Origin of the sequence: Acetobacter senegalensis, assembly GCF_001499615.1 — a bacterium.
Lineage (GTDB): Bacteria > Pseudomonadota > Alphaproteobacteria > Acetobacterales > Acetobacteraceae > Acetobacter > Acetobacter senegalensis.
The window spans coordinates 3,710,857-3,823,299 of the sequence record NZ_LN606600.1 but is presented as its reverse complement, the minus strand read 5'-3'; the positions used below and the strand labels follow the sequence as shown (position 1 = coordinate 3,823,299).

Below are 112,443 nucleotides of genomic sequence, written 5' to 3'. Positions count from 1 at the left end.
AGTTGGTTGCGACGGCCAGATCCGCAATGGTGGAATCTTCCGTCTCACCAGAACGGTGGCTCATGACGGCGGTATAACCAGCCTTGTGAGCCAGTTCAATGGCCTGCAGCGTTTCCGTCAGCGTGCCGATCTGGTTGACTTTCACCAGCAGGGAGTTGCCAACGCCCGCCTGAATGCCACGGCGCAGACGTTCGGGATTGGTGACGAACAGATCATCCCCAACCAACTGGACCTTGCGGCCAAGGGTTTCGGTCAGAAGGCTCCAGCCTTCCCAGTCATCTTCCGCAAGACCGTCTTCAATGGAGACGATGGGGTACCGTTTGGTTAGATCTTCAAGGTAGGCAACCATTTCGCCTGCATCAAAAACCTTGCCTTCGCCTTTCAGATCATACTTGCCATCGTGATAAAATTCGGTGGAAGCGCAATCCAGAGCGTAGGTGATGTCTTCTCCCAGACGGTAACCTGCGGATTCGACGGCACGGGAAATAAAGCTCAGTGCTTCATCAGCAGATTTCAGGGCCGGAGCGAATCCGCCTTCATCCCCAACATTGGTGTTGAGGCCCGCAGCCTGTAGCGCTTTTTTCAGATGCGCGAAGATTTCACTTCCCCAGCGGATGGCATCGGCCACGGTAGGCGCGCCAACCGGCTGGATCATGAATTCCTGAATATCGATGGGGTTATCTGCATGTTCGCCCCCGTTCACGATGTTCATCATGGGCACTGGAAGCGTGTGGGCAAAAACACCGCCAACATAGCGATAGAGCGGTACCTGAAGTTCTGCTGCCGTGGCTTTGGCCACCGCAAGCGAGACACCAAGAATGGCGTTGGCGCCCATACGGCTTTTGTTAGGGGTGCCATCCAGATCGATCATCGCGTTGTCGATATCAATCTGATCGGAGGATTCGGCTCCCTGCAGGGTGGGGAGAATCTCGTTTTCGATATTTTCAACAGCGTGCAGCACACCCTTGCCGTTGTAGCGCTTGGGGTCTTTGTCACGCAGTTCCACTGCCTCATGCGCGCCTGTGGACGCACCGGACGGAACGGCTGCCCGGCCTTTTGCGCCAGAAGCCAGCTCTACATCCACTTCAACCGTTGGGTTGCCGCGGCTGTCGAGGATTTCGCGCGCGATGATATCGACAATGGCACTCATACTTTTTTCATTCCCGTTTCTGGCGCCGGCTATGCGTCCGGCAGCGGTGTCTTGTTCTTGTTTTCGAGCGTAACGAAACATGGAAGCCAATGTTCCGTGTGGTTGCTAGTGGCAGCCTCTTGGGCTTTTCTGTCAACCAATCTATTGCAGGAAACCGTGCAAAGGAGGCACGCCGAACGCTCATGAAAAGACTTCCATTTGTAGCCGTGGTGCTGACAATGGCCGGATTACTGCCCTTTTTGTTCGGCGCGTGCTGTATCGTGTTCTTCTCTTCGGGCGTGCCCGTTCCCAATCTGCTTATGGCGTTTGTGTTTTATGGTGCAGTGACCCTCAGCTTCTGGGGGGCGGTGCAATGGGGCCTGGCGCTGGACCCTTTGCCCTCCATTATTACGGCTGGCGCAGACCGTATGGATGTTTTTCGGCTGCTTCTGGGCGTGGTGCCTGCCTTAGCTGGCTGGCTGGCGGCCTATCTGGCTTTTGCATGGCAGCCTGTTGCTGGCGTGGCGGCTTTGGCCGTGGCTGTGCCCATTCTGGCTTTGGTTGAGCGCGAAGGCTGGCGGCGCGGCGCGTTGCCCAGTGGCTATATGGGGCTGCGCTGGATTGCCACGGCGGTGATGGAATGTTGTCTGGTGGTGGTGCTTCTGGCGCGCGCTTTCTGACGGGCTGGTGACCGGACAAGGGGTGGCCGCGGCTGCTGCGTGCGTTATAACATATCTCCAGAATTCGAGACGCTCGGCAGCATACACAGGATCGGGTGGCAGGAGGCCAACACATCATGACCCATACTCCCCGCATATTGGTAAAAGGGGCTGGTGTTGCAGGCATGACGGCCGCAGTTACGCTGGCGGAGCGTGGCGGCGTGGTCACGCTTTATGAACCCGGCGGCCGTGTGGGGGCTGGCGCATCATGGATGGCTGGGGGAATGCTTGCCCCGTGGTGTGAGGCGGAATCCGCTCCACCAGAAGTGACCGCACAATCCGTAGATTCGGTTGACTGGTGGGAAGCGCACGTGCCCAATGTGGTGCGGGCAGGCAGCCTTGTTCTGGCTCCCCCGCGTGACAGTGGGGAAATTGCCCGCTTTGGCCGTCGCACCACGCATTTCGAGACCGTGGACGGTGCGGAAATTGCCCGGTTGGAGCCTGATCTGGCTGGCCGTTTTCATAAAGGTCTGTTCTTTGCAGATGAAGGCCATGTCGACCCGCGTAAGGCGCTGGTTGCCTTGCTGGCCCGCTTGGAAAGTCTGGGGGGCAAAGCTGTCTTTTCAGCCGTAGATGCGCCCGATGACGCTGCATTTGACTGGATTGTTGACTGTACGGGCCTGAATGTGCGGCAGGAACTGCCTACTCTGCGTGGGGTGCGTGGAGAAATGCTGCTGCTCCGTTGCCCGGATGTTGTGCTGCATCGCCCCGTGCGGATGCTGCATCCGCGTATTCCCATTTATATTGTGCCGCGTGCGGACCACGTGTTCATGGTCGGGGCCACCATGATTGAAAGCGAAAACGCAGGCGGCATGACTGTGCGCTCCATGACGGAACTGTTGAATGCGGCATGGGTGCTGCACCCCGGCTTTGCGGAAGCGGAAATTCTGGAGATGGGAACCGGCTTGCGCCCGTCCTACCCGGACAACATGCCCCGTGTGGTGCGAGAGGGGAACCATGTGTTTGTGAACGGTATGTACCGTCACGGCTTCCTCCTTTCCCCGGCGCGCGCGCGGGAAGCTGCAGACATGATTTTTGGTAATTCCGTGGGAAATGCTGGGTAATTAGGGCCCTTCACAAGCGGAGAGGTGTGGCTGTGAGGGCCAAGTGGCTCTAAGAAAATTCATCCCACCATCCCTCCGGAAAAAACGGAGCAGAAAAGCCCGCGCTTTCCCTGGGCAGGGTGATGCAGAGAGTTTTTTGACAGCCTTGAAGAGGTTGCGTGATCGGGATGCTGTGCTTACGTGCCGAAGAGAAACAGGGAGAACGCCCGCATGAAGATCGTGGTCAATGATGAAGTTCATGAAGTATCCGCCACCACCTTGGCGGCGCTGATTGATGAACTCGGCTACGGTGGCGCCCGCATTGCCACGGCAATGAATGGTAGCTTTGTGCCCGTGCCGCTACGCGATAAAACTGCGCTGAATGATGGTGCGCAGGTGGAAATTGTTGCCCCGATGCAGGGAGGCTGACGTATGACAGCACGCTTTTATGGGGTTGAACTTTCCTCTCCCCTTATGTTGGGAACGGCGCAGTATCCGTCCCCTGATATTTTGCGGGATGCGGTTCAGGCAGCCCAACCGGGAGTGGTGACGGTTTCCCTGCGGCGCGAATCTGCGGGTGAGCGGGCCGGGCAGGCATTCTGGTCCCTTATTCGCGAATTGGGTGTGCCGGTGCTGCCGAATACGGCTGGCTGCCATACGGTCAAGGAAGCCGTGACAACGGCGCATATGGCGCGTGAGGTCTTCGGTACCGAGTGGGTTAAGCTGGAAGTGATCGGGGAGCTTGATACGCTTCAGCCTGACGTCTTCGGATTGGTTGAAGCAGCCCGTATTCTCAGTGAAGACGGCTTCAAGGTTTTTTCCCTACACCACGGAAGATCTGGTGGTGGCTGAGCGGCTGCTTGCGGCGGGGTGTGAAGTGCTGATGCCTTGGGGGGCGCCTATTGGCTCCGGTAAGGGGCTGAACAATATTTTCGGGCTGCGGGCTCTGCGTGCGCATTTTCCAGACGTGCCGCTGGTGGTGGATGCAGGGATCGGTGTGCCATCACATGCGGCGCAGGCTCTTGAACTGGGTTATGATGCCGTGCTGATAAACACCGCAGTTGCCAAGGCGGGTGATCCTGCCGTGATGGCGCGGGCGTTCCGGCTGGCAGTAGAAGCTGGCGTGCTGGCACGCGTGGCCGACCCTATGGAAGAGCGCGATATGGCTGTTCCCTCCACCCCTGTTGCAGGAAAGGCCATGCTGGCATGAGTGCGCTCCCTCAGAAAATTTATCCGGTTGTCGATACAGCAGAATGGGTCAACAGGCTCGGTGGGGCTGGCGCACGCTTTATCCAGTTGAGAATAAAAAATTATTCGCCTGAGAAATTGGTGGCTGAAATTCGTCAGGCTCACACTTACGCCAAGCGGCATGGCGTGTGTCTGGTGCTGAACGATTACTGGCAGATCGCGCTGGATGAAGGCATTGATTATCTGCATCTGGGGCAGGAAGATCTGGATACGGCAGATCTGGTCGCAATCCGAAAGGCTGGTGTCCGGCTGGGTATCAGCACGCATTGTCATGAAGAACTGGACAGGGCGTTGGCCTGTGCACCGGATTATGTTGCCCTTGGCCCCATCTGGCCCACGCGCCTGAAAAAGATGGCCTTTGGCCCGCAGGGTGTGGAAAAACTGACAGAATGGAAAAAGCTGATCGGTGATCTGCCTCTGGTGGCGATCGGCGGCATCACATTTGAGCGGCTACGGGCCTGTCTGGACGCCGGTGCGGATAGCGTGGCCGCCGTCTCTGACTTTACGCTGCATGCTGATCCGGAAGGGCAGGTGAAGCGCTGGCTGGCGGAAGCGGACGCCGAGACACGCGCTGTCGTCTGAGGCACGCCTTGGTAAAGCGTCGTCACGAAGAGATCAACTGAAACCGCCCCCTGGAATGCTGTTGAAAAATTCTGGTAGTAGGGCGGATCTCTTCCATTCTTAAAATTTGGGCGTTTCACTTCTCCAAAATTTCGACCCAGCCAGTTCTCCTGTCGTCTTCTCAAATGGGGACTGGACGGAGGGCTTGGTAGGAGTGCGTTCGCGTGGGCGCTCCGGCTCCTGTGGTGAAGCTGGCGCATGGCGCATCCTTCTGCTTCCGTGAAAAGGCAGCGCGTTCTCAAACTTCGGAACGAAACATCTAGCCGCCAGCAAAGATACGGGCAGCATCGGTCTTGTTGAACAGAGCCAGCAGCACCTGCGCTGCCGGGGGCAATGGCGCATTCTGGTCCGGGGCCGTGTCGGGCAGGATCTGTTCCGCTTCCTCGTGCGCGGCATCCAGCAGCATATCCACGAGGATCTCCGAGGCCATACGATAATCCGGAAGGCCGGACTGCCTGCGGCCCGTTACGTCTCCGCCGCCACGAAGGCGGAAATCCTCATCGGCAATCAGAAAGCCATCTTCGGTTTCACGCAGGCAGGTGAGGCGGCGGCGGGCTGTGAGGCCCAGCCCGTCATCATGCAGCATGAGGCAGAACGAGTCCTTCGCCCCTCGCCCTACGCGGCCGCGTAGCTGGTGCAACTGCGCAAGGCCGAAGCGTTCTGCATGTTCAATCACCATGATGGTGGCGGTTGGCACATCCACCCCCACTTCAATCACCGTGGTTGCCACCAACATGCGGGTTTTGCCTTGCGCAAAGGATTGAAGCGCTTCTTCCCGCACTGCGGCGTCCTGCCGCCCATGGGCCAGTCCGGCTATGGGGCCGAATCGTTCTGTCAGGTCTGCATGGCGGGCTTCTGCTGCTGCAATGTCCAGTGCTTCGCTTTCAGACACCAGAGGGCAGACCCAGAAGATCTGCGCGCCTTTGGCAAGGGCACGGTCAAGGCCGGCAAGCACGTCGTCCATTGTGCCAATGCTGTGCAGGGATGTGCGCACCGGTTTGCGCCCTGCTGGTTTGCCTTCCAGTTTGCTGATCTGCATGTCCCCAAAGCGGGTAAGCAAAAGGGTGCGTGGGATCGGTGTGGCGGTCATGACCAGCATGTCCGCGTTATGGCCTTTTTCAACCAGCGCCAGACGTTGCTCCACCCCAAAGCGGTGCTGCTCATCAATCACGGCGAGGCCGAGGTCTGCAAACTGCACGGTTTCCTGAACCAGTGCGTGTGTTCCCACCACCAGAGGAGCAGAGCCATCCGCAATGGCCTGAAGCACCTGCTTGCGGGCTTTTCCCTTTACGGAGCTGGAGAGATAGACCACCGGCACGGGGGAGAGGCGTTCAAATGTCAGGGCGTGCTGGCGGGCCAGAATTTCCGTAGGGGCCATGATGGCCGCCTGTGCGCCAGATTCTGTTGCCCGTAGCATGGCCAGCAGGGCAACCAACGTCTTGCCCGCGCCAACATCGCCCTGCAACAGGCGGCTCATCCGGTAAGGGGCCGCCATGTCGGCTTCAATTTCATACAGGGCTTTTTTCTGGCCGGGCGTGGGCGTATGGCCAAACGTGGCAAGCGCCTGTTGTTGCAGGTGCCCATCCCCGTTCAATGAACGGCCGGGCCGACTGCGGGAGGCACGTTGGGCAATGCGGGTGGCAAGCTGATCTGCCAGCAGTTCGTCACAGGCCAGCCGTGCCTGGGCTCGGGTTTGTTCGCTCCGCCATTCCTCGCCTGCTTCGCTGCCGGGAATGCGGTGAGGAAACTGCATCCAGGTCAGGGCGGTAACAAAATCAGGCCAGCGTCTGCGCTTGAGAATGGAAGGCGCGTGCCATTCAGGCAGGGTGGCAGGAAGGCGCTCCAGTGCGGTGGTCATGGCCTGTCTTACCTGCCCGGTAAACAGTCCGGCGGTAAGGGGCCAGACCGGGTCCAGACGTGGAATGCGGTCTGCCGAGCGGGCGGGAAGCAGATAGTCCGGGCTGGTCATGGTCAGCCTGTCATGAAACCGCTCGACCTTGCCTGAGGCCACAATAGATTCGCCAACCACAACCTGCTTGGCCTGCCACGGGGAGAAAAAAGCCAGTTCGAGGCGTCCGGTCGAATCTTCAATGGTGACACGCCACGGCTGGCGCGTGCGGGGGGCAGGGGCCCGGATATCCAGAACCGTGCCTGTGACTGTCGCAATGCTGTCAGGGCTGAGTTGCGCAAGCGGCGGGCGGGCGCGGCGGTCTGTTACACTTTCCGGCAGGCAGAACAGCAGGTCCAGCACGCGGGAGCCGCCCGCTATGCGGCTGAGCAGCTTTGCACGCGCGGCGCTGACGCCGGGCAGGCTGTCAAGTGGGCCCAGCACTGCGGAAAGGGGTGAAAGATCCGTCTGCTCCGTAACCGGAGAGGATGTGATGGAAAAGGGACTGGACACCGAAGATGCATAAGCCTCTGTTTGGCGGCTGACAGACAGGAATGCCAAGGCTATAGGACAGTAACGCCATGCAAGACAATTTTAGTAGTGCCCCCGCTTCCGCCGTATCTGAAGATGATCCGCTTGCCGCCCGCCGCCGCAGGCTGGTGTTCCGCGCCAATCATCGTGGTACATTTGAGACCGATATTCTGATCGGCGGGTTTGTGGAGGCTAACGTGGCGACCATGAGCGAGGCTGATCTGGCGGATATGGAAGCCATCATGCAGATGCCGGACCCGGAACTGACAGACTGGCTGTTTGGCCGCCTGCCATTGCCCGAGGAAAAAGCCACCCCCATGTTGCGCCGGATGGTGGAAGCCAGCCGCGCCAAAGGAGCCGGGAAGACGGAATGACGGCAGAAGCGAGTGTCGAGGACCGCATAGCCTCCATATGGGGTGTTGCGGAGGGGTATGATGCCTTCCTGCTGGCGCGCAGAGCGCGTGAGCACAAGGGACCGGTGCTGCATATTGCCCGGGATGATGCCTCTACCGCACGGTTGGCAGATTTGCTGGCCTATATGGGGGCTGATGTTGAGACACTTCGCTTTCCCGCCTGGGATTGCCTGCCGTATGATCGGGTTTCTCCCAACCCGACCATTGTGGCCGAACGTGTGGCGACTCTCACCCGGCTTCTGGAGCCAGCCAATGGCAAGCCGCGCCTGATTCTGACAACGGTGGCGGCGGTTGTGCAGCGTGTGGCTCCCCGCAGCACGTTTAAAGGCCAGTCCCTGACCATTCGGCAGGGAGAAAGCCTTGATCAGGAATTTCTGATCGAACTTCTGGTGGCCAATGGCTATACCCGTACAGATACGGTGATGGAAGCGGGTGAATTTGCCAGCCGTGGGGGGATTTTTGATCTTTATCCCGCCGGGGCAGCAGAACCTGTGCGACTGGATCTGTTCGGTGATGAAGTTGAAAATATCCGGGCCTTTGATCCGGGTAGCCAGCGGTCTACATCGCGCCTGCAGGAACTGACCCTGCGGCCCGTTTCCGAGTTTTCGCTCGATCCCGAAAGTATCTCCCGTTTCCGCACGGGCTGGCGGGACGTGTTTGGGCCTGGCGCCGCAGCGGACCCGCTTTATGAACATGTAAGCGACGGCCGCCGGTATCCGGGGCTGGAACACTGGTTGCCGCTTTTTCATACCGAGATGGAAACGGTATTTGACTATCTGCCCGGCGTGTCGATCTCGCTCGATTATCAGGCGGAAGAGGTGCTCAAAACCCGGCTGGAAATGATTGACGACCACTATCAGGCGCGTCGTCAGCCGCCGCGGGAGGGAGAAACGCCATATCGGGCTCTGCCGCCGCATCTTCTGTATCTGGATTCCAAAGGATGGAATGCCATCCTCAGCCGGCTGCCGGTTGTGGCGTTCAGTCCCTATGCCAAGCCCGATGGGGCCCGCGGTATGGATGTGGGCGGACGCCCCGGCAAGATGTTCGCCAAGATCGTGCCCAACGCCGAGCGTGAAAAGGTTTTCACCCTGCTGGGCGAGCAGGTGCGGGATTGGGGGCAGGTCAATCGCCGCGCGTATGTGACAGCGTGGAGCAAGGGCTCACGCGAGCGCATTGGCACCCTGCTGCGCGAACACGGGGTAGTGACCCAGAGCTATGAGAACTGGGAGCAGGCGAAAAAGGCCAAGCCCGGTTCTGTTGGCTTGCTGACGCTGGGTCTGGAACGCGGCTTTGTTGCGGAGGACATGGCGTTTGTTTCTGAGCAGGATCTGCTTGGGGAGCGTATTGGCCGCCCACCACGCCGCCGTCGCCGTGCTGATGAACTGATTGCCGAGGCCGGAGAAATTACGGCGGGCGATCTGGTGGTGCATCAGGATTACGGCATTGGCCGGTATGATGGGCTGGAAACCGTCAGTGTTGGCGTGGCGCCGCATGACTGCCTTCGCTTGTTGTATGACGGGAATGAAAAGCTTTACCTGCCGGTTGAAAACATTGAATTGCTGAGCCGCTTTGGCTCGGATCAGGCCGGTGTGCCGCTGGATAAGCTGGGCGGTGTTGCGTGGCAGGGCCGTAAGGCCCGGATGAAACAGCGCATCCGCGATATGGCGTCCGACCTGATCAAGACGGCTGCGGCCCGTGCATTGAAGGAAGCACCAGTGCTGGCCCCGGCTGAGGGCTTGTGGGATGAATTCTGCGCTCGTTTCCCGTTTGTGGAAACGGATGATCAGGCCCGCGCCATTGCTGATGTGCTTGAGGATATGGGTTCAGGCCGCCCGATGGATCGGCTTGTGTGCGGGGATGTAGGCTTCGGCAAGACGGAAGTTGCGCTGCGGGCTGCGTTTGTTGCCGCCATGTCTGGCGGGCAGGTGGCCGTGGTGGTGCCGACCACTTTGCTGGCGCGCCAGCACTACCGCACTTTTGCTGCCCGGTTTGAGGGCTTTCCCATCAAGGTAGCCCAGCTTTCCCGCATGGTAACGGGCAAGGATGCCACAGCCGTGCGCAAAGGGCTGGCTGATGGGTCCATCAATGTGGTGATCGGCACGCACGCATTGCTGGCCAAGACGGTCCAGTTCGCGGCCCTTGAACTGCTGATTATTGATGAAGAACAGCATTTTGGTGTGGCGCATAAGGAAAAACTGAAAGCGCTGCGCGATGATGTGCATGTGCTCACGCTTTCTGCCACGCCGTTGCCCAGAACGTTGCAGCTTTCTCTCTCCGGTGTGCGGGAGATGAGCCTGATTGCCACGCCGCCAACGGACCGGCTGGCAGTAAGGACATTCATCATGCCGTTTGACAGCGTGGTGATTCGGGAGGCCATTCAACGTGAACGCTTCCGGGGTGGGCAGATTTTCTGTGTGGCCCCGCGTATTGAAGATCTGGACCGGCTGGCGGAACGGCTGACGGCCATTGTGCCGGACGCCAAGCTGATTCAGGCGCACGGCAGGCTCACTCCCACAGAACTTGAACGGGTTATGACCGAGTTTTCTGACGGGAAATATGACATCCTGCTCTCCACCAACATTGTGGAAAGCGGGCTGGATATGCCTGCGGTGAACACGCTGATCATCCATCGGGCTGACATGTTCGGGCTGGGGCAGTTGTATCAGCTACGCGGGCGCGTTGGCCGTGGAAAGCAGCGCGGTTACGCCTACCTGACATGGCCGCAAACCCATGTTCTCTCGGCCTCAGCCGAAAAGCGGCTGGAAGTCATGCAGACTCTGGATACGCTGGGCGCTGGCTTTACGCTGGCGTCTCACGATCTTGATCTGCGCGGGGCGGGTAACCTGCTGGGAGATCAGCAGTCTGGCCATGTGCGCGAAGTTGGCATTGAACTGTATCAGCAGATGCTGGAAGACGCCGTGGCAGATCTGCGTGCGGACGCCAGCCGTCGACGTGCCGAGGACCGAGACTGGACCCCCAACATCATTGTCGGTTTGCCTGTACTTATTCCCGTTGATTATGTGCCGGACCTGCCGGTGCGGCTGGGACTGTATAGGCGCATCAGCGGGCTTGCTTCCGATGCAGAGCTGGAAGCCATGGAAGCCGAACTGGTGGATCGCTTTGGCGCAGTGCCGCCAGAGGTGAAAAACCTTCTGGATATTGTTGATCTTAAAAGATTGTGTCGGGCTGCGGGCATTGAGCGTCTGGAAGCTGGGCCAAAAGGAATGGTGCTTCAGTTCCGTCAGAATAGCTTCAAGAACCCCGCTGGGCTGGTGCAATGGATGGGCCGCTGGAAAGACGGTGCCGTCAGATTACGGCCTGACCACAAACTGGCGGTGGTGCGCGAATTGACGAATGTGCAGCGTATTGATCTGGCCCGCCGGGTATTGCGTGATCTGGTCAAGCTGGTGGAGAGAGCACCTGTAGCAGAGAGGGCTTGAGCTCTCTCTGCCCCGGCAAGGTTTCGGCTGGGAAACAGGAGAAGCTGCTGGATGGCTTGATGGGGCTAACGTGTTGATTACTTCAAACCATTTTTAAAAAAGAGTTTTCTGGCACAAAAGCAGGGGGCTGTTAGGCATAAAGAGGCTGCCAGACGACCATGCTGCCTTCCAGCCTGCATCACCGGGCTCATTTCCGTCTTTAGATGTGGGGCAAGGGGCGGCCCTGTCAGATCCTTTCTGGTCTGCCAAAGGAAAAGGAAACAGGATGATGCATCGCCCGCCTACCGGATTTCTGGCTGTTCTGTCTTTTGGGCTGCTGATGATGCTTCCATCTTGTGAGACGGCGTCCCAACAGATTGAAGGGAAGGAAGACCATCTGGCCGCGGCGGGCTTTTTTCAGAAACCGGCAGATACGCCTGAACGGCAGGCCATGCTGAACCGTTTGCCCGCGCATCATTTTGTAAGGCGCGTGAAGAATGATCACGTGTTCTACGTGTATTCAGACCCGTTGGTGTGTGATTGCCTGTATGTGGGGGATGAGGCGGCCTATAGCCGTTACCAGCAATATGTGCAGGCACAGGCGTTAGCAGATGAGCAGGAAATGACGGCTCAGATGTATGATGATGCCCAATGGAACTGGGGCGCATGGGGAGCCTGGAACCCCGCATGGGGGAACTGGGACCCGGGCATGGGGCCGATTGGGTGGTAGGGGAGCATAAGGCGGCTGCCACCGTATTCTTGTAAAAGCAGCTTAAGACGCTGTTTTGAAAAAGAATGGTACGCTGGTCTTGCCGTGGGCAACGACGATTGCGGTTGAACGCCGTCGTGAAGGCCCATCATCGGGCCGCCACAGTTGCCTGTTCGGCCCCACAAATCCCTCGCCAGCTAACATCTGCTGATTTTTTACCCAGCTTCTTCGATAAGCTCCCGCTTCAGACGATGGTGGACCGTGCTCAGGAGAGAGCGATGCTTCTCGTTATTTTAATGGAAGAGGGAAGCCGTTCACAGTCAGAACGCCGCCTTCCCAACTGGTATTCCAGACATTCGCGCCGTTTTGCGTATGGCTGACCAGACGGGCCAGAACGAGACCAGCTGCGAGTTTCATCTGTTGGGCTGCACGCGCCTTTTCGATCAGGGATTCCAGTTCCGTTATTTCCAGATGGCCGGATGCTGAGGTGGCGTTGACGTTACCGGTAAGGGTTGCCGTACCATTTCCCTTCAACTGCACGGTGTCGCGTTGCGCGTCAAAACTGGAGATGGTGACATGCACTGCCGGGGCTTGCTCTGCCTTGCCGCCGATAGCCGCCATAAGCGCGGGAAGCTCCGATGCTGGAAGAGAGAACGCAGCATGGGCGGTGGTGGGGAGAAGGTCCTGATTAGCGACATTCCGGAAGGACAGTCCGGTTAGGCCCAGGGTGGCCGCACTTGTGTGGGCTGTGGTGCTGCCTTCCAGTTTAAGGTGAGCCGACCCGATACCGACATGCGCGGTGCCGCGGCTGATTGCAGCACTACTCCATGCCAGATCATAGGTGCCTCCAGCTTTCAGCCCTTTGGCCACGCTCTGGCCCTGCTGTTGCAGCCAGTCAGAGCAGGCAGCATTGTGGTGGCCCGTCATGGCGGAAACCAGCAGGAGCGATGCCGCATCCGCCTGATTTTGTATGGAATCGTCATCCCCCTCCGGGGCGGTGTAATGCATCTGCTTGACGGTAAGCGTGGTGCTGCCATCCGGCGTGCGTACGGTGGTGTTTTGATACGTGACGCCGTGGGCGGATGCCTGAACCGCACCATGGTTTATCACAGCGCAGCTTCCGGGTGGTGCCGCCAGCGCCCGCACGGGTGAGGCTGCAAGGTAGGCCAGACCCGCACTCACGAGCATGAGAGAGGCCAGAGGGGGAATGGTGTGTGCTTTCATTTGTGCGTAAAGGTGGCGTAAGCAGACGGCAGACGCAATCTTGATGTGAAAAAATAGTGCGGGTTGGCTGTGCCTTGGGTTACGGACCATACGCCCCGGAAAAACAGGAAAGACGGTACGCGGCATGTTTGGATTAGATCCGTTTCTTCTCAGCCTGATCGGCACTGTGCTGCTGGCCACGTTTGTTCCCTGCCATGGTGCGGCCGTGCCGGTTTTTCGGTGGCTGGCCATTATTGTCATTGCCATGATGTTTTTCCTGCAAGGCGCGCGCCTCTCTCGTAAGGCCGTGGTGGAAGGGCTGACCGCGTGGCGCCTGCATCTGATGATCCTGTGCTGCACGTTTGTGCTGTTTCCGCTGCTGGGTTTGGCGTTGCATGCTGCTTTTCCCGGCCTGTTGCAGAATGAGGTATGGCTGGGCGTTCTGTTCCTGTGCTGTCTGCCGTCCACCGTTCAATCTTCCATCGCGTTTACATCCATCGGCGGGGGGAACGTGCCCGCCGCTGTGTGTGCGGCGACGGCATCCAATGTTTTTGGCATTTTCATTACGCCGTTTCTGGTCGGGCTGGTGCTGGCGCGCCATGGCGGGCAGTCCGGTGGCGTGATGGATATTGTCTTCCAGCTTCTACTTCCGTTTGTGCTGGGGCAGGTTCTTCAGCCGTGGATTGGCGCATGGGCGCACCGCAACAAGAAGTTGCTATCCATGACGGATCGCGGGTCGATCCTGATTGTGGTTTACACAGCGTTCAGTGATGCCGTGATTCAGGGGCTGTGGCACCGTCTGCCGCTGAGCGAACTCGGTCTGATTGCCGTGGTGGACTTTCTGTTGCTGGTGTGTGTGCTGGTCATCACGGCTTTTGGCAGCCGGCTGGTGGGTATGCCTTTGCGGGATGAGATTGCCGTGGTGTTCTGCGGGTCCAAGAAAACGTTGGCCTCAGGGGTGCCTATGGCCAACGTGCTCTTTCCGCCAGCTTCGGTTGGGCTCGTTGTGTTGCCGCTCATGATCTATCATCAGATCCAGTTGTTTGTCTGTGCTGTGCTGGCACGTAAATTTGCGGTCATGATGAAGAAGCACGAGGCAGAAAAAGCGCTCCTGACACCAGCCGAAGTAGGAGAATGAACCATGGCTGGGCTTGATCCGGAAAACTGGGAAGAGCTGCGTGCGCTGGGTCACCGCATGCTGGATGACATGCTGGATAACGTGAAGGCCGTGGCTGCAGGGCCAGTGTGGCAACCTATGCCCGAAAGTGTCAGGCAGGGATTTCATGATGCGCCTTTGCCGCAGTCAGGCGCTCCTGTTGACCAGCTTTACCATCAGTTTACCCAGCAGGTTCTGCCCTATGCGGTTGGTAACCGGCATCCGCGTTTTATGGGGTGGGTGCACGGCGGTGGCACCCCTCAGGGCATGTTGGCCGAGATGCTGGCCGCGGGGCTTAACGCCAATCTAGGCGGACGTGACCATGCTCCGGTTGAAGTGGAACGGATGGTCATTCGCTGGACAGCCAGCATGCTCGGTTTTCCGGAAACAGCGACCGGCGTACTGGTTACCGGATCTTCAATGGCGAATTTCATTGGTGTGATTACGGCCAGCCGCGGGGTGCCCGCAGGCGTGAAAATGCGGGCAGAGGGGATACAAAGCCGCAGGCTGGTGGGATATGCCGGGCAAACGGCCCACGGATGCATTGCCCGTGCTTTTGATCTGGCAGGGCTGGGAACCAATGCATTGCGGCGTGTGCCGATGGATGCGGCATTCCGTATGGATATGGACGTATTGCGCTCCATGATCGCGGAGGACAGGGCAGCCGGGTTTGAACCCTTTCTGGTGGTGGGAACTGCGGGAACAGTCGATACGGGCTCCATTGATCCATTGGCTGATCTGGCGGCTTTTGCGCGGGATGAGGGGCTCTGGTTCCACGTGGATGGCGCTTTTGGCGCTTTAGCGCGGCTTTCGGCTGAATATGCTCCAGCACTTGCCGGGATGGAGCAGGCCAACAGCATAGCGCTGGATTTTCATAAATGGGCGCAGACACCGTACGATGCCGGATGCATTATTGTGCGTGAAGAAGGGAAGCAGGCCGCAGCTTTTGCCCAGTCTCTGGCTTATCTGGCACGGGAAGATCGAGGGCTGGCGGCCGGTGCGCCGTGGTTCTGTGATCTGGGGCCGGATCTGTCTCGTGGCTTCAGGGCGCTCAAGGTCTGGTTCACTCTGGCCGGATTTGGCACCGATGGGCTGGGGGAGGTGGTGACCCGGTCCTGTGCTGTCGCACGCTATCTGGCAGCCCGGATTGACGACACGCCATGTCTGGAACTGCTGGCTCCAGTTACCCTGAATATCGTCTGTTTCCGTGTGGTGGTGGAGAACGAGGATCTGGATACGCTGAATGGCGAGTTGGTGAAGGATCTGCATGAAAGCGGGATTGCAGCACCTTCCACCACCACGCTACATGGGAAGCGGGCCATTCGTGCGGCTATTGTCAATCACCGCACCACGGAGCAGGACGCCGATATTCTGCTGAACGCCCTGCTTGATCTGGCCGAAACCCGGACAGGGAAACCCCTGCACCGGGCGAGCGCCGAGACCTTACCTGCGTGAGCGCGCCTTCCGGCGGCCACGCTGGGCACTTTTTTCATCAAACAGGCCGGACAGTGCCTGCAACATGGTGCCCCCGAGTTCTTCCGCATCGGTAATGGTGACGGCGCGCTGATAATAGCGCCCCACATCATGCCCGATGCCGATTGCTGTCAGTTCCACGGGGCTGCGGTCTTCAATCATATGGATCACCTCGCGCAGGTGATCTTCAAGATAGGAGCCCGGATTAACGGAAAGCGTGCTGTCATCCACCGGAGCGCCATCTGAAATCACCATCAGAATCTTGCGGGATTCCGGCCGGTTTTTCAGGCGCTTCCATGCCCACAGCAGGGCTTCGCCATCAATATTTTCTTTCAGTAGGCCTTCGCGCAGCATGAGCCCCAGATTAGTGCGGGCACGGCGCCACGGCATATCGGCCGCTTTGTAAATGATGTGACGCAGATCATTCAGGCGGCCGGGCTCTGGCGGCTTTCCATCCTGTAGCCATTTTTCACGGCTCTGGCCCCCTTTCCACGCGCGCGTGGTGAAGCCGAGAATTTCCACCTTTACCCCGCAGCGTTCCAGCGTGCGGGCAAGAATATCCCCGCAGGAAGCTGCCACGGAAATAGGGCGGCCCCGCATGGAACCGGAATTGTCCACCAGCAGCGTGACCACGGTATCCCGGAATTCCGTGTCGCGTTCCTGCTTGTAGGAGAGAGAGAGCAGGGGGTTAACCACCACGCGGGAGAGACGGCCAGCATCAAGCAGACCCTCTTCCATATCAAATTCCCAGGACCGTGTTTGCTGCGCCATCAGACGGCGTTGCAGTTTGTTGGCCAGACGCGAGACCACGCCATGCAAGGTGGCCAGTTGCAGGTCCAGTTGATGGCGGAGACGGTTGAGTTCTTCCGGATCACACAGATCTTCGGCGCGAATTTCTTCGTCAAATGCAGTGGTATAGGCGTGGTAGGTCTTGGCGGTTTCGCCCGGCGGGGTTTCCGGGCGGTTGCCCGGCCCTGCGGCATCCCCCGTTCCTTCTGCGCCGCTGCCCTCGGTTTCCTCTTCCAGCATGTCTGGTGAGGCTTCACCACTTCCGGCCATCAGTTGAGGCTGTGGAGCGGCCTCGGTCGATTCTGGTTCGGCTGGCGGTGCGTTTTCTTCTGATTCAGGCGGAGACGCGTCATTCTCATCCTGACTATCGGCAGAGTCCGAACCGTCAGGATCTTCTTCCAGTTCGTCAGAAGATGTGTCTTCCTCCGTCAGGGCGCAGGCAGCCAGAAGCTGGCGGGATGTGCGGGCGTAAGCAGCCTGATCATCCTGATTTTCACTGAGCTTGGAGAGGGCCTGCAAAGCCTTTGGGGGAAGGGTTTCCCGCCATTTATGCAGGATACCCTGCGCTGCCACAGGGGCAGGTTCGCCCGTCAGATATTCGCGCGCCAGAAGCTCCAGCGCGACAGCAGGAGAAAGCTGACTGGGGTCAGTCATACGTTCAAGGCCGCCTTCACGGCAGTCCTGTTCCAGCCGCTCCCGCAGATTGGCGGCGACCCCTTTCATGTGCCGTGCGCCGACGGTTTCAATACGCGCCTGTTCCAGAGCATCGTACACATCCCGCGCCATACTATCGTCAGGCGTGCGGGATTTGTGCAGATCGGCGTCGTGATGTTTCAGCCGTAGCGCCTGTGCATCAGCAGCACCGCGAATACGCGAAATTTCATCTTCCCGCAGATGGCGGGAGGGCTGCTGAAGGCGCACACTCCCCCCCACACTGAGGGGCGCGACCGGCATATTGCCCGTATGAAACGAGACATCCGTATCGCGTTGGCCGCCCAATGCGCGCAGGGTAGCGGCTGTGGCCTGCTTGAAGGCGTCAATCCGGTTTTCCGAGTCTGACGCTCCCTGATTCCGGTTATGGCCCGGCGGTGGAGCCTGTGCTCCTCTCCTGCTGTCAGCCATTGAAAAACCGCTCTCCCTTCAAACTTCAGAAGCCCTTTTTAGGCAGAGGACTCGTGTTGAAGCAGCGTTGGTAATATTCCGCCACCATGTTGCGCTCGGCTTCGTCACATTTGTTGAGGAACGTGACGCGGAACGCAAAAGCTGTGTCCTTGAAAATCCGTTCGTTTTCAGCCCACGCGATAACCGAACGGGGAGACATGACAGTGGAAAGATCGCCCGCCATGAATCCTGCACGTGTCAGGTTGGCAAGGGCCACCATGTTTTCAATGGTACCGCGGGCTGCTTTGTCATTCGGGTCAATGCCCAGGCGGGACAGCACAATACCGACTTCCTGCGTATGCGGCAGGTAATTCAGTGATGTGACAATGTTCCAGCGGTCCATCTGGCCCTGATTGATCTGCTGGGTGCCATGATACAGGCCCGTGGTGTCGCCCAAACCGATGGTGTTGGCTGTGGCGAACAGACGGAACCATGGATGCGGCTTGATGACACGGTTCTGATCAAGAAGGGTGAGTTGCCCTTCCACTTCCAGAACGCGCTGGATCACGAACATCACATCCGGGCGTCCGGCATCATATTCGTCAAACACCAGTGCGCAGGGGTGTTGCAGGCACCATGGCAGCAGACCTTCCTGAAATTCGGTCACCTGCTGGCCATCACGCACCACAATGGCGTCTTTCCCCACCAGATCAATACGGGAGACATGGCTGTCCAGATTGATGCGGATGCACGGCCAGTTCAGCCGGGCCGCAATCTGTTCAATGTGGGAGGATTTCCCTGTTCCGTGAAAGCCCTGCACCATAACGCGCCGATTGAAGGCGAACCCGGCCAGAATGGACAGGGTGGTATCGTGGTCGAACAGATAGGCCGGATCAATTTCTGGCACATGCTCGGTGCGGAGGGAGAAGGCAGGGACCGTGAAGTCAGAATCAAGGCCGAACACTTCGCGGACCGAGACTTCGCGATCCGGCGCTGAAAGGGCGGAAATCGGGGGGAGGTCACCCGTGGAAGCCGGGCTTGCAGAAGCAGTCATTCTTTATCCGTCTGATTTTTAAGTGGGCTTTCCGGTCATGCGGCCAGATGCACAGAGCCCGGTGGGCAGAGAAGGGGATGCAGGATGGCACGATCAGCCAGCTTTTTCGAGACCCTCTCCTGCAAGATGTGATCTCACGATCGTAAAGGCAACGTTGATAACCTTGAGGCGTTCTTCCGCCTCACGATCTCCATTGTTTGTGTCTGGATGGTGCTTGCGGGCGAGCGAGCGGTAACGGGCCTTGGCTTCATCCATTGTGACAGGCCAGTCCAGACCCAACGTTGCCAGTGGTTCACGCAGGGCATCGGGGATATGCGGTCTGGCCGCCTGACGACGACGTTCTGCGCGGGCGCGACGATTCTGACCAAGAATATCCAGCGGATCGAGGATCTCTTCTTCATTGAAATTCTGGCTGCGGGGGCGGGCTGAACTCTGCCCAAACGCCCACGATGGCCGATCCCATGCGATATCGGCACGCAGATGCGCTTCGATCTGGCCGGGTGACATGCCTTTGTAATAGTCCCACCGGGCGTTATACTCCCTCACATGCTCGAGGCAGAACCAGTAATACTGGTTGAGCGTCTCACGTGAACGAGGGGCGCGATAACCGGCGGGTTTGTCACAATCGGGCATGTCACAGCAGCGCTGCGGGGCGTCCGGATCCGGATCGAACGCCCGATGACGGGTATTCCTTCGCTTCATCATCAGGGTTATGTGCGTCATGAACTGTTCTGTGCAAGGGGGAACGTATGGCTTCGCGTCGCAATTCTGCATCGACATCTGAGGCGAGTGGCGCACGGGCCAGCCGTGTGCGAGAGGCATTGACCGCCGCATTTGCGCCACAAAAGCTCGAAATTCTGGATGAAAGCAGCCGTCATGCTCATCATGTGGCCATGACACGAGGACCAGAAGCCGGAGCAACGGAAACGCATTTTCGCGTTCTGCTGGTCAGTCGGCTGTTTGAAGGGGTGAGCCGCGTGAATCGGTCGCGCATGGTGCATGACGCGCTTGGTTATGAATTTGGCAGCGGTCTGCACGCTCTGGCCCTGACATTACGGACACCAGAAGAGGATGCAGCTCTTTCATGACCATTCTGTTTGACGGTTCTGCCAGTCGCCCCATGCGCTATGGCCTCTCCCGCCGCATCGCTCTGTTCGGGCCGCTGGCGTTGGCGGCGTGTGCCACAGGCCGAGTGGGCGCTCCCGCCGGGCAGGATGATGTTCACAGGGTTGAAGCCTATCTTCGCGCTGTGAAATTGCAGAATGTGCCCTTTAGCCAGACATGGCCCAATGGCACGACAGGCGGAGGCGTGCTGACATATCATGCAGGGTATCTCCACCTGATTTACACAGCGCCTCATCCCATGGATCTGGAGGCATCTGGCTCTCACGCCGTATTTAAAGACAGTCAGACAGGCTCAGAAACCCGTATGGGGCTGGCCCACAACCCGTTAGGGCTTCTGATGGGCAACCCTTTGTCGCTCACAGGTGCTGTGACGGTGACGGACATTCAGAAGCCTGCCGGAATTCTTCAGGTGTCACTTGCGCGCACGGAAAACCCGTCTCAGGGCCTTGTTACCCTGATTTTCCGGGATGATGGTGCAAGGCTCGCTTTGTATGAGATCCGGCTTGTTGATGAGCGGCGCCGTACTTTGTTTATTCGTCTTGAAGAGGCGTAAACGCTGAAGGAGACTCACCAAACACCGCTGTCCAGTTTTTGGCGAGGGCGGCGTCCAGTTGGGCAAAGGTCACCGGCAGGCCAAGCTTCTGAAAACTGGTGACCCCAAATTCCCGGATGCCGCAGGGCACGATGCCGTCAAAATCCGCCATGTCGGGGTGAAGATTGATGGCTATGCCATGCCAACTGACCCAGCGTGAAACGCGCACCCCGATTGCGGCAATTTTTTCTTCCTGACCGCTTTGCGGATCAATGACCCACACACCGACACGTCCCTCCCGACATTCTCCTTTCAAGCCGAATTCTGCCAATGTGCGGATGATCCAATTTTCCAAGGCGTGCACATAGGCCCGTAAATCGCGCGCCGGGACCTGCCCGTGGGATTTTTGCAGATCCATCATGACATAGGCGATTCGTTGGCCGGGGCCGTGATAGGTCCATTGGCCGCCGCGTCCGGCATCATAGGTAGGATAATGGTGGGGGTTAAAGAGATCTGCCGGTTTGGCGGAGGTTCCGGCTGTATAAAGAGGGGGATGCTCAAGCAGCCAGACGCGTTCCTCTGCCTGCTGGGAGCGGATTTTCTGGGCAATATCCTGCATGCGGGAGAGAGCATAAGGGTAAGGGACCGGGTTTTTGCTGATTTCCCATAAAAAGTGTTTGTTGGTCATTGCCGCCTGATGTTGGTTCGGTTATAGGGCTTCTCACCAAACGGTATCGCTCTTTCGGTACTGGTTGTCACGGGGCGGCCGTGGCGGAATGGTAGACGCGCAAGCTTGAGGTGCTTGTGGGGGAATACCCCGTGGAAGTTCGAGTCTTCTCGGCCGCACCATTATTCTGATTTCCGGAAAAATTCAGCAAAAACCAAAAGCTGGTTTTTCCCGGAATCATGAAATTTCATGATTAAAATTATTATTTCAGCCTGAAAACGGCCCAAGTGCCATAGTCAGGCCTTTCTTTCTTTGTTTAAAATCCGCGTAATCTTTGTTGTCGCACCTGCGTTACCTCAGCCGGGACTATGCCCGTGCATGAGGAGGTATTGTGCTGTCAGGCCTGATTTGACGGAATATGCTCTCTGATAGTACGGGTACCGTGGCGCATTTGTTACAACTGAACTCTTAATTCAAGGTGTCGTATTCGTGTCCAAGCCCAAGCCTTTACGTAAAGCAGTTCTGCCTGTTGCAGGACTGGGTACACGCTTCCTGCCGGCAACCAAAGCCATGCCCAAGGAAATGCTGACAGTTGTTGACCGGCCTCTCATTCAATATGCGATTGATGAAGCGCGTGAAGCAGGGATTGAGGAATTCTGCCTGATTACAGGCCGTGGGAAAGATTCCCTGATCGATTATTTCGATATTGCTTACGAACTGGAAGCAACGCTGCGTGAGCGTAACAAGGTAGATGCGCTGGAAGCCCTGAAGCCGAGTTCCATTGAAGCAGGGTCTCTGGTGGCGGTGCGCCAGCAGGAGCCGCTGGGGCTCGGGCATGCCATCTGGTGTGCGCGGAGCTTTATTGGGGATGATCCGTTCGCCATTCTGCTTCCTGATGACATTGTGCAGGCCAAGACGTCCTGCCTGAAACAGCTTGCGGATGCGTACTACCAGACAGGTGGCAGTGTTGTGGCCGTCACGGAAGTGCCGCGTGAACACACCAACCGCTACGGTATCCTGGATACCGGCAAGGATGATGGTCGTCTGGTTGAAGTGAAGGGGCTGGTTGAAAAGCCGAAACCTGAAGACGCACCATCCAACCTGTCCATTATTGGCCGTTATATTCTCACCCCGGAAATCATGCCGCATCTTTCCAAGCTGGAAAAAGGTGCTGGTGGTGAAGTGCAGTTGACGGATGCAATGGCGAAGACCATTGGCGAAGTGCCATTCCATGGCCTGCGCTATGAAGGTCGCCGTTTTGATTGCGGCAACAAGATCGGCTTCCTTGAAGCTCAGATCGCATTTTCTCTGGATCGCCCTGATCTGGCTGACGATGTAAAGGGTTTCCTGAAGAACTATACTCAAAACCTTTAATGCTTTTTTCACACGTCTTTGATCCGAGCAGTCTGCGCGAATACGATATTCGCGGAATTGTCGGAAAGACGCTGACGACTGACGATGCTTTTGCCATAGGGCGGACTTTTGCCAGCATGGTCAGCCGGGCAGGCGGCAAGACGGTTGTGATTGGGTATGACGGGCGTCTTTCTTCACCAGTGTTGGAAACGGCATTGGTGAAGGGAGCCGCAGAATCGGGTGTGGACGTGGTGCGGATAGGCTGCGGTCCCACCCCGATGCTTTATTTTGCTTCCATCATGTTGAAGGCTGATGGGGCCGTTATGGTAACAGGCAGCCATAATCCGCCCGATTATAACGGCTTCAAGATGGTGTTCGCCGGCAAGCCGTTTTTTGGAGCCCAGATCCGTGAACTGGGAGATCTGGCGGCGAAAGGTGATGTGGTTGCCTTGCAGGACGGTACGGTTCGTTCCGTAGATATTCGTGAGGACTATATAAGCCGTTTGCTGAAAGACTGGGATGGAGGCCAGACATCGCTAAAGGTGGTCTGGGATAACAGCAACAGTTGTGCCGGAGAGGTTCTGGAAAAACTGGTCGCGCGTCTGCCCGGTGAGCATACGATTCTGAATAAGACGATAGATGGTCATTTTCCAGCGCACCATCCTGATCCCACGGTAGCTAAGAACCTTGAGCAGTTGATTGCGGCTGTTCGGGAAGAAAAAGCAGATATCGGCATTGCCTTCGATGGCGATGCAGACCGTATTGGGGTGGTCGATAACAGGGGCGAAATCCTATGGGGGGACCAGCTTCTGGTTCTGCTGGCGCGCGATGTGCTGAACGCCCATCCGGGTGCGACCATTATTGCGGATGTAAAGGCCAGTCAGGTTCTTTTTGATGAGATACGGCGTGCTGGCGGCAAGCCTGTGATGTGCCCTACCGGACATTCTCTCATCAAATCCAAAATGGCGGAAACGGGCGCCCTTCTGGCTGGCGAGATGTCGGGCCATATGTTCTTTGCGGACAAATGGTATGGGTTTGATGATGCCCTGTATGCAGCAGTAAGGTTGCTGGGGTGTCTTGCCCGTCTTGATGCACCGCTCTCTGTGGTGCGGCAGACGATTCCTCAGTCTGTTTCCACCCCGGAAATTCGGTTCGACTGTGATGATGAGCGCAAGTTCAAGGTTATGGAAGACGTTGCTGCTCGTCTTCGTCATGCCGGGGCAGAAATATCCGATATTGATGGTGTGCGCGTGACAACTCCGGATGGGTGGTGGTTGCTGCGGGCGTCCAATACGCAACCCGTTTTGGTGGCGCGTGCCGAAAGCACGGACGAAGTGGGCCTTGCACAGCTGAAAAGCGCGTTGACTGAGCAGCTTGCTCAGTCGGGAATAGCGCTGCCTGATTTCTCGGGGGCATGCGTAACCCACTAGAAGATGTGGGTAATTCAGCGGGTTCTGACTGACGCGAGAATGGGCAGGCCACGCCCTGTTGGTGGGCACGGTGTGCTTTATTTTCTTTCAAATGCTCTTTACGCAGGGGGCTGCCGTACCAGCTACGGGGACTGCCTGTATTTGGATTTCGACAACGTGATGGTGTTTTGTTATATAGTGGACCTATGTTGTCCTCTTTAATTGATCCAGCAGGCCGCCGTATTTCCTATCTCCGGATGTCGGTGACAGATCGGTGTGATATGCGGTGCGTGTATTGCATGGCCGAAAGCATGACCTTTCTGCCGCGTGAGGATGTTCTTGATTTTGAAGAGCTTTTTCGCCTTTGTCGTGTTTTTGTAAAGCATGGCGTCAAGAGGCTGCGCCTTACGGGCGGGGAGCCTCTTGTTCGCAAGGATATAGGCGTTTTTCTGGAGCATCTGGGTCAATGGTTGCATTACCCGCAGCAGGAAGGGGGGCTTGAAGAACTGACGTTGACGACCAACGGCAGCAGGTTGGCCCTTTATGCGGAAACATTGTTCAAGGCGGGTGTACGCCGGGTGAATGTGAGCCTTGATACGCTGGATGATTCACGGTTTTCGCAGATAACACGGCGCGGGAAGTTGGCTACCACATTGGAGGGTATTCGGGCTGCCCGAGCGGCAGGTCTGGCGGTCAGAATCAATACCGTTGCCATGGCTGGCGTAAATGACGATGAATTTGATGACATGCTGGCGTGGTGTGGTGACATTGGGGCAGATCTTTGCCTGATTGAAACCATGCCGATGGGCGAGACGGGCGAGGATCGAACAGCAACCTACCTCCCGCTTTCCAAAGTGAAAATGGAACTGGCGCGACGTTGGACTCTGGAGTCTTTGCCAGACAGAACGGGTGGGCCAGCCCGCTATATGCGGGTTGCAGAAACGGGACGACGCATTGGGTTCATCACCCCCATGAGCCATAATTTTTGTGATAGCTGCAATCGGGTCAGGGTATCCTGCACCGGCCGACTTTATACGTGTCTGGGTCAGGAAGATGGCATTGATCTGCGCGAGATCATGCGCTCGGGTGGAGATGATGCGGCTCTTTTATCCGGGATACAGACTGCCATTGCGCTGAAGCCGCGCGGTCATAATTTTATGCTCGGCGCCAAGCCGGGAGAGGTTCAGGGGCCAGCACGTCATATGAGTGTCACGGGCGGATAGCAACTCAGGGAGTTGTGTCCGGCAACGTGGAGCTGTTCAGCGCCTCTTCCAGAGAATGGGTAAATTGTCCCGGCTGGAGAGGTTTGGGTTGTGATGGAGACGGGCTCCACGCTGTAAGAATGGCCATATGCAGCGGCATGGCAAAAGATCCGTCCTGATCTTCCTGTGTGGCGAGTTCTGCCGCTGCGGCCGGGAACAGCATTCGCGGTGGAATGGCGCGGCTGCGGAGCTTCAAGGCGTTGGTTTCTCCAGCAGCGCGCAAATCCTGCATCAGACCCGTAAGCGATCGGTACCGTAAATCCAGTTTCTCGGTATCCACCACAGGAAGAGCAAAGCCGGTGCGCTGAAGCAGATGGGCGCAACTCTGCTGTGTGGGCAAGGGGGAAACACGGGGGGAAACACCGTCACTCAGGGCTAGTTCGGCCATTTCCAGCGCCTGTTTGAGCGGACGCAATGTGGGCAGGATGGGAACGCTCGCCAGAAACAGCCCATCTGGTTTAAGGATCTGGCGGATCTGGCTTAGCGTGCCGGGAAGATCATTGATCCAGTGAAGCGACAGGTTGGCCACGACCAGATCAAAGCTCTGAGGTGCAAAAGGGAGCCATTCCTCATCAGCACAGACAGTTGGTACGTTTGCTGTGTGGGGAAGGGGCATTATGGTTTCGCTGCATACAACGTCCATACCGCGGGCCAGCAGACGCGGCGCGATAATGCCGCGTCCTCCCAGATCAAGGGCCGAATGAAGCGGGCGCGTGACATCATCCAGTCGTTCCAGCAAAATATCCGCAGCCGCGGTAAGAATGGGAGCAACCGTATGCTGCAAGCGTGCTGCACGTGCCTTGTGCAGACGCACGGCGTGCCGGTCAAAAATGATGGGAGCCTCCATGGCTTTATGGTCTGCGCCAGTCTTCGTGCTTTGCCAAGAGAGGATGCATGACATCTAGGGGAGGCCGAACAGGTCTGGCGCTTGGAAAAGCTATGTGCAGGATGGGCAAGGGTATGCTTGATGTGCTTTTCCCACCGTCCTGTCAGTTATGTGGAGGAGAGACGGAGGAATCCGGTGGGGTTTGTCCCGCCTGTTTTGGTCGCCTCGCGTCTGTCACGCAGCCTTTTTGCGTCAAATGTGGCGCACCGCAGGCAGCAGAGGCCTATTTGAACGCCAAAGGATGGTGTGCCGCATGTGAGCGTCATCCTCCGGCATGGGACTATGCACGCGCAGCTTTTTTGTATGACAAAGGTGCCAAGGATCTGATTTTGCAGATGAAATATGCGGACAGGCAGGAGAACGCGCGTTTCCTTGGCAACAGAATGTGGCGGGCGGGACGAACTCTTTTTGCTGCTGATAGTCTGGTGGTGCCTGTCCCGGTTCACAGAAGACGGTTGTTGAAGCGACGTTATAATCAGGCGGCTCTTCTGGCGTGGGAAGTTGCCAGACAGGCCGGGGTTTCCTGGCAGCCGGATGTTTTGGCCCGTACGCGTGCGACCTCGCGCCTTGCAGGGTTCTCACGCAAGGAACGACATGAGGAAATGAAGCGCGCCATTGTGGTCAGAGCGCAGCGGGCGGAACTGATCTCGGGCAGGGCTGTTGTGTTGGTGGATGACGTGCTGACATCGGGAGCAACGGCCACCGCGTGTACTCATGCCTTGCGGCAGGCTGGCGCGCGCTCGGTCTCGGTGCTGGTGGCGGCTGAAGTGCCACTGCAAAAAGAGGTTGATCTGGCCTTTCCGATATTGGAAACGACATGAAAGGGGCGATGCCGTATATGGCGGGCATCGCGCTGCGCAAAAACGCGCATTCTATAACTGAAACACAAAAAAGCGGGGCACCCTATGCCAGCCATTGAAATCTATACTCAGCCCGGATGTCCCTATTGCGTACGTGCCGTACAGTTGCTGCGCAGCAAGAATGTTGCGTTTCAGGAAATCAACGCCCCGCGCGGAACGCCGGAGCGCCAGCAGGCTTATGACCGCTCCGGTGGCAGCACAACAGTGCCTCAGGTGTTTGTGGGAGAGAAGGCGCTCGGTGGCTGTGATGATCTGATGCGGCTGGAACGCCAGGGGAAGCTGAATGAGGCGCTCGGGCTTGCGTGATGGCCGGGAGCGCGCATTCACCTGAGAAAGAAGGAAGATGATCTGTTATCGCTTGCAGTGTGAAAACGGCCACGCGTTTGAAGGATGGTATCGGGATAGCGCGACCTTTGTGCAGTTGCAGCAGAATGGTTTTTTAAGCTGCCCTGAGTGTGGGACATCTGATGTACGGCAGGCTTTGATGGCACCCGCCATTGCCAAAGGCGGGAAGAGTGGCGGTGCTGCCGAGCACGAAAGCGCGCCGACCTCAGCGCCCGCCGCGCAGGCTGCTGGGGGTGCAGGCATTCCGGATAAGGTTCTGGTGGCCTTTCAGAAAATGCGGCAGGTGGTAGAGCAGAACTGCGAGAACATGGGTGACCGCTTTGCAGAAGAGGCTGTAAGGATTCACCATGGTGAAGCGCCTGAACGGGGTATTTATGGGAACGCGACGGAGCGTGACCACGAAATGCTCCGTGAAGAAGGGGTGGATGTGGTGGCCATTCCGTGGGTTCGGCGGTCAGATAGCTGACTGTGAAAGAGCGGTTGGCGGGGAAGTCTGTCTGACCTAGGCCGTTCCCGCTAAAGGCGCCCAAAATACAGATGCAGCCAGGCAGGTTGCAGGAATATGGAGAAGGACAAGGTGAGCAGAAAGAACAGATGGCTTGCGGCATTCCTTTACCCAGTTCTGATATGCGCGTTCTTTATCGTGTCAGGCACCGCCCGGGCGGAAAGTGTGCAGGCCAATCCGTTTGAAGGCTACTGGCTCAGTCAGGGCCATGATGGCGTGTTCAAGATAGGAACGTGCGGGGATACGGTATGTGGTCACCTTGTTGGGCTGCAATATGAGGGCACGGATGTTCCGCGTGACAAAAAGGGGAATTCGGAGTGCAATCTTCTGATGCTTACCGATTTCCGGGCATCTTCTGATGAAGGCGGGCGTTGGAACGGCAAGATTCTAGACCCTGACACCGGAAGCGTTTATCAGGCGCAGATATGGTCTCCCAGAAAAGATGTTCTAAAACTGCGGGGATATATCGGGTTGCCGCTTTTTGGCGAAACCCAGACATGGACCCGTTATCAGGGAACCATCGGGCCGGTGTGTAAAATGCCGCATTAAAAATTGAAAAGAACAACAAGGCTCTTGTTTATGACTCATTCTCTTTCCCGTCGTCTGTTCGGGCTTTCTGGCATGGCCGGAGCCGTGACGGTAGCGCTTCCAGCCTACGCTCAGGACGATACGGCCAAGGCTCCAGATCCGGCTGATCCGGAATCACGGGAGCGCACATATTGTTATGTGGGGGGATATACCCAGCACGGGCCGCCGGGAGGAAATGGGGAAGGAATTACCGTCTTTGAAATGGATCCGAAGACGGGCGTTCTGACAAACCTGATGACATTCACGGACATTGCCAGTCCGTCCTATATTGCGCTCTCACCCGATAAACGGTTTCTGTATGCCGTCAGCGAGATCAATGATTTTGATACGGCGCATAGTGGCTCTGTAACGGCGTTCTCAATTGATCATGCAACAGGTGCCCTGACAAAGCTGAATACTGTTGCCTCCGGCGGCGCGGACCCGGCGCATCTGAGCGTCCATCCCTCTGGCAGGTATGTCATGGTCGCTAATTATACCGGGGGAACGGTCGGGGTTCTGCATGTTCTGGCCGATGGGTCTCTGGGCCGTATGACCGAACTGCTGCACAACACCGGGCCCCGCATGCCAGATCGGGCGGCGGATAACCCGCCGGGCAATTTTGCCATTAGCGATCATTCATCAGCCCATCCCCACATGGTGAAGGCTGACCCCACAGGCAAATACGTTCTGGTGATGGATGCCGGGCTGGACCGTGTTTACGTGTGGACCATCAATCTGGATACCGGCAAGCTCACTCCTGCCGCTGTGCCCTTTACAACCATGACGCCGGGTTCGGCACCCAGACATTTTGAGTTCGGGTCGGATGGACACAAGCTCTATCTGCTATGTGAGCAGGACTCCAAGGTTGTGGTCGCGGATTTTGACCCGCAGACAGGCAAGATAGCGCCGCAGCAGACTGTCAGTAGCGTGACAGCGCATTTCCGTGGCAGCACGTTGGCCGCAGGCATTCTGCTCTCTCCTGATGAACATTTTCTCTATGTGTCCAACAGGCTGGGGGATTCGCTGGCTGTGTTTCAGGTCGCCAAGGATGGAGGCCTGACATTGGTGGATGAGATCTGGACCCATGCGGATTATGGGCGGTCGCTCATGTTTGATCCGTCAGGCAGCTATTTGTACGTTGCAAACCAGAGGAGTGATTCCATCACATCTTTCCGGGTTGATAAAACGACGGGAAAGATCAGTTTCACATGGGACTTTACGCCAATTGGCAGCCCCACGTGTTTTGAATTTCTGCGTGTTCCGGCTTCCTGAGCGCGCCGGAATCAGCTTTTTCTGAAAGCCGCAATGTAATTTACATCAAGGTTGCGGCTTTCCTTCCAGCCGGTCAGGCTGGGCACCATGCCCGCAATAGCCTGGATGCTCAGACCTGCTGAGCGGCCATATCGGCCCAGTTCGGCAGGGGTAATAAATTTCCGCCATTCATGCGTACCAACCGGCAGGAGGCGGAGCAGATATTCCGCCCCAATTTTGCCAATGGCCAGAGATTTCAGGGTGCGGTTCATGGTGGATACAATCACAATGCCCCCCGGTTCCGCCAGATCAGCCAGCATGTGCATAAATCTTTCAGGATCAGTGACATGCTCTATAATTTCTAAGGCGACCACGGCATCAAATCTGGCGTTTTCCGCCACCAGTTCTTCTGCGCTGCCAACACGATAAGTCAGCGGGCCGGAGCCATCGGGAAGCAGGTGATTTTCAAGATGCGTCCGTGCGGCGGCAATACCGTTGGGAGAGGCGTCAAGACCCAGAACATCATGGCCCGCCCTTGCCAGTGCCTCACTCGCCAAACCCGCGCCGCAGCCGATATCAAGCACGCGTACGCGGCGGCTGGTGCGCCCACGCAGGGGGAAGTGGCGGCAGGCCCAGCTTATGCGCAGTTCATTCATGGCATGCAGGGGCCGCATGGGGCCGGAGGGGTCCCACCATTTATCTGCCAGAGCGCCAAAGCGGGCAATTTCTTCGGGGGAAACGGAGGATGCAGCGTCGCGGCTGGAGGGATGCATGGAACAAAATTCCTTTCCTGCTGATCTCCCCCGCTGGACGAGAGGGGGCCGGGAAGGGTATGTGACGCGCCTTGTGAAGCTTCGCAACCGTCCTTTTGCGTCTTTCATGCCAGCAGTGCGCGTGGAAGGTGAAAAGAACGGTCTGTTTACGGCCTGTCTGGTGGAGAAAAAATTATGCCCGGTTCCGTGCCTCGGATCGTCATGAAGTTTGGCGGAACGTCCGTGGGGGATATTGAGCGCATTAAGGCCGTGGCCGAGCGTGTCAAGAAACAGAAAGACGCCGGTTGTGATGTGCTGGTTGTTGTCTCCGCCATGGCGGGGGAGACCAACAAGCTGGTCGGTTATTGCGATGCGCTTTCTGACCTGCATGACGCGCGGGAATATGATTCCATTGTGGCGACCGGTGAACAGGTGACCAGTGGCCTTCTGGCCATTGCCCTGCAGAAACTTGGTGTGTCCGCGCGTTCCTGGGCCGGATGGCAGGTTCCCATCCGGACCGATTCGGCACATGGCAAGGCCAGCCTGGACACAATTGACGGCGCCCATCTGCTGGGATGCATGGCGGAAGGTGTTGTGCCTGTGGTGGCTGGCTTTCAGGGCGTGGGGCCGGACGGGCGTGTGACCACGCTGGGCCGTGGGGGGTCTGATACCTCGGCCGTTGCGCTGGCCGCAGCCATCAAGGCAGACAGGTGTGATATCTATACCGATGTGGACGGGATCTACACGACAGATCCGCGCATTGTGTCAAAAGCACGCAAGCTTGAAAAAATCACCTATGAAGAAATGCTCGAACTGGCATCCGTCGGTGCGAAGGTTCTTCAGACACGGAGCGTTGGTCTGGCCATGCGGCAGGGCGTGCGTGTGCAGGTTCTTTCAAGCTTTGTAGATGGGCCAGCCTTGGTTGAAGGTAAGCTTCCCGGCTCCCTGGTGGTGGATGAGGACGAAATAGTGGAAAAGAAACTGGTGACTGGCATCGCGTATTCCCGTGATGAGGCCAAGCTGTCTGTAAGGCGGATTCCTGATCGTCCGGGGATTGCCGCTGCAATTTTCGGCCCGTTGAGTGAAGCCAACGTCAATGTGGACATGATCGTGCAAAGCACGGGTGCTGACGGCACAACGAACATGACGTTCACAACCAGCAAGACGGATCTGCCGCGCGCTATCAGCACACTGGAATCCGTGCGGGACGCTGTTCAGTACGAAGAACTGGTAACGGATGATGATGTGGTGAAAATCAGCGTGGTGGGCACAGGCATGCGCTCGCACGCCGGGGTGGCCAGCACCATGTTCCGCACACTTTCTGAACGTTCAATCAATATTCAGGTGATCTCGACCAGCGAAATCAAGGTTTCTGTTCTGGTAGCTGCTGAATACGCGGAACTGGCAGTGCGTGCCCTGCATACGGCGTATGGGCTGGATAATGTCTGACCTGATGGAACGCGATCTGACGGCATTGCCGACCGAGTCCGAGAAAGAACGGGCGCGCAAGCGCCTTCAGCACCTGTGCCAGCGTGGTGCTGATTTTCTGGGGACCCAGTATGCCATTCTTGGCGGGGCGATGTCCTGGGTTAGTGAGCGTCATCTGGTTTCCGCCATTTCCAACGCTGGTGGCTTTGGGGTGATTGCCTGTGGCGCCATGGAACCGGACCGTCTGGCCGAAGAAATAGCGGCTACCCGTGCGCTGACGGACAAGCCATTCGGCGTGAACCTGATCACCATGCACCCCCAGCTTTCCGAGTTGGTGGATGTGTGTTTGCAGGCAGGCGTTGGCCATATTGTGCTGGCTGGTGGCATTCCACCGGGAGCGGCTATCAAGGCCGCCAAGGATGGCGGTGCTAAGGTGGTGGCCTTTGCGCCTGCTCTGGTGCTGGCTAAACGGCTGATCAAAATGGGTGTGGATGCGTTGGTGATTGAAGGGGCGGAAGCTGGCGGTCATGTCGGCCCCGTTTCTTTGACGGTGCTCGCGCAGGAAATTCTGCCCCACATTGATCAGGTGCCGGTATTTGTGGCTGGCGGCCTGGGGCGCGGGGACGCGCTGGTTTCCTATCTGGAACTGGGGGCTTCCGGCGGCCAGTTAGGCACCCGTTTTGCCGCTGCGGCGGAAAGTATTGCGCATGAAAAGTTCAAAAAAGCGTTTGTGCGGGCTAATGCGCGGGATGCCATAACCTCCGTTCAGCTTGACGAACGTTTTCCCGTTATTCCGGTGCGGGGGCTGGCCAATGAAGGAAGCAGCCGTTTCGTGGCGCATCAGGCGGATGTGATCAGTCGCTTTCAGAGTGGTGCAATCTCGCGTGAGGAAGCCCAGCTTGAGATCGAACATTTCTGGGCTGGCGCCCTGCGTCGGGCTGTAATAGAGGGAGATGTTGAAAACGGATCTGTCATGGCCGGGCAGTCTGTCGGAATGGTGAAGGCCGTTCAGCCTGTGGCTGACATTATTGCGGACCTTGTTGATCAAGCTGTGCTGGCACTGGTGCGCCAGCAGCGACGTATGGATGCTGATGGCTGATACCCGTTCTGTTCCCGAGCAGGAAAAACCTGCCGCTTCCCCCGTCCTGCCAGATGTGGCGAGTGTTGGTGTGGGAAGCGCGTTGCGTATGCGGCGGGAGCAGCTTGGCTGGACATTACCGCAGATAGCCGACTGGTTGCGTATTCGGGAAGCTTATCTGGAGGCCTTGGAAAGTGGGCGTGCCGGGGTTTTTCCGGCAGAGGCCTACGCCTTGGGCTTCTTGCGCACGTATGCGCAAGCCTTGGGGTTTGACGCTGAAGATGTGGTGCAGCGCTACAAGCGGGAAGGGAAGGTTCGAAACCGCAAGCCCGAACTGACTTTTCCGGCACCACCGCCTGATCGGCGGATTCCGCCGGGGGTTACAGTTTCTCTCGGGTTGCTGGTGCTGGTAGGGGCCTATGTGGGCTGGTACCAATTCGTAGGCCATGCCCCTCCGGTGCCTGAGCATGTGCCGCCCGTGGCAGAGATTATTCCGGGCGAGAAAACGGCCAATGCTCCTTCCCCGCAGGTGGCGTCCATCTTGCCTGATCCGGGCGCTTCTCCTCCACCGCAGCCTGCGCCAGCCCCGGCATCGGGCGCGCCTTTAGGGGGCGCAGAGCATTCAGCTCCTGCCATAGCTTCAAATGATCCGTTGGCCCCGTCTGCGCAGGGAGCAACAGAACAGGCTTCCGGTTTGGCTGGCGGGACGGAAGGTGTTTCTTCTCCTGCGGCGAATACACCGGCACCGTCTTCGGACAGTGCCGAAGGGAGCGAGTCTACTGGGGCAGACGCAAACCAGCTTGTCTTGAAGGCGGATGCCGCGAGTTGGGTGCAAGTGAAGGATGGTGCCGGAAAAGTGGTGTATGACCACATCATGCAGCCGGGTGACCAGTGGGATGTACCACCAGAAAACGGCCCCTATAGCCTGACAGTTGGCAATGCTGGCGGCGTTATGGTTGCTGCCGGAAGTGTGACAACGCCCCACCTTGGTCGTAATGGTGCGGTGCGGCGGAAGCTGCCGTTGACGGTTGACGCTGTGCGGGACGGGAGCCTTGCGGGGGCGCCTGTATCGGGTGTGGTCACATCCCCTTCGGCAGCATCATCCGTACCAGCCGCTCCGTCGCTTCCTGCTGCCGGGCTTGCTTCACCGCAGAGTTCTTCAAAGCCGCAACAACAGAATAATGGCTCGCAGTCGGAAGATGTGCCATCCTCCACGTTGCCGGCAGGCGGAAAGGCCGCTTCTTCATCTGCCCAGCCGGATCAGGACGGTGTCGTGCAGGAGAATGCGCCAGCCATGCCAGTGCATTCCATGCCGCGGCGTAAGAGCAGCCCCCCTCCTGAAACCAGCGCGGATGACCTGAATGCCCGTCAGTTACAGGGATTGGGCGGACATTGAATGCCTCTTTTACGCGCTTTCATGTAGCCAACGCGCATTGATTTTGGCAGGAAGGCATCAAACGTAATGGGTGATCGTGCACCACAACACGGTTTGCCTGATCAACTGTCGTCTCGACAAAAGGATGTAAGATGAGTGGCTACCGGCCTTACCAGTATATCGAGCGTCGGAAATCACGGAAGATCCATGTCGGCAAGGTAGCCGTCGGTGGGGATGCGCCGATTTCTGTCCAGACCATGACCAACACCCTGACCAGTGATGCACAGGCCACGATCGAACAGATCCGCCGTGCAGAACTGGCTGGTGTGGATATTGTCCGCGTGTCCTGCCCGGACGAAGAAAGCACCAAGGCGCTTGAAGAAATTGTGCGGGAAGTGAACGTGCCCATCGTGGCGGACATTCACTTCCACTACAAGCGCGCCATTGAAGCCGCCAAGGCTGGCGCAGCCTGCCTGCGTATCAACCCCGGTAATATTGGCAACGCCGAGCGTGTGAAAGAAGTTGTCAATGCCGCCAAGGATTACGGCTGTTCCATCCGCATCGGTGTGAATGCCGGGTCTCTGGAAAAGCATCTGCTGGAAAAATACGGCGAGCCTAACCCGGAAGCACTGGTAGAAAGCGCTCTGGAACATGCCAAGATTCTGGAAGATCACGATTTCCGTGAATTCAAAATCAGCGTGAAGGCATCTGATGTCTTCATGGCGGTGGCTGCCTACCAGCAGCTGGCTGATGCATGTGACTACCCGCTGCATATCGGTATCACGGAAGCTGGCAGCAAACGTGCCGGCACTGTCAAATCTTCCATTGGTCTGGGCAATCTGCTGTGGGCCGGTGTGGGTGATACCATGCGCGTTTCGCTCTCTGCCGCGCCGGAAGAAGAAGTGTTGGTCGGGTGGGATATTCTTAAATCCCTTGGCCTGCGTCACCGTGGCGTAAAGATTATTTCCTGCCCGTCCTGTGCCCGTCAGGGGATTCAATGTGGTGGAAACGGTTCAGACGCTCGAAGATCGTCTGGCCCATATCAAAACTCCGCTGACGCTTTCCATTATCGGATGCGTCGTGAACGGACCGGGTGAAGCCCTGATGACGGATCTGGGTGTAACGGGCGGTGGTTCAGGCCGTCATATGGTCTATTCCGCTGGCAAGCAGGACCATACCATTCCGGCTGGCGACATGATTGAGCATGTCGTGGAGCTGGTGGAAGCCCGTGTGGCAGCCATTCAGGCCGAAGAAGCCAAGGAAAAGGCTGAAGGCAAGACGGAAGAACTGCCGGAAATGTCTTCCGCTAAATAAAAGCTGAGGCCCAGCATGGTCTGATTCCGGGCAATCAGACCATGCGCCTTGGTTTTTTATCGTAAAATTTGAAGAGTCAGCCCGCTGCGTAATAGCCGGTGGCGGGCGCTGTGATCGGGAAAAGATCTGTGAGCACCATTCAACCCGTAAGAGGAACGCACGACCTTATTGGCGAGGAGCAGCGGCGTTACACGCATGTTGTCTCAACAGCGCGCCATATTGCGGGGCTATACGGGTTTGATGAATGGTCCACCCCGATTTTCGAAGACACGAAAGTATTTTCCCGCTCGCTGGGTGATACGTCAGATGTTGTCTCCAAGGAGATGTATTCTTTCAGTGACCGTGATGGCGAAAGCCTGACCCTGCGTCCGGAAGGCACGGCTGCCATCTGCCGCGCTTTGGTGACAAATGGGCTTACGCAATCCCTGCCGCAGAAGGTTTTCTATGCAGGCCCCATGTTCCGGCATGAGCGGCCACAGAAAGGGCGTTATCGTCAGTTCCATCAGATTGGTGCAGAACTGATGGGTGCAGCGGAACCTCTGGCTGATGCTGAGGCAATAGCGTTGGGGTATCAGGTGCTTACGGCGCTGGGTGTGGCGGAACACGTGACCTTGGAGCTGAATACGCTGGGCGATACGGCCAGCCGGGATGCGTGGCGTGCTGCACTGGTGTCTTACTTCTCCGGCTATAAGGATCGCCTTTCGGAAGAAAGCCGCATCAGGCTGGAGAAAAATCCGCTGCGGATTCTGGACAGCAAGGACGCGGGTGATCGGTCTCTGGTGGCAGATGCCCCCATGATGGAAGAGTTTCTGACGCCGGAAGCCCGCACATTCTGGGATGATCTGCGCCGCACGCTTGATGGCTTCGGAATTGATTACAAGGTCAACACAAGCATTGTGCGTGGGCTGGATTATTATAATCACACCACCTTCGAATTTGTGACCAGCAAGCTGGGCTCTCAGGGCACGGTTATGGCTGGCGGCCGTTATGATGGCCTGGTGCAGCAGATGGGTGGGCCGGAAGTGCCTTCCATTGGTTGGGCTGCTGGTGTGGAGCGCCTTTCCATGTTGCTGGATGCGTCTCCGGCTGCGCCGCGCTCGGTTGTGATCGTGCCGGTTGGTTCACCAGATGAAAAAGCACTTTTTCAGATCTTGCAGGGGCTGCGTCGGCAGGGAGTGCGGGTGGAAATCGGGTATCGTGGCTCCTTGCGTAAACGTATGGAGCGGGCAGGCAAGCAGAATGCCAGCCACGTGATTTTCCTGGGCGAGGATGAGTTGGCTAAAGGGGCCTTCAGGGTCAAAGCCATGGAAACCGGGCAGGAGGAAGAGGTCTCTCGTGATCGACTTCTTTCTGACGCAAAGGCAGTGTTTGCAGGCGTGGGTGGATCAACGGCGCAATGACTTTGGATGAACGGCTGGACAGGATTGTCAGCCGGGCGCTTGAACTGGAAGCCCAGCTGGCCAGTGGCATAAGTGGCGAGGCTTTTACGCAGGCCTCCCGTGAATATGGAGAAATTGAGCCGCTGGTAGCGCGCATCACGGCGCTGCGCTCGGCTGAGCAAGCTGCCCAGCAGGCGGAAGCGTTGCTGGCAGACCCGGAAATGAAAGAACTGGCCGAGCTGGAACTGGCCGAGCTTCAGGAAACATTGCCGCAACTACGGCAGGACGTGCGCCTGGCCATGCTTCCGCGAGATGCTGCCGACGAGAGAAGTGCCATTCTGGAAGTGCGGCCTGCCGCCGGTGGAGACGAAGCTGCTCTTTTTGCAGCAGAACTGTTTGATCTGTACCGTCGATACGCGGACCTGCGGGGCTGGCGTTTTTCCATTATGGATTATGATGAGAGCGAGCTTGGTGGTCTGCGCGAAGGGATTGCGGAAATCAGCGGGAAGGGCGTTTTCGCACGGTTGAAATATGAATCTGGTGTTCATCGTGTGCAGCGTGTGCCTGCAACGGAAAGTCAGGGCCGGATTCATACTTCCACCGTAACCGTGGCAGTGCTGCCTGAGGCAGAAGAGGTTGATGTTACGGTTGATGAAGGTGATTTGCGGATTGACGTCTATCGGGCATCTGGCGCGGGTGGCCAGCATGTGAACAAGACCGAAAGTGCTGTGCGCATTACCCATTTGCCTACCGGCATAGTGGTGGCCATGCAGGAAGAAAAAAGCCAGCATAAGAACCGCGCAAAGGCCATGAAGATTTTGCGGGCGCGGCTGTATGAGCGGGAACGGGCGGAAGCCCATGCATCCCGCGCAGCGAACCGGAAATCTCAGGTGGGGACGGGCGACCGTTCAGAGCGTATCCGGACGTATAATTTTCCGCAGGGCCGCGTGACAGACCATCGGGTCAATCTGACGCTCTACAAGATTGATCGCATCATGCTCGGCGAAATTGATGATTTTGTGGATGCCCTGACACAGGAAGAACAGGCCGAACTTCTGGCGGCGGAAGGGTTCTGAGGTTCGGCCTTGGCCGAGCGTTCCAAGCTCTGCCGAGATGTTGGCCCGAACGGCTAACTGACCGGCATGGAGCAGACATTGGAATGGGTAGGGTGATGCTCTGCAATGGAGTCATCATCGGGGTCCATCAGGAAGAATTCGGTAAAGTTGTTGGAGCCCAATGCATAAAGGTGATGGCCATCCGGATTGTGAAGCGTGCCATCATTGCTGACTTCGTGTGTTTCCACCCGTCCTTCTGGTGTGCGAATGGTGATTTCGCCGCAGAGGGTATACGTGTGGTCAATCCGGCCAATCGGGGTCGGGATGCGCACGGTCTTCCCGCGATTTTTGTCATCCAGTTTGAAAATGGCAGCCAGCTTTCCATCAAGATAAAGACGGGAAATCTCGGAGATTTCTGCATCCGCTTTCTCGTCAGTCACCGTAAATTCGCCTGCGTGTGCCATTGATGCTCCGGCCGTAAGGGAGACAATGGCAGCGCAGAAGGGTAAGAGCACCCGCAGGACGCGTCCGGTGCAGGATGAAAATGTCATTTCAAACAGTACCGCTCTTATAAAGGGTTCCTTATGAGTAGAGCAGAAAAACATGCAGCCAGCCAGCCGCTGGGTCAGTTGCTTGCTCATGGTGCGCAGGTGCTGGCAGCGTCTGCTATTGAAAATCCTCGGCGGGAGGCCCGGCTTCTTCTGGCGTATGCGCTCGGCAAAAGCCCTGAGCAAATGTTGGCTGCATCTCCCAGAGATGATGTGCCCGCAGAACCCTTTCTGTCTTATCTGGCCCGTAGGGCTGCGCATGAACCCATGGCGTTCATAACCCGCAGCAAAGGGTTCTGGACGCTTGATCTCGCTGTTTCTCCGGCAACATTGATCCCGCGTGGTGATAGTGAGACCGTTCTCGCCTGTCTTCTTGATTACTGTCCTGACGTGCAGGCAGCCTTGTCTGTGCTGGATATGGGAACGGGAACAGGTTGCCTTTTACTTGCGGCTTTGGCGGAATATCAGAAGGCATGGGGCATTGGCGTGGATATCAACCCCGAGGCCGCGATTCTGGCTGCACACAACGCTAGGCGATGCGGGATGGCACAGCGCGCCTTTTTTCTGGCAGGTAGGTGGGATGATGCACTGAAAGGCCAGCGTTTTGATGTGCTGCTGAGCAACCCGCCCTACATTCCAACATCTGATCTTGCTGAGCTGATGCCTGAAGTCCGACTGCATGAACCGCTCACTGCGTTGGATGGAGGGGAGGATGGCATGGAGGCGTATCGTTTCCTTTGTGGGCGGCTACCTGATCTCCTCTCCCCACAAGGGGTGGCGATCTTCGAGATCGGAATTCATCAGTCGCGGGATCTACGGCATGTTGCTGCGGAACATGGGCTGGAGATTGTTGAAATCAGGCCGGATCTGGGTGGGGTGCCAAGGGCCGCAGTTTTGCGGGTCAGGACTGATGCAATCACATAAAAAATAGGTTGGCTTTAGCTTGGTGGATTGCTAAGATCATAACTGCTTATTCAGCGATGTGGCGATTATCATTTATTTTTCCGCCATATGAATAAAGCAATGAGGGCCTTTATCTCAGCAATGGTTTTTCCCTGCTGAAAAGAAGCCCGTTCCGACACACAATTCGGCCTTCAGTCAGGAAGCACGTCTTGAAAAGTTCGACTGTTTCTTCATGCAGAATGCCATGAACGTGAAAGTGCTGCGATAGCTCATGAATGTAAAACGGATGCGAACCAGAAATCATCGCTCTAGTGGTAGCGGGAGTGGTGGTTCTTCCCGGCATCTGAATGGTCAGATTCCGATGAACCGGAACCACGTGTTCGATAGTCATGGCCCTGATGTTCGTGTACGTGGGACGGCACAGCAGCTTTTTGAAAAATATCTTCAGCATGGTCGGGATGCGACGGGCGCGGGAGACCGTGTTGCCGCTGAAGCGTATTTCCAGCATGCCGAGCATTACTTCCGTATCATGAACGCCATGACGCAGGCCGCCCAGCAAAGCCAGCAGGAGCGGGCAGAGCGCCAGGCATCCCGCCAGCGCAATGTCAGTGCATCTGATGAAGGTAATGAAGCGTCTCGCGGAGAAGACGGCGAGGCTCCGGTGCGGGGCGAAGAACCGCAGCCCGATATTCAGCCCCAGCCTGAATTGTCTGAAGGCTGATCTGACGGTCTTTTAGAATGAGCGTCGTATGGCGTTGTGCCTTCTCTGAAGGACACGCTATGCGGCGCTTTTTTGTGTGGGTGGATAGCATCAGGCAAAAAGAATTTTGCTTATCCGTGGCAGAATAAGTGCCACCATAAATTCAGATGACTGCAATTTTTATGGAAAAAAACCGAACATCAAGGGCATAGAAAAGCTGCTGATTTCTAAAGTCTTGATTTTCAAGGAAAGATGGTAGCGGCGGACGGATTTGAACCGCCGACCAAGGGATTATGATTCCCCTGCTCTACCGCTGAGCTACGCCGCCATCGTTCGGTGGAGGTGATCTACCCTTGGTGGGGTGGGGTCGTCAAGGCGTTCTTGCTGTTTTTGTTACAAAAAATCTCAGCCGCCAGTGTGGGCGCAGGCAACGGCCTTCATTGATCCAGATTGCCTCCGCCAAAAATGTAGTTGCTCACCTGCTGCTCAAGGCTGGACGGCTCAAGCGTGTGGGTCATTACCGTGCCTGGGGCTGCCAGAGTGTGAGAATGGCCTGGTTCAATTATCAGAGCGTTATCAGAAGAGAGGGTGCTGCTGCCAATTGTCAGTGTGCTGTCATCAGGGATCTTGAGTTCCGTGTTCACCCGGAATTTCACAATGGCCATTTGAGAAACAGGATCAAGTGTAACAGAGGAAACACGGCCCACAGGCACGCCAGCCAAGGCAACATCCGCGCCGCGTGCCAAACCGTTGACAGAGACAAAGCGCGCAGAAAGGTCATACCGGTCCTGTCCGGGGGCGGTTTGGGTGGCGCGGGCATACAGCGCGAAGGCCAGCGTGCCAGCCAATACGGCGCTGCTGAAGAGTGTGGCGCCTGCGCGGCCTCTCCCAATCATTGATCTGCTTTCTCCGTTATTAAGGCAGGGCTCTTGCCCATTGGTTATGAATGCTTGCAGCAGGCAGGGACTTGGTGCAAGGACAAGCTTGTGTGGCCAGAACTGGGTTTTGTTATCAATGTCTTTCATTCAGGCTATTATCATAGCTATCCTGCAAGGGGCGACGGAACTGTTTCCGGTCAGCAGTCTGGGGCATGCGGTCATTTTGCCCGCGCTGTTGCACTGGTCTTATGATCTGCATGATGAAGCGTTTCTGCCTTTTCTGGTGATGCTGCATCTCGGGACGTCCGTTGCGTTACTGATTTTCTTCTGGAAAGACTGGGCAGCGCTGTTCAAAGGCTCTGCTGGCCTGCTGGGAAGCAGGATCCAGATGGAAAGCATGCACATTCTGTTCCTGCTGGTTGTGGCCACTATTCCTGCCGTTATCATCGGCGGGCTGTTTGAACATATGTTGCGCAGCCTGTTCGGTTCAGCGTCTTCCGCTGCTATTTTCCTGTTTCTGAATGGCGTTATGTTGCTATTAGCGGAAAAATTGCGGGGTATGGGCGGTCGCTATGGTGTGCGCACGGTAGCGGACATGACAATGCGGGATGCCCTAGTGATCGGCGTGTGCCAATGCATTGCCTTTCTGCCTGGCTTTTCCCGGTCTGGCGCGACCATCTGCGGTGGTTTGATCCGTGGTCTGCGGCATGACACAGCCGCGCGTTTTTCCTTTCTGATGGCTGAGCCAGTCATTATTGCCGCTACGGTAAGGGAAGCCTTCAAGATGCGGCATATGCCGTTGCAGCCTGGGCAGATGCATGTGGCTTTGATCGCTGCCGTAATTTCGGGCGTGACGGCTTTGGCCAGCACAGCTTTCCTGATGCGTTATTTTCGTGACCATGATAGATGGGCGCTCTCTCCCTTTGCCTATTACTGCATTGGGGCAGGGCTTATCGCGACGCTGATTTTCCATTTCAGTGCTTGAAGCAAAGAGTGGCTTGCCGAGGACGCAAGCCTGATTCTATTTGCATATTAGAGCCGGTTGCGTAACAAAAGCTGCTGGCGTGTGGTGGAGGTTATACAGGCTCTCATGGGGTTTTCATCCTGCCCGGAAAAAGGGCGGTCTCGCCGTAAATCACTTGAGAGAATCGAGCAGGAAAATGGCGCTCAGCGGTTAACCCGCACATTAGGCCCGCTTCAACTCACCATGTTGGGTGTGGGCTCCACTATTGGTGCTGGCATTTATGTGATGACGGGCACCGCCGCCGCCAATTATGCCGGGCCTTCCATTCTGCTTTCTTTTGTCGTCGCCGGATTGGCCTGCCTGTTTACGGCGCTGGCATATGGCGAATTGGCTTCAGCCATGCCGGTTTCCGGTTCTGCTTACACCTATGCCTATGTTTCCATGGGGGAAGCGTGGGCATGGGGTGTGGGATGGTTGCTTCTGCTGGAATACGGCATTTCCTGCGCGGGCGTGGCTGCCGGATTTTCCGGCTACGCGGTAAGTTTCCTACAGGATTTCGGGATTCATGTTCCCTCGGCGTTAAGCACCACAACCATGCAGGTCGCGCTGGATGGAACGCAACGTCATGTTTCCGTGGCAGGCCGACTGGATGCGGTCGGCGCTGCTTCCATTCTGGTTGTGACTGGCTTGCTGATTCTGGGCGTAAAGGAATCTCTGCGGATCAACACGGCCATTGTTTTCCTGAAAGTGGGCGTTCTGGCCGTTTTTGTGGGTCTTGGCGTATGGCAGATCCATCCCTCTTACTGGACGCCCTTTATCCCGCCGCATGAGGGCGGTTTCCGCTACGGGTTGCCGGGGATTTTTCGGGCGGCTTCCATTATTTTCTTTGCGTATGTTGGCTTTGAAGCTGTTTCTACGGCCTCATCGGAGGCCCGTAATCCGCGCAGGGACATCCCGGTCGGGATTATCTTATCCCTGTTGATCTGCACGGCGGTTTATATTGTTGTGGCGGCCGTCCTGATTGGGGTGGTGCCATGGAAAACGCTGGATGTGGCTGATCCGTTGGCAATAGCGGTGAATGCCATGCATCAGCCCTGGCTGGCCGTTTTTGTGAAAATAGGGGCGGTGGTCGGCCTGTGCTCGGTTCTGTTCGGGCTACTTTATGCACAAAGCCGTATCTTTTTTGCCATGGCGGAAGATGGCCTGCTGATGCCTGTCTTCAGCACATTGCATTCACGTTATAAAACACCTTGGATCGGTACCATCGTGCTTGGTCTTCTGGTGGCTGTGGCCACGGCGACATTACCGATCGATATTATTGGCGATCTTGTAAGCCTTGGCACGGCTACGGCATTCGGCATTGTGTGCTTTACCGTTATCTGGATACGCAACACTGCGCCGGATTTTCCGCGCTCTTTCAGCGTGCCCGGCGGCGGTTTTAAAATAAAAGGGATCTGGCTTGGCTATGTGCCCCTTTTAGGCATTCTATTCTGCCTGATTATGGCGGCTCCCCTGTTTATAGATATCATTATGGCCGTGTTTTCAGGAGATCCGGTACCGGCCGTTTTGCTGGCAGCTTATATTCTGTGTGGTTGGGCAAGCTACCGCTTTTACGGTCGGAGCCATTCTCGACTAGGCAAGGATGCTGCCCTTATCGAGCCAGCACCCTAAAAAATAGGGCGCCGCAGCACGGCCCATCCGAGTTATGAGCAGTGCTGCGGAGGGATCGCGTACCAGTGATCCTGTGTGAACGTTTTTATCATATCCTTGATTGGGATAAGTCGGCTTTCTCAATCATTCATGGGATAGGATGCCAGCAGCCGCTTTTGCCTGCGCCACAGCCGCACGCCATGCCAGAGGCCGCTGGATTTCCAGCCAGCTTTTTTCTTTTTGGCACCGATGCGGAATGTTTCCCCGTAATGATGAAACTGGGCGGCATAGGCTTCACGCAAGCTGGTGCGGGAGTCCCAGATATGGGTGGCCTCAGAACCTACGCCGTTGATTTCAATAATCTCGAATTTCTCGCCAGCACGCAGAGCGTCAACACTGTCGAATTTCACATCCACACGGCCAAAGTGGAAATCAGGGATATCCTGCATGATTTCGTCCAGCCTTGCCGTAAGGGCCGGTGTGATATCTGCTGCGCCGTTGCGGAAAATGGCGCCTTTACAATGGTTGCCCGTAAAGACGAGATCTATGGTTTCCCCTTCAGGCAGAACCTCATGCAGACGATTTTGCAGGCGTGGGGTGTAGATATGAAGCAGGAGGCGTGTGCGTGGATCCTGCTTCAGGAGTTCCAGAACCGTATCTCGTCCGTTGCCTTGTAGCGCAGGAATATCCTTGTAAGTCAGGGAGGAGAGTGTGCCATGCGGGCTGTCAGGATGGCGGATATAGAACAGGCCTGCTTCATGCCGGTAGGGAATAAGACGCTGAATGACCAGTTTTATCCCTCGCGGGAATGCGGCCAAGGCAGCATCCAGTTCGGCTGACGTGCGGGCCAGCTTTACGCCCGTACCATTGCAGCCAATATCCGGCTTTACCACGACGGGTAGGCTGAGGCCTTTATGCGCCATCGCTTCTTCCGCACGGCGTGTATCGTCAGTGCTTGTGAACAGGGTTGTGTAAGGGGCGATCCAGCGGGCGGCTGTTGTGCCCGCCATGTCCAGAATGCCGCTTTTACTTTCACCGCACAGGCCGCCCGTTTCAATCCGGGGGTTGGCTGCTGTGGGAGTGCTGAAGTCCCGATACCGAAGGCCCAACAGAATCCAGTAGATCACAATAGGCGTGTAAAAAATCCACCCAGGCCAGAATTCAAAGCTGGAAAGAGGCGATCCATTTTGGGATTGCGGAGCGGATTGAGCGTGGGCTGAGAGGGGCTGCTTGGTCATTTTCCCTGTTTCTGCATGCGGGCGACAATACGACCCATAATGATGATGACCAGCACAAAGCCGAGAATGCCCGCCCAGCGCCAAGCCCCAAGGTGGGCCAGAAGATAGCCACCAATGTGGAGCGATAGCGCAAATAGCGCAGATGTCCAGATCAGGGTGGCAGCCAGAGTGGCCAAGGTAAAGGTGCGCAATCCTGCATTGAAAAACCCGCAGGCAGTATAAAGGGGCAGGCGCGTGCCCGGAATGAATCGGCTTATGAAAACCACCTTGAACAGTTTTTGCGTCAGCCATTGGCGCTGCATATCGCGTTCGGGGGTGTTGACCCAGCGCCGGGCCGGGGGCCAGCGGGCAGCCAGATAGCCCATTCCGTAAAGCCCCACATCACCAAGAACAATGCCGACATACAGGGCGATGAGCGCTTCAAAAGGCCCCAGAGCATTCAGTTTGACCTGAATGGCAGTGAGCACAGTTGCCGCATCTTCCAGAATGAAGGTGGCCAGAATGACAATAAGCACCTGCACGGCCGGGTAGGCTGTTGTTGCTGCGAGAAAATGCTCCAGAGAGTCTGGCATTCAGTCAAAATATTCCATGTAAGGGTGATCCCTGCTGTGACAGGCAAAGGGCAGGAGGGCAAGGCTGGTAGAAGGGAAAAGCCATATGGCTGCCAGAAAAAAGAGATGGCGCGCAGGCGGATAAATACGCTTATATCCGCTCCAGTTAACGATAGATCATAGCGCGACTGGTGAATGATGCTGAGAAGAAGAACCCTTGTTTGTGGGACTATGTCCTCGCTGCTCGTACCTGCATTCGCCCGCAGCGCTGCTTCGGCAAAGCATGTCAAAAAGGTGAGCAGCCCGGCTGCAACGGGGAGCTATGCTGCCTTTCTGGCAGGTGTTCGACGGGAAGCTATCCAGCAAGGGCTTTCCGCTTCAATGCTGGATGAAGCCCTGGCTTTGACAACGCAACCAAATGCCAAGGTTTTGAAAGCTGACCGCCATCAGCCGGAATTCACCCTTACGTGGGCTCAGTATAAAGACCGGGTGATCACGGACAAGAAAATTTCAGATGGCCAGAATGCTGTTGCGCAACGCACGGCCCTGCTTAACCAGATCAGTCAGGCCTATGGCGTGGACCGTGGTGCCATTGCGGGAATCTGGGGGCTGGAATCTGCTTACGGCACCAGAATGGGAACCTACCATGTGGTCGATTCCCTTGCGACTCTGGCTTTTGATGGCAGACGATCCAGCTTTTTCCGTGCCGAACTCTTCAAGGCACTTCACATTCTGAACAACGGTGACATCACGCCCTCCGGCATGTTGGGAAGCTATGCGGGTGCAATGGGACAACCGCAGTTCATGCCCAGCGCCTATGAACGCTACGCAGCCAGTTTCCCGGCAGGGGGGCGGCGCGATATCTGGAATAATGAAGCAGACGTTTTTGCCTCTATCGCAAACTATCTTGCCAAATGTCATTGGCAGGCAGGAGAGCCATGGGGCGAACAGGTGCAAGTGCCTGATACGCTGGACCAGTCCCAGATTGGTCGTGCTGCCGTGCATCCCGTTTCCTACTGGGCGGGCTTGGGCGTAAGGCCTCTGTTAGGCGGAGGCTTTTCTCGGCCGGGTCTGGAAGGGGCGGTTATCCGCCCGGATGGTGTAGGTGGGGAAGCCTATATGGTTTACCACAATTTCAACGTGATCCGCCGGTACAATCCTTCAGACTTCTATGCTCTGGGAGTCGGTCTTCTAGGTAGTGCCATAGTGTGAAAAAAGCCGTTCTGCTGTGCTGTGTAGGGGTTGTGGCCTGTTCCAGGCCGGCGCCCAAGGTTCAGCCTTCCGTACATTATGTGGTGGGGTCGGGCTGGCAGGTGGAAAATGCCTGGTTCTATCCCAGAGAGGATTTTTCCTATCAGGCGACAGGCTTGGCTGTTCGTCAGAAACAGGAAAAGACCGCATCAGCGCTAACTACGGATGGTGAAGTGCGTGATGACGCGACCATGACAGGAAGCCATCCCACCTTGCAGTTGCCTGCGGTGGTTACGGTGATGAATCTGGATAATGGGCGGGAAGTAACGGTCCGGCTGAATGATCGGGGCCCGAAGGAAATTGGTCGCCTGCTTGGCTTGTCACGTAAGGCAGCGGATCTGCTGGGAATGGGAACCGCGCCAGCGCGTGTAAGAATTGTGGAAGATGAAGCAGCCAGCCGTCATCTTGCTGAAATCCTGCCCGGTGGCCCCATGTTGCAGATCAATGCGGCCCCACTGGAAACAGTAACCCAGACCCAGCTGAAAGAAGCGAAGGCAGGGGCCAGAGTCGGGCGCGCTGTTCCGGCTGTTCAGCAGTCTGCGCCGCAGGAAGCTACAGTGGCAGATGGTCCCATTGTTCTGTCTGATCTCCTTTTACGTCCCGTTACGCTGCCGCCCGAGAGGCGGCCCATCAGGGAGCGTCTGTTGTCCCTTCATTTACCCAGCAGGGAAAAATGTGGGCTGTCCGTCACGGACCGTTTGCGACTATAAGCGAGGCGGATATGGCCCTGAGGCATGCCCTTGCTGATGGTTTAACCGGATCTCATATTGTCGTCGAATAGGAAAGAACGTGCATACTCGCCGGTTTCTTCTCGCAGGGGGTGCGGCCCTTGCCTCCACTGGTTATTCATTCAATGCGTTTGCCCGTAAGGTAAGGGGTGGCGCGGCCCATGTGCATGCACCTGCCGCAGCAGCGGCCACGCAGCCTGCTCCCGTACCGGAAACGCCCGCCGTTACGCCGGTAGGGCCGGTGGATACCGTAGCGCGCTGGGCCTGCATTCTGGATTACAACAGCGGCGCAACGTTGCTTGAAAAGGCAGCGGATGAACGGATGCCGCCTTCATCTCTCACCAAGATGATGACGGCGTATGTTACCTTCACCATGCTGAAATCTGGCCGCCTGAAGCTGGACCAGACCCTGCCGGTGAGCGAAAAAGCGTGGCGCATGCAGGGATCACGGATGTTCGTGCCATTGGGGCAGAGCGTTTCTGTTGAAGATCTTATCCAGGGTATGGTGATCCAGTCTGGTAATGATGCCTGCGTGGTGTTGGCTGAAGGTATCTCTGGGTCGGAAGAGCAATTCGTCGCCCTGATGAATGAGATGGCAGGGAAGTTGGGGCTCACTAACTCACATTTCTTGAACGCAACGGGCTGGCCTGCTGACGGCCACTATATGTCCGCACGCGATGTTGCGTATCTTGCCTTGCGTCTCATCCATGATTTTCCAGAATATTATCATTATTTCTCGGAAAAAGAGTTTTTCTTCAACAAGATCCGGCAGGAAAACCGGAATGCTCTGGTGGTCAAGGGACTGGCGGATGGCCTGAAGACTGGCCACACGGATGCAGGTGGTTTTGGTTTATGTGCATCGTCTGAACGGGAAGGGCGTCGCGTCATTCTGGCTCTGAATGGCATGCCAACGTCCAATGTTCGTGCCCGTGAGAGCGAGCGGTTGATGGGATGGGCGTTTGCCAACTTTGAATCCGCAAAAATTCTCAGCAAAGGGGATGTGGTAGAACAGGCTCCCGTATGGATGGGGCAGGTTCAGACAGTCCCCTTGGTTGTGGCGCAGGACTTCACCATGCTGTTGCCCCATGGTTGGCGCAACTCAACGCATGTGTCTCTGGATTATCAGGGACCGTTGGCTGCTCCCCTCAAGCAGGGGCAGCCTGCTGGGCAATTGACGGTGTTGTTGCCGGGTGGTCGACAGGCGCTGGTACCCGTTGTGGTCGGGCAGGATGTGCCTGCGCTGGGTGTTCTGGGGCGTGCGGCCCGCAGACTGCATCTTTAAGACATGAGTAAAGGTCTGTTTATTACGCTGGAGGGTGGAGAAGGCGTAGGGAAGTCCACGCAGCTTAAACTGCTGCAGGCAGCACTTCTCTCCGCTGGTGTGGATGTTGTGACCACGCGGGAACCTGGTGGTTCTCCAGGAGCCGAAGAATTACGGCAGGTTCTTCTGTTTGGTAAACATCCGCTCTCTCTCCGGGCGGAGATTCTAACGCATTTTGCGGCACGCTATGATCATGTTGATCAGGTGATCACGCCTGCGCTGGAAGCCGGGAAAGTGGTGGTGTGTGATCGTTTTACGGATTCCACGCTGGCTTATCAGGGTTATGGCCGCGCAGAGGGAAACCTGGATGTCTTGCGCCTGATTTCTCGTCTGCAGGAGCAGTTGGGTCGTGATCCGGATATGACGTTTCTGCTGGAAGCTCCGCGGGATGTCGCTCGTCTGCGGCTGGCAGCGCGGGGGGCTCCAGTTGATCGTTATGAACTGTCAGATGAAGGGTTTCACGCCCGGGTTCTGGCGGGTTTTCAGGAGATCGCCCGGCAGGATACCGGCCGCGTCCGCCGTATCAGCACGGATGGCCTCTCACCAGAGGCGGTCAATGCCATGATTGTCAAAGATATTCGCGCACGTCTTCAGTAAAGGACTATCATGCAGGAGGACCCGCGCCTTGCATCACTATATCTGCAAGGGCATGAGGCCGCGTTGCAGGCCTTTCGCATGGCTCTTGCTTCCGGACGAATGCCTCATGCGTGGCTTATTGCCGGGCCACCGGGCATAGGCAAAGCGACGTTCGCATTTCGCGTGGCGCGCCTTATATTGGGCGGAGAAGATGCGGATAGTCCGGCAGGGCGGCGCATCTCCGCAGCAACACATGCGGACCTTCTGGTCGTTAGCCGAAGTTTTGATGAGAAACGGCAGCGGTTTCGTGGCGAAATTGTTGCGGATGAGGTCCGGCCTATTAACGCGTTCCTGCGCCGCACAGCGGCGGAGGGAGGTTGGCGCGTTGTGATTGTGGATGGTGCGGAGTGGCTCAACAGAAGTGCCGCCAATGCCCTTTTGAAGATTTTGGAGGAACCGCCTCCGCAGGCTGTGCTTTTATTGACCAGTTCTGCTCCGGGCCGGTTGTTACCCACCATTCGCAGCCGGTGCCGTAAGCTTGATCTGGCTCCCCTTGATACGCATAGCCTGCAAAGTGTGATTGTTCGGCAGGTGCCGGACGTTTCTCCAGATGACATGACGCGTATGCTTGAAAGCGCGCAGGGAGCACCCGGAAGAGCGCTTGCCCTTCTGGCGGATCAAGGCGGTAAGATGGCTGATCTGGCGCAGGAAGCTGTGGCGGGTGTTTCTGTCAGTCGATCCTATCAGATTGCTGAAGCTGTTTTGCGCAAAGACGACGGTTTTAATTTATTTTTCAGTCTGTTATCTGATTTTCTTCAGAATAGGGCGCGTCAGTCCGCACGGCAGGGGCTTAATCAGTCCAATGCTCTTGCTCAGGCTTGGGAGGCCATTATGCGTCTTCAGGGCGAGACGGAACGCTTCAATCTGGATAAACAGGAATCTCTTCTCCAAGCCATGACCATTGCGAGTAAAGCATGACCGGCCGTTTTTATGTCACGACCCCAATCTATTACGTGAATGGCGCCCCCCATATCGGGCACGCCTATACCTCCGTTGCGGCGGACGTCATGGCGCGTTTTCACCGGCTGGCGGGGGACGAGGTCTTTTTTCTGACCGGAACGGACGAGCACGGCCAGAAGGTGGAACAGGCTGCACAGGCAGCAGGTATTGACCCCAAAGTTTTTGTGGACCGTGTTTCTGCGGATTTCCGGAACATGGCGGATGCCATGGCCATCTCCTATGATGACTTCATTCGCACGACGGAACCGCGTCATATTACCGGTGCGCAGGCTCTTTGGCAGAAAGTGGCAGAAAGTGGTGCCATCTATCTGGGGGCTTATGAAGGATGGTACGCTCTTCGGGATGAGTGTTTCTACGGTGAAGATGAACTGATTGACGGGCCGGAGGGCAAGAAAGTTGCTCCTACCGGTGCACCTGTCGATTGGGTGAAGGAGCCCTCCTATTTTTTCAAGCTGTCAGCATTTCAGGACAAATTGCTGGAACTGTATGAAAGTCATCCTGAATTTCTAGGCCCCAACAGCACCAAGCGCGAGATTGTCAGCTTCGTGAAGCAGGGGCTGCGCGATCTGTCCATCAGCCGCACCAGTTTTAAATGGGGCATTCCCGTGCCGGGGGATGAAGCCCATGTGATGTATGTCTGGTTTGATGCTCTTGCCAATTACCTGAGTGCGCTGGACTACCCTAATCCTGACGCGCCCCGTGCTGCGTTCTGGCCTGCAAACCTGCATCTGGTGGGCAAGGATATTGCCCGTTTCCATGCCATTTACTGGCCAGCCTTTCTGATGGCTGCCGATATTGAGGTGCCAAAGAAGATTTTTGCGAACGGCTGGTGGACCATTGAAGGCCAGAAGATGAGCAAATCTCTGGGCAATGTGGTCGATCCGCGTGATCTGGCAAAAGAATTTGGTGTGGATGCCGTCAGGTTCTTTCTGCTGAGGGAAGTGCCGTTTGGCGGAGACAGTGATCTTTCTCGCAAGTCTCTGATCACGCGCAACAACGTGGAACTTGCGAACGATCTTGGCAATCTCTGCCAGCGCACGCTCTCTCTTGTTGCCCGAAACTGCGATGGTATCATTCCAGAGCGTCGGGTGCTGACGGAATCTGATACCCATCTCCTGGGGCAGGTGAGTGTTCTGCCGGAGTTGATGGCCGCCCAACTGGAACGCTGTGCATTGACGGATGCGCTGGAAGATGTCTGGAAAGTAATCCGGGCAGGCAATGCCTACATTGATCATCAGGCTCCGTGGGCGCTGCGTAAGACCGATGTCGAACGGATGAAAGACGTTCTGCGGGTGCTACTGGATGCATTGCGCGGTATTGCCACAGTGCTTCAGCCGTTCATGCCGCAGAGCATGGATCGCATGTTGACCCAGCTTGGGGTTGAAGACGGTGAGCGGACATTCGCTGCACTGGAAACCCTGATTCCGGCTGGGCGCAAGCTGCCAGCGCCACAGGGTATCTTCCCGCGTTATGTAGAACCCACGGAAGAGCCTTCATGAGTTCTACCATGGCAGGACTGATCGATTCTCATTGCCATCTGGATCACTTTACGGCGGAAGAAATTCCCGTGCTTCTGACAGCAGCCAAAGAAGCAAACGTGAGTGGCATGGTTACCATCGGTACGCGTCTGGCACGTGCTGACCAGCAAAAAGCACTGACACAGTTCAGCACGCCTGACGTGCGCGTATGGTGCACTGTGGGCACGCATCCAGACCATGTTGAGGAAGAGCCCGTGCCCTCCGTGCAGGCGATTGCGGCATGTGCAGATGCTCCGGAAGTAATCGGGATCGGCGAGAGTGGTCTGGATTATTTCCATGGGGAAGAAAGCGTACGCCCCCTTCAGCAGGAGAGCTTTCGGCAGCATATTGGGGCGGCCCGCGAGTTGAACGTGCCGATCATCATCCACGCGCGACAGGCGGATGAGGATATTGCGCAGATCCTCCGGGAAGAAACAGAGGTTGGGGCATTCCCTATTCTGCTGCACTGTTTTGCTTCCAGCGCCGCACTGGCCCAGTGTGTTGTCGATCTGGGAGGATATGTCAGTTTCTCCGGTATTTCGACGTTTCCGAAGTGCGGTGAGTTCCGTGAGGTAGCCCGTACCCTGCCGGCTGACAGGATTCTGGTGGAAACAGATTCTCCTTATCTGGCTCCTGTGCCGCGGCGGGGTAAAAGGAATGAGCCCGCGTATGTGGCCTATACCGCAGCCTGTATTGCAGAGGTTCGGGGTCAGGAGATGGCCGACTTCACGCGCATGACCACTGAAAATTTTTATCGGCTGTTCCGTAAGGCGGCATGAGTGGGGAGAGGCCGGGAGAAATGAAGGTCACCATTCTGGGGTGTGGCGGCTCGGCTGGTGTGCCGATGCTGGGAGGAGAAGATGGGCACGGCATCTGGGGGCGCTGTGACCCAGCAGAGCCGAAAAACCGTCGCTCCCGTGCCTCTATTTTCCTGGAAATGGGAAACGGCGAAAATATTCTGGTGGACACCAGCCCGGATATCCGGGCTCAGCTTCTGACAAACGGCATCAAGGCTTTTCGTTCCATTTTTTATACCCACGCTCACGCAGACCATATCGCGGGGCTGGACGAAGTACGTGGGATCAATCGTATTATCCGGCAGCCAATCAAGGCTTATGGCGCGGCTTCGGTGCTTGATGAAATCCAGACGCGGTTTGATTACGTCTTCAAACCATGGACATCACCTGAATTTTTTCGTGCGGTTGTTGAGGCCTGCCCTGTGCCTGAGCAGGGACAGTTTGAAATGGCAGGCTATCCTTTTACCGTATTTCAGCAGGTTCATGGCCGTATCCATTCCAGCGGATTGCGGTGTGGAAATTTTGCCTACAGCACGGATGTGGTTGAGCTAGGTCCGGAATCCCTGGCTGCCTTGGCCGGGGTTGAGACGTGGATTGTCGATTGCTTCCAGCAAAAACCCCACAGCGCTCATGCATGGCTGGAACGGGTTGTGGAATGGCAGGATATCCTTCAACCGCGGCGAACCATTCTGACCCATATGGGAACGGATATGGACTGGCGTTGGATGAAAAATAATCTGCCAGACACCATGGAGCCAGCATGGGATGGTATGACCCTGAGCGTGGACGAGCCTGCGCCCATTTCAGTGCGAGCGTCTGTTTCCTGCTCCTGAACTATGGCCGCTTTTCTCTCTTTTTTCTGCCTCTCGCCCATCCCGTAAAAGGGAGGGAACGAGACGCAGTATTATGCTTGCCGGGTTAGCGGCTCATCAGAACGGTGAGGTCCGCATGTTCCAGAACATGACGGGTTACGCCGCCCAGAATTAGCTGGCGCAGACGGGAATGGGAATACGCGCCCATGGCCAGCATGTCCGCATCGAAATCCTTACAGGCGGCTAGGAGTCCTTTGCCGACATCCCGATCTACCGGGTTGAAGGCAACCGCATCTGCCTTGATGCCATGGAAAGACAGGTAATCCAGCACATCCCGTGCTTTGGGACCGCGGCGCTGATAATCCTCACAATGCAGTACACGTACAGCGTCTGCCGTCAGTGCCCAAGCCAACGCTCCGCGCAGTGCCGAGGAGGATTCCGCAGTGCCATTCCAGCCGATACAGACCCGTTTGATAAGGCCCTGCGGTGGAGTGCGCGGCGCGATGACAACGGGGCGCCCGCTGTCAAACAGGACGGCATGCAGGGTTTCGGAGGACGAGACTTCTTCTCCTGAATCCGGGTGAGGGACCAGCGTAAAGTCAGAAAGCCGTGCGTGGGCAGGTACGATCTCGCTTTCCGCGCCGGAGAGAATATTGAAGCTCATGCTTGGCTCATCCCATGGGAAGGGAGAGCGTGGGGGCACAACCTGAATATCCGGATGGGTGGCGGCAAACTGCTCAAAAAGCTGGTGCACTTCGTGCGCGTGGCGAGCGCTTTCATGCTCTGCGGAGCGCATCAGGTCTTCCACCATGGCGCCTGAAAGTCCTTCGCCTGCCATAGGCGCAATGTCTCGTCCGTCTGGACGGACATGCAGCACGGCAAGGTGCGCCCCAAACCGGCGAGCAAAATTATAACCGCGTATCAGAGCCGCTTCACCATTTGAGATGCTGGGCAAGGGAAGCAGTATTTTTCTAACGTCTTTCATTCTTTTTATGTCCCCATCTCTCATTCAACGCTGTCATAAAATGGCTGTTAAGGATACAGCCGGGTTACATTCCATTCATTTCCATCGGGTGTCCATCTGGCCCGATCATGCAGCCGGTAAGGACGCTCTTGCCAAAACTCAAACGCAGCAGGAGCCACTCGGTACCCGGACCAGTTGGCCGGACGCGGAATATCACCCTCTCCATACTGTTCTTCAGCCGCTTTCAGGCGTGCTTCAAAAATGGAACGGTCAGCCAAGGGGCGGGACTGGTCAGAGGCAATGGCCCCCAGCCGTGATATCCTGCTCCGACTCGCAAAATAAGCATCGGCTTCTTCGGGTGTTACCGGGGTGACCGTTCCTTCAATCCGGATCTGTCGCCGCAGACTCTTCCAGTGGAACAGCAAGGCAACATTAGGGTCTGCTGCCAGTTCTTCGCCCTTGCGGCTGTGCTGGTTGGTGTAAAAAACAAAACCACGCCGATCCATGCCCTTCAGGAGAACGATACGTGCGGAGGGATGGCCATTGGGCGTGCTGGTGGCCAGCACCATGGCGTTGGGGTCAGAAGGCTCGGTTTTTTCGGCTTCTTTCATCCATGCGGAAAAGAGCTCAAATGGGTCTGCGTTCAGATCAATAAGTGTCTGTTCAGTCATGCTGTCCTCTTTGTCTCGCATCGGATGGTCAAAGGGTGCGAGCCCGTTTCTGTTTTCATACTGCTAATGGCGGAGGGTGAGGAGAGGCGATTACTGCCAGTGGTCTGCTTTTCTTGAGAAACCAGGGAAATGCGGTTGAGTAGAGTGCCTGACAGTTTTCATTTTCCCGGTGTAATCAGCAGGTATGTGGCAGACGGGCAGGTTTTCAGCCAAAGGACGAACGCAAGGTCTTGTTTAGTCCGTGCGGGTATGCGACCACCCGACTTAAAGTTCTTGCACATTCGTAAACAGATAGGTCGAGGTTTGCAGCATGTCGTCTCATGACACCACATTGCCCGCAAAGGGTACGCTGATGCAGGGTAAAAAAGGGTTGGTCATGGGGGTGGCCAATGATCGTTCCATCGCATGGGGAATTGCCAGCGCAGTGGCGGCTCAGGGCGGGGAAATGGCCTTTACCTATCAGGGTGAAGCTCTGGGCAAGCGCGTGACACCTCTGGCCGAAAGCATTGGCGCATCCTTGGTGCTACCATGCGATGTGACTGATGATGCAGCTATTGATGCCGTGTTCACAAAGCTTGAACAGGAATGGGGTGAGCTTGATTTTGTGGTGCACGCCATTGGCTGGGCAGATAAAAAATATCTGCGTGGCCGGTATGTGGACACCCCGCGGGATGCGTTTCTGACGGCGCTGGATATCTCCTGCTATTCCTTCACGGCCGTTGCACAACGTGCAGCGCGTCTGATGAAAAATGGCGGTTCTCTGCTTACCCTGAGCTATCTGGGGGCCGAGCGTGTGATGCCGCATTACAACGTGATGGGTGTCGCAAAGGCGGCTCTTGAGGCCTCCGTGCGTTATATGGCGGCAGATCTGGGTAAGGATGCCATTCGGGTAAACGCCATTTCTGCTGGTCCGATCAAGACCCTTGCCGCCAGTGGCATTGGTGATTTCCGTTATATCCTCAAATGGAACCAGTACAACGCACCGCTGGAACGCAATGTGGCTCTTGAAGAAGTGGGCGGAGCCGGGCTCTACATGCTTTCAGACCTTTCTTCCGGCGTGACGGGTGAAGTTCATCATGTGGATAGTGGCTACCACATGGTGGGCATGAAAAATCCGACCGCACCTGATATTTCTGTCGCTGGGGACTAAGTAAAGCCGTGTCCTACAACACCTTTGGCCAGATGTTTCGTGTTACCACATGGGGGGAAAGCCATGGACCGGCCATTGGCTGTGTCGTGGATGGCTGCCCGCCGCGTCTGGCGCTGACAGAAGCTGATATCCAGCCTTTTCTGGACCGTCGGCGGCCTGGGCAATCTGCCTTTACCACCCAGCGGCGTGAGCCGGATGCGGTGCGTATTCTGTCTGGCGTGTTTGAAGGACAGACCACAGGTACACCTATTTCCCTGCTGATTGAAAATACGGACCAGCGGTCACGGGATTATGGTGATATTGCCCAGACCTACCGGCCCGGCCATGCAGATCTGACCTATGATCTGAAATACGGTATTCGCGACTATCGCGGAGGGGGACGGTCCTCCGCGCGTGAAACTGCCTGCCGTGTTGCGGCCGGAGCAATCGCCCGGCGTCTTCTGGGGGATGATATTCGTGTGCGTGGCGCGCTGGTTCAACTTGGCCCGCACAAAATTGACCGGAGCCGGTGGGACTGGGAGGAGGTGGAGCGTAACCCCTTTTTCTGCCCCGATGCTGCGGTCGTTCCAGAATGGGAAGAATACCTTTCTGGTATCCGTAAAGCTGGTCTTTCCATTGGGGCAGTGATTGAAGTCGTCGCTGAAAACGTGCCAGCAGGTCTGGGAGCTCCTGTTTACGGGAAACTGGATTCAGACCTTGCGGCGGCACTGATGAGTATTAACGCCGTTAAGGGGGTAGAAATTGGTGACGGCTTTGCCGCCGCTGCCCTGACTGGTGTGGAAAATGCTGATCCGCTTTTCATGGAAAACGGGAAAGTGGCGTTTGGGGCTAATCATGCAGGCGGCGTTCTGGGGGGCATTTCCAGCGGGCAGCCGATAGTGGCGCGGTTTGCAGTCAAGCCCACCAGTTCCATGCTGGCTCCTGTTCCTTCCATCACGCGTGATGGACAGGAAAAAGACGTCATCACCAAAGGGCGGCATGATCCCTGTGTGGGTATTCGTGCTGTGCCGGTGGGAGAAGCGATGATGGCCTGCGTATTGGCAGACCATCTTTTGCGGCACCGAGGCCAGATCGGCTGATCAGGCGACCAGTGTCGCATCCAGCGTAATTGTTGCCTTGAACAGTTTGGAGACAGGACAGCCTGTCTTGGCTTTGTTAGCCAGTTCTTCAAACTGTTCCTTGGACGCGCCGGGAACGTCAGCCTTGAGCGTCAGGGCAATGGCGTCAATTTCAAAACCGTCAGCCGCTTTATTCAGGCTGACCTCGGCCTTTGTGTCGATGGATTTTGCCGTAAGCCCCGCGTCACCCAGAATAAGGGAAAGCGCCATGGAGAAGCAGGCAGCGTGGGCCGCGCCCAGTAATTCTTCCGGATTGGTGCCGGGTTTGCCTTCAAAGCGTGTATTAAAGCCATAAGGCTGCTGGTTCAAAGCCTGACTTTCTGTAGAAACTGTGCCTTTGCCTTCCTTGATGGGACCTTCCCAATGGGCAGTGCCGAATTTCTTGATCGCCATATCATCTTCCTTTGCAATACGCGTTGACGGGTCGCGGTGTGAACGTGCGCAATACTCGGGGGTTCAGTGCAATGCTGCTCCGCTCTCGCAGAGATGAGAAGATGTTTGCAGCGAAGGTGTGGCATATGACTCTCCCATAGGTGCGGCTCCGTCTGCCTCTGCTCTTGCGTCATGGCAGGAAGCGCTGCATTCGGAAATGCTTTCCGGCACTGTTCTTTTTGTGCGGACAAAACAGGACAGGGCTGACCAATTCGGAGACCATGATGAGTTCCACCACGACCGATACCTCTTCTTCCGTTGATGTCGTCCTGATCGGTGGAGGCGTAATGAGCGCCACGCTCGGGGCTTTTCTTAGACAGCTTCAGCCAGACTGGAGCATTAGTATTTTTGAACGCCTGGATAACGTGGCGGAAGAAAGCTCGGATGCCTGGAACAATGCGGGCACCGGCCATTCCGCGTTGTGCGAACTCAATTACACCCCGCAGCAGGCTGACGGCAGCGTGGATATCAGCAAGGCTGTTGCCGTTAACGAATCCTTTCAGATTTCCCGTCAGTTCTGGGCGTATCTGGTAGAGCAGGGGATTATTGCTACCCCACGTGACTTCATTACGCCCGTGCCGCATATGAGCTTTGTATGGGGCGATGCGAATGTCAGTTTTCTGAAGAAGCGGTATGAAGCCCTGAGTGCGCATCCGTTGTTTGAAGGCATGGAATATTCGGAAGACCCCGCGCAGATGGCGCAGTGGATGCCGTTGGCCATGAAAAATAGGCCCGCTGGCCAGAAACTGGCTGTAACCCGGAGCCTGAACGGCACGGATGTGAATTTTGGAGCCTTGACGCGCCTGCTGTTCGGATATTTGGCCAGCACTCCAGCCTGCACATTGCATACCAAACACGAAGTTCAGGATATCAAACAGGGGAAGGATGGACGCTGGCGTGTTCAGGTTCAGGATTTACGCCTGAACACACAACGTACCGTCAGCGCCAAGTTCGTATTTATTGGCGGCGGTGGTGGCGCGCTTCCTCTGCTCCAGAAGACGGGTATTCCGGAATCCCGTGGTGTTGGTGGCTTCCCGGTCAGCGGTCAGTTTCTGCGTTGCAAGAACCCGGATATCATCGCCCAGCATCATGCAAAGGTGTACGGCAAGGCCTCAGTCGGGGCTCCGCCCATGTCTGTCCCGCATCTTGATACCCGGATGATCAATGGTCAGCGGGCACTCCTGTTTGGGCCCTATGCAGGGTTCTCCACCCGTTTCCTGAAAAACGGATCTTTGCTGGATCTGCCCCGGTCCATAAAATCCAACAATATCGGTGCCATACTGGCCGTGGCGAAGGATAATTGGCCGCTGACTAAATATTTGATCCAGCAGGTTTTGCAGTCCAATAGTGAACGTATAAACGCCCTGAGGGATTTTGTGCCTGAAGCCCGGTCTGAAGACTGGGAACTGGTGACAGCAGGCCAGCGTGTGCAGATCATCAAGAAAGACGCCAGAAAGGGTGGGGTGCTGCAGTTCGGCACCGAAGTTATCGCCAGTCAGGATGGTTCGGTTGCGGCATTGCTGGGCGCTTCTCCCGGTGCATCCACTGCGGCACCCATTATGTTGACGGTGCTGAAAAAATGCTTTGCAGACAAGTTGCCGGAATGGGATGCCAAGCTGAAGGAAATCATTCCGTCTTTCGGGCAGAAGCTGGCCGATAATCCCGAACTGTGCACTCAGCTTCGCGATAAAACCACCACAGTCCTGAATCTGAAAGAATAGAGAACAGCCAAAATGTCTGGGTCGCCTGCTAACAGGGCCCAGACTAATTTTTAGCTGGCAAAGAATGGAATAGGTTCAGGGGCATCTATCTATAGGGTTCGAAAGCCCCTCTTTTTTCGATTATATCGAAAGTGCAACCTATTGATATTTCTAGTGATAGAAACGTTCAGATAGGATTTTTCGGCCCCTCCACCTCCGTATATGAGACCATATGGGCACAAAAGAGGGCTTCTTGGCTGGTTTTCAGTCCAGCAGACGAGCCAGCTTTGAATTTCCAAAATCCTCAGCAAAGAGGATGGGGTGGAACAGGTTCCGGCATGGGCGGCCCTGTCTTGAGAATGCCTCCGACAGATGGGAGACTATTTGAGAAAGTCTGTCCTAGCCCGCTGGACTGGAACGGCTTTTTTGAGGTCACGCACGTGGGAGTATTGTTCTGAGTACTAAGCGTTGGGTCTTAAAGTCTATCTTTTTAGCCCCGGAAATTTCTTGCTGACTCTCTGCGGCTTATTGTTCAAACAGCCTCGAAGATAGACAACGCGCCAAATTCTGTTGGCGCTGGTTTCAGGTTGCGTCCGAAATACTCATGTCAGCCCGCTGCCACCAGCATTCAGCCGGAGGGCGGATCATCGGAATGATTTCGTCGGGATTTCCGCTGAATGTGACCGTGTTTGTCGGGGTTTCCTGTAAGGAGAGCTCCGTGCAGCGGAGCATATCTCCTTCTGCCCGCAGAAAGGCGTTGATCTTCGCCATCATCAGGCAGACCATCAGTTCCGTGGTGGGGTCACCAGGCGTTACCACAATGCGGCGTGCACGCTCCGGTTCATGGGCCTGAAACCATCCCAGAAGAGGGTCATCTTCTGCCAGTTGCAAAGCATGATCCAGTTTCTCATCTACAAAACGATGCCAGGTGCTTTTGGCTTTCTGGAACGAAACAGGCATATTGCCTTTGCCATCCAGACGGGTCTGGTGGGTAGGGGATAATTTTACAGTTACGAATTCATTATGCCCATGAGGTAGAGCGCAGGACTCGCTGGCGCCATGAATAAGCCGATGGCCCATGGAAAAGCGCCGGGTAAAAACCAGATTAGGCATGAGCCTTCTCCGCTTCATAGTCTTCCCATCCCGCTCGGCGGAGATCACAGGCAGGGCATTTTCCGCAGCCATGGCCCCACGCGTGGAGCGCTGTGCGTTCTCCAAGATAACAGGTATGGCTTTCACGGTTAATCAGGGTGACAAGATCATCGCCACCCAGTTCCTCAGCCAGTTTCCATGTTTCAGCCTTGTTGATCCACATCAACGGGGTGTGCAGCACGTAGCGCGCATCCATCCCCAGATTCAGGGCTACCTGAACGGCTTTTATGGTGTCATCCCGGCAATCCGGATAGCCGGAATAGTCGGTTTCACATACCCCGGTGACAATATGCCGGATGCCGCGCCGGGCTGCGAGGGCCGCGGCAAAGGTCAGAAAGATGATGTTCCGGCCCGGCACAAAGGTGTTGGGCAGGCCCCCTTCAGCCATTGCGATTTCAGCATCGCGAGTCAGTGCTGTTTCTGAGATATCGCCAAGCGCGCCAAGGGCCAGAGTGTGATCCATGCCCAAACGTTCAGCCCAAACCGGATTTTGAGCCCGCATACCTTCACGCAGTGCTTCGCGGCATTCCAGTTCCACCGCATGGCGCTGGCCATAATCAAACCCCATGGTTTCCACACGGCTGAAGCGGGCCAGCGCCCACGCCAGACAGGTTGCGGAATCCTGTCCGCCAGAAAACAGAACAAGAGCTGATTCTTTTTGAGCGTTGAGAGGGAAGGCCATGGATCAGGGAATACCGGTCAGCTTGTGGGTCTGAAGAGAAAGACCCCATTTGGGGTGCGCCATACAGTAGCGGATGGCAGCCTGTATATTGGCGCTTTGCTCTGGCCCGTCCATGGGTTGAAGCCAGAAATGTGAGAAGTCGAGATTTTCCAGCGTAGCGGGATCAAGTCCCGATTGCGGGAAAACCAGTTTGAGCTCAGTTCCGTGCTGCTGTTCAAGCGGTGCGCCGGCTTTGGGGCTGATGCACAGCCAGTCTATCCCGTCAGGTGCTGCGACAGTGCCATTACTTTCAACTGCGATCTTAAAGCCTCGTTGGTGCATGGCATCAATCAAAGGGGTATCAAGCTGGAGGAGGGGTTCTCCTCCCGTAAAGACTACCAACCCCGGTACGGAACGTGAAACAGGTTTGTCAGGCCACAGGCTCGCAATTGCATCTGCCAGGGCATCAGCGTTTTCAAATTTCCCACCGCCGGAACCATCGGTGCCAATGAAGTCCGTATCGCAGAACTGGCACGTGGCTTTGGCGCGATCTTCCTCACGCCCGGTCCACAGATTGCACCCGGTAAAGCGGCAGAACACGGCCGCACGACCAGCCTGTCCTCCTTCTCCCTGAAGGGTGAGGAACATTTCCTTTACGGAGTAAGTCATTGTTTTAAAAGGTCAGGGCAGCTCAGGCCTGAGCTGCGTCCAGACCAATCCCTGTAGTGTGCATACCCAGGCGATCAAGCAGAACCCGATCACGCTGAGCCTGAGGGTTGGGAGTGGTCAGTAGCCGTTCCCCATAAAAAATGGAGTTGGCTCCCGCCAGGAAACAGAGGGTCTGCGTTTCATCGCTCATGTTTTCACGGCCCGCAGCAAGACGCACGCGGCTTTTGGGCATGGTGATGCGCGCTGCGGCAATCATGCGTACAAAGTCGAGCGGATCAATTTCTTCGGCTTCGCCCAGCGGAGTACCTTTTACGCGCACCAGCAGATTGATGGGCACGCTTTCAGGATGGGTGGGGAGGGTAGCAAGCGCGGCAATCAGGCCAGCCCGATCCGTCTCGTTTTCGCCCATGCCAACAATACCACCGCAACAGACATTGATGCCGGCATCACGCACATGGGACAGCGTATCCAGGCGATCCTGATAAGTGCGGGTGCTGATGATTTCACCGTAAAATTCGGGGGAAGTGTCCAGATTGTGGTTGTAGTAATCCAGCCCCGCATCCTTGAGTTTTCCGGCTTGCGCGGAATCCAGCATGCCGAGAGTGACGCACGTTTCCAGCCCCAGATCCTTGACACCTTCCACCATGGCGCAGACGGTTTCCAGATCATGCTCTTTGGGGGAACGCCATGCGGCCCCCATGCAGAAGCGGCTTGCCCCGGCGTCACGCGCCTTGCGGGCTTCTGCCAATACGGTTTCCACAGCCATCAGGCGATCAGCTTTAACGCTTTTTTCATGCCGCGCACTCTGCGGGCAATAAGCGCAATCTTCCGGACAGCCGCCAGTCTTGATGGAAAGAAGGGTGGAAATCTGGATATCTGTCGGGTCAAAACTGGCCCGGTGAATAGTCTGGGCCCGGAACATAAGTTCAGGGAATGGCAGATCCAGCAGAGCCTGAATGTCAGCTACTGTCCAGTCATGACGAATATCAACGCCAGTTACGCCGGACGCAGACATGGTGGAGGAGGGACGGGAAACAGGAGAAGAACCATCGGGCATGTGAGAAACCGGATTTTTTATGATATAAAGATAACATCATATCTGCTTTGCAGCCTGAACGCCAGCGTGCGTCATTCTGAGGGAGACGGGATTTCTTCCAATTAAGAAGGTGTCTCGAAAAATCAGTATGGTCGGACTGCTGAGAAGCTTGTGGCGGAACACACCGGATTGTTGTCCCGCTGGTCACATCGTGCTTTCAGATCGGTTTTTGGGGTCTGAAAAAAATCTTTGCCCGTCCTCACATGCTGCTGGTTCAAACGGCGTTTGAAATAGCGGATTCAAATGCCGAGCAAGTTGGCCTGCTGGGCTGTTGAAGGTAGCCGACAAGGGCTTTTCAGGGGGCTTGGCTCGTATATCGCGTCAAAACAGGGCTGTTTTTCGGTCACTACGGCGTGTCGTCAGTTAAGCGCTGAGTATGGCACGTGAGGGTTGTACTTTGTGGCGTCCTGTGCTGACTGTTTTCCCGATTTTGTGGGAGAGCAACAGATGCGGCGCTACGGTTTACGCAACGATCAGTGGGAACGGATAAAAGACCTTCTCCCCGGTCGTGAAGGTCATGTCGGCGGCACAGCAGCGGACAACCGCCTGTTCGTGGAGGCCGTGCTGTATCGCTATCGCGCAGGCATTCCATGGCGTGATCTTCCTGCCCGTTTCGGAGACTGGAAAAACGTGCATCGGCGTCTGCGCCGCTGGTGTGAAAGCGGTGTTATTGAGAGGATCTTTCGCCATCTAGCCGCGGATCACGACAATGAATACATGATGATCGACAGCACCATTGTCCGGGCACATCAGCATAGTGCCGGAGCCCTCAAAAAAGGGGCGCGGATCAGGCCATCGGACGATCACGAGGCGGGTTGACGACAAAGATCCATGCCATCTGCGACGCTCTGGGCAATCCGGTGGAACTCGGCATCACACCGGGGCAGGATGCGGATATCAGCCAGGCGGAACCGATGCTGGAAAACATCGATCCGGATGCCTTCCTCGCCGACAGGGCGTATGACGCGGACAGACTGATTGATCGGCTGACACAGCGCGGGATTACTCCGGTCATCCCGCCGAAACGCAATAGAACAACCCAACGGGAAACCGACTTCGCTCTCTACCGCGAACGGAACCTTGTCGAGCGGTTCTTCAATAAACTCAAGCAGTTCCGTGCTATCGCAACACGCTACGACAAGCTGAAATCGACCTTCCTCGCAGCCGTGCAGTTCGCTTCAATCATTATCCTACTTAACTGACGACACGCTCTAAAACCAGCGGCTGATTTCTGGATCGGTCTTCCTGATATCTCTATGAAAAAGCCAACTCCAAGAAGAAGGCTTTTGGGAGACAAAAACCTTCTTCCTGCAAGCGGTGTGGACTTATTTTGTCGTGTAACCGCCGTTAACCAGAATGGTCTGTCCCGTCATCCACCATCCATCAGAAACCAGCGTGCGAACAAACGGCACGACATCTTCAATATCCGTCAGGCCGGTTTTGCTGAAAGGCGAAAGGGCCGCGGCGGATTTGTGATAGGCTACAGCGTCAGGCGCTTCTTGCCCGTAGAAAAACGGCGTATCCATGGGGCCGGGCCCAATGGCGTTTACGGAAATGCCACGTGCGCCAAATTCCTTGGACGCAGCACGGGTAAAGTGCTCCACCGAGGATTTTGAGCCTGCATAGGTAGAGTAAAAGGGCGTGTAGGCCCCCAGAAGAGACGTAACAAGCGTGACGATCTTGCCGTTATCCTTCAGGTGAAGGCCTGCTTCTTTCAGGAAGAAATAGGCAGCCTTCGTGTTGACGGCAAACATCTCGTCAAATTCAGCCTCAGTTGTCTCCATGATCGGTTTTTTGAGAACTTTGCCAACGGTGTTGATAGCGATATCGGGCTTGCCGATGGCGGCAATAGTGTCCGCAAACAGCTTTGTTGTTGCGGCTGCCGTTGTGAGATCTGCCTGAAAGGCTACGGCTTTGACGCCTGCCTGCGTTAACCTTGTCAGCGTTTTGTCAGCATCGGCTTTTGTGGCGGCACTATTATAATGAATAGCAATAGCGCCTACACCATGGGCAGCCAGATCATGTGCAATCAAGGCACCAAGATTTTTGGCGCCTCCGGTGATGAGAACTGTTTTTCCGCGAAGAGAATGGTCAACCATAGTGTATCTCCTGTTTTGTGCATGAGTGACAGCCACAAGACTGAGGACAATAATATTGGTCGGCATTAGGCGAATAAATTTGTAATTTTCGACAACATATGTCGTAAAAACAGGACAATCATTGAGTTCTGGAGAAGGGTATGGATCGGATTGATCTGTTCCGGATTTTTACGCGCGTTGTGGAGACAGGAAGCTTCTCAAAGGCGGCAGATTTTCTGGGAATGCCCCGCTCCAGTGTCTCCACTGCCATTCAGATGCTGGAGCAACGGGTAGGGGTACGGTTGCTGGCACGGACGACGCGTTCGGTTTCCGCCACGCCTGACGGACAGGCCTTTTACGACCATTGTGTAAGGCTGATTGTGGAGGTGGAGGATGTGGAAAATCTGTTCAGGCAGAATCACGTCAGCCCGCGTGGGTTATTGCGGGTCAACATGCCGGGACGGATAGGGAGGCTTGTTGTGGCACCTGCATTGCCTGAATTTCTTGATTGCTATCCGGATATCGATATTGAACTGGGCGTAACGGATCGGCCCATCAATCTGGTTGAAGATGGTGTGGATTGTGTTCTGCGTGTTGGGCCTTTGCAGGATTCCAGCCTGATCGCCCGTAAAATTGCGGAACTTCCTTTGGTGAATGTGGCCAGTCCTGCTTATCTGGCGCGGTATGGTTGCCCGATGGTGCCAGAAGATCTGATTCATCATCAAGAAGTGCATTATGCTTCTCCCGGTACCGGGCGCATGGAGGCATGGGAATGGGTGGACGAAGTTCACGGACTGCACAGACACGAAATGGCAGGGCGGGTAACAGTGAACAGTGCCGAAGCCTTGATTGCGTGCTGTCTGGCAGGCTTGGGCCTGATACAGGTGCCGGCGTATGATGTTAAGGCAGATTTGCAGGCGGGACGTCTGGTTGAAGTTCTGCCTGATTATCAGGCAGAGACCTTGCCGCTGGCATTGGTTTATCCTCACAGAAAACATCTTTCCCGCCGGATTCAGGTTTTTGCGGACTGGGTTGTCGATGTGTTGTCCCGGCATGGCGTTGAGAACAGGCATGACAAGTCTTGAATTTTAGGGCAACAACACGCGATACGGGTCGGAATAGGAGCGGGGGAAGAGACCTGCTTTTGGCCGTACCATTCTGTAAGAATTGAACAGGATAATCAGGTCATGAAGCAGATTTTTCAACGTACAATGCAGGCAGCGCTGATGGTGAGCACGCTTGGCATGCTGGCTGGTTGCCAGACACCACACCATGAAGATCGGTCAACACAGCGGGTGCGGCCGTTACGGATGCCTAATCCAGCCACGCTTTATTGCACCAAGAAAGGCGGCACGTTGACCACCCAGCACGATGACCAGAAAGGGCAGGTTAATTTTTGCCATCTGCCGGACGGAACCGTGATGGAAGAATGGGCACTGTTCCGTCGTGATAATCCGAAGCCGCCCGTTCAGTAATTATAGGTAGCAGCACAGTCCTGTAGCCATCTGACTACGGGAGGGAGGATGATGGCAGGGACTGTGCAGAGCCGTGAGGCAAAGACTATGCCAATCATTTAGAGCGTATTTTAAAGCGCGCATAAAAATCGCATAAGGTATATTATGCCAACTAAATGGTAACGGGGGTGGATCCTGGTAGCGCTCCCGGCTTTAAGTCTATGGTTTTGACGGTCTTTGCTCTGTGTTTAATATTCTCGGTTTCTGGCTGATTTCTCACAAAAACCGTTCTGCCAACCGTTGCTGCGGCTATCCACATAAGCAATGGGATCTATCTGCGGAACAGCAGTAAAGGCTGTTTGGGTTGTGGGTGCTCCGTGGCAGGCTAAGAGATATATCACGAAAAAATAATGTGGTTTTTGTGGCGCAAGTTTAAATGTGCCTTGAGCCTTATGTATGGCTTGGATGCAAATTTCGCGTTCATTTTGTGTGGATTGTCCTTGAAGATGCCCGTTTTCGTGTGTAATTGAGGGCGGGCACGGCAATCAATGGCTTTTTTGGAAAGTGCTTTTATGTCTGTTGAACCACAGGTTCTCTCCATGCTGCGTGCAGAGGAAGATGACCCTGTCAAACTTTTGCGGTCAGCCTTTCGGCTTCTCAAAGACAGAATTGCGGTTCTCTCTTCCTTCGGTGCGGAATCTGCGTTGCTTCTTGCGCTTGTAGCGGAAGCAACGCCTGATATGCCTGTGCTGTTTCTGGAAACAGGAAAACATTTTCCAGAAACGCTGGCTTACCGTGCCGAGTTGGCTCGCTTTTTGGGGCTGACCAATGTGCAGGACATAAAGCCTCAGAAAGCGGCGCTTGAAGCGCGAGACCCCACCGGAGAATTGTGGGCGTTTGACCCGGATGCTTGCTGTCAGTTGCGCAAGGTCGAACCGCTTGATGCGGCCTCCCTGCCCTATGCTGTGTTGGTGACGGGCCGAAAGCGCGGTCAGGCGTCCACCCGCGCGGCACTACCTGTTGTTGAGGAAAAAGCTGATGGGCAGGTGCGGCTTAATCCTCTTGCAGCTTGGACGGGTGCAGAAATCACTGAGGAAATGGCACGGCGTGGCCTACCGCCTCATCCTTTGGTCGTCCAAGGTTATCCTTCCATTGGTTGTGCACCCTGCACGCATCCCGTGGGCGCAGGCCAAGATGCGCGTGCAGGACGCTGGGCCGGACTTTCTAAAACGGAATGCGGCATCCATACGGCAGGTTGATGCGCCTTTTTCCACCACTCCAGGTTCACATCTATTTTTCTAGAAACGGGTTTTGATCGTAACATGGACCATCTTGATCAGCTTGAGGCGCAAAGCGTCTTTATTCTTCGGGAAGCCTATCGCAAGCTTCGCCCCCTGGCCATGTTGTGGTCTCTGGGCAAGGATTCCAATGTTATGGTCTGGCTTGCCAAAAAGGCGTTTCTTGGGCGTGTGCCGTTTCCTGTCATGCATGTGGATACGGGCAAAAAATTTCCGGAAATGTATGCGTTCCGTGATGAATACGCCAAGAAATGGGATCTGGACCTGCTTTTGGGCACCTGCCCGCCTGTAGAAGACATGGACCCTTCTTTGCCGCCGGCCGCGCGTTCGGCTGCTCGTAAAACGGCTGGCCTTGCTGCGATGATTGAAAAGCATCATCTGCAGGGCGTGATTGCTGGAATTCGGCGTGATGAACAGGGCACGCGCGCCAAGGAACGTGTGTTCAGTCCGCGTGGTGCGAGCCATAAATGGGATATCCGCAACCAGCCTCCCGAATTCTGGGACCAGTATGCCACCCCGCATGAAGAAGGGATGCATATCCGCGTTCATCCTCTGCTTTCATGGCGTGAGATTGATATCTGGCGCTACATTGAACGCGAAGGCATTCCGCTAGTTGATCTGTATTTTGCCAAAGATGGCAAGCGCTATCGTTCTTTGGGCGATCAGGATATTACAAATCCGGTGGAAAGTAATGCAGCCACGGTTGCTGAAGTTATTGCCGAGCTTGAAACCACCCGCACATCTGAGCGCGCAGGCCGTGCCATGGACCATGAGTCCGAAGATGCCTTTGAACGGCTTCGTGTTGCCGGTTATCTCTGATCTTTAGTGCGGACTGGAATTTCATCATGAGCCAAAACGTTATTTCGTCTCAGGACGCGGCAACTCCTATTGTTATCGTGGGGCATGTTGACCACGGAAAATCGACCCTGATCGGCCGGTTGCTTCACGACACGGACAACCTTCAGGAAGGTAAGGTTGCCCAGATTATTGAGTCATCCAAAAAGCGCGGCCTGAAGATCGAGTGGAGCTTCCTGCTCGACTCTCTTCAGATTGAGCGTGACCAGGGTGTGACTGTTGATTCTACACGTATCCCTTTCCTGCTGGGTGGGCGGGAATTTGTGATTGTGGATGCGCCGGGACACCGTCAGTTCCTGCGCAACATGATTACAGGTGCCGCAGATGCAGAAGCCGCCGTGCTGGTGGTGGATGCTGCTGAAGGTGCGCGTGAGCAAACCCGTCGCCACGCCATGTTGCTGCATCTTATTGGAATCCGGCATGTCATCGTGTTGCTGAACAAGGTCGATCTGCTTGATTTTGACCAGAAGAAGATTGAAGCGGTTGAGCAGTCTGTTTCTGAACTTCTTGGCAAGCTTGATCTGGAAGCCGCGCTGTTCGTGCCTGCTTCTGCCCGTGACGGCGATAATATCGCCTCCCGTTCCGAGCGTATGCCGTGGTACGATGGACCGACGCTGACAGAGGCTCTGGCACAGGTTCCCTCACCTGCGTCACGCGCCAATCTGCCGCTACGTCTGCCGGTGCAGGACGTATATCGCTTCAACGACAAGCGCTATGTGGCCGGGCGTATCGAGCGTGGGCGTGTGCGCGTTGGTGATACGGTTATTATCGGAACGCAGAAGACCCCTGCGCGCATTGCATCCATTGAAAGCTGGCATACTGCACCGCAGGTTGCTGCTGTGGCGGGGCAGTCCATTGCTGTTACGCTGGAGCCGGATGTTATTCCAGACCGTGGTGATCTCCTCCATCTGCGGGAAGAACCGCCGGTTGAGGCGTCCCGTATTCGGACGCGTCTGTTCTGGCTGCGTCAGGAGCCTCTCCGGGTTGGGGAAAGCTTCAAGCTGCGTCTGGCTACGGCAGAGCATGCTGTAACGGTCACGTCCATTGATTCCGTTCTGAATCTGGACGACCTGACCGAACAGCCGGGCGAAGAAGTTCCCGCCGAAGGCTTCGCGGAAATCACGCTTTCTGCCTCGGAAAACGTGCAGTTTGATCCGTTTGTGCCGGGCACCGCAGATGGGCGCGGCGTGCTGGTTGACCGTCAGCAGCGTATTGTTGGTGGGGCACCGTTGATTGGACCGGCTGCAATTGCGGCTGGTGAAAAAGTCATTCATCCAAGTGCCAGCACTGTTACCCTGCAGGACCGCGAACGGATCAAAGGGCATCGGGGTGCCGTGTTCTGGCTGACAGGGCTTTCAGGTGCCGGAAAAAGCACGTTGGCGCGCGGAGCTGAAGCTGCATTGTTTGCCGCCGGGCTGGATGTGACGGTGCTGGATGGAGATACGCTGCGCACAGGCCTGTGCAAGGATCTGGGGTTCTCGGAAGTGGACCGGACCGAAAATGTGAGGCGCGCGGCTGAAGTCGCCCGTATTCTGCGGGATGCAGGACAGGTTGTACTGGTCGCCCTGATTTCTCCTTTGCAGTCTGATCGGGCTCTTGCCCGCCAGATCATTGGGGAAGGTTTTGAAGAAGTCTTTGTGGACGCTGATCTCTCCACGTGTGAACAGCGTGACCCTAAAGGACTGTATGCAGCAGCACGGTCTGGAAAGATCAGCGGTTTCACGGGGATTGATGCTCCCTATGAAGCACCTCAGGCTCCTGCCCTTCATCTGAAGACGGCCTCAGGCAGCGCGGAAAATGTTATAAAAACGCTTGCGTCTTTCGTGAAAGACGCCACGGCGTTATCAGGTGCAGCACGCGCGCGTTCCTGATCGAGTTTGTAAGACTTTTTCGCTTGAAACCCGGTTTCTGGCCTTTTCAGGAACCGGGTTTGGTGTGCGTTGAGGAAAGTGACATGGCTGATGTTTCGCCTCACCTGCTCCAGTGTTTGGCGCAGATCAAATGCTGCGATGTGAGCGTGCCAGCAGGGCCAGAGGCCCGTTCCTTGAAGTGCCATTGATGTGATGAGGCAGACTTTTCTCACTTTTTTGCGGGGTGGTGATTCCGCCCTGCCCGGTTACCGGCTTTCCCTTGCGGCAACGCTGTTGTGGACCGGTTTTTTTATTGTCCTGCCGTTATGCGCCCTTGCGATCCGTCCCTGGCAGGATGGCATGGGTGCTGTGGTGGGCGCTCTGCATGATACCCGCATGTTTGCCGCCCTCTGGACCAGCTTTTCCTCTGCGGCCTTGGCGGCCCTGTTCAACCTTCCGATTGGACTATTTCTTGCCTGGGCATTGGTTCGGGGAGATCTGCCGGGGCGTAGAGTTGCTGATGCTTTGGTCGATTTGCCACTGGCGCTCCCTACGGCTGTATCTGGTATTACGTTGGCTACCCTTTACGGTCCCCAAGGTTGGCTTGGCGCCCCTTTAGCTAAGCTCGGTATCGTGGTGGCATACAGTCGGCCCGGTATTGTTCTGGCTCTTATGTTCGTAGGGCTACCTTTTGTGGTTCGTACAGTTGAACCTGTGTTGAAAAATCTCCCACGTGATCTGGAAGAAGCTGCGGTGCTGTTGGGCGCACGGCCCTGGCAGATTGTTCTCAGGGTGGTTCTCGCGCCATTGCTTCCGGCCTTGATTACAGGGTTCGGGTTGGCGTTCGCTCGCGGCGTTGGAGAATATGGCTCCGTGATTTTTATTGCGGGCAACCAGCCTTTTCGGAGTGAAATCGCCCCCCTTCTGGTGGTGGTCAGGTTACAGGAGTTCGATTATCCCGGCGCAACAGCGATTGCCCTTGTTCTGTTGCTGACATCTTTGGCAGCCCTTGCTCTTGTGGGTGTGGTGCGGCGGAAGTTTTCTGCATGGGGAGATGCTGCGTGAAAACCTACATTCTGTGGGTGGTCTCATGGACTGTCATAGCCATTGTCTTGCTGATGCCCCCGGCCGTTGTGGTAAGCGAAGCCCTGAAAAACGGGATAGGCCCAGCCCTTCAAACATTGAAAGATCCGGATGGTATTGCGGCTATCTGGCTGACACTGGAAGTCAGTGTTGTTTCCGTGGCGGTCAACACGCTGTTTGGTGTGCTCGCGGCATGGTTGCTGACAAAATATCGCTTTCCGGGACGTTCTGCCCTACTCGTCCTGGTGGAGCTTCCGCTCAGCATTTCTCCTGTGGTCTCCGGTCTGGTGTGGTTATTGCTGTTTGGAGCGCAAGGCTGGTGGGGACAGGCTCTTGAGCAGGCGGGTATCCACGTTGCCTTTGCCGTACCGGGCATCATGCTGGCGACTTTGTTCGTGACGCTCCCGTATGTGGTTCGCACTCTGGTGCCATTGATGGAGCAGCAGGGGCGTGATGCTGAGGAGGCCGCGATGCTGGCCGGAGCCGGGTTCTGGCAAATTCTGTGGCGCGTTACCCTGCCGGGTGCTCGGGTGGCTCTATTTTCAGGTATTTTGCTGACAACAGCGCGTGCCATGGGGGAATTTGGCGCAGTCTCAGTTGTTTCCGGGCATATCCCCGGTCTGACCGAGACCATGCCGTTGCATATTGAAAGTCTTTATAATGGGTACCAGACTGTGGCGGCTTTCACCATGGCAACGCTTCTTGCTGCTATGGCGATGAGCGCGGTTCTGCTGCGTTCCGTGCCGGAATGGATCACCCGCTGGCGGGAAAAACAGGCATGAGCGTCTTAATCCAGAATCTGGTGCGGTGTGCGCCGGGTACACGCAAGCGGCTGCTCAATGATGTTTCTCTGGATGTACCAACCGGCGCTTTTGTTGCGTTGGTGGGGCCATCCGGCGCAGGCAAAACAACATTGTTACGCGCGATTGCGGGCCTTGATACGTGTGAAAGCGGTTCCCTGCTTCTGGATGGCCAGAAGGTGGAGAACATGCAGGACAGAGCCCGCAAGATCGGCTTTGTTTTCCAGAATTATGCCCTGTTTCCCCATATGACGGTGGCCCGCAACATCAGTTTCGGGCTCGACGTTCAGCCACGGGCCATGCGGCCATCACAAGGCAAGATTGCCGCCCGCGTGCAGGAATTGCTGGATCTGATGCAGTTGCCCGATATGGGCAAGGCCTACCCTGCCCGGCTTTCTGGCGGACAACGGCAACGTGTCGCCTTGGCGCGTGCGTTGGCGACCGGGCCTGGTCTGCTGCTGCTTGATGAGCCATTTGGGGCGCTTGATCCCATTGTCAGGCGCACCATTCGCTCGTGGTTACGCTCCCTGCATGATCGGCTTGGTCTGACCACCATTCTGGTGACGCATGATCAGGAAGAAGCGCTTGAAGTGGCGGACCGGATTGTGGTGATGCAACAGGGTTCCATCATGCAGGATGCCAGCCCGGAAGAGTTGGACAAGGAACCGGCAACGGCGTTTGTGATGGAGTTTCTGGGAGAATCCGCTACCTTCCGTGGTGTCGTGCAGGATGGGTGGTTCACGCCGGAAGAAGACGGAGTTCTGCCGTTTGCAGTTGCTGCCGAGATCGCTCCAGGTCCGGCTGATGCTATGATCCGGCCTTTTGAAATTACGATCGCATCTGCCGATCTTGTGCAGGCGCAGACTGTGCCCATTTCTTCCCAAGGAGTGAGAAATGGCTACCGGCATTATCTGGCTCGATTGAAAGATCGCACCATCGCTGTGCATATTCCCGATTATACGGGGGAAAATGTGCTTTCAGAGAGCAATGGTGTTCTCGACATCAGCCGTGCGCGCCTGTTTCGGGATGGAAAAAGATACAGCTAGTGCCAAGGATGCGTGAATTATCCAGATAAGGTATGCGTTTGGGCGAGAGTGGTCGATAATCATCGTTCAAAAGCGTGTTATCTTGATAATCTCCACCATTATGTGTAAATTTTGCCCACTTGGGTCGTTCGAGAAAGGTGCCTCTCATGGACCGCAGAAATAACCGCCGGGACGCAGAAGGTTCTAGCGTGATTACCGCCAATCGTTTGCTTGACGGACGTATTGTCTGGTTGGCAGCCGATGGAGAATGGTCACCTTTCATTCGGCACGCTCATGTCTATTCAAATGCGGACATTGAGGATGCCCTGAAGCAGCAGACAGCAAGCGCGCAGGATAATGAACTGGTTGGTGTCTACGGCGTGCAGGTTACTGTTACGGCCAGTGGGCCGGTGCCCATCACCAGCCGTGAACGCATTCGGGCTGGCGGCCCCAGCGTGCATCCGGACTTTACGCCTGAATGGCAGGAGCATCCTGCCGTTTCTCCCGCCTGATCCGCGACGTTAACCAAGGTCTCTTTTTATCATGTCTCACGCCCCTCATTCTCCCTTGCCTGTTGGGCATTATGCCTATGATGAGGTTGACCGCACGTTTCTCAAGCAGCGTGTGGCTCAGTTTCGGGATCAGGTGGAACGGCGCATTTCCGGTGCGTTGACAGAGGAAGAATTCAAGCCGCTTCGTCTCATGAACGGGCTGTATCTTCAATTGCATGCCTATATGCTCCGTGTGGCTATTCCCTATGGTATTCTCAATTCTGGGCAGATGCGTGCTCTTGCCCAGATCGCCCAGAGATATGACCGTGATTACGGCCATTTCACCACGCGACAGAATATTCAGTTTAACTGGATCAGGCTGGAAGATACCCCGGATATTCTGGCACTTCTGGCCCATGCGGATATGCATGCCATTCAAACCAGTGGCAACTGCATCCGGAACGTGACGGCAGATCAGTTTGCTGGCGCGGCTGCTGATGAAGTGCTGGACCCAAGGGTGCATGCGGAAATTTTGCGGCAATGGTCCACTTTGCATCCAGAATTCACGTTTCTGCCACGTAAATTCAAGATTGCAATTTCTGGCAGCCCGCAGGATCGGGTGGCGGCGCGCTTTCACGACATTGGGTTAATGGCCCGCAACGGTGAAAACGGCCGACCGGTATTTGAGGTCTATGTTGGTGGCGGTTTGGGGCGGACACCGATCGTCGGTGTAAAGCTGCGTGATGATCTGCCTGAAGAAGATCTGATTGCTTATCTGGAAGCTATTCTGCGCGTTTATAACGAATTTGGCCGACGCGATAACATCTATAAGGCCCGCATCAAGATTCTGGTGCAGGCCTTGGGTGTGGATGAGTTCCGGGATCGTGTGAACGCAGAATTTGTTGCCATGGATCGGGCGCGCTACCGGCTTGATGAGGGGATTGTAGCGGCTATCCGGGCGCGGTTTGGTGTGCCTGATTTTGATCCGGCGGGTCAGGCGGCGGAAAAACTTGCCCAGCAGCGTAAAGCGGATCGGGCGTTTGATTTCTGGGTACGCACGAATACGCACGCGCATAAACAGCCGGGATATGTTTCGGTAACAATTTCCTGCAAGCCTGCAGGCGGAATTCCCGGAGACGTGACATCCTCGCAGATGAATCTGCTAGCGGATCTGGCGGATCAACTGAGCTTTGGTGAGTTGCGGATCACGCATCTGCAGAACGTTGTTCTGGGGCATGTGCGGCAGGACAAGCTTTATGGCTTGTGGCAGACGCTTGAGCAGAACGGGCTGGGCACGGCGAATGTCGGGTTCATTACCGATATCGTGGCCTGTCCTGGCCTTGATTACTGCGCGCTGGCCAATGCGCGCTCCATTCCTATTGCGCAAAAACTGAGCGAACGCTTTGCAAGCCCCGATCTACAGCGGGAAATCGGCCCTATGCGGTTGAATATCTCTGGATGCATCAATGCCTGCGGGCATCATCATGCCGGGCATATTGGCATTCTTGGGGTGGATAAACGGGGTGAGGAAGCCTTCCAGATCACACTGGGAGGAGCTGCGGATCAGGATACGGTTTCAATTGGCCAGATTATCGGGGCAGCCATGTCCGAAGATGAAACGGTTGATGCAATCGCCCGGATCATTGATACGTATCTTGCCAGAAGGACGGCGGGTGAGCAGTTTATTGAAACGTGCCGCCGTTTAGGCACAGCACCATTCAAGGACGCCGCGTATGCCACTGCTTGAGAACGGCCAGACTAAAGACGATAACTGGCAGATTGCTATTGAAGGCGAGAGCCTGCCTTCAGGTGATGTGTTGGTGCCTCTGGCGCGGCTGGCAGAGGGGTTGGGCCGGAACGGTGATGGCCGTCTAGGTGTCCTGCTGAACGCAGGAGATCAGGTAGAAGACCTGCGTGTCGCCCTACCCCGTTTGTCCTGTGTGCAGGTTACGTTCCCGATTTTCCGGGATGGACGCGGGTTTACACAGGCCAGAGCCTTGCGTGAACACCTGCATTTCAAAGGTGAAATTCGTGCTGGTGGGCATATCCTGCCTGATCAGTATGAATTTCTGCTTCGGTGTGGCGTCAATAGCGTTGTTGTGCCGGAAGGCGTGGATGCTTCTGTATGGCAGAAAGCGCACGAGGCTTTTACCGTCGCCTATCAACCTGCTGTTCTGAACGAACAACCGGAAGGTTTTGCCTTTAGGAGGAAATTGCTTTAGCGCCGGAGGCAGTCTGGCATGACGGCATTTCGTTTTTCCTCCAGTTCTCTGCTGCGCAAGATCCTGATTTCTTCGGTCAGAGGCTATCTGGGGCTGACACTGCGCACCATGCGCTGGACGTTTACCGTGGACCCAGCGGCCCGCAGGCTGTTGACTGCGCAGGACGGGCATACGGCCATTGTGGCGTTCTGGCATGAAGCTCTGCCGTTAACACCTGCTCTCTGGTGGTGGGCGGAGCCGCAGAACCCTACGTTACGCTTACATGTGCTGATAAGCCGTAATAAGGACGGTCGGCTGATTGCCGATATTGTTGGCCCATGGCGCATATGGTCCATTGCGGGCTCATCTGACACGCGCGGCAAGAATAAAGGCGGAGCGGCTGCAATCCGGCGTATGCGTGCCAGATTACGCCATGGTGGTATTGTTGCCATAACGCCAGATGGTCCGCGTGGTCCGCGTCGGCAGGCGCAGCAAGGGGCGGCTGCGCTGGCGGCAATGGTAAAAATGCCTATCGTGCCTATAGGCGCAACATGTTCAGGCTTTCGCCTGAAATCCTGGGACAGAATGATTATTCCCGTGCCCTTCGGGAACGGTCGTTTTGTCTGCGGTGCTCCCCTTTTTCATCTTAATGCTGATGGAAGAAGTGCGGAGGAAGCCGGACAGATTTTATCAGATGCCATTACGGACGCGATGGACAAGGCGGAGGCCGCCATGCATCGTAGAACCGTTACGCATCAGGCCCCGACAGAAGAATTTCGCCCCGAACCGCTTGATCTCATGCCATCGAGGCTGTGGGCTACGGTCGCTACAGTTCTTGCTCCGGCATTACCCTTTTTTCTGAGGTGGCGGCAGACGAGCGGCAAAGAAGTCGCAGCTCGTGTGCGGGAAAAAATGGGGTTTGCGTCTCGGTCGCGGCCAACGGGGGCGCTGATCTGGTTCCATGCAGCCAGTGTCGGAGAAGTCGTTTCCATTCTGCCGCTGGTTGAAAACTGTCTATGCCAGAATACTCGGCTCACGGTGTTAGTCACAACGGGCACAGTGACAGCGGCCCGAATGGTTGAACAACGAATGGCTGATGCGGCGCGTGTCATCCATCAGTTTGTTCCGTTGGATGTTCCACGTTGGGGCAAACGTTTTCTCGGTTACTGGCAACCGCAGGCCGCTATTTTTACAGAAAGCGAATTATGGCCCAACCTGATTGGGCTGTGTCATGAGCGCAACCTGCCGGTGGCTTTGGTTAATGGCAGGTTGTCAGCTGCATCTTTCCGTAAATGGCAGAAAGTGCCACGGATTGCGAAACGGATGCTGGAACGTTTTGCGTGGATTGCTCCTCGAGCTTTGGAAGATGCGCAGCGTTTTGAGAAACTGGGCGCTCGGACAGTACTGGCGAGCGGAGATTTGAAAACGGTTGCGAGCCCTCTTCCTGTGAAGAAAGAGGCATTGCAGTCGCTTAGAGCGCAGTTAGTGGGGCGTCCTGTATTTCTGGCCGCGTCCACTCATGAGGGTGAAGAGCACGTTATCCGGAAAGCGCTTGAGACTCTGCGAAATGAGATACCAGATCTTTTGACGCTTATTGTGCCCAGGCATCCGGAGCGTGGTGCTGAGGTTGGCGCACTTTTCTCGGGTGCGCCTCGGCGTTCTTTGGGGATGGTGCCGCAGAAAGCGGACGCTGTCTGGATATGTGATACGTTAGGCGAACTTGGTCTTTTCTATCGTCTGGCGGACGTGGTGTTTATTGGAAACAGCCTTCCGGGCGTAAAAGGTGGTGGTGGCGGCCATAATCCGTTTGAACCGGCGCGCTTGAATTGCGCGCTGGCAACAGGCCCGTTGGTTCATAATTTTGAAGAGGCGTTCCAGAAGTTGGGGAATAGTGTGGCCGTGGTGAAAACGGCTACTGATCTTGCTCAATGGGTCAGACAGATGTTCGCAGATCCCGCACTGCGTGCGCATAACGCCGCAACGAGCAAGGAGCGTGTTTCCGCCGCCAATGAACATCTTGTGGACCGTTTGACCAGCCGCGCTCTGGACCTGCTGAAGTCATGATCCATCCGCCTCGTTTTTGGCAGAATCCCGAGGCAAAATGGTTGCCCTTCGTGCTTTCACCGATAGCGGCAGTAGTGTCTGCCTGGGCGGACAACAGGCAGGCGAAAAAGGGGTGGAAAGCCCCCATCCCTGTTTTATGCTGTGGGAATATAACAACCGGAGGTACCGGCAAGACAACAGTCGTGCTGGATCTGGTAAAACGGTTGCAGAACCGGAAAATAGCCGTTCACGCGTTGATCCGCGGGTATGGCGGCAAGGTCAAGGTGACCACAAGGGTAGATCCTGCCCGGCACACAATTAGCGATGTGGGAGATGAAGCCCTGCTGCTGGCGACCCACTGCCCGACATGGGTGGGCGGTGATCGTGTCGCATCCGCACGCGCCGCTATCAGTGCAGGCGCGCAATGTCTGATTATGGATGATGGGTTTCAGAATCCCGGTTTGCACAAAGATGTGTCGCTTTTGAGCGTTGATGGCATTGTCGGCTTGGGGAATGGCCACGTTCTTCCCGCAGGCCCTTTGCGTGAACGGGCGCAAAAGGCATTAGCGCGAGCCTCTGCTGTTCTTCTCATCGGGCTGGATAGAACAGGCTTTCTGGCCCGCTATAAACGAGAACTTACGGCGTGCGGGCCGGTTCTGCGTGCCGCTCTTCAGCCAAATAGGGCTGATATTGCAGCGTTAAAAGACGCACCGTGCGTTGCCTTTGCCGGACTGGGGCGGCCGTCCAAATTCTTTGAGGGATTGAGTGAGGCCGGGGTCATGCTCTCCCAAAGCCTCGCCTTTCCTGATCATTATTTCTATAAGGCGCGGGATATGGAGCGTCTGATTACTCTTGCCGAGCAAGACGGTGCGCAGTTGGTTACAACGCCCAAAGATGCGGTGCGTCTCCCGGCTTCTTTTCGGTCCCGTGTTCAGGTTGTGGGAGTGGGATTGAAATGGGATGATGAGATAGCACCAGAAAGGCTTCTTGATCGGCTTTTTTCTTCAGGAACAACCAGATGAGTAAAGGAGAGATAACGGCTCTCATGAAGGTGGAGGCCGCTGTTGCGCGCTGTCTGCTTGATGCGTTCCTGAAAATGGGGCCAGTCAAAGCATCCAATTTTGCTGGTCGTGTTACTCGTTTTGTTGGGCCGTTGCTGCCTGTTTCCAAGGTGGCTGACCGTAATCTGCAAATTGCCATGCCAAGTCTGGCACGTCCGCAGAGAAAGCGGATTGTCAAAGGTGTATGGGAGAATTTGGGGCGTACGGTCGGGGAGCTGCCTCACCTCTCGCGCTTACAGGAAAACACCCCCTCTGGCCCGGGATTTGAGGTTCAGGGGGCCGAATATCTAGAGGAGCAGGCCCGTCGCGGTGGTTCTGTTCTGTTTGTTTCCGGTCATATTGGCAATTGGGAAATGCTACCTCCCGGCGTTGCACGGCATGGTACGCCATTTGCGTCATTTTACAGGGCCGCCGGTAATCCTTTGATTGATGATATGATCCGTAAGCTGCGTGATGCGGCAATGGCGCCTACCCCCATGCCTCTTTTTGCCAAAGGGGCACGCGGTGCGCGGGAAGCGTTGGTATATGTTGCCAAAGGTGGCCGCTTGGGGATGCTGGTCGATCAGAAAATGAATGACGGCGTGGAGGCGCGTTTTTTTGGTCAACCGGCCATGACGGCCCCTGCCCTCGCAGCCATGGCTCTGCGATATCGGTGTCCGGTTATTCCTGGATATGTAGAACGACTAGGACCAGCGCGGCTGCGAATTGTTGTGGAACCGCCCATGACCTTGCCTGATACTGGCGATAAGCAGCGGGATTTGGAAACCCTTGTGCAAATGGTGAATGATCGTCTGGAAAGCTGGATCAGGCGCAAACCTGAAAGCTGGTTGTGGCTGCACAGACGCTGGCCGAAAGCCTTGTATCGCTAGAAATTCGCCGCGCTAGCCCATGCGGATTTTCCTGAGGCTTTGCGTGCAAAGTGTTTCAGGCAGCATAGCCAGATCTTCAGGGGCTTGTGCGCGTGGCTGTTTTTTGGAGCCACCGTTTGACATCATGCACATGACGGAGTGGTGAATGGCTGATGCGTTTTGCATCAATCAATGTCACGTCTCCGGCGGCCGAAAGGGTATGCAGACCATCCGTCCATGGGCGAAAAGCCGGGGGAGCTACAAGTCTGGTGGTCACAGAGGTGGTGCAGGATGTGGGGCTTAGGCCAGAAATACGGACAATAGAGATCGCACCACCGTAGGTTTTTGTGCAGTCCTGCGTAGGAAGAAGTACGTCGTCCCCATCAATGATGGGGGTTCCGCCTGGTCTGCCGCTAGCCAGATTTTCACGGATGGGGTTGGCAGGATGCAAGCGCCAAGGGCCCGTAAGATGCTCAGAAAAAGCTGCACACAGCATGGATTTTTTTTCGCGAGCTGAGCCCGGAGGGCTGAAAAACATCCACCATAACCCTTTGAAGAAAATGGGCGATGCATCAATGGCTGCAACCGGAAAAGAGAAATGGCCAATTTTCTCCCACCTATCCGGAAAATGAGCGGCGCGGTAAAGGCTTAGTGTTCCGGAGCGGTGTGCTTCGGGAAGCATCCAGAATGCGCCGTCATGTTGGAAAACAACCGGATAGGAAAGATGCCACGGTTCCGACAGCACCCGTGCGCGGCGAACAAACCGAAAAGAGGCATCAAACTGAAGCATGTCTATTTTGCCGCATTTGGTCCGGTAATCATAAGCTTCGGCAAAAACATACAGGTTCTGTTCGTGCCATAGACCAAACGGGTCTGCCAGAAACCGCAGCCCATGATCATTTCCGATCCAGTGAGGAGAAAATCCTTCGAGTGTTCCCGCCTGAAGTATGGAGGCCATGGAGGCACGGATGATACCTGTCTGCCACTGGTCTGTTCTCATAAAGGGCAAAATCCAGCCTCCTTGCCGTGGGTTCAGGGCTTGTCTGTAAAGCGATCCTGCTTTTGTACGCACAGGTGTCGCTTCGCAAGGCACTTCCCGTTATGGTGCACGCCACCATACGTCTGTTTTTTTGGAGTTGTGTTTCTATGTCCTCACCCAATCCGGCTATTGCCTGTCGTTTGGAAGCCGCTCGGGCCGTGGTACATGATGCGGCCTGCCTGGCCATGTCCATGCGTCCGCCGCCAGGTGGCCCGGCAGGTAAGCAGAAAGCCGCTCAGGATTGGTTGACAGAGACAGACGGTGCGGTTGAAGCGTTTATTGCCGAGCGTATGAAAGCCCTTTTCCCAGACGACGGCTTTCAGGGTGAAGAAGGCGGCGTGGCCCGTGCAGGCCAGTTGCGCTGGGTGGTGGACCCGATTGACGGAACCTCCAATTATGCCCGCGGGCGAAGCCGCTGGTGCGTGTCTCTGGGGCTTCTGGATGGAGATGATCCCATAGCGGGCGTGATTGAAGCCCCGGCGCTGGGAGAAGTTTATACCGCCTTACGCGGCCATGGCGCTTTTCTGAATGGCAAACGTATTCAGGCGTCTCCTGTTACAGACCCGGCAAGCGCCATGATTGAAATGGGATGGAGCAATAGGGTTCCAAAGCCCGTGTTCATGGAAAAGATTGACGCCATCATGGACCTGGGAGCCATGCCGCGCTCTGGTGGTTCCGGGGCCCTTGCCTTGGCGGATGTCGCCTGCGGACGGCTGGACGGTTATATAGAAATTGTTATCAATCTGTGGGATGTGGCGGCGGCACTTCCCCTGCTGGCTGAAGCCGGGGCGAGAGTGTCGCCTTTCCTGCGCACGGGCGGTTTGACAGGCCCTGCAACCATTCTTGCCGCCAACCCCCATATTGCCGACGCTCTTTCAAAAGCTGTCTCGATTCCGTTGGAGTAGGAAACAGCGGAAAGGTTTATTCTTCAGGCCATTCTGCCGCCATAAAATCCTGCTTTTGTCGTGGCCCATGATTGCGGCCCATAATGGAGACCACCCGCATGCGGTCTGTTTATCGTTTTACTTCTTTTTCTCTGGCTCTGGTGACAGCTCTGGCGAGCGCTCCTGTCAATGCCAATGCCGCTGAAACTGTTCAGACGCTGGTCGATAAGGCAGCTCTTACGGTTCAGGATATTTTTGTGGGGGCCACGCCTCAAAGCGCTGTAGCTGTCAACCTTGCCAAGGCCCGTGCGGTTATGGTCTGTCCTTCTATTTTCCGGATGTCCATCGCCTTTGGTGGCGCGGGAGGTGGGTGCCTTCTTCTGGCAAGGGATGCTCGTGGATCATGGTCTGATCCTGCATTTTATACGCTCAGCACGGCATCCTTCGGGCTGCAGTTGGGCGTACAGAACTCTCAGGCCATGTTTTTTGTCATGACAGACCGTGGCCTGCAGGCACTACTGGATAGCCAGTTCCAGTTTGGCGCAAACGCAGGGGTCTCTTTTGCGACGCTCAGCAGCAATGTAGAGCGCGGGAATGCTGGCGCACGGAATACGGATATTCTGGTGGCGCAGAAATCTCAGGGTGTGTTCGCCGGGGCTGCGTTGGGTGGTACCAAACTGACAGTGAATAGTGATTCCAACCGCAAATATTATGGCCAGAGCGTTGGGCCAGAAGACATTGTGGTTTCCATGCGCGTCAACAACGCTGGTGCGGACCCGCTGCGCAGCGTGTTAACCCGATACGGTAAACTGTCATCTGCCACGCCAGCCTCCACAAGCGGTAAAACAACGCAATCAACCCCGGCGTTTCAGCCGACCAATGACGCGGATACTGTGCCGAACTATAATTCTGGCACACCGTCCAGTTCTGGTGCCGTGCAGCACGAAACTCTTGCGCCGCTCAAAACTGGAAAATAGTGCGACGCGCGCAATCTTAATATCAGGGTTAGAAAGGGCGGGAGAACCGAAGTCATTCCCGTTCCTTCCTGCGCGTTCAGACTCAGAAGTCGTTTGAAAGTAAACGGGAAGCTGTTTGCGTCAGAGTATGACGGGCCTGAGTTACCCGATGGTTCTGCACATACGATGAAATCCCCCGTTCCAATGTCGAAAATTTTTCGTCATTCTTCAGAGGCTGACATCTCGCTCTGGTCTTTTATCGTTGGGAAGCGATGAGAAAAAGAGCACGCGTTGTCTCTTATTCGGGAGCTTCTTTTAGAGAGGCGCGGGCCCAGAAATAGGTGGTTATTCTTTTTTCTGTCGAAAGAGAGATACGTTCCTGTTGTGGTCTGCAAGGGTAGCGGCAAAATTGTGCCCCCCTTCCCCATTGGCAACAAAGTAAAGCATCTCTCCTGTCGCAGGATGAGCAACGGCCTGGAGCGATGAAAGCCCGGGCGAACAGATGGGGCTCGGCGGAAGGCCTGTGACCGCATAGGTATTATAAGGGCTGGATATTTGCAGATCCGTATGGGTCAGAGGTCGCCCCAAAGGCGGGCTGCCATTGGTCAGGGCATAAATAACGGTTGGGTCTGTCTGTAACCGCATGCCTTTTTCAAGACGGTTAAGAAAGACTCTGGCAACCATCGGGCGTTCTGACGTAAGCGCTGTTTCTTTTTCTACCAGAGAAGCCAATGTCACAAAGGCGCGCTGATCTGCAATTAAGCCAGTGTCTTGCCGGTCGGCCCACAGTTTAGAGACTGTGGTTACCATGGCGGCATGTGCCCGATCGATGAGGGCGCTTCTGCTACTGTTGCGCAGATAGCTGTAAGTTTCTGGCAGAATACTGCCTTCCTGTGGCAGGGGAGTGTCCCCGTTCAAGAAAGGGGCAGCTTGAACGAGCGTCTGAATCTGATGCGCAGTCAGGCCTTCCGGAATGGTAATCTTGTGAAGAACTGGCTTGCCATGACGCAAAATCCAGAATGCATGTTCCATTGATGTAAATGCAGGGAAATGCAGTTCTGCGGCGTGAAGTTGTCCATCATGCCGGGTTAGCAAAATTGCGCTCAGAGCCAAGCGCTCAGTCCACCATCCCTGTTTGAGAACGCCAGCATTTTGCAGGGTGTGAATGGTGCTCTGATAATCGCCGTGTGGAATAACCACATCCGTATCTTGAGCAAGCGGACCAGAACCGTGATAGTCTTGCCACGCTTTTAATCCTGTTCCTCCCGCTCCAACAAAGAGCAGAAGAAACAGGAGAAAGAAGAATTTACGCATGCCGTCTTATTTATTCCTTCTTGCAAAGGAATAACAGAGCGAAGTCAGACGCCGCGTACAACCAGACTGGCGTTGGTGCCACCAAACCCGAAGCTGTTTGAAAGAGCGACATTCACCTGACGCTGCTGCGCCGTGTGTGCCACACGATCAATCACGCTTTCTCTGGATGGGTTATCCAGATTCAGTGTGGGAGGAACCACATTGTCCCTGATAGCCAGCATGCAGAACATGGCTTCCACCGCACCGGCTGCGCCAAGCAGATGCCCGGTTGCAGATTTGGTGGAAGACATGGCCAGTTTGCGAGCGTCATCACCGAACAGACGTTCAACGGCTTCAAGCTCGAGGTCATCCGCCATGGTGGATGTGCCGTGAGCATTGACATAGCCAATATCTGCTGGCGTAACGCCTGCGCTTTTCAGTGCAGAACGCATCGCGCGGAAGGCGCCATAGTGGCCTTCAGCCGGAGCGGTAATGTGGTACGCATCGCCTGACATGCCGTAACCGACGATTTCGGCATAAATCTTGGCGCCACGAGCTTTTGCGTGCTCATATTCTTCCAGCACGACAACACCAGCTCCTTCCCCCATAACAAAGCCATCACGATCTTTGTCCCAAGGGCGGGAGGCTTTTTCCGGTGTTTCATTGAAGCCGGTAGAAAGGGCTCTGGCTGAGCAGAAACCTGCAATTCCCAGTGGGCAGACCGTTGCCTCGGCTCCACCCGCAACCATCACGTCAGCATCACCAAACATGATGATACGGGCTGCATCCCCAATGGCATGTACGCCGGTTGCACAGGCTGTCACCACAGAGTGGTTGGGCCCCTGAAATCCGTATTTGATGGACACATGCCCAGATACCAGATTGATCAGGGCAGACGGGATAAAGAAGGGTGAAAGACGCTTGGCGCGACCTTCATGCACCGTGATCGACGCATCATAAATGGTCTGAAGACCACCGATTCCCGATCCGATCATGACGCCGGTGGCGCATTTCTCTTCTTCAGTCTGTGGTTTCCATCCGGAATCTTCCACAGCTTCCGTCGCAGCAACCAGCCCCATGTGAATGAAGCGGTCCATCTTGCGCTGATCTTTGACAGGTATCCATTCAGAAAGCGTAAGCTTTCCTTCCGCGGTTGGTCCTTCCGGAACCTGTCCCGCTACCTGTGCAGGAAGATCGCTAGGGTCAAAATGCGTGATCCTGCCAATCCCGCTTTCGCCTGCAATCAGACGTGACCATACGTTTTCGACACCGAGGCCAAGCGGCCCCACCATGCCCATACCGGTGACGACAACGCGTCTCCGGCCCGAATTTGCTCCGGCCGACTGCAACAAACCAGCCCGCTCCCCGCTTGAATCTGTTTGGTCCCTCACGGAAAGAGGGACCTTATATTGCTTGGCAAAAAGGCCTGATCAGGCCGCTTTCTGCTTTTCGATGTAGTCAATCGCGTCTTTGACAGTGGCGATCTTTTCAGCAGCGTCTTCCGGAATCTCAACGTTGAAAGCTTCTTCAAAAGCCATCACGAGTTCAACGGTATCAAGGCTGTCTGCTCCCAGATCGTCGATGAACGACGCTTCCGGCGTGACCTTGCTTTCCTCGACGCCGAGATGCTCGACCACAATTTTCTTAACCTTATCAGCGATTTCGCTCATCTGTCTCTGCTTCCTATATGCCCATGAGAAAAAGGGGCAAGTTGTCTAGGCGCTTAATTTGCCAGCTTCCCTGTTGTGCATCCGGATGAAGCGAAGGGCTTCAGTCCTGCAAACAAGGCTGCGGGCGCATAGCACGTTTCTTTGGTTCAAGCCAAGATGAACCGTATGAAGGCTCTTCCAGATGGACTGGCCAGCACCAATTACGGAAACTGTCTGCCACATCTGAAAGCGTTTTGCACGACCTGTTATGCGTTATACATGCAGGCTGCCTTCAGATCATAGCCATGCCACCATTAACATGCAGGGTCGCTCCTGTAACCCATCCGGCTTCATCCGAGCACAAATAAAGTACAGCTGCGGCAATGTCTTCTGGTTTTCCAAGGCGGCCCAACGGAATCTGGCTTTGCAGCTTTTCCTTCTGGGCGTCCGGCAGAACGTCTGTCATTGGGGTTACAATGAAGCCCGGAGCGACCACGTTTACCGTAACGCCGCGGGAGCCAACTTCCTGCGCAAGGGATTTGCTCATGCCCACCATGCCAGCTTTTGCGGCTGAATAGTTGGCCTGCCCAGCATTGCCTGTTGCTCCGACCACAGAGGCAATGTTCACAATTCGTCCGGCACGCCGACGCAGCATGCCTTTCAGAACAGACCGGCACAGCCTGAAAGGGGAGGACAAATCGACATTCAGGACCTGATCCCAGTCTTCGTCTTTCATGCGCAGAGCCAGCGTATCTCGCGTAAGTCCTGCGTTGTTGACAAGAATATCAATGGGTTTGCCTGCTTGGTCTTCCGCTTTGTTGACCAATGCATCCGCTTCTGCGGGGTTCGAGAGATTGGCAGTGACGTAGAAAACGCGCTCGTTTCCCAGTTTTTCCGCCTGCGCTTTTAGGGCTTCTTCCCGCGTGCCAGAAAGTACGACTGTTGCGCCTTGGGCGTGCAGGGTCGCTGCAATGGCGCCCCCGATGCCGCCAGAGGCTCCTGTTATCAGTGCAACCTTGCCATCAAGCTTGAACATAAAACTCTACCCGATTGTTTTAAAAAGATTTTAAGAGTGTTTCAATGTCGGCAGGTGTGCCGACGGAAAGCGTGCTGACTTCTGGATCAATGCGACGGATCAGGCCGGAAAGAACTTTTCCTGCGCCAATTTCTACAAACGTATCAATACCCGACCCGCTCATGGCTTCCACACTTTCACGCCACCGGACCCGGCCTGTTACCTGTTTGGTCAGGTTGGTCCGAATCGTATCGGCATCGGTTTCCCGCTCGGCCGTCACGTTGGCAATTACCGGCACGATTGGGCTGGCAATATCAGTCATTGCAAGGGCTTCCGCCATAATGTCTTCTGCAGGGCGCATCAGAGAGGAATGGAAGGGAGCCGATACAGGCAGCTTTAGGGCCCTTTTGATCTTCATTTCCTTGGCAAGGGCTACGGCCTTATCAATGGCATCCATAGCACCGGAAATCACGATCTGGCCGCCGCCATTATCATTGGCAATTTCCAGAACACTTCCTTTTCCTGCTTCCGTGCAGATTTCCTGCACCTGAGCCAAGGTGCCGCCAATAATGGCCGCCATGCCGCCCTGCCCGGCTGGCACCGCTTTCTGCATGGCTTGCCCGCGAAGCCGAAGAAGGCGAGCTGCTTCTGAGATACTGAACGCACGCCCTGCAGCCAAAGCGGCATATTCTCCCAGAGAATGGCCCGCCAGAAGAGAAACTTTTGCGGCGAGATCCAGACCACCTTCGGTTTCCAGAACCCGCATAACCGCCATGGAGACTGCCATCAGCGCAGGTTGCGTGTTCTCCGTGCTGGTCAGGGCTTCCATTGGGCCTTCAAAAATTGTCTTGGAAAGGCGTTCTCCCAGAGCCTCATCCATTTCTTCGAACACAGCCCGGGCAGCGGGGAAAGCTTGGGCCAGTTCAGCCCCCATACCGACGGACTGACTGCCCTGCCCCGGAAAAACAAAAGCGTAAACGGCCATTTTACCTACTGTTTCTAAAGGTTTCTCAGGCTGGATAAGCCTGAAAAACATGAGAGACGTTCAAGTGAGGATAGGGCTGAAAATTCAAAAGCATTCAGCTTGATGCTTTTTGCAAGACACTGATCAGGCAGGAGCGAGTTCACCGCCGCTTCTTGTCCTGCATTTCCAACAAAACCCTCACGGATGTGCGGGGAAGATACGCTGCCGCTTTCTAGCGCACAATACGCCATCCCAGAACGAGCAATGCATCCCACCCAGTGGCAAGCACTTCATGCGCAATGATCAGGGTTTTATGAAACAGGTTTGTTTGGGGCAGATTTTTGTAAGGAAACGGGATCTGCTGCACACGCCAGCCAGCCAATCGCATCAACAGCATGCAGCGTGGCATATGATAAGGACTTGTGGCTAGAGCGACAGATTGCTCGCCAATGCCTTGTTTTTGTAAGATTTTAGTGCAGGCCACAACGGAATCAAAAGTATCTGTTGCCGTTTGCTCGGCTATTATGTGTTCCGCAGATATGCCTCCTTTAAGAAGAAGGCCGGTCATGACATCTGCTTCGGTTACGCCGTTTTGAGGTACGTTGCCCGTAGGAATGTAGAGAACGTTTTTATACTGCTTTCCAAATGCTAGGGCTGCCCTGACCCGGTCCTGCAACGCGGGGGTGGGAGCCCCATCATTTTTCAAAGCGGCACCAAAAATAATGATGGGACGCCACTCTGCGTTCGCTGTGCGAATGGTATTCTGTGCCGTGTTTAAGCTGGTGTGCTGTTTCACAAGGGAGATTGAAGCAGCACCCTGTTCAGGCTTTCAAGCGTTAAAAACGTTTCCTTCCAGATTTTTCGGAATTTATCTTCTGGGACGCCGCGTGTGCTCAGAACGGCGGCGAGATCCCCCACTGTCTGTTTTCCATCAATCAGCGGCAGAAGGCCTCTTGCCTGCGGTGGAAGTGGTATGGGCACAACGATCGTGCCAAAGGCAAATGGCAACGTGTGATCCGCACGCATCTGCTTTGCCAGCTCTATGCCGGGAATTTCCCGCATGACAGGAACAGCGTGGAAATCATTGAAGTCAGGAGGGGGTGTTCGTGCGCCCTGCCGAACGACATAAGCAACATGCGTGGCCATGTTGCCCGTCAGTGCCTCTGCAACAATCGCTTTTTCTCGCCAGTCTAATGCGCCGATACGGTTTCTTAGTCTGGGGTCCGGCAAAAAGAGTGTGGGGTCATACCGTGCTGGTTCCATAAGGCAGGATGGCTCAAGCCCCGCTCCGTTCAAGAGATCAAGGAAAGCCCCGATGGTGTATGAACGGTCTCTCGGGTTGAGCAGAAGATCATAGAGGCCAGCATCGCCGCCACTCAGATGATCGCCAAAATTGCCGTTCTGGCGCAGCCACGCAGTAGCAGGCAGAGAGCGCATAACCCGCTTGGCTGTATCCAGTCGGGCTGCTGGAGCCTCGGTATGGGGGGCCAGTTGCTCAAGAGCCTCCTGCACCATGTAGACGCCAGTTCGGCCATAAGGGGCATAGACCATAAGGCCCATCCCCCCATGTGGAGCGAGTAGCTGCTCAAGGTTTTTCAGGGTGGCTGCCGGGTGTGGGAGATGGTGCAGGACGCCGCAGCAATCTATGTAATCGAACAGGCCCAGCTTTAGGCTATCAAGATCGCTCAGAGAGCCCTGAATAAAACGGATATTTCCAAGCTTACGTGTGGTTGCACGGGCTTGAGCGATAGATAGAGCCCGTTGGGAACGATCGAGGCAGACTACTTCTCCGGGACGATCTGAACGCGCCATCTGCGTTGCCAGCATGATGGCTCCATCACCTGTTCCACATCCGGCTACCAACGCGCGAAGCGGTTTGCTGCGAGATCTACGGGCACCAAACACCCAATAATCTATTTCTCGCAGATGGCTGGGGCTTCCAATAAGAAGCCGCTTTGTCTCATCCTGTGGGTTACGTTCTGGATAGGGATAGGCTTCGTACTGAGCCGCCAGTTCCGTATCGCGTGTATCTGTTTCAACGGGCATGGTCATAGACAGCCTCCTTTAGCGCGGAAGCAGTTTGCCCCGTTGCCAGGATTCCGCGGCTTCGTCAGCTGTCAGGCCTTCCGTGCGCATGGCGTAATCCATGGCGCTGATCACTTTGGCGCTCAGCATCAGTTCATCCAGTTCGTCCAGGAGGTCTCGGTCAAGTTCTTCTGCCAGGCCTGGGCGCAGAAGCATGCGCGCATCCATTTCTTTTCCCATTCCATTTTTAGGGTCGGTCAGGATGCGGAAGCCACCTTGGTGGAATAGAAAGCAGGGCTGCATCAAAGGCATAAGGATGCGTTCCTGTGTTCCCAGCTTATGGGAAAGCGAAGCCAATGCTTGCTCATCTTCCATAATCTCTGGCGCAAAACCCGCTTCCGCCAGAGCGTAAGCGCTGATCATATGCTCAACCTGCTGCTGCAAAGAGGCAGGCGTAATAATGGTTCGGGATAGGTCGTCCGGCGTAGTCTGAGCAACATGCTCAAGGGAGGTGATGGCTGTTTCTTCTTGCGAAATGCAGCAGCATGCCCCCGGATTGAACAGATGCCCTAACGGCGTTACGCCCGAGGTCAAAAGATCAGAATCCAGATCAGGCAGCCAAGCAGAGATGTAAAGATCCACCTCCCCATTGCTGAGCATCTGACCAAGTGCGGCTTTAGGCCCGACCACAATTTCTGGTTCAACGTCGTTTGCTTCGAGAACCCGGATGATTGCCGCCGCTGTCGCCTCATGGACTGTGCTATCAGGATGGGCGAGAGTAATGGTCGTCATATCATCTTCCTTCAGGTCGAGCACGCATGTCTTTCTCCTGCTCCTTGCAGCAGGAGAGACGCTAATGCGCAATCCCTGAAATGAAGTATCTGCCCCGTAAAGTGAGATAAGAGCAGAAAATGCACATTACACAGCGCCACTGAAAAGCTCGGAACGCCGATAATATAATATATGTGCAATAGGCCCGTGGAACTCATTGGAGTAAATACACGGGCATTCTCTTCTGGCAGCTACCGTAAAGGAAGTGCAGTGAGCGTGTTTTGTAACAAATGCGCTGCTATCAGGCTGCTACAATTTTTTCCGGACGGGGAAGAACCGGACGCACCATGTTGAGAGCGTCGGCAAAAGAACTGAATTGTCCAAGTTGATGCTCGCGAATGGCATCGACAACAATCCATCGGTTTCCCCGGGAAAAAACCTTGTATGCCGGATCTGGTGTTTCACGAACCCAGATAACCACATATTCAGATGAAAGGCCGGGCTGGCGCTGGGATGCGGAAAATACATCTGCATCACAAACGCCCATAGGGAGTCCGGCTTCAACCCAGCGGGAGAGATACTCCCGGTGCCGTGACAAAATTTCCATCTGAAACGGAATGATTTTACAGACGGACGGTGTTTCGTTCATGTGCAGCATCAGACTTTTCCATTCCCATCAAACACCAGAGGGCTTCTGGTATTGACTGTAAAATGGTCCTTTCTGTCACGCCAACATAAAACGAAGGGCAACGCCTCAGAATGAGGCAGAAAGTTCCTAAAGTTGCGCAAAAACCACAAAATCTAGTCAGATGCGAAAAATATCATCCTATTTTTTGAGCGATTGCTTATTTTTTAGGCTGATCGTTTAGAATTTGGCAGACACCATCAGAGAGCCGTAGTTAAAGAGGCCTGATTTTGCGCCATCAAACTGCTGAGTCTGCCAGACCTGACTGTAAGAAACACGCAGCCCATAAAACATGATGGCAAGCCCGGCGTGAATTTCTCCGACGTCCCATTTTTTGTTCACGTGCAGGGAATTGCTGCGCATTGTATTGCCTTGGAGAGTGGCATCGTAGCCGACAGCCTCCCCGGTTACGCCGCCGAAGAAATACCAGGCAAAGGGGCGTGTCGCTTTGTAGGCATCTGTTCCGTCCGTGCCTGACCCACCAATGGTCGGAATGCCAAAGTCACTATTAAGGCCCTGCCCTATCCGGATCATGTCGCCAATGCGCCCATAAATTTGATAGTCACCAATAGCGGCGTCGGCAGATGGTAGCATGTCCATTTCAATGCCGACTACCTTGACGAGCGGTAAGCGCCACGTCCGTCCGCCTTGCACCTGAAAAATAGGTTGGTTTTGGAGCTGGTGACTCCAGCCCTGGTTTTTTGTGTCGCCAATGGCGCCGTGAAAGCCATTCTGAAGCTGCCGCCCCAACCCTGCAGGTCCCATCACCCCGACCTGAATGCCGAATACGCTGCGGGACGTATCCGTATCACTAATAAGGTTAATGGTGCCCAACAGAACACTGGCATAAGGCCGGTCACGCAGAAGGCTGGTCTGTGCTTGCCCGGGTGCCCACGGGCTGGGCGACTGCGTATCGCGCGGCGTGAAGATCATCTGTTGCAGGCCCATGCTGATGCGCTGCACACCTTCCCCCCAGATAGCTTTGCTGATGGCGGCTATAGGGGTTGGGAGTGTGTCTGTGCCGGACGTCCAGTTCAACCGGAGACCACTAGTATAGTACTGGTCAGATGTAGATTTCAGGGTGGAAACAGCATCATTTTCCCCTTGAAGGGTCCATGTGCCCTGCTTGTCCTGTAGAGGAGTCGCTTCTGCTGTTGATAGGGAGCCGAGAGCGCCGCCTGCCAAAAGAAGTGTTGTGGCAGCTATATGCCGGACGCGGGGCAGTTTTACGACAGCAGACATATTTTTCCTCTCACTCTGCAGGCGCAGATGTAATCTTTATTTTCTTTAATTGATAGCGTCCCAACAAGAAACCCTGATTTCTCCGCGCATGGCACACATGAAGGGTGTCTGCGGAGCAGGCGTATTCATGCGGGTATCACAAAATTGTTATAGGTACGAAAAGGGATGAAACGCGCGCTCGTTTCATGCTTTCCTATAGCTACGCTACAGACGGTATGCTAGAAAAATACCGGGTGTGGTTGCAGTGCTTATGGAATGGGACAGGGTTTTGCTCGTTTGCGGGCATTGCGTCAACCAGTTCAGGCAATCTGCCCATTTTTCAATATCTGGAGAAGGCTTGGCTTTCTCCATGCTCCAGGATCAAGACCGTTGAGAAGTAACAGGACCGACCGCAGCTCTCGCTCTCCGCGCCGCGGCGGATTTGACGACGATTTTATGTCAACGCCTTCTTATGGCGAACGCCCCTCTTTTGGTGCAGACCGTGGTGGCTTCGCTCCGCGTAGACCCGCTGGTGGCGGTGCTGGTGGCCCGCAGGTTATCGCTTCCGGTCCGGAAATCGGAGCGACTGTCAAATGGTTCAACAGTGAAAAAGGCTACGGCTTTGTTGAACTGGCTGATGGTTCAGGCGATGTGTTCCTGCATGCCAACGCTCTTTCCCAGATTGGTCACGAAGGCGTAAGCCCGGGTGCGACGCTGGTTGTGCGTATTGGCCAGGGCCCTAAAGGTCGTCAGGTCGCGGAAGTGATCTCTGTTGACGAAAGCACGGCTCAGCCGGAACGTCCGCGTTCAGCAGGCGGTGGCTTTGGTGGCGCGCCTCGTAGCGGCGGTTTCGCTCGCGCTCCGCGCCCTGCTCCTGATATGTCTTTCGCAGAAGAAATTCGCGGGACTGTCAAATGGTACAATGCAACCAAGGGTTTTGGTTTCATCACGCCTGATGGTGGTGGCAAGGACATTTTTGTTCACGCTTCTGCTCTTGAGCGTTCCGGTCTTTCCAGCCTCAACGAAGGTCAGACGGCAAATGTGAAAGTGGTTCAGGGTCAGAAAGGCCCAGAAGCCGCTCAGATCGACCCGGCCTGATAATTTCTGTTTTGGCAGAAAACGAGAAACCCCGCTTTTAGCGGGGTTTTTTTGTATGAAGGTGGTGAGGAAAAATCGAAAAGGCAAAAGTGCGCTTAGTAGTCCCCTCGCCCTTTGTTGCGCATTAGGCGTGCTTTATCGCGTTGCCAGTCTCGTTCTGCGATGGCGTGGCGTTTATCGACATTCTTTTTCCCTTCCCCAAGGCCGAGCGTTACTTTGGCAACACCACGGTTGTTGAAATGGATGTCAAGTGGCACCAGAGTAGCTCCTTCCCGTGCAATAGCCCCAAGATATTTTTCGATCTGTTTCCGATGCATGAGGAGCTTGCGGGGGGCTCGTGTGTCAAATCGAGAAAGAACTCCCCCCTGATATTCAGGAATGTAACTGTTGAAGAGCCAGAGCTCACCATTACGTTCGCCTGCATAGGCTTCGGTAATCATGGCGCGGCCAAGACGCAGGCTTTTGACTTCCGCTCCTTTAAGAACAAGCCCTGCTTCAATGGTTTCCTTAATGGCGTAATTGAAGCGACCCTTGCGATTCTGGGCAGCAATACCATGGGATATCATGGTATTTTTGCGCGGTTTTTGAGCCATTAGTCGAGCAGCCCAACATCAACAAGCGCAGAGCGGACAAGCCGACGCGACGCTTCCGTCAAGGGGGCAAGCGGCAAGCGTGTGGTTTCTCCTGCCAGACCAAGCAGGCTGGCGGCATATTTTACCGGGCCAGGATTGCTTTCGCAGAAGAGAGCGTCATGCAGGGGAAGCAGTTTGTCCTGAGCCGCAATTGCATCAGCCGCACGCCCTTCCTGCCAAGCCTTCTGTACAGCAGCACATAGAGATGGGGCAACATTAGAGGTTACGCTGATGCAGCCATCTCCCCCCGCTCCCAGAAATGCAACTGCTGTGCCGTCTTCTCCAGAAAGCTGGTTGAACCGTTTGGTAATGGCGCGGCGCACTTGCAAGGGACGGAGCAGATTTGCGGTTGCGTCTTTCACGCCAATGATATTGGCATGTTTGGCGAGCCGAGCCATTGTGTCAACGTTGATGTCCACAACGGAGCGACCCGGAATATTATACAGCACCACAGGAATGGAAATGGCATCTGCAATGGCCATGAAATGGCGATAAAGCCCTTCCTGCGTGGGTTTGTTGTAATACGGCGTTACGACGAGAGCGGCTGCGGCCCCTGCCTGTTCTGCATGTTTTGCCAGATCAATTGCTTCAGACGTGCTGTTCGACCCTGCCCCTGCAATGACGGGTACACGACCGCCGGAAACCTTGATTGTCCGCTCAACCACAGCATGGTGTTCGGAGTGGGAGAGAGTCGGGCTTTCGCCTGTTGTGCCCATCGCGCAAAGCGCGGACGTACCTTCCTCTATCTGCCAGTTCACCAGATTTTCGAAAGATGTGAAATCCAGACTGCCATCGCGGTTCATAGGGGTAATGAGGGCGGTGATGGAGCCGGTAAACAATGTATCTGACATGGGCTGTCGTCTATCCTGCAATGGCGTCTGCGCATCCTGAAGACGGTTCTTCAGGGGGACGGCCTGACATTTGCCGCCGGAAGGGCGACTGCTTGTAAACACCAAGGATTTTGGCGTTTTCGGAGAAGAAATCAAGTTCAGCTAACGCTTTGCCAAGGGTGGCATCTTCAGGGTGGCCCTCCACATCCAACAGAAAGCGGGTCGCGGCAAAGCTACCGCCAGTCATGTAGCTTTCTAGCCGGGTCATGTTGACTCCACTGGTGGCAAACCCTCCCAGAACCTTGTAAAGCGCGCCCGGGATATTTTTGACGCTGAAAATGACCGTTGTCATATTGTCAGGCGTACCGGGTGACGGGCGCTGTTCGGAGCGGGATGCAATATAGAAGCGCGTTGTGTTGTGCTTTGCATCTTCAACGTTTCTCTGCAGAATTTGCAGCCCGTTCAATTGCCCCGCCAGTTCTGATGCGACCGCTGCTTCCTCGGGTTTTTTCCACAATGCGACCAACTCTGCCGCCCCGGCTGTGTCAAACTCAACGACAGGCGTGAAATTATGGGTTTTTAGCAGGGTGCTGATCTGGCCCATGGCAACAGGATGGGTGTGAACGCGTTTCACATCTTCAATGCGGGTTCCCGGCACACCAAGAAGGCAATGCTCCACGCGCTGGAAGTGCTCTCCCACAATATAGAGGCCTGAATTGGGCAGGAGCGAATGAATGTCCGGCACGCGGCCAGCCAGACTATTTTCGCACGCCAGCATGGCCAGTTCAGCGTCACCTTTGTGTACAGCCTCAATCGCTTCCGCAAATGTTTTGCACGGTAGCGTTTGCCAGCCGGGCTTGGCGGTGCGGCATGCCAGATCGGAATAGGCGCCGGGTCTGCCCTGAAAGGCGATAACCTTTTTGGTCATGTCTTTGATTATGCTCCGAAGGCCTGTCGGGCGCGTTCAAGGTCTGCTGGGGTATCTACGCCAAAGGGCGCTATGTCAATTTTCGCGCACCCGATACGCATCCCAGCTTCAAGTGCGCGAAGCTGTTCCAGCTTTTCACGCTTTTCCAACCCAGATTCTGGCAGGCTGACAAACCGCTGGAGAGCGTCACGGCGCCAGCCATAGACCCCAACATGATGCCAGAGCGGCCCTTCGCCCCATGGAAGAGGAAGGCGCGAAAAATATAATGCCGGGGCCGAAATGGCATCTACCGGGAAATCGCACGCGACCTTGACCACGGAAGATGCCAGTTTTTCTTCCTCTGACAGAACAGGAGCCACGAGGGTCGCGATATCGAACTCCGGCTTTTTCAATGGTTTCAGGATGGCCCTGAGAGAGGATGGCGGAAAAGTCGGCAAGTCACCTTGCAGGTTGATAATGAGATCATGCTTGCCGTGAGCATCAACCAGTTGGGCTGCCTCCCAAATCCTGTCTGAGCCAGACGGTAACGCAGGGTTGGTCAGAACAGCGTTTCCTCCAGCATCCTGCACAGCATCACAAATAGCCTGATCTGCGGCCGCGACGATCACTGGTCCGATGTCAGCGGCTAAAGCTGCTTCCATAACCCGCACGATCATGGGTTTGCCTGCAATATCAGCGAGCGGTTTGCCCGGCAGGCGGGTGGACGCAAGTCTTGCGGGAATAATAACAAGCGGAGAAACCATCAGCTTGCTCTGTCATTCGGCACGGAATATAGCCTTGGAAACATTGTGGAAACGGTGCTGCATATCCAGCACGGTGAGATGCTTCACACGAAGCGGCGCGTAGTTTAGGAAAGCCGCAGGCCAAACGCAACTGGAGGAAGCAGCGCCCAGATGGATAGCGTGTTTCTCAACAAGGCTGCCGCTGCCGGGTTGCTGAGTATTGCTGTGGCCTGGATCTGTAGCGCGGTAGCCTCAGGCTTTGTGCCAGCCAATGTCCCTGTCAAGCCAGCCTTTTCCGTACCGGGCGCGGAAAATGTGTCTATCGCACCTTACATGGCGCATGCTGATGCTGACCGTGGTGAAGAACTTGCGCGTCAGATCTGTTCAAGTTGTCACGCGCTTGTCAGTGCGGCCGCTGATGGTGTGGGTCCCAACCTTGCTAGTGTTGCGGGTAGACCAATAGCGACTGCTGCGGGATATGCGTATTCGTCCGCGCTTCTTGCGCAGAAAGAGCATGTCTGGTCGGATCAGGCCCTGTCAGACTGGTTGACTTCCCCTGCCCGCTTTGCTCCCGGAACCCGGATGTCGTTTGTCGGGATCTCATCACCGGAGCAACGTGCGGATATCATAGCCTATCTGCACAGATTGGCTGAATAGATCATTCCTTTCTTCAAGGCTTCCCATGACCGTAGATGATCTGACCCCTTTTCTGAATGTTGCTACCATGATGGCCGATGCGGCGCGATGCGTGGTGCGTCCTTGGTTTCGTTCTTCTCTGGCTGTGATTGATAAAGCGGACCAAAGCCCGGTGACGCTGGCAGATCGGACTGCGGAACGCGTGATGCGGGCTATTCTGGCGGAACGTCTGCCTGACCATGGCGTATTTGGAGAAGAATTCGGGCTGGAAAATGAAAGTGCTTCTTACAGATGGCTGCTTGACCCTGTGGATGGCACGCGTTCGTTCGTGACGGGTCGGCCGATGTTCGGAACGCTGATTGCTCTTCTGAAAGACGGGGTGCCGGTGTTGGGTATGATCGACCAACCGGTCACTCAGGAGCGATGGATTGGGCTGGCAGGGCAGCCGACGCGTTTTATTTCCCCTCTCGGAGGGCAGGCAGGTACCCGTGCCTGTAAAGAACTGGCTCAGGCAGAACTGTCATGCACGTCTCCTGAAATGCTGGAAAGCGCCCCGCATGACGGATGGAAGACCCTTAAAAAACGGGTCAAACGCATGACATGGGGAGGAGACTGCTATGCATATGGTCTTCTGGCGTTGGGGCAGATTGATATCATAGCTGAATGTGACATGAACCCATGGGACTGGGCAGCACTGGTGCCCATAGTTGAGGGCGCGGGCGGCAGAATAACGGCGTGGAACGGTTCTCCTTTGCATGCTGATGGGGACAGGACCGTTTTGGCTGTGGGAGACATTTCCCTTCATGCCGAGGCCGTTCGGGCACTCGCGCCCAGTCCGTGAAGGTCAGGGTTAACTGAAGTTATATGCCGCAGGATCTATGAATTTGCCGCAATTTGCGATAGGCCTGCGCATCGGCACAACAGGTATGGTTATTCCGCATGAGCACGCAACTGTCCCTTCCCAAGGACAAGATCCGCATTCTGCTGCTTGAGGGCATTCACGACAGTGCCGTCGCATTGCTCAAAGCCAGTGGGTATGAGAACGTCACGCGCCACAAAGGCGCGCTTGAGGGCGATGCCCTGAAAAAGGCATTGGAAGGTGTGCATATTGTTGGCATCCGTTCACGCACACAGTTGACCAAAGAGGTCATAGAAGGTGCAGATCGGCTGGTTGCCATCGGGTGTTTTTGCATCGGCACCAATCAGGTTGACCTTGATACGGCCCGCATGAACGGTATTCCCGTTTTCAACGCACCGTATAGCAACACGCGGTCTGTAGCCGAACTGGTCATGGGCGAGATTGTCATGCTCATGCGCCGCATTTTTCCACGTTCTACCGAATGCCATGTTGGTACATGGAAGAAATCTGCCAGCAATAGCTGGGAAGTAAGAGGCAAGACACTCGGTATTGTTGGTTATGGCTCCATCGGGTCACAGCTTTCCGTTCTGGCGGAAGCCTTCGGTATGCGTGTGATCTATTTTGATGTGGTCGATAAGCTTGGCCATGGCAATGCGGGATCTGTAGACACGTTGGAAGAACTGCTGGCTGAAAGTGATGTTGTCAGCCTGCATGTGCCGCAACTGCCGTCCACCAAAAACCTGATGGGTGCAGATCAGATCCGAGCCATGAAAAAAGGCTCTTTCCTGATCAATAACGCTCGCGGGAACGTTGTGGATCTTGATGCTCTGGCCGAGGCGCTCAAGGACGGTCATCTGCTGGGTGCCGCTATTGATGTGTATCCCAAGGAGCCAAAAGGTCCGAATGATCGCCTTGAAACCCCTCTTCAGGGCGTGGATAACGTGATCCTTACCCCTCACATCGGGGGTTCCACAGCCGAGGCTCAGGAACGGATTGGCGTGGAAGTGGCGCGCAAGCTTGTTGAGTATTCTGATGTCGGCTCGACGTTTGGGGCGGTGAATTTCCCAGGCGTGCAGTTGCCGCAGAGCCCACGCGGAACGCGGTTTATGCATGTGCACCATAACGTGCCGGGCATGATGATGCGCCTGAATGAAATTTTCTTGCGCGAAACCTGCAACGTTACAGCTCAGTTCCTCCAGACTGACGGAGAAATCGGGTATGTGGTGGTTGAGGCGGACACTGGGAAAAATACCGATCTTGATGATCGGATTTTGAAGGCCTTGCGTGAACTTGAAGGCACAATTCGTGCGCGTTTGATCTACAAAGGCGCGTGAGTTCGGTGTTGAGAGTGCGGGAATGATCAACTCCCGCATTCGGAGTTTTGCTTTTTCAGGCATAGAGGCGCGACCCGTCTGGGTTGAAGTCCAGATCTCCTCTGGATTGCCTGCTTTTCTGATTGTGGGGTTACCTGACAAGGCTGTTGGAGAGGCTCGGGAGCGTGTCCGTGCCTCTTTTACATCTATCGGCCTCGCCCTGCCCGCCAAGCGGATTGTGGTAAATCTTGTCCCGGCGGATATTCCCAAAGAAGGGTCACATTTTGATCTCCCTATAGCGCTTGCTCTCTTGAGTGCGATGGAGGTCATACCGTTTGAAGACGTTACCCGCTTTGCTGCGCTGGGAGAATTGTCTCTCGATGGTTCTCTTAATCCTGTAGCGGGTGTGCTTTCTGCCTCCATTGAGGCAGCGTCCATGGAATTAGGGCTTGTGTGCCCTGCCTCTCAGGCTCAGGAAGCTCTTTGTGGCGGCGATATCGCCGTACTTGCTTCCCCAGATCTGCTTAGTCTGATCAATCATTTCAATGGGTTGCAGGTTCTTACGCCACCAGTATTGGCGATTAAACAGCTTGGTCTAGAAGAAACCGTTCCTGATCTGGCAGATATCAAGGGGATGGAAACGGGTCGCCGGGCGCTGGAAATTGCAGCGGCGGGGGGCCATTCCCTTCTTTTATCGGGACCACCGGGTGCAGGAAAATCCATGTTGGCTGCGCGGCTGCCCGGTTTGTTGCCTGATTTGACACCACAGGAAAGCCTGGAAGTCTCACGTATATATAGTGCGGCGGGATTGTTGAAAGATGGTCGGCCTCTCCGTCGGCCGCCTTATCGGGACCCTCATCATTCCGCCAGTCAACCCGCCTTGATTGGCGGCGGAGCGCGAGCCAGACCGGGAGAAATCAGTCTCGCTGACCATGGCGTGCTGTTTTTGGATGAATTGCCTGAATTCTCGCGGGCGGCTCTTGAGGCGTTGCGTCAACCTCTGGAAACAGGTCGTGTCAGTATTGCCCGTGCGGCTGCCCATGTTACCTACCCTGCCCGCTTCCAGCTTATCGCGGCCATGAATCCCTGCCGTTGCGGATATTTGGGAGATGCCGAGCGGGAATGCCGCAAAGCGCCTCGGTGTGGAGAAGATTACGTTGCCCGCCTATCTGGGCCGCTGCTGGATCGGATTGATCTGCATGTTGCCATGCAGCCATTTACGCCCTTGGATTATATGACTCAGCAGGCTGGTGAACGTAGCGCTACTGTGGCGGTACGCGTGAACATGGCGCGTGAATTGCAGTATGCCCGCCAGAGTGGCCGCAAGAATGCCAACGCGGTGTTGGAGGCTCTTTGTCTTTCTACGTCGGCGCAGGCCATGGCCCAAAAGATATCGGCGCGGTTTCGCTTTTCAGCGCGGGGTTATACCCGTCTCTTGCGTGTGGCACGGACAATTGCAGATCTTGCGGGCGAAAAAGAAATCCAGCCTGCTCATGTGGCGGAAGCGGCAACCTTTCGGCTTCGTGCCGGGCTGGATTGATCTGTTATCGGTTGCCGGCAAACTATTTTTTCAAAGTGTCGCGGAGTAGCTAAATCTCATATGCCGTCTAAAAAGGCAGTCCGGTCGGGCTGGCTCTTATTTTCGGGATTGAAGGTATTGTAATTTCATCCCGGCGAGCGGATAGCCAGCTTTCCATTCTGCCTTTTCAGACTCAAAAAATCTTGATTCTCTTCAATCTACTGATTTTTCAGATGCCTTTTAACGAGGGTTTTTAAGAACCTCAAAGGCTTGAGCCAGATCATCCTGCAGATCTGTGGGGCTCTCCAGCCCAATTTGTAAGCGGAATGAAGGACCTTGAGGGGTGTCCGCTACGGGATGCTTCCGAATAATGCCGCCGGATGTCGGCAGAACCAGACTTTCGTAACCACCCCAGGATGCTCCGATGCCGAACATTTTGAGGGAATTAACCATGGTTTCCATGGCGCTTTGGCTTATGTCTGAACTGAGGACGACACCGAACAGGCTACCTGCCCCGGTGAAGTCACGTTTCCAGATCTCGTGGCCGGGGCAGTCAGGGAGAGCGGGGTGCAGAACACGCGCGACTTCGGGACGAGTTTTTAACCATTGAGCAATCTGGAAGGCGACACGGGATTGTTGTGCCAGCCTAACCCCCATGGTGCGTAAACCGCGCAATGTCAGCCAGCAATCGTCAGGGCTTGCAAGCTGCCCGAGCTGAATGGCGGCATCCCGGAGGATGTGCCAGTCTTCCTCCGTATTGACAGTAACCGCTCCTGCAATGACATCGGAGTGGCCGGAGGGATATTTCGTCAAAGCCTGGATGGAGATATCCACTCCGTGCTTGAAGGGCGAAAAGATGCCCAACCCCCAGGTGTTATCAAGCATGAGCTTAGCCTGCCCTGCATGGGCGATGGTGGCCAACATGGAGATATCCTGCACTTCAAACGTGTGGCTACCAGGACTTTCAGCAAACAGAACGCGTGTGTTGGGTTGCATCAGACCCTGAAGCGTTTCTGCATTTGCGCAGGGTGGATAATAGGTGGTGGTAACACCAAAACGCTTGAGGAGTGTTTCAGCAAAACGCCGGGTGGGGCCATACACGCTATCAGGTAAAAGACAGTGATCGCCTGTTTTCAGAAACGCCAGTAGCGGGGTTGTGCACGCGGCTAAGCCGGAACTGACGATCTGACAATCGGTGCCGCCTTCTAGAGAGGCAATAACTTTCTCAAGCTCATGTTGCACAGGTGTGCCCATGGCACCGTAAATATATTCGTGATCATAGCGCCGGTGTCCCTGCTTGTTCATGGCATCCAGAGAGGGAAACAGAACGGTGGACCCGCGCGTCAAAGGCAGGTTGACAGGTGATCCTTCCTCCCTTTGCGCTGGGCGGCCCTGACGTGTGAGCGCGGAAGAGAGTTTTTCCCATCCTTCACTAACCTGAAACTCTGAAGCCATACTCTTATGCATCCTTTGTTACGGGTGCATCTGGCGTTGCACCCCATTCTGCCCATGATCCATCATACAATGCGCTGTCAGGAAAACCGGCCCTGCATAGGCCCACGTTGAGCACGCTTGCTGTCATGCCAGAGCCGCATGTTGTAACGGCGGCTTGATCTTCCGGTATGCCTGCTTCCAGAAAAATTTGTCGGAGAGTTTGGGGCGGAAGAAAGCATCCTTTGTCATCAAGCATCCGCTTGAACGGGATGTTCAGAGCCCCAGGCATATGGCCGGAGGCCAGCCCTGGTCTTGGTTCGGGAACGCGGCCATAGAAACGGTCAGCGGAACGGGCGTCAAGAATACGCGGCGTATCCGTTTGCACGTATTCCAGCATGTCTCCCAGCCCTTTCAGACGCTCGTAGTGTGGGCGGGGCTGGTAAGTTTCGGCCGAAACTGGCTTTGCTGGTCCTTGCTCGACAGGCAAATTATGGCGTTGCCATTCGGGCAGGCCGCCATCAAGAACATAGGCAAATTCATGCCCAAATAAGCGTGCTAGCCACCAGGCCCGACAGGCAGAGGCGATGTTGCCCTGATCGTAAAAAACAACTCTATCCGTATTTTTTACGCCCAGACGGCCAAACAACTTACCAAACCGTGCTGGCGTGGGAACAGTATGAGGTTGAGTGCTCTCCGGATCAGAAAACTCATCACCATCAAAATACTGGCTGCCAGGAATATGGGCCTGCTCAAAGCGTGCATATGGGTTGAAGGTGTCACCAGGAAGAAGGGCTGTCGCATCAAAGATGCGAAGTTCTCCTGTGGGCAATGTTTCGTACAGTTCTTTTACGGAGAGTAGAGGAAACATCAGCCGTTCTCATCCCATCGCTGCATCATGTTGGCTGGAAGTGTAACGCATGATCAGGCGGATGCGTAAAGTCGGATCATCGGAAACAGGAGCGTAAAGTGTTTCCAGCGTTTTGTGGCGTAATATTCGTTGTCTTCCTGCGCGCGAGATTTTTAGGAGACAGGTGCCAGGACGCTACCGGAAAAAGTGGATGATGATGCATGCCGCACCTCTAACATATCTGATCTGGGATGAGCATAAAAGGGCCAGACAGAAGGCGCTTTCCGTGTTTTACTCGTCGGATGATCAACGGGTCAGGCATAACAATCGAACGTATCATGCTCGGGCTGCTTCTTGGCGGTATTGCCTATGGCTGTGTGATCGTTCTGGCTCCTTTTTCCTCCGCCCTGCTTTGGGCTGCGGTGCTCACGTATGCCACGTGGCCTGTCTTTCAATATCTCCGGCGCCGCATGCAACCTCTTGCGGCCAGCATGACCATGGCGGGCCTCTGCACCTTCTGCTTTGTTCTGCCCTTGGCGCTTCTGGCGTCCGCAACGGTTTCTGCGGGACCGCGGTGGGCCTATCGGCTGAATGCGCTGTTCAGTGTGCCCCATGAGTTGCCACCGCCTCCCCAGTGGCTCGTCAAACTTCCCATGTTTGGGCAGGAGTTGGCAGTAAAATGGGAGCATCTGGCCCATAATGTCGATCATATTGGCGCAGAACTGCGTCCGTATGCAGGAGACATTGTGCAGTCTCTTCTGGTGCTGCTCATGCAGGTTGCCAATGGTGCTCTGCATTTGGTGATGGCCCTGTTTATCGCGTTCTTTTTCTGGCTGAGTGGGCCTTCTCTGGCTGATACACTGACTGCTGTTGTCACACGCGTGGCGGGACCTCACGCGGGGCGGCATCTGCACATTATCGGCGGGACTGTTCGTGGTACTGTTTATGGTATTTTAGGAACCGCCATTATTCAGGGGTTGTTGACCGGCTTGGGGTTCTGGTTCGCTCATCTTTCCGAGCCCGTCATGTTCGGGGTGATAGCGTCTTTTCTGGCTGTATTGCCTGTCGGGGCACCATTGGTATGGGTGCCTGCAGGCTTGTGGCTTATGGCGGATCACCATTTATGGCGCGGGATTCTGCTGCTTCTGTATGGCGTCATTTTTATTTCTGGCGCGGATCACATTATCCGCCCCCTCTTTATTGCACGGGGCACCAAGCTTCCTTATCTCCTTACTGTGTTGGGTGTAATAGGCGGGGTTCTGGCTTTTGGCGGGTTGGGGATATTTCTTGGCCCTATTCTGCTGGCTGTCGGTTTCACTCTTACTGTCGAATTTGCAGGGCGGGAGCAGACCCCGCTTCTGCCGTCTGATGATAAAAGGAGCATGCCTTTATGAGGCGTCAATTTCTTCGTCTCATTGAGGGCAGACCTCGCCAGCAAGTCCGTTCTGCCCTGAATTTTGTCGATGGTGAGAGCACTAAGATCATCAGTTGGAACTTGCTCCGCAGAACCGGGGCAACAGTGCATGATGTGGTGGCTCTGATAGAAACAGAGCAGCCAGACATTCTGCTGATGCAGGAAGCAACTGATGAGATTGATATGCTTCCTGATATCATGGGCGGATATTACGCACGCGCCCCTTTACCGGGCCGAATTCACGGGGTGGCATGCTGGAGCAGTAAACCGTTTGCCAGGCCCCCTCGTGCCTGCACCATTCCCTCAGGGGCCGTGGTGAAGCGTCATGCTCAGATTATCGATTACGGCCCCTTTTCTCTGGCTAACGTTCATCTCTCTCATGGCCAGATGTTGAACCGGCGGCAGTTGCGACGTATTGCTGCGCTTATGCCGCCTCCCTGCGCTATTTTGGGAGACTTCAACCTGCTTGGCCCAACTTTGGTGCCCGGATTTCACGATGTAGGGCCCAAAGCCCCAACACATAAAATGGTTGATCTTCTACCAATTCGTATTGATCGTTGTCTGGTGGATGGGATGACGTGCCTTAACGCCCGTGTTCTGCCCGTCTTCGCCTCAGATCATCGGCCAATAGCTGTGCGGCTGAAGCCGCTTATAAGCGCTCTTGCCAAGGCCTCTCACAGGTAAGGCATAAACAACCTGGCGGCAGCGTCTCTGATCTTGGTCAGCTTGTGACGTTTATCCAGATCATGGTGAGTCAGACGCTGATTGCGGTGCCGGATCATGAAATCGTCCAGTATGCCTGCCAGCGTGACATCATATGTTTCCATATTGATTTCAAAATTGAGCCGCAGGCTGCGGATATCCAGGTTTGAACTGCCAACGCAAGACCACGCGCGGTCTACCACCATCAGTTTGGAGTGATTGAAGGGCGGATTAACAAGCCAGACCCGAACACCTGCATCCAGAAGTGGGGAGATGTTTGCTGAGCACGCCCAGTCCAGCGGTGGGTGGTTACTTTTGCGTGGAATAATGACATCCACCTGCACACCCCGTAGTGCGGCCAGTGCCAGTTCTGACAGCAGGCGTGACCCAGGTAAAAAATAGGGGGTCATAACTCTTACCTGTTTGCGGGCGAGCGTGATGGCCTGCAACATGGTATATTCTATTTTCTCAAGGTCCGTATCCGGCCCGGCGGTGACAATGCGCGCTATGGATTCCCCTTCCCCCTCGTGCTCCAAAAAATAGATATCGCCTTCCAGTTCTTCCTGCGTGGCAAAATACCAGTCCCAGGCCATGGCTTCAGCCAATTGGCGGACAACTGGTCCTTCAAGCTTGAAGTGAGTGTCGGAAACGGGATTTTTGGGTTTTCGTAAAATGAGGTTTTCATCGGCAATATTCAAACCGCCCATGAACCCGATTTTACAGTCCACAACCAGAATTTTACGATGGTTGCGCAGGTTGAGAAACGGCATGCGCCAAGGCAGCATGGAGTGCATGAACCGTGCACAGGGTATGCCCAATTTTTTCAGGTGGCGATAAACCCCCGAAATAAAATAGCCACTTCCAATCCCATCTACGAGGACGCGTACCTGCACGCCGCGTTTTTGAGCAGCAGCCAGTTTTTCAATAAATTGGCCACCAATTGTATCGTTTCGAAAAATATACGAGCAGAGTAAGATGCTTTTTTCTGCGCCATCAATGGCAGCAAGCATGTGCGGGTAAGCGCCATCTCCATCATGCAGGCAGGAAATGCAATTTCCACCCACAAGCGGGCGGCTGGTCAGTTTGCTCACCATGAGCGCCAGCGGTGCAAACTGCCCGTCCAGTTCTCTATTCCATGACGAGTTCTGAATGGCCTGAAAGCGATGGGTAGAGCGGCCGCTTACCAGTTTTTTAGCCAGTCTGCGCACGCGGTTGATACCGAACATGAGGTATAAAATAGTACCGAGCGCAGGCATCATGACACAGGTGCCAATCCAGCCTATTGCAGAAGATGTATTCCGTTTTGTAAGCAGAATATGGAGGGAAACCGAGGTAACCAGAACAAAACGTATGACTGTTACTGTCAGCAAAGGTAAATGCGGCAGAATATCAAACGGCATGATCTGGGGTAAATCCTTGCAAAGGATGATGCGGTGCGCACAGTAACTTACAAAAAGCCCCCACAACAGGGGCAGGCTTCATCTGTTCGCAAGATGCGGGGCTATGTGGCTTATAATGATGGTCTTTCTGCTGAAGAAACTGTCAAGGCCTTTTGCATTCAGCAAGGATGGATCATTTTAGGGCAAAGAGCAAAAACGCCACGTGGCGAAATAGATATCGTCATGCGCAAGGGTGCGATGATCTGTTTTGTGGAAGTAAAGAAACGTAAAACACAGAGAGACGCAGCCGAATGTCTTCTTCCGGCTCAACAGGGAAGACTGTTTCGCGCGGCAGAATGCCTGCTCGCTTATCATCCGGAATGGCATTATGAGGAATTGAGATTTGACCTCATTACCGTGGACGAGAAAAATGAGGTAGTCTGGATAAAAGATATTATCCGGCAGATGTAGAAGCAATCTGCCTTATGCGCGTTTTAGAATAGAATGTCGTAAGGAAGTCTTCTCTTTTTTATGCGTCATAAAAGAGAAGAGACTTCTTGATGACTGTTTCAGGTGCGATGCCGACGAGCAGCGTGCGCAGCATGTTTGGGATGATAGGATACCAGACGAACCATGTTGTGGCTGGAAGCGTGATGGTTGCTGGCAACCTGATGTACGGTGTGGCTCGTACGGCGCACATGAACCACAGGCGGCGGGGCTGTCAGGGAAGCAAAAGTCAGTTTGCTTGCTTCAAGATCTGAAATAATACGTTCTGCATGTGCAGAAGAACTGACAGCAGCAAAGCCAGCACTCAGGCCAACAAACGCAAAGGCACAACGCACAAACGGAAGACGCATCATCAAAAAAGCTTCCTCACCTCATCAAACTCTTGGGCAGACTACACAGCTACCCAAAGAGCTGACAACTTAAAAATCAGGATTCAGCGTTACAGGCGATATTTTTTTCCTTGAGGAGAGCCTGAAGCTCACCAGACTGGAACATTTCCATAACGATATCGCACCCGCCGATAAACTCCCCTTTGACATAAAGCTGGGGGATGGTCGGCCAGTTGGAGAAATCCTTGATGCCCTGACGAATGGCCGGGTCAGCCAGCACATTGATGGCCTTGAAGGGCACACCAAGGTGAGAAAGGATCTGTACAACACGCGCAGAGAACCCGCACTGCGGGAAATCGGCGTCCCCTTTCATGAACAGTACGACCGGGTTGGTGTCGATTTCGTTCTGAATATGCTGTTTGACTGTTTCAGACATGATTGACGTCCTTGGATGAGAAAAAAGATACCGTTGTGTCAGGGGGCAGAGGTCTGAAGGGCCAGCGCATGCAGTTTGCCCCCCATGTGACCTTGCAACGCCTGATAGACAAGTTGGTGCTGCTTTACGCGGGAGAGCCCCTTGAACGCTTCACTGATAACGGAGCAGGCATAGTGATCACCGTCTCCAGCCAGATCATCAATCTTGATCTGAGCATCCGGAAAAGCCTGACGGATGTAAGTTTCAAGTTCTGTGGCAGACATTGCCATTGGTAACACTCCTAAGCAGTCTCTTCAGCGTTCCATCAGAGCCGGAAAAAAGGCTTCATGCGCAACGGCAAGGCGAGCAGCAGATATTGTGACGCCACTCGGTAAAATCAAATCACTTCCACCTGCCCGACCGATCAGCCTGGCTGGCACGCCAGCTTTTTCAGCTCGGGCGCAGAAATCTTCGGCGTCACTAACGCAAACCAGATAACGCGCCTGATCTTCACCAAACCAGAAGGCTTCCGGCCGGATGCCAGAGTCAGGGCTTTCCAGCTCACACCCAATGCGGCTGGCCATAACCATTTCAGCTACGCCAACCAGAATGCCGCCATCAGCAAGGTCATGACAGGCTGAGATCGTGCCATTCAGGATTTCCGCACGGACGAAATCGCCGTTACGTTTTTCTGCCGCCAGATCGACTCGAGGAGGTGGTCCTTCCTCACGGCCCAGAATTTCACGCAGCCAAATGGATTGCCCCAGTTCGCCCCGTGTTTCCCCCACCAGAACCACTGCGGCTCCGTCTGTCATGCCTAGGCCAATGGCCTTGGAGACATCCTCCAGTACACCCAGTGCTCCGATTGCCGGCGTTGGAAGAATGGACATGGTTGAGCCATCAGGCTGACGGGTCTCATTATAAAGGGAGACGTTGCCGCTGACGACCGGGAAATCAAGTGCCCGACAGGCCTCCCCCATTCCTTCGATAGCCGCAACAAACTGGCCCATGATTTCTGGTTTTTCCGGATTGCCAAAATTCAGGTTGTCCGTGACTGCCAGAGGACGAGCACCGGTGGCAGTAATGTTGCGCCACGCTTCTGCTACAGCCTGTGCACCACCCGTTTTGGGATCAGCCTGACAATACCGGGGTGTGCAGTCCGTTGTCAGTGCGAGCCCGAGTGTGGTGTCTTCTATCTTGACAATCGCTGCATCAGCGGCGCCGGGGCGGCGGACCGTTTGTCCCCCAACGGTGCTGTCATACTGGTTCCATACCCATGCACGGGAAGCGAGATCAGGTGAACCGACCAGCCGTAGCAGCATGGCGTCCAGAGAGAGTGGCGCATGAACGCCTTCAAGAGGAGCCGGTGCTACGGGTGTCGTGGCAGGGCGATCATAGATCGGCGCTTGCTCGGCCAATGGATCAAGCGGAATGTCCGCTTCCACCGCACCTTTATGCTTGACGACAATATGGCCGGTATCAGTCAAATGACCGATGACGGCAAAATCCAGTTCCCATTTTTCAAAGATTTTGCGCGCAATTTCCGTGCGGTCAGGACGCAGGACAATCAGCATACGTTCCTGGCTTTCAGACAGCATCATTTCATAGGCTGTCATGCCCGGTTCACGCTGAGGTACGGCATCAAGGTCCAGTTCAATGCCGACACCGCCCTTTCCTGCCATTTCGACGGAAGAAGACGTCAGCCCTGCCGCGCCCATGTCCTGAATGGCCACAATGGCGTCAGTCGCCATCAGTTCCAGGCAGGCTTCAATCAGCAGCTTTTCAATGAAAGGGTCACCCACCTGCACTGTGGGGCGTTTGGCGAGCGCATTTTCATCAAATTCTGCGGAAGACATGGTGGCGCCATGAATGCCGTCTCGTCCGGTGCGGGAGCCGACATACACAACCGGATTTCCAACACCTGCTGCAGCAGAGAGGAAAATGCGATCCTTGCGGGCAATGCCCACGGTCATGGCGTTTACAAGCGGGTTGCCATCATAGGCGGGATGAAAGTTGATTTCCCCCCCTACAGTCGGGACACCCACGCAGTTACCGTATCCGCCAATACCCCGTACCACACCATCAATAATCTGGCGGGTTCTTGGCGTTTCCGGACTACCAAAGCGCAGCGCGTTCAGATTGGCGACTGGACGTGCGCCCATGGTGAAGACATCTCGCAGAATGCCCCCAACCCCTGTTGCAGCCCCCTGATAAGGCTCAATGAAAGAGGGATGGTTGTGGCTTTCCATTTTGAAGATGGCGGCATAGCCTTCTCCAATATCGACCACACCAGCATTTTCACCTGGGCCATGGATGACCCAAGGGGCTGTTGTCGGCAGGGTCCGGAGCCACTTACGTGATGATTTGTAAGAGCAGTGTTCGGACCACATGACGGAGAACACGCCCAGTTCTGTCAGGCTGGGCGTGCGGCCCATAATCTTGAGAACACGGTCATATTCTTCAGGTGTCAGCCCAAATTCCTGAGCCAGAGAAAGATCGACGGTCTTTTTCACCGGACAAAAGCCTCCACCAGACCTTCAAACAGCGGCAGACCATCTTCTCCACCCATAAGGGGATCAACAAGGTCTTCCGGATGAGGCATCATGCCGCAGATGCGTGTATTCGTGCTCAGGATACCGGCAATGCTGTTCACGCTACCATTCGGGTTGGTTTCAGTATCATTGGCTTGTACCGAGCCATTGGCTCCGGCATACCGGAATGCAACCAGCCCTTCACCTTCCAGACGATCCAGCGTCTGGCTGTCAGCAGTGTAGTTTCCATCACCATGCGCCAGAGGCGTGCGGAAAACATCCCCCTTTTCCCATTTGTGGGTGAAGGGTGTATCGGCACGTTCAACTCGGAGATGGCAGTCCTGAGACAGGAAACGCAAATTGGCGTTACGCAGCAAAGCACCGGGAAGCAGGCCCGTTTCCGTTAGAATCTGGAAACCATTGCAGACGCCTAGAATGTGCCCGCCCTTTTCAGCGAAGGCCCGGATTTCAGCCATGATGGGGGAATGTGCGGCCATGGCCCCGCAGCGCAGGTAATCACCGTAGCTGAAGCCACCGGGTAGAACCACCAGATCAACATCAGGCAGTACGGTATCCCGATGCCACAGCATAGTGGGGGCTTTGCCGGTTACACGCTTGAGCGCGATTGCCATATCGCGCTCACGGTTGGTGCCGGGAAAAACGACAATCGCAGATTTCATTTTTTTACGCTACACGGATAGGAGTCATGCAGGGCGCGGAAGACACTTTCCCCCACCGGCTTGGACAGGCTATCAGAATGAGCTTTCAGCCAGCCCATAACCTTGGACCGCATGGATGCTGCGTTTTCTGAAGGAGGGATACAGAACCCTGCCGGAGCCGAGGCATCTCCTTCATTACGGTCATTGATCTTGGAGAGAGCGCCTGCATCTGCCATGCCTGTGATGTAGGCATCGCACACGCTGGCACCAGCGGGTTTGGCGCACACGCGGGCAAAATTGCCAGCCTGCATGGGGGAAATACGCTGGGCGTGTCCCGTAACAGGAGCGAGACAGGCCCCGGCAAGTGCAATCAGAACAAGGCGTTTCATCCAAGCACCTCCACCGTGAAATCTTCAATCACCAGATTAGCCAGCAGATCACGTGCCATGTCTTCCGCCTGCTTCTGGACGGCGGCGCGATCTGTGCCAGCCACATCCAGATCAATAATCTTGCCTACGTGAACGTCTGTCACGCCGGGAAAGCCAAGTGTCTGCAAGGCATGGCTGATGGCTTTTCCCTGAGGGTCCAGCACACCTTCCTTCAGCATGACGGTTACACGCACTTTCATTGATAGAGCCCCTGTTCTTGTCGGCATGATTATTGCAGTGTCTCCGTGCCCTTCAGATCACCGTTATTGCCAGCTTCGGGCAGAATACCCAGACGGCGGGCAACTTCCTGATAAGCTTCCTTAACGCTGCCGAGGTCACGACGGAAACGGTCTTTGTCGAGTTTCTCGCTGGTCTGGATATCCCATAGGCGGCAATTGTCGGGCGAAATTTCATCTGCCAGCACAATGCTCATGTCATCGCCTTCCCAGTGGCGTCCAAACTCAAGTTTGAAGTCCACAAGCTGAATGCCGATCCCATTGAACAAACCGCACAGGAAGTCATTCACCCGCATGGCCATGCCGGTCATTTCTTCCAGCTCATGCGGAGCCGCCCATCCAAAGGCGATAATATGGTCTTCTGACGCCATAGGGTCGCCCAGCGCATCATTCTTGAAATAGAATTCTATGATGCTACGCGGCAGACGCGTGCCTTCCTCAATACCAAACCGCTTCGCTATGCTGCCTGCTGCGATATTGCGAACAACCACTTCCAGAGGAATGATCTCAACTTCCTTCACCAATTGCTCGCGCATGTTGATGCGACGGATGAAGTGAGTGGGAATACCAATTTCCTGCAACCGCAGCATCAGATGTTCGCTGATACGGTTGTTGAGCACGCCTTTCCCGGTAATGATTCCACTTTTGGCCCCGTTGCCGGCAGTGGCGTCATCCTTGAAATACTGCACAACGGTGCCGGGCTCGGGCCCTTCGAAAAGGATTTTGGCTT

Annotated in this window: 111 protein-coding genes, 2 tRNA genes and 3 pseudogenes (2 of these 116 cut by a window edge); 68 read left to right on the top strand and 48 right to left on the bottom strand. The window is 55.5% G+C overall.

Features of this window, described 5'->3' with window-relative positions:
• Positions 1-1,150, bottom strand: the 5' portion of a protein-coding gene (gene eno, locus ASN_RS17605) for a phosphopyruvate hydratase (RefSeq protein WP_035382013.1). It extends 128 nt beyond the left edge of the window; only the first 1,150 of its 1,278 coding nucleotides appear in the window; its start codon is at positions 1,148-1,150; the stop codon falls past the left edge of the window.
• 182 nt (positions 1,151-1,332) lie between these two features.
• Between eno and ASN_RS17600 the strand changes: the two genes are divergently transcribed.
• The 5 genes and pseudogenes from ASN_RS17600 to ASN_RS17580 all read left to right on the top strand — a co-directional run bounded on the left by ASN_RS17600 (position 1,333) and on the right by ASN_RS17580 (position 4,721).
• Positions 1,333-1,809, top strand: coding sequence for a DUF3429 domain-containing protein (locus ASN_RS17600; protein ID WP_058989447.1), 477 nt, complete (start codon positions 1,333-1,335; stop codon positions 1,807-1,809).
• 116 nt (positions 1,810-1,925) lie between these two features.
• Entirely contained in the window at positions 1,926-2,912 is a 987-nt protein-coding gene (gene thiO, locus ASN_RS17595; protein ID WP_058988988.1) for a glycine oxidase ThiO, read from the top strand.
• Between the two features lie 210 nt (positions 2,913-3,122).
• Positions 3,123-3,320: a sulfur carrier protein ThiS gene (gene thiS / locus ASN_RS17590; protein ID WP_006559437.1), complete on the top strand. Its 198-nt coding sequence runs from the start codon at positions 3,123-3,125 to the stop codon at positions 3,318-3,320.
• Positions 3,321-3,323: 3 nt separating this feature from the next.
• Positions 3,324-4,101, top strand: a pseudogene (locus tag ASN_RS17585) (thiazole synthase).
• The gene (locus ASN_RS17580; protein WP_058988987.1) at positions 4,098-4,721 is read left to right on the top strand and encodes a thiamine phosphate synthase; all 624 of its coding nucleotides are present in this window, start codon (positions 4,098-4,100) and stop codon (positions 4,719-4,721) included. Before ASN_RS17585 ends, ASN_RS17580 begins: the two are co-directional and overlap by 4 nt.
• A gap of 298 nt (positions 4,722-5,019) precedes the next feature.
• Here the strand turns inward: ASN_RS17580 and recG are convergent, their stop codons facing one another.
• Entirely contained in the window at positions 5,020-7,161 is a 2,142-nt protein-coding gene (gene recG / locus ASN_RS17575) for an ATP-dependent DNA helicase RecG (protein ID WP_058989446.1), read from the bottom strand.
• Between the two features lie 68 nt (positions 7,162-7,229).
• Between recG and ASN_RS17570 the strand changes: the two genes are divergently transcribed.
• The 3 genes from ASN_RS17570 (at position 7,230) to ASN_RS17560 (ending at position 11,741) form a co-directional block, all read left to right on the top strand.
• On the top strand, positions 7,230-7,553 hold the full coding sequence (locus ASN_RS17570) for an FAD assembly factor SdhE (protein WP_035381754.1): 324 nt from the start codon (positions 7,230-7,232) through the stop codon (positions 7,551-7,553).
• On the top strand, positions 7,550-11,032 hold the full coding sequence (gene mfd, locus ASN_RS17565; protein WP_058988986.1) for a transcription-repair coupling factor: 3,483 nt from the start codon (positions 7,550-7,552) through the stop codon (positions 11,030-11,032). The genes ASN_RS17570 and mfd overlap by 4 nt, the downstream gene beginning before the upstream one ends.
• Before the next feature lie 265 nt (positions 11,033-11,297).
• Positions 11,298-11,741, top strand: a complete 444-nt coding sequence (locus tag ASN_RS17560) for a hypothetical protein (protein WP_231948303.1) — start codon at positions 11,298-11,300, stop codon at positions 11,739-11,741.
• A 267-nt stretch (positions 11,742-12,008) separates the two neighbouring features.
• Here ASN_RS17560 and ASN_RS17555 read toward each other — a convergent pair whose 3' ends face one another.
• Positions 12,009-13,070 carry a hypothetical protein gene (locus ASN_RS17555; protein ID WP_231948302.1) on the bottom strand — a complete coding sequence of 354 codons (1,062 nt, stop codon included), beginning with the start codon at positions 13,068-13,070 and terminating at the stop codon, positions 12,009-12,011.
• Here ASN_RS17555 and ASN_RS17550 point away from each other — a divergent pair.
• Positions 13,069-14,061: a bile acid:sodium symporter family protein gene (locus ASN_RS17550; RefSeq protein WP_058988985.1), complete on the top strand. Its 993-nt coding sequence runs from the start codon at positions 13,069-13,071 to the stop codon at positions 14,059-14,061. The two genes, ASN_RS17555 and ASN_RS17550, sit on opposite strands and share 2 nt — an antisense overlap.
• Before the next feature lie 3 nt (positions 14,062-14,064).
• Complete coding sequence (locus tag ASN_RS17545; RefSeq protein WP_058988984.1) at positions 14,065-15,534, top strand: pyridoxal phosphate-dependent decarboxylase family protein; 1,470 nt, start codon at positions 14,065-14,067, stop codon at positions 15,532-15,534.
• On the opposite strand, the gene cobT is transcribed toward ASN_RS17545, so the two are convergent.
• From cobT to ASN_RS17530, 3 genes are all read right to left on the bottom strand, one after another.
• Positions 15,523-17,463, bottom strand: a complete 1,941-nt coding sequence (gene cobT / locus ASN_RS17540; protein WP_006557649.1) for a cobaltochelatase subunit CobT — start codon at positions 17,461-17,463, stop codon at positions 15,523-15,525. The two genes, ASN_RS17545 and cobT, sit on opposite strands and share 12 nt — an antisense overlap.
• Positions 17,464-17,488: 25 nt before the next feature.
• Positions 17,489-18,496, bottom strand: a complete 1,008-nt coding sequence (locus ASN_RS17535; protein ID WP_006557648.1) for an AAA family ATPase — start codon at positions 18,494-18,496, stop codon at positions 17,489-17,491.
• Positions 18,497-18,589: 93 nt separating this feature from the next.
• Positions 18,590-19,201: a J domain-containing protein gene (locus ASN_RS17530; protein ID WP_081473519.1), complete on the bottom strand. Its 612-nt coding sequence runs from the start codon at positions 19,199-19,201 to the stop codon at positions 18,590-18,592.
• A gap of 44 nt (positions 19,202-19,245) precedes the next feature.
• Here ASN_RS17530 and ASN_RS17525 point away from each other — a divergent pair, with 44 nt between their 5' ends.
• Complete coding sequence (locus ASN_RS17525; RefSeq protein ID WP_058988983.1) at positions 19,246-19,584, top strand: BolA family protein; 339 nt, start codon at positions 19,246-19,248, stop codon at positions 19,582-19,584.
• The gene (locus tag ASN_RS17520) at positions 19,581-20,174 is read left to right on the top strand and encodes a LolA family protein (protein WP_231948301.1); all 594 of its coding nucleotides are present in this window, start codon (positions 19,581-19,583) and stop codon (positions 20,172-20,174) included. The genes ASN_RS17525 and ASN_RS17520 overlap by 4 nt, the downstream gene beginning before the upstream one ends.
• On the opposite strand, the gene lipB is transcribed toward ASN_RS17520, so the two are convergent.
• Positions 20,152-20,841: a lipoyl(octanoyl) transferase LipB gene (lipB, locus tag ASN_RS17515; protein ID WP_058988982.1), complete on the bottom strand. Its 690-nt coding sequence runs from the start codon at positions 20,839-20,841 to the stop codon at positions 20,152-20,154. The genes ASN_RS17520 and lipB overlap by 23 nt on opposite strands.
• Positions 20,842-20,915: 74 nt before the next feature.
• Between lipB and ASN_RS17510 the strand changes: the two genes are divergently transcribed.
• From ASN_RS17510 to moaA, 4 genes are all read left to right on the top strand, one after another.
• Positions 20,916-21,002, top strand: a tRNA-Leu gene (locus ASN_RS17510).
• Positions 21,003-21,309: 307 nt separating this feature from the next.
• Positions 21,310-22,194 carry a UTP--glucose-1-phosphate uridylyltransferase GalU gene (gene galU / locus ASN_RS17505; RefSeq protein ID WP_006557643.1) on the top strand — a complete coding sequence of 295 codons (885 nt, stop codon included), beginning with the start codon at positions 21,310-21,312 and terminating at the stop codon, positions 22,192-22,194.
• A complete protein-coding gene (pgmG, locus tag ASN_RS17500; RefSeq protein ID WP_058988981.1) occupies positions 22,194-23,603 on the top strand; it encodes a phosphoglucomutase/phosphomannomutase PgmG in 1,410 nt (469 codons plus the stop codon). The genes galU and pgmG overlap by 1 nt, the downstream gene beginning before the upstream one ends.
• A 185-nt stretch (positions 23,604-23,788) precedes the next feature.
• Entirely contained in the window at positions 23,789-24,805 is a 1,017-nt protein-coding gene (moaA, locus tag ASN_RS17495; protein WP_058988980.1) for a GTP 3',8-cyclase MoaA, read from the top strand.
• A gap of 4 nt (positions 24,806-24,809) precedes the next feature.
• Here moaA and ASN_RS17490 read toward each other — a convergent pair whose 3' ends face one another.
• Positions 24,810-25,691, bottom strand: coding sequence for a methyltransferase domain-containing protein (locus ASN_RS17490; RefSeq protein ID WP_058988979.1), 882 nt, complete (start codon positions 25,689-25,691; stop codon positions 24,810-24,812).
• A gap of 113 nt (positions 25,692-25,804) precedes the next feature.
• Here ASN_RS17490 and ASN_RS17485 point away from each other — a divergent pair, with 113 nt between their 5' ends.
• The 5 genes from ASN_RS17485 (at position 25,805) to ASN_RS17465 (ending at position 29,279) form a co-directional block, all read left to right on the top strand.
• Positions 25,805-26,551, top strand: a complete 747-nt coding sequence (locus tag ASN_RS17485; protein WP_231948300.1) for a ComF family protein — start codon at positions 25,805-25,807, stop codon at positions 26,549-26,551.
• Positions 26,552-26,635: 84 nt separating this feature from the next.
• Positions 26,636-26,896 (top strand): glutaredoxin 3, encoded by a 261-nt coding sequence (gene grxC / locus ASN_RS17480; RefSeq protein ID WP_058988977.1) that lies wholly within the window; start codon positions 26,636-26,638, stop codon positions 26,894-26,896.
• Between the two features lie 37 nt (positions 26,897-26,933).
• A complete protein-coding gene (locus ASN_RS17475; RefSeq protein WP_006557637.1) occupies positions 26,934-27,401 on the top strand; it encodes a DUF1178 family protein in 468 nt (155 codons plus the stop codon).
• Between the two features lie 177 nt (positions 27,402-27,578).
• The gene (locus tag ASN_RS17470) at positions 27,579-27,989 is read left to right on the top strand and encodes a DUF2147 domain-containing protein (protein WP_231948299.1); all 411 of its coding nucleotides are present in this window, start codon (positions 27,579-27,581) and stop codon (positions 27,987-27,989) included.
• 30 nt (positions 27,990-28,019) lie between these two features.
• Positions 28,020-29,279 (top strand): lactonase family protein, encoded by a 1,260-nt coding sequence (locus ASN_RS17465; protein ID WP_058988976.1) that lies wholly within the window; start codon positions 28,020-28,022, stop codon positions 29,277-29,279.
• Positions 29,280-29,290: 11 nt separating this feature from the next.
• On the opposite strand, the gene ubiG is transcribed toward ASN_RS17465, so the two are convergent.
• Positions 29,291-30,031 carry a bifunctional 2-polyprenyl-6-hydroxyphenol methylase/3-demethylubiquinol 3-O-methyltransferase UbiG gene (gene ubiG / locus ASN_RS17460; RefSeq protein ID WP_058988975.1) on the bottom strand — a complete coding sequence of 247 codons (741 nt, stop codon included), beginning with the start codon at positions 30,029-30,031 and terminating at the stop codon, positions 29,291-29,293.
• Between the two features lie 174 nt (positions 30,032-30,205).
• Between ubiG and ASN_RS17450 the strand changes: the two genes are divergently transcribed.
• The 6 genes and pseudogenes from ASN_RS17450 (at position 30,206) to prfA (ending at position 37,660) form a co-directional block, all read left to right on the top strand.
• Entirely contained in the window at positions 30,206-31,459 is a 1,254-nt protein-coding gene (locus tag ASN_RS17450; protein WP_058988974.1) for an aspartate kinase, read from the top strand.
• Positions 31,452-32,537 (top strand): NAD(P)H-dependent flavin oxidoreductase, encoded by a 1,086-nt coding sequence (locus ASN_RS17445; RefSeq protein ID WP_061474871.1) that lies wholly within the window; start codon positions 31,452-31,454, stop codon positions 32,535-32,537. Before ASN_RS17450 ends, ASN_RS17445 begins: the two co-directional genes overlap by 8 nt.
• A complete protein-coding gene (locus tag ASN_RS17440) occupies positions 32,530-33,912 on the top strand; it encodes a helix-turn-helix domain-containing protein (RefSeq protein WP_231948298.1) in 1,383 nt (460 codons plus the stop codon). Before ASN_RS17445 ends, ASN_RS17440 begins: the two co-directional genes overlap by 8 nt.
• Positions 33,913-34,043: 131 nt before the next feature.
• Positions 34,044-35,205, top strand: a pseudogene (gene ispG, locus ASN_RS17435) (flavodoxin-dependent (E)-4-hydroxy-3-methylbut-2-enyl-diphosphate synthase).
• Between the two features lie 128 nt (positions 35,206-35,333).
• The gene (gene hisS, locus ASN_RS17430; RefSeq protein ID WP_058988972.1) at positions 35,334-36,605 is read left to right on the top strand and encodes a histidine--tRNA ligase; all 1,272 of its coding nucleotides are present in this window, start codon (positions 35,334-35,336) and stop codon (positions 36,603-36,605) included.
• Positions 36,602-37,660, top strand: a complete 1,059-nt coding sequence (gene prfA, locus ASN_RS17425; RefSeq protein ID WP_045541909.1) for a peptide chain release factor 1 — start codon at positions 36,602-36,604, stop codon at positions 37,658-37,660. The genes hisS and prfA overlap by 4 nt, the downstream gene beginning before the upstream one ends.
• A 53-nt stretch (positions 37,661-37,713) precedes the next feature.
• On the opposite strand, the gene ASN_RS17420 is transcribed toward prfA, so the two are convergent.
• Entirely contained in the window at positions 37,714-38,103 is a 390-nt protein-coding gene (locus tag ASN_RS17420; RefSeq protein WP_231873756.1) for a hypothetical protein, read from the bottom strand.
• Positions 38,104-38,223: 120 nt separating this feature from the next.
• Between ASN_RS17420 and prmC the strand changes: the two genes are divergently transcribed.
• Positions 38,224-39,111 (top strand): peptide chain release factor N(5)-glutamine methyltransferase, encoded by an 888-nt coding sequence (gene prmC / locus ASN_RS17415; protein WP_058988971.1) that lies wholly within the window; start codon positions 38,224-38,226, stop codon positions 39,109-39,111.
• A gap of 250 nt (positions 39,112-39,361) precedes the next feature.
• Complete coding sequence (locus ASN_RS17410; RefSeq protein WP_039903467.1) at positions 39,362-39,811, top strand: DUF4167 domain-containing protein; 450 nt, start codon at positions 39,362-39,364, stop codon at positions 39,809-39,811.
• Positions 39,812-40,043: 232 nt separating this feature from the next.
• Here the strand turns inward: ASN_RS17410 and ASN_RS17405 are convergent.
• Together ASN_RS17405 and ASN_RS17400 are read right to left on the bottom strand one after the other, a co-directional pair.
• Positions 40,044-40,118 (bottom strand) — tRNA-Met (locus tag ASN_RS17405).
• A 109-nt stretch (positions 40,119-40,227) separates the two neighbouring features.
• Positions 40,228-40,686 carry an MlaD family protein gene (locus ASN_RS17400; protein ID WP_058988970.1) on the bottom strand — a complete coding sequence of 153 codons (459 nt, stop codon included), beginning with the start codon at positions 40,684-40,686 and terminating at the stop codon, positions 40,228-40,230.
• 118 nt (positions 40,687-40,804) lie between these two features.
• On the opposite strand from ASN_RS17400, the gene ASN_RS17395 reads away from it, so the two are divergent.
• Both ASN_RS17395 and ASN_RS17390 read left to right on the top strand, forming a co-directional pair.
• Complete coding sequence (locus ASN_RS17395; protein WP_006557619.1) at positions 40,805-41,653, top strand: undecaprenyl-diphosphate phosphatase; 849 nt, start codon at positions 40,805-40,807, stop codon at positions 41,651-41,653.
• A 105-nt stretch (positions 41,654-41,758) separates the two neighbouring features.
• Positions 41,759-43,303: an APC family permease gene (locus ASN_RS17390; protein WP_058988969.1), complete on the top strand. Its 1,545-nt coding sequence runs from the start codon at positions 41,759-41,761 to the stop codon at positions 43,301-43,303.
• 119 nt (positions 43,304-43,422) lie between these two features.
• On the opposite strand, the gene ASN_RS17385 is transcribed toward ASN_RS17390, so the two are convergent.
• Together ASN_RS17385 and ASN_RS17380 are read right to left on the bottom strand one after the other, a co-directional pair.
• Complete coding sequence (locus tag ASN_RS17385; RefSeq protein ID WP_058988968.1) at positions 43,423-44,520, bottom strand: ATP-grasp domain-containing protein; 1,098 nt, start codon at positions 44,518-44,520, stop codon at positions 43,423-43,425.
• A complete protein-coding gene (locus tag ASN_RS17380; protein ID WP_006557616.1) occupies positions 44,517-45,092 on the bottom strand; it encodes a DedA family protein in 576 nt (191 codons plus the stop codon). The genes ASN_RS17385 and ASN_RS17380 overlap by 4 nt, the downstream gene beginning before the upstream one ends.
• 177 nt (positions 45,093-45,269) lie before the next feature.
• On the opposite strand from ASN_RS17380, the gene ASN_RS17375 reads away from it, so the two are divergent.
• From ASN_RS17375 to ASN_RS17340, 9 genes and pseudogenes are all read left to right on the top strand, one after another.
• The gene (locus ASN_RS17375) at positions 45,270-46,283 is read left to right on the top strand and encodes a lytic murein transglycosylase (RefSeq protein WP_058989443.1); all 1,014 of its coding nucleotides are present in this window, start codon (positions 45,270-45,272) and stop codon (positions 46,281-46,283) included.
• 230 nt (positions 46,284-46,513) lie between these two features.
• A complete protein-coding gene (locus ASN_RS20360; protein ID WP_231948528.1) occupies positions 46,514-47,032 on the top strand; it encodes a septal ring lytic transglycosylase RlpA family protein in 519 nt (172 codons plus the stop codon).
• Positions 46,993-47,103: pseudogene (locus tag ASN_RS20355) on the top strand (septal ring lytic transglycosylase RlpA family protein); the annotation flags it as partial. The gene ASN_RS20360 and the pseudogene ASN_RS20355, both read left to right, overlap by 40 nt.
• An 8-nt stretch (positions 47,104-47,111) precedes the next feature.
• On the top strand, positions 47,112-48,332 hold the full coding sequence (locus tag ASN_RS17365; RefSeq protein WP_058988967.1) for a D-alanyl-D-alanine carboxypeptidase family protein: 1,221 nt from the start codon (positions 47,112-47,114) through the stop codon (positions 48,330-48,332).
• A 3-nt stretch (positions 48,333-48,335) separates the two neighbouring features.
• Complete coding sequence (tmk, locus tag ASN_RS17360) at positions 48,336-48,968, top strand: dTMP kinase (protein ID WP_058988966.1); 633 nt, start codon at positions 48,336-48,338, stop codon at positions 48,966-48,968.
• Positions 48,969-48,977: 9 nt separating this feature from the next.
• Entirely contained in the window at positions 48,978-49,925 is a 948-nt protein-coding gene (locus ASN_RS17355) for a DNA polymerase III subunit delta' (protein WP_058988965.1), read from the top strand.
• Complete coding sequence (gene metG, locus ASN_RS17350) at positions 49,922-51,466, top strand: methionine--tRNA ligase (RefSeq protein WP_058988964.1); 1,545 nt, start codon at positions 49,922-49,924, stop codon at positions 51,464-51,466. The genes ASN_RS17355 and metG overlap by 4 nt, the downstream gene beginning before the upstream one ends.
• Positions 51,467-51,474: 8 nt before the next feature.
• Positions 51,475-52,263: a TatD family hydrolase gene (locus tag ASN_RS17345; protein ID WP_058989442.1), complete on the top strand. Its 789-nt coding sequence runs from the start codon at positions 51,475-51,477 to the stop codon at positions 52,261-52,263.
• Between the two features lie 20 nt (positions 52,264-52,283).
• Positions 52,284-53,114 (top strand): MBL fold metallo-hydrolase, encoded by an 831-nt coding sequence (locus ASN_RS17340; protein WP_058988963.1) that lies wholly within the window; start codon positions 52,284-52,286, stop codon positions 53,112-53,114.
• Positions 53,115-53,199: 85 nt separating this feature from the next.
• Here the strand turns inward: ASN_RS17340 and ASN_RS17335 are convergent, their stop codons facing one another.
• Together ASN_RS17335 and pdxH are read right to left on the bottom strand one after the other, a co-directional pair.
• Positions 53,200-54,078, bottom strand: a complete 879-nt coding sequence (locus tag ASN_RS17335) for a universal stress protein (protein WP_006557606.1) — start codon at positions 54,076-54,078, stop codon at positions 53,200-53,202.
• A 47-nt stretch (positions 54,079-54,125) separates the two neighbouring features.
• Positions 54,126-54,728 (bottom strand): pyridoxamine 5'-phosphate oxidase, encoded by a 603-nt coding sequence (pdxH, locus tag ASN_RS17330; RefSeq protein WP_082666843.1) that lies wholly within the window; start codon positions 54,726-54,728, stop codon positions 54,126-54,128.
• A gap of 310 nt (positions 54,729-55,038) precedes the next feature.
• Between pdxH and fabI the strand changes: the two genes are divergently transcribed.
• Both fabI and aroC read left to right on the top strand, forming a co-directional pair.
• The gene (gene fabI / locus ASN_RS17325) at positions 55,039-55,878 is read left to right on the top strand and encodes an enoyl-ACP reductase FabI (protein ID WP_006557604.1); all 840 of its coding nucleotides are present in this window, start codon (positions 55,039-55,041) and stop codon (positions 55,876-55,878) included.
• Positions 55,879-55,886: 8 nt separating this feature from the next.
• Entirely contained in the window at positions 55,887-56,957 is a 1,071-nt protein-coding gene (gene aroC, locus ASN_RS17320; protein WP_058988961.1) for a chorismate synthase, read from the top strand.
• On the opposite strand, the gene ASN_RS17315 is transcribed toward aroC, so the two are convergent.
• Entirely contained in the window at positions 56,958-57,389 is a 432-nt protein-coding gene (locus ASN_RS17315; RefSeq protein ID WP_058988960.1) for an OsmC family protein, read from the bottom strand.
• Between the two features lie 263 nt (positions 57,390-57,652).
• Between ASN_RS17315 and ASN_RS17310 the strand changes: the two genes are divergently transcribed.
• Complete coding sequence (locus ASN_RS17310) at positions 57,653-59,149, top strand: malate:quinone oxidoreductase (protein WP_058989441.1); 1,497 nt, start codon at positions 57,653-57,655, stop codon at positions 59,147-59,149.
• 561 nt (positions 59,150-59,710) lie between these two features.
• Here the strand turns inward: ASN_RS17310 and ASN_RS17305 are convergent.
• Genes ASN_RS17305 through bioB form a run of 4 tightly spaced genes read right to left on the bottom strand, consistent with a single transcriptional unit; the run spans position 59,711 to position 62,667 of the window.
• Positions 59,711-60,241: a 6-pyruvoyl trahydropterin synthase family protein gene (locus ASN_RS17305; RefSeq protein WP_058988959.1), complete on the bottom strand. Its 531-nt coding sequence runs from the start codon at positions 60,239-60,241 to the stop codon at positions 59,711-59,713.
• Positions 60,234-60,962: a 7-cyano-7-deazaguanine synthase QueC gene (gene queC, locus ASN_RS17300; RefSeq protein WP_058988958.1), complete on the bottom strand. Its 729-nt coding sequence runs from the start codon at positions 60,960-60,962 to the stop codon at positions 60,234-60,236. The genes ASN_RS17305 and queC overlap by 8 nt, the downstream gene beginning before the upstream one ends.
• A gap of 3 nt (positions 60,963-60,965) precedes the next feature.
• Complete coding sequence (gene queE / locus ASN_RS17295; RefSeq protein WP_058988957.1) at positions 60,966-61,610, bottom strand: 7-carboxy-7-deazaguanine synthase; 645 nt, start codon at positions 61,608-61,610, stop codon at positions 60,966-60,968.
• Positions 61,611-61,632: 22 nt separating this feature from the next.
• Positions 61,633-62,667 carry a biotin synthase BioB gene (bioB, locus tag ASN_RS17290; protein WP_058988956.1) on the bottom strand — a complete coding sequence of 345 codons (1,035 nt, stop codon included), beginning with the start codon at positions 62,665-62,667 and terminating at the stop codon, positions 61,633-61,635.
• Positions 62,668-63,153: 486 nt separating this feature from the next.
• Between bioB and ASN_RS19075 the strand changes: the two genes are divergently transcribed.
• A protein-coding gene (locus ASN_RS19075; protein ID WP_099048343.1) for an IS5 family transposase occupies positions 63,154-63,908 on the top strand; the annotation gives its coding sequence in 2 pieces (ribosomal slippage) (positions 63,154-63,484 and positions 63,484-63,908; 756 coding nt in all).
• Positions 63,909-64,031: 123 nt separating this feature from the next.
• Here the strand turns inward: ASN_RS19075 and ASN_RS17275 are convergent.
• Positions 64,032-64,805, bottom strand: a complete 774-nt coding sequence (locus ASN_RS17275; protein ID WP_058988955.1) for an SDR family oxidoreductase — start codon at positions 64,803-64,805, stop codon at positions 64,032-64,034.
• Positions 64,806-64,945: 140 nt separating this feature from the next.
• On the opposite strand from ASN_RS17275, the gene ASN_RS17270 reads away from it, so the two are divergent.
• From ASN_RS17270 to ASN_RS17205, 14 genes are all read left to right on the top strand, one after another.
• Positions 64,946-65,869: a LysR family transcriptional regulator gene (locus ASN_RS17270; protein ID WP_058988954.1), complete on the top strand. Its 924-nt coding sequence runs from the start codon at positions 64,946-64,948 to the stop codon at positions 65,867-65,869.
• 102 nt (positions 65,870-65,971) lie between these two features.
• Complete coding sequence (locus tag ASN_RS17265; RefSeq protein WP_058988953.1) at positions 65,972-66,259, top strand: putative hemolysin; 288 nt, start codon at positions 65,972-65,974, stop codon at positions 66,257-66,259.
• A 551-nt stretch (positions 66,260-66,810) separates the two neighbouring features.
• Positions 66,811-67,497, top strand: a complete 687-nt coding sequence (locus ASN_RS17260) for a phosphoadenylyl-sulfate reductase (protein WP_058989440.1) — start codon at positions 66,811-66,813, stop codon at positions 67,495-67,497.
• Positions 67,498-67,560: 63 nt separating this feature from the next.
• On the top strand, positions 67,561-68,355 hold the full coding sequence (gene cysD, locus ASN_RS17255) for a sulfate adenylyltransferase subunit CysD (RefSeq protein WP_006557924.1): 795 nt from the start codon (positions 67,561-67,563) through the stop codon (positions 68,353-68,355).
• Between the two features lie 26 nt (positions 68,356-68,381).
• Positions 68,382-70,262, top strand: a complete 1,881-nt coding sequence (cysC, locus tag ASN_RS17250; protein WP_058988952.1) for an adenylyl-sulfate kinase — start codon at positions 68,382-68,384, stop codon at positions 70,260-70,262.
• Between the two features lie 192 nt (positions 70,263-70,454).
• Positions 70,455-71,306: a sulfate ABC transporter permease subunit CysT gene (gene cysT, locus ASN_RS17245; protein ID WP_058988951.1), complete on the top strand. Its 852-nt coding sequence runs from the start codon at positions 70,455-70,457 to the stop codon at positions 71,304-71,306.
• Positions 71,288-72,106 carry a sulfate ABC transporter permease subunit gene (locus ASN_RS17240; protein ID WP_058988950.1) on the top strand — a complete coding sequence of 273 codons (819 nt, stop codon included), beginning with the start codon at positions 71,288-71,290 and terminating at the stop codon, positions 72,104-72,106. The genes cysT and ASN_RS17240 overlap by 19 nt, the downstream gene beginning before the upstream one ends.
• Positions 72,103-73,170 (top strand): sulfate/molybdate ABC transporter ATP-binding protein, encoded by a 1,068-nt coding sequence (locus tag ASN_RS17235; protein WP_058988949.1) that lies wholly within the window; start codon positions 72,103-72,105, stop codon positions 73,168-73,170. Before ASN_RS17240 ends, ASN_RS17235 begins: the two co-directional genes overlap by 4 nt.
• A 146-nt stretch (positions 73,171-73,316) precedes the next feature.
• Positions 73,317-73,661: a DUF2849 domain-containing protein gene (locus ASN_RS17230; RefSeq protein ID WP_006557918.1), complete on the top strand. Its 345-nt coding sequence runs from the start codon at positions 73,317-73,319 to the stop codon at positions 73,659-73,661.
• Between the two features lie 31 nt (positions 73,662-73,692).
• On the top strand, positions 73,693-75,387 hold the full coding sequence (locus tag ASN_RS17225) for a nitrite/sulfite reductase (RefSeq protein ID WP_058988948.1): 1,695 nt from the start codon (positions 73,693-73,695) through the stop codon (positions 75,385-75,387).
• Positions 75,374-75,862 (top strand): DUF934 domain-containing protein, encoded by a 489-nt coding sequence (locus tag ASN_RS17220; RefSeq protein WP_058988947.1) that lies wholly within the window; start codon positions 75,374-75,376, stop codon positions 75,860-75,862. The genes ASN_RS17225 and ASN_RS17220 overlap by 14 nt, the downstream gene beginning before the upstream one ends.
• Before the next feature lie 18 nt (positions 75,863-75,880).
• A complete protein-coding gene (locus ASN_RS17215; RefSeq protein WP_058988946.1) occupies positions 75,881-77,905 on the top strand; it encodes a glycosyltransferase N-terminal domain-containing protein in 2,025 nt (674 codons plus the stop codon).
• Positions 77,905-78,906, top strand: a complete 1,002-nt coding sequence (gene lpxK / locus ASN_RS17210; RefSeq protein WP_058989439.1) for a tetraacyldisaccharide 4'-kinase — start codon at positions 77,905-77,907, stop codon at positions 78,904-78,906. The genes ASN_RS17215 and lpxK overlap by 1 nt, the downstream gene beginning before the upstream one ends.
• Complete coding sequence (locus ASN_RS17205; protein WP_058988945.1) at positions 78,903-79,814, top strand: lysophospholipid acyltransferase family protein; 912 nt, start codon at positions 78,903-78,905, stop codon at positions 79,812-79,814. The genes lpxK and ASN_RS17205 overlap by 4 nt, the downstream gene beginning before the upstream one ends.
• A 76-nt stretch (positions 79,815-79,890) precedes the next feature.
• Here ASN_RS17205 and ASN_RS17200 read toward each other — a convergent pair whose 3' ends face one another.
• Entirely contained in the window at positions 79,891-80,793 is a 903-nt protein-coding gene (locus ASN_RS17200) for a glucosamine inositolphosphorylceramide transferase family protein (RefSeq protein ID WP_058988944.1), read from the bottom strand.
• Between the two features lie 146 nt (positions 80,794-80,939).
• Here ASN_RS17200 and ASN_RS17195 point away from each other — a divergent pair, with 146 nt between their 5' ends.
• Entirely contained in the window at positions 80,940-81,737 is a 798-nt protein-coding gene (locus ASN_RS17195) for an inositol monophosphatase family protein (protein WP_006557911.1), read from the top strand.
• Between the two features lie 98 nt (positions 81,738-81,835).
• The gene (locus tag ASN_RS17190; protein ID WP_058988943.1) at positions 81,836-82,693 is read left to right on the top strand and encodes a lipid-binding SYLF domain-containing protein; all 858 of its coding nucleotides are present in this window, start codon (positions 81,836-81,838) and stop codon (positions 82,691-82,693) included.
• Positions 82,694-83,017: 324 nt separating this feature from the next.
• Here ASN_RS17190 and mltG read toward each other — a convergent pair whose 3' ends face one another.
• The 10 genes from mltG to ASN_RS17140 all read right to left on the bottom strand — a co-directional run bounded on the left by mltG (position 83,018) and on the right by ASN_RS17140 (position 92,316).
• A complete protein-coding gene (mltG, locus tag ASN_RS17185) occupies positions 83,018-83,986 on the bottom strand; it encodes an endolytic transglycosylase MltG (protein WP_058988942.1) in 969 nt (322 codons plus the stop codon).
• A gap of 44 nt (positions 83,987-84,030) precedes the next feature.
• Positions 84,031-85,263, bottom strand: coding sequence for a beta-ketoacyl-ACP synthase II (gene fabF, locus ASN_RS17180; RefSeq protein WP_006557908.1), 1,233 nt, complete (start codon positions 85,261-85,263; stop codon positions 84,031-84,033).
• 132 nt (positions 85,264-85,395) lie between these two features.
• Positions 85,396-85,635 (bottom strand): acyl carrier protein, encoded by a 240-nt coding sequence (locus tag ASN_RS17175; RefSeq protein ID WP_006557907.1) that lies wholly within the window; start codon positions 85,633-85,635, stop codon positions 85,396-85,398.
• A gap of 271 nt (positions 85,636-85,906) precedes the next feature.
• Positions 85,907-86,650 carry a 3-oxoacyl-[acyl-carrier-protein] reductase gene (gene fabG, locus ASN_RS17170; protein ID WP_058988941.1) on the bottom strand — a complete coding sequence of 248 codons (744 nt, stop codon included), beginning with the start codon at positions 86,648-86,650 and terminating at the stop codon, positions 85,907-85,909.
• A 19-nt stretch (positions 86,651-86,669) separates the two neighbouring features.
• Positions 86,670-87,614: an ACP S-malonyltransferase gene (fabD, locus tag ASN_RS17165; protein ID WP_058988940.1), complete on the bottom strand. Its 945-nt coding sequence runs from the start codon at positions 87,612-87,614 to the stop codon at positions 86,670-86,672.
• 211 nt (positions 87,615-87,825) lie between these two features.
• Positions 87,826-88,389: a YdcF family protein gene (locus tag ASN_RS17160; RefSeq protein WP_231948296.1), complete on the bottom strand. Its 564-nt coding sequence runs from the start codon at positions 88,387-88,389 to the stop codon at positions 87,826-87,828.
• The gene (locus ASN_RS17155) at positions 88,386-89,645 is read right to left on the bottom strand and encodes a class I SAM-dependent methyltransferase (protein WP_058988939.1); all 1,260 of its coding nucleotides are present in this window, start codon (positions 89,643-89,645) and stop codon (positions 88,386-88,388) included. The genes ASN_RS17160 and ASN_RS17155 overlap by 4 nt, the downstream gene beginning before the upstream one ends.
• A 12-nt stretch (positions 89,646-89,657) precedes the next feature.
• Complete coding sequence (locus ASN_RS17150) at positions 89,658-90,410, bottom strand: glycine betaine ABC transporter substrate-binding protein (RefSeq protein ID WP_039903694.1); 753 nt, start codon at positions 90,408-90,410, stop codon at positions 89,658-89,660.
• A 280-nt stretch (positions 90,411-90,690) separates the two neighbouring features.
• Positions 90,691-91,047 (bottom strand): hypothetical protein, encoded by a 357-nt coding sequence (locus ASN_RS17145; RefSeq protein ID WP_006557899.1) that lies wholly within the window; start codon positions 91,045-91,047, stop codon positions 90,691-90,693.
• Positions 91,048-91,254: 207 nt separating this feature from the next.
• Positions 91,255-92,316: a lipid A deacylase LpxR family protein gene (locus ASN_RS17140; protein WP_006557898.1), complete on the bottom strand. Its 1,062-nt coding sequence runs from the start codon at positions 92,314-92,316 to the stop codon at positions 91,255-91,257.
• A gap of 369 nt (positions 92,317-92,685) precedes the next feature.
• Here ASN_RS17140 and ASN_RS20450 point away from each other — a divergent pair, with 369 nt between their 5' ends.
• Positions 92,686-93,393 carry a cold-shock protein gene (locus ASN_RS20450; protein WP_081473529.1) on the top strand — a complete coding sequence of 236 codons (708 nt, stop codon included), beginning with the start codon at positions 92,686-92,688 and terminating at the stop codon, positions 93,391-93,393.
• Positions 93,394-93,488: 95 nt separating this feature from the next.
• Here ASN_RS20450 and smpB read toward each other — a convergent pair whose 3' ends face one another.
• The 4 genes from smpB to ASN_RS17115 are packed head-to-tail and all read right to left on the bottom strand — an operon-like array spanning position 93,489 to position 96,526.
• Entirely contained in the window at positions 93,489-93,986 is a 498-nt protein-coding gene (gene smpB / locus ASN_RS17130) for an SsrA-binding protein SmpB (RefSeq protein ID WP_058988938.1), read from the bottom strand.
• Positions 93,986-94,876, bottom strand: a complete 891-nt coding sequence (gene dapA / locus ASN_RS17125; RefSeq protein ID WP_058988937.1) for a 4-hydroxy-tetrahydrodipicolinate synthase — start codon at positions 94,874-94,876, stop codon at positions 93,986-93,988. Before dapA ends, smpB begins: the two co-directional genes overlap by 1 nt.
• 10 nt (positions 94,877-94,886) lie before the next feature.
• Positions 94,887-95,783 (bottom strand): prephenate dehydratase, encoded by an 897-nt coding sequence (locus ASN_RS17120; protein WP_058988936.1) that lies wholly within the window; start codon positions 95,781-95,783, stop codon positions 94,887-94,889.
• 8 nt (positions 95,784-95,791) lie between these two features.
• Positions 95,792-96,526 carry a 3-deoxy-manno-octulosonate cytidylyltransferase gene (locus ASN_RS17115; RefSeq protein ID WP_058988935.1) on the bottom strand — a complete coding sequence of 245 codons (735 nt, stop codon included), beginning with the start codon at positions 96,524-96,526 and terminating at the stop codon, positions 95,792-95,794.
• 150 nt (positions 96,527-96,676) lie between these two features.
• Here ASN_RS17115 and ASN_RS17110 point away from each other — a divergent pair, with 150 nt between their 5' ends.
• The 4 genes from ASN_RS17110 to ASN_RS17095 all read left to right on the top strand — a co-directional run bounded on the left by ASN_RS17110 (position 96,677) and on the right by ASN_RS17095 (position 100,853).
• Positions 96,677-97,162: a c-type cytochrome gene (locus tag ASN_RS17110; RefSeq protein ID WP_058988934.1), complete on the top strand. Its 486-nt coding sequence runs from the start codon at positions 96,677-96,679 to the stop codon at positions 97,160-97,162.
• A 25-nt stretch (positions 97,163-97,187) separates the two neighbouring features.
• The gene (locus tag ASN_RS17105) at positions 97,188-97,982 is read left to right on the top strand and encodes an inositol monophosphatase family protein (protein WP_058988933.1); all 795 of its coding nucleotides are present in this window, start codon (positions 97,188-97,190) and stop codon (positions 97,980-97,982) included.
• Between the two features lie 98 nt (positions 97,983-98,080).
• Positions 98,081-99,334 carry a phosphoglycerate dehydrogenase gene (serA, locus tag ASN_RS17100; protein WP_058988932.1) on the top strand — a complete coding sequence of 418 codons (1,254 nt, stop codon included), beginning with the start codon at positions 98,081-98,083 and terminating at the stop codon, positions 99,332-99,334.
• A 22-nt stretch (positions 99,335-99,356) separates the two neighbouring features.
• On the top strand, positions 99,357-100,853 hold the full coding sequence (locus tag ASN_RS17095) for a YifB family Mg chelatase-like AAA ATPase (RefSeq protein WP_058988931.1): 1,497 nt from the start codon (positions 99,357-99,359) through the stop codon (positions 100,851-100,853).
• A gap of 219 nt (positions 100,854-101,072) precedes the next feature.
• On the opposite strand, the gene metC is transcribed toward ASN_RS17095, so the two are convergent.
• Together metC and ASN_RS17085 are read right to left on the bottom strand one after the other, a co-directional pair.
• Positions 101,073-102,287 carry a cystathionine beta-lyase gene (metC, locus tag ASN_RS17090; RefSeq protein WP_058988930.1) on the bottom strand — a complete coding sequence of 405 codons (1,215 nt, stop codon included), beginning with the start codon at positions 102,285-102,287 and terminating at the stop codon, positions 101,073-101,075.
• A gap of 4 nt (positions 102,288-102,291) precedes the next feature.
• Complete coding sequence (locus ASN_RS17085; protein WP_082666754.1) at positions 102,292-103,134, bottom strand: sulfurtransferase; 843 nt, start codon at positions 103,132-103,134, stop codon at positions 102,292-102,294.
• A 281-nt stretch (positions 103,135-103,415) separates the two neighbouring features.
• Between ASN_RS17085 and ASN_RS17080 the strand changes: the two genes are divergently transcribed.
• Both ASN_RS17080 and ASN_RS17075 read left to right on the top strand, forming a co-directional pair.
• On the top strand, positions 103,416-104,507 hold the full coding sequence (locus tag ASN_RS17080; protein WP_058988928.1) for an AI-2E family transporter: 1,092 nt from the start codon (positions 103,416-103,418) through the stop codon (positions 104,505-104,507).
• Positions 104,504-105,211 carry an endonuclease/exonuclease/phosphatase family protein gene (locus ASN_RS17075; RefSeq protein ID WP_058988927.1) on the top strand — a complete coding sequence of 236 codons (708 nt, stop codon included), beginning with the start codon at positions 104,504-104,506 and terminating at the stop codon, positions 105,209-105,211. Before ASN_RS17080 ends, ASN_RS17075 begins: the two co-directional genes overlap by 4 nt.
• On the opposite strand, the gene cls is transcribed toward ASN_RS17075, so the two are convergent.
• Positions 105,202-106,629, bottom strand: a complete 1,428-nt coding sequence (gene cls / locus ASN_RS17070; protein ID WP_039905144.1) for a cardiolipin synthase — start codon at positions 106,627-106,629, stop codon at positions 105,202-105,204. The two genes, ASN_RS17075 and cls, sit on opposite strands and share 10 nt — an antisense overlap.
• Before the next feature lie 105 nt (positions 106,630-106,734).
• Between cls and ASN_RS17065 the strand changes: the two genes are divergently transcribed.
• A complete protein-coding gene (locus ASN_RS17065; RefSeq protein WP_157765208.1) occupies positions 106,735-107,079 on the top strand; it encodes a YraN family protein in 345 nt (114 codons plus the stop codon).
• Positions 107,080-107,177: 98 nt separating this feature from the next.
• On the opposite strand, the gene ASN_RS17060 is transcribed toward ASN_RS17065, so the two are convergent.
• The 8 genes from ASN_RS17060 to purC all read right to left on the bottom strand — a co-directional run.
• Entirely contained in the window at positions 107,178-107,468 is a 291-nt protein-coding gene (locus ASN_RS17060) for a hypothetical protein (RefSeq protein WP_006559587.1), read from the bottom strand.
• Between the two features lie 73 nt (positions 107,469-107,541).
• Positions 107,542-107,880, bottom strand: coding sequence for a Grx4 family monothiol glutaredoxin (gene grxD, locus ASN_RS17055; protein ID WP_006559586.1), 339 nt, complete (start codon positions 107,878-107,880; stop codon positions 107,542-107,544).
• 38 nt (positions 107,881-107,918) lie between these two features.
• Positions 107,919-108,149: a BolA/IbaG family iron-sulfur metabolism protein gene (locus ASN_RS17050; RefSeq protein WP_058988925.1), complete on the bottom strand. Its 231-nt coding sequence runs from the start codon at positions 108,147-108,149 to the stop codon at positions 107,919-107,921.
• Positions 108,150-108,173: 24 nt separating this feature from the next.
• The gene (purL, locus tag ASN_RS17045; RefSeq protein ID WP_058988924.1) at positions 108,174-110,372 is read right to left on the bottom strand and encodes a phosphoribosylformylglycinamidine synthase subunit PurL; all 2,199 of its coding nucleotides are present in this window, start codon (positions 110,370-110,372) and stop codon (positions 108,174-108,176) included.
• Positions 110,369-111,070 (bottom strand): phosphoribosylformylglycinamidine synthase subunit PurQ, encoded by a 702-nt coding sequence (gene purQ / locus ASN_RS17040; protein ID WP_006559583.1) that lies wholly within the window; start codon positions 111,068-111,070, stop codon positions 110,369-110,371. The genes purL and purQ overlap by 4 nt, the downstream gene beginning before the upstream one ends.
• Complete coding sequence (locus ASN_RS17035; RefSeq protein ID WP_006559582.1) at positions 111,067-111,438, bottom strand: Rap1a/Tai family immunity protein; 372 nt, start codon at positions 111,436-111,438, stop codon at positions 111,067-111,069. Before ASN_RS17035 ends, purQ begins: the two co-directional genes overlap by 4 nt.
• Positions 111,435-111,677, bottom strand: a complete 243-nt coding sequence (purS, locus tag ASN_RS17030; protein WP_006559581.1) for a phosphoribosylformylglycinamidine synthase subunit PurS — start codon at positions 111,675-111,677, stop codon at positions 111,435-111,437. Before purS ends, ASN_RS17035 begins: the two co-directional genes overlap by 4 nt.
• Positions 111,678-111,706: 29 nt before the next feature.
• Positions 111,707-112,443: the 3' portion of a phosphoribosylaminoimidazolesuccinocarboxamide synthase gene (gene purC, locus ASN_RS17025; protein ID WP_039905147.1), read on the bottom strand. The gene runs 31 nt beyond the window's last position; only the last 737 of its 768 coding nucleotides appear in the window; its start codon lies off the right edge, out of view; it ends in the stop codon at positions 111,707-111,709.

Bases quoted from the DNA above. Each gene is read 5' to 3' on its own strand.
- ASN_RS17600 (WP_058989447.1), top strand. From the start codon at position 1,333: ATGAAAAGACTTCCATTTGTAGCCGTGGTGCTGACAATGGCCGGATTA.
- thiO (WP_058988988.1), top strand. From the start codon at position 1,926: ATGACCCATACTCCCCGCATATTGGTAAAAGGGGCTGGTGTTGCAGGC.
- thiS (WP_006559437.1), top strand. From the start codon at position 3,123: ATGAAGATCGTGGTCAATGATGAAGTTCATGAAGTATCCGCCACCACC.
- ASN_RS17580 (WP_058988987.1), top strand. From the start codon at position 4,098: ATGAGTGCGCTCCCTCAGAAAATTTATCCGGTTGTCGATACAGCAGAA.
- ASN_RS17570 (WP_035381754.1), top strand. From the start codon at position 7,230: ATGCAAGACAATTTTAGTAGTGCCCCCGCTTCCGCCGTATCTGAAGAT.
- mfd (WP_058988986.1), top strand. From the start codon at position 7,550: ATGACGGCAGAAGCGAGTGTCGAGGACCGCATAGCCTCCATATGGGGT.
- ASN_RS17560 (WP_231948303.1), top strand. From the start codon at position 11,298: ATGATGCATCGCCCGCCTACCGGATTTCTGGCTGTTCTGTCTTTTGGG.
- ASN_RS17550 (WP_058988985.1), top strand. From the start codon at position 13,069: ATGTTTGGATTAGATCCGTTTCTTCTCAGCCTGATCGGCACTGTGCTG.
- ASN_RS17555 (WP_231948302.1), bottom strand. From the start codon at position 13,070: ATGCCGCGTACCGTCTTTCCTGTTTTTCCGGGGCGTATGGTCCGTAAC.
- ASN_RS17545 (WP_058988984.1), top strand. From the start codon at position 14,065: ATGGCTGGGCTTGATCCGGAAAACTGGGAAGAGCTGCGTGCGCTGGGT.
- cobT (WP_006557649.1), bottom strand. From the start codon at position 17,463: ATGGCTGACAGCAGGAGAGGAGCACAGGCTCCACCGCCGGGCCATAAC.
- ASN_RS17535 (WP_006557648.1), bottom strand. From the start codon at position 18,496: ATGACTGCTTCTGCAAGCCCGGCTTCCACGGGTGACCTCCCCCCGATT.
- ASN_RS17530 (WP_081473519.1), bottom strand. From the start codon at position 19,201: ATGATGAAGCGAAGGAATACCCGTCATCGGGCGTTCGATCCGGATCCG.
- ASN_RS17525 (WP_058988983.1), top strand. From the start codon at position 19,246: ATGGCTTCGCGTCGCAATTCTGCATCGACATCTGAGGCGAGTGGCGCA.
- ASN_RS17520 (WP_231948301.1), top strand. From the start codon at position 19,581: ATGACCATTCTGTTTGACGGTTCTGCCAGTCGCCCCATGCGCTATGGC.
- lipB (WP_058988982.1), bottom strand. From the start codon at position 20,841: ATGACCAACAAACACTTTTTATGGGAAATCAGCAAAAACCCGGTCCCT.
- pgmG (WP_058988981.1), top strand. From the start codon at position 22,194: ATGCTTTTTTCACACGTCTTTGATCCGAGCAGTCTGCGCGAATACGAT.
- moaA (WP_058988980.1), top strand. From the start codon at position 23,789: ATGTTGTCCTCTTTAATTGATCCAGCAGGCCGCCGTATTTCCTATCTC.
- ASN_RS17490 (WP_058988979.1), bottom strand. From the start codon at position 25,691: ATGGAGGCTCCCATCATTTTTGACCGGCACGCCGTGCGTCTGCACAAG.
- ASN_RS17485 (WP_231948300.1), top strand. From the start codon at position 25,805: ATGCTTGATGTGCTTTTCCCACCGTCCTGTCAGTTATGTGGAGGAGAG.
- grxC (WP_058988977.1), top strand. From the start codon at position 26,636: ATGCCAGCCATTGAAATCTATACTCAGCCCGGATGTCCCTATTGCGTA.
- ASN_RS17475 (WP_006557637.1), top strand. From the start codon at position 26,934: ATGATCTGTTATCGCTTGCAGTGTGAAAACGGCCACGCGTTTGAAGGA.
- ASN_RS17465 (WP_058988976.1), top strand. From the start codon at position 28,020: ATGACTCATTCTCTTTCCCGTCGTCTGTTCGGGCTTTCTGGCATGGCC.
- ubiG (WP_058988975.1), bottom strand. From the start codon at position 30,031: ATGCATCCCTCCAGCCGCGACGCTGCATCCTCCGTTTCCCCCGAAGAA.
- ASN_RS17450 (WP_058988974.1), top strand. From the start codon at position 30,206: ATGCCCGGTTCCGTGCCTCGGATCGTCATGAAGTTTGGCGGAACGTCC.
- ASN_RS17445 (WP_061474871.1), top strand. From the start codon at position 31,452: ATGTCTGACCTGATGGAACGCGATCTGACGGCATTGCCGACCGAGTCC.
- ASN_RS17440 (WP_231948298.1), top strand. From the start codon at position 32,530: ATGGCTGATACCCGTTCTGTTCCCGAGCAGGAAAAACCTGCCGCTTCC.
- prfA (WP_045541909.1), top strand. From the start codon at position 36,602: ATGACTTTGGATGAACGGCTGGACAGGATTGTCAGCCGGGCGCTTGAA.
- ASN_RS17420 (WP_231873756.1), bottom strand. From the start codon at position 38,103: ATGGCACACGCAGGCGAATTTACGGTGACTGACGAGAAAGCGGATGCA.
- prmC (WP_058988971.1), top strand. From the start codon at position 38,224: ATGAGTAGAGCAGAAAAACATGCAGCCAGCCAGCCGCTGGGTCAGTTG.
- ASN_RS17410 (WP_039903467.1), top strand. From the start codon at position 39,362: ATGAATGTAAAACGGATGCGAACCAGAAATCATCGCTCTAGTGGTAGC.
- ASN_RS17400 (WP_058988970.1), bottom strand. From the start codon at position 40,686: ATGATTGGGAGAGGCCGCGCAGGCGCCACACTCTTCAGCAGCGCCGTA.
- ASN_RS17395 (WP_006557619.1), top strand. From the start codon at position 40,805: ATGTCTTTCATTCAGGCTATTATCATAGCTATCCTGCAAGGGGCGACG.
- ASN_RS17390 (WP_058988969.1), top strand. From the start codon at position 41,759: ATGGGGTTTTCATCCTGCCCGGAAAAAGGGCGGTCTCGCCGTAAATCA.
- ASN_RS17385 (WP_058988968.1), bottom strand. From the start codon at position 44,520: ATGACCAAGCAGCCCCTCTCAGCCCACGCTCAATCCGCTCCGCAATCC.
- ASN_RS17380 (WP_006557616.1), bottom strand. From the start codon at position 45,092: ATGCCAGACTCTCTGGAGCATTTTCTCGCAGCAACAACAGCCTACCCG.
- ASN_RS17375 (WP_058989443.1), top strand. From the start codon at position 45,270: ATGCTGAGAAGAAGAACCCTTGTTTGTGGGACTATGTCCTCGCTGCTC.
- ASN_RS20360 (WP_231948528.1), top strand. From the start codon at position 46,514: ATGACAGGAAGCCATCCCACCTTGCAGTTGCCTGCGGTGGTTACGGTG.
- tmk (WP_058988966.1), top strand. From the start codon at position 48,336: ATGAGTAAAGGTCTGTTTATTACGCTGGAGGGTGGAGAAGGCGTAGGG.
- ASN_RS17355 (WP_058988965.1), top strand. From the start codon at position 48,978: ATGCAGGAGGACCCGCGCCTTGCATCACTATATCTGCAAGGGCATGAG.
- metG (WP_058988964.1), top strand. From the start codon at position 49,922: ATGACCGGCCGTTTTTATGTCACGACCCCAATCTATTACGTGAATGGC.
- ASN_RS17345 (WP_058989442.1), top strand. From the start codon at position 51,475: ATGGCAGGACTGATCGATTCTCATTGCCATCTGGATCACTTTACGGCG.
- ASN_RS17340 (WP_058988963.1), top strand. From the start codon at position 52,284: ATGAAGGTCACCATTCTGGGGTGTGGCGGCTCGGCTGGTGTGCCGATG.
- ASN_RS17335 (WP_006557606.1), bottom strand. From the start codon at position 54,078: ATGAAAGACGTTAGAAAAATACTGCTTCCCTTGCCCAGCATCTCAAAT.
- pdxH (WP_082666843.1), bottom strand. From the start codon at position 54,728: ATGACTGAACAGACACTTATTGATCTGAACGCAGACCCATTTGAGCTC.
- fabI (WP_006557604.1), top strand. From the start codon at position 55,039: ATGTCGTCTCATGACACCACATTGCCCGCAAAGGGTACGCTGATGCAG.
- ASN_RS17315 (WP_058988960.1), bottom strand. From the start codon at position 57,389: ATGGCGATCAAGAAATTCGGCACTGCCCATTGGGAAGGTCCCATCAAG.
- ASN_RS17310 (WP_058989441.1), top strand. From the start codon at position 57,653: ATGAGTTCCACCACGACCGATACCTCTTCTTCCGTTGATGTCGTCCTG.
- ASN_RS17305 (WP_058988959.1), bottom strand. From the start codon at position 60,241: ATGCCTAATCTGGTTTTTACCCGGCGCTTTTCCATGGGCCATCGGCTT.
- queC (WP_058988958.1), bottom strand. From the start codon at position 60,962: ATGGCCTTCCCTCTCAACGCTCAAAAAGAATCAGCTCTTGTTCTGTTT.
- queE (WP_058988957.1), bottom strand. From the start codon at position 61,610: ATGACTTACTCCGTAAAGGAAATGTTCCTCACCCTTCAGGGAGAAGGA.
- bioB (WP_058988956.1), bottom strand. From the start codon at position 62,667: ATGCCCGATGGTTCTTCTCCTGTTTCCCGTCCCTCCTCCACCATGTCT.
- ASN_RS17275 (WP_058988955.1), bottom strand. From the start codon at position 64,805: ATGGTTGACCATTCTCTTCGCGGAAAAACAGTTCTCATCACCGGAGGC.
- ASN_RS17270 (WP_058988954.1), top strand. From the start codon at position 64,946: ATGGATCGGATTGATCTGTTCCGGATTTTTACGCGCGTTGTGGAGACA.
- ASN_RS17265 (WP_058988953.1), top strand. From the start codon at position 65,972: ATGAAGCAGATTTTTCAACGTACAATGCAGGCAGCGCTGATGGTGAGC.
- ASN_RS17260 (WP_058989440.1), top strand. From the start codon at position 66,811: ATGTCTGTTGAACCACAGGTTCTCTCCATGCTGCGTGCAGAGGAAGAT.
- cysD (WP_006557924.1), top strand. From the start codon at position 67,561: ATGGACCATCTTGATCAGCTTGAGGCGCAAAGCGTCTTTATTCTTCGG.
- cysC (WP_058988952.1), top strand. From the start codon at position 68,382: ATGAGCCAAAACGTTATTTCGTCTCAGGACGCGGCAACTCCTATTGTT.
- cysT (WP_058988951.1), top strand. From the start codon at position 70,455: ATGAGGCAGACTTTTCTCACTTTTTTGCGGGGTGGTGATTCCGCCCTG.
- ASN_RS17240 (WP_058988950.1), top strand. From the start codon at position 71,288: ATGGGGAGATGCTGCGTGAAAACCTACATTCTGTGGGTGGTCTCATGG.
- ASN_RS17235 (WP_058988949.1), top strand. From the start codon at position 72,103: ATGAGCGTCTTAATCCAGAATCTGGTGCGGTGTGCGCCGGGTACACGC.
- ASN_RS17230 (WP_006557918.1), top strand. From the start codon at position 73,317: ATGGACCGCAGAAATAACCGCCGGGACGCAGAAGGTTCTAGCGTGATT.
- ASN_RS17225 (WP_058988948.1), top strand. From the start codon at position 73,693: ATGTCTCACGCCCCTCATTCTCCCTTGCCTGTTGGGCATTATGCCTAT.
- ASN_RS17220 (WP_058988947.1), top strand. From the start codon at position 75,374: ATGCCACTGCTTGAGAACGGCCAGACTAAAGACGATAACTGGCAGATT.
- ASN_RS17215 (WP_058988946.1), top strand. From the start codon at position 75,881: ATGACGGCATTTCGTTTTTCCTCCAGTTCTCTGCTGCGCAAGATCCTG.
- ASN_RS17205 (WP_058988945.1), top strand. From the start codon at position 78,903: ATGAGTAAAGGAGAGATAACGGCTCTCATGAAGGTGGAGGCCGCTGTT.
- ASN_RS17200 (WP_058988944.1), bottom strand. From the start codon at position 80,793: ATGAGAACAGACCAGTGGCAGACAGGTATCATCCGTGCCTCCATGGCC.
- ASN_RS17195 (WP_006557911.1), top strand. From the start codon at position 80,940: ATGTCCTCACCCAATCCGGCTATTGCCTGTCGTTTGGAAGCCGCTCGG.
- ASN_RS17190 (WP_058988943.1), top strand. From the start codon at position 81,836: ATGCGGTCTGTTTATCGTTTTACTTCTTTTTCTCTGGCTCTGGTGACA.
- mltG (WP_058988942.1), bottom strand. From the start codon at position 83,986: ATGCGTAAATTCTTCTTTCTCCTGTTTCTTCTGCTCTTTGTTGGAGCG.
- fabF (WP_006557908.1), bottom strand. From the start codon at position 85,263: ATGGGCATGGTGGGGCCGCTTGGCCTCGGTGTCGAAAACGTATGGTCA.
- ASN_RS17175 (WP_006557907.1), bottom strand. From the start codon at position 85,635: ATGAGCGAAATCGCTGATAAGGTTAAGAAAATTGTGGTCGAGCATCTC.
- fabG (WP_058988941.1), bottom strand. From the start codon at position 86,650: ATGTTCAAGCTTGATGGCAAGGTTGCACTGATAACAGGAGCCTCTGGC.
- fabD (WP_058988940.1), bottom strand. From the start codon at position 87,614: ATGGCCGTTTACGCTTTTGTTTTTCCGGGGCAGGGCAGTCAGTCCGTC.
- ASN_RS17155 (WP_058988939.1), bottom strand. From the start codon at position 89,645: ATGACCATGCCCGTTGAAACAGATACACGCGATACGGAACTGGCGGCT.
- ASN_RS17150 (WP_039903694.1), bottom strand. From the start codon at position 90,410: ATGACGACCATTACTCTCGCCCATCCTGATAGCACAGTCCATGAGGCG.
- ASN_RS17145 (WP_006557899.1), bottom strand. From the start codon at position 91,047: ATGCTGCACATGAACGAAACACCGTCCGTCTGTAAAATCATTCCGTTT.
- ASN_RS17140 (WP_006557898.1), bottom strand. From the start codon at position 92,316: ATGTCTGCTGTCGTAAAACTGCCCCGCGTCCGGCATATAGCTGCCACA.
- smpB (WP_058988938.1), bottom strand. From the start codon at position 93,986: ATGGCTCAAAAACCGCGCAAAAATACCATGATATCCCATGGTATTGCT.
- dapA (WP_058988937.1), bottom strand. From the start codon at position 94,876: ATGTCAGATACATTGTTTACCGGCTCCATCACCGCCCTCATTACCCCT.
- ASN_RS17120 (WP_058988936.1), bottom strand. From the start codon at position 95,783: ATGACCAAAAAGGTTATCGCCTTTCAGGGCAGACCCGGCGCCTATTCC.
- ASN_RS17115 (WP_058988935.1), bottom strand. From the start codon at position 96,526: ATGGTTTCTCCGCTTGTTATTATTCCCGCAAGACTTGCGTCCACCCGC.
- ASN_RS17110 (WP_058988934.1), top strand. From the start codon at position 96,677: ATGGATAGCGTGTTTCTCAACAAGGCTGCCGCTGCCGGGTTGCTGAGT.
- ASN_RS17105 (WP_058988933.1), top strand. From the start codon at position 97,188: ATGACCGTAGATGATCTGACCCCTTTTCTGAATGTTGCTACCATGATG.
- serA (WP_058988932.1), top strand. From the start codon at position 98,081: ATGAGCACGCAACTGTCCCTTCCCAAGGACAAGATCCGCATTCTGCTG.
- ASN_RS17095 (WP_058988931.1), top strand. From the start codon at position 99,357: ATGATCAACTCCCGCATTCGGAGTTTTGCTTTTTCAGGCATAGAGGCG.
- metC (WP_058988930.1), bottom strand. From the start codon at position 102,287: ATGGCTTCAGAGTTTCAGGTTAGTGAAGGATGGGAAAAACTCTCTTCC.
- ASN_RS17085 (WP_082666754.1), bottom strand. From the start codon at position 103,134: ATGTTTCCTCTACTCTCCGTAAAAGAACTGTACGAAACATTGCCCACA.
- ASN_RS17080 (WP_058988928.1), top strand. From the start codon at position 103,416: ATGATCAACGGGTCAGGCATAACAATCGAACGTATCATGCTCGGGCTG.
- ASN_RS17075 (WP_058988927.1), top strand. From the start codon at position 104,504: ATGAGGCGTCAATTTCTTCGTCTCATTGAGGGCAGACCTCGCCAGCAA.
- cls (WP_039905144.1), bottom strand. From the start codon at position 106,629: ATGCCGTTTGATATTCTGCCGCATTTACCTTTGCTGACAGTAACAGTC.
- ASN_RS17060 (WP_006559587.1), bottom strand. From the start codon at position 107,468: ATGATGCGTCTTCCGTTTGTGCGTTGTGCCTTTGCGTTTGTTGGCCTG.
- grxD (WP_006559586.1), bottom strand. From the start codon at position 107,880: ATGTCTGAAACAGTCAAACAGCATATTCAGAACGAAATCGACACCAAC.
- ASN_RS17050 (WP_058988925.1), bottom strand. From the start codon at position 108,149: ATGGCAATGTCTGCCACAGAACTTGAAACTTACATCCGTCAGGCTTTT.
- purQ (WP_006559583.1), bottom strand. From the start codon at position 111,070: ATGAAATCTGCGATTGTCGTTTTTCCCGGCACCAACCGTGAGCGCGAT.
- ASN_RS17035 (WP_006559582.1), bottom strand. From the start codon at position 111,438: ATGAAACGCCTTGTTCTGATTGCACTTGCCGGGGCCTGTCTCGCTCCT.
- purS (WP_006559581.1), bottom strand. From the start codon at position 111,677: ATGAAAGTGCGTGTAACCGTCATGCTGAAGGAAGGTGTGCTGGACCCT.